Here is a 115,343-nt window from a genome sequence, read left to right on the forward strand (position 1 = left end):
AACACCCGGTCCCATCCCGAACCCGGAAGTTAAGCCCTTCAGCGCCGATGGTACTGCACGGGAGACTGTGTGGGAGAGTAGGACACCGCCGGACACTTTATTAGGGGAAAGGCCCCGCCAGAAATGGCGGGGCCTTTCTTGTTTGGTGCCGATCAGATGGCAGATGGTCAGATGTCGTCGCCCGCCAGGACGGCGTCGGCGTCGACGATGCGGTACGCGTAGCCCTGTTCGGCGAGGAAGCGCTGCCGGTGGGCGGCGTAGTCCTGGTCGAGGGTGTCGCGGGCGACCACGGCGTAGAAGCGGGCTCCCCGCCCGGACGCCTTCGGCCGCAGGAGCCGGCCCAGACGCTGGGCCTCCTCCTGGCGTGATCCGTAGGCCCCGGAAACCTGGACGGCGACCGTGGCCTCGGGCAGGTCGATGGAGAAGTTGGCGACCTTCGACACCACCAGGACGTCGATCTCGCCGGAGCGGAAGGCGTCGAAGAGGCGTTCGCGCTCGCGTACCCGGGTCTCGCCCTTGATGACGGGCGCGTCCAGGAGTTCGCCCAGCTCGTCGAGCTGGTCGATGTACTGGCCGATCACCAGGGTCTGCTCGCCCCGGTGCCGTTCGACGAGCGCCTGGACGAGCTTGGTCTTGGTGTCGGTCGTCGCACAGAACCGGTAACGCTCCTCCGGCTCGGCGGTCGCGTACGCGAGGCGTTCGGAGTCGGTGAGCGTCACCCGGACCTCGACGCAGTCGGCCGGCGCGATCCAGCCCTGCGACTCCATGTCCTTCCAGGGCGCGTCGTAGCGCTTGGGCCCGATGAGCGAGAAGACGTCGCCCTCGCGGCCGTCCTCGCGGACGAGCGTCGCGGTGAGGCCGAGCCTGCGCCGGGCCTGGAGGTCCGCGGTCATGCGGAAGATCGGGGCGGGCAGCAGGTGCACCTCGTCGTAGACGACCAGGCCCCAGTCGCGCGCGTCGAAGAGCTCCAGGTGCGTGTAGACGCCCTTCCGGCGGTGGGTCATGATCTGGTACGTCGCGATCGTGACCGGCCGGATCTCCTTCTTCGTGCCGGTGTACTCGCCGATCTCGTCCTCGGTCAGCGAGGTCCGCTTGATCAGCTCCTGCTTCCACTGGTGCGCGGAGACGGTGTTGGTGACGAGGATCAGGGTGGTCGCCCGGGCCTGAGCCATGGCGGCGGCGCCGACGATGGTCTTGCCCGCGCCGCAGGGCAGGACGACGACGCCCGAGCCGCCGTGCCAGAAGGCCTCGGCGGCCTCGCTCTGGTACGAGCGGAGCGCCCAGCCCTCCTCGTGCAGGTCGATCGAGTGCGCCTCACCGTCCACGTACCCGGCCATGTCCTCGGCGGGCCAGCCCAGCTTGAGCAGCGCCTGCTTGAGCGAGCCGCGCTCGCTCGGGTGGACCACGACGGTGTCCTCGCCGACCCGGTCGCCGATCATCCCCTTGATCTTCTTGGCGCGCAGGACCTCTTCGAGGACCGAACGGTCGATGGACGACAGCACGAGGCCGAAGGTGGGGTGCTTCTCCAGCCGCAGCCGCCCGTACCGCGCCATCGTGTCGGCCACGTCGACCAGCAGCGCGTGGGGGACGGGGTAGCGGGAGTACTTCAGCAGCGTGTCGACGACCTGCTCGGCGTCGTGCCCGGCCGCGCGGGCGTTCCAGAGCGCCAGCGGCGTCACGCGGTAGGTGTGGATGTGCTCGGGCGCCCGCTCGAGCTCGGCGAACGGGGCGATCTCCTTGCGGCAGGCGCCGGCCAGCTCGTGGTCGACCTCGAGCAGCAGGGTCTTGTCGGACTGGACGATGAGCGGACCGTCGGTCACAGGTGGGAACCCCCGTCAGAACTGATGATCATGGGCGCCGTGGACGACGTCCGGCCGCCCGCGTCGCGAGGCGCCTGCTGCACGGTACCCGAGCACGGCGCCCACCAGGCGGGTCTCGGCGCACACCCGCCGAGGCGGCGTGCATGAACCGGGGCGCGGCGAGACGCGGTGATGACGCGGTGATGAACGGTCGGTTCAACGGTCCGCGGCGGGCTTTTCTTCCTGAGCGCGGCCCGCTTCTTCCCGGAGACGGCGGCTTCTCCCTGAACGGTGGCATCCGGCCCGCCTTCGGGCGCCCCGGCGGAGGTCCCGGGGCCGCGTGCGGATCAGATGTTGCCGCTGCCCGAGGACTCGGCCGCCACGATCAGCACGATGTAGAGGATGATGATGATCAGGCCGATCACCAGCGAGACGCCGAAGATGACCCAGCTCCACGTGGTCAGCTTGCGCGCCGAGACCGGGTCGGTGCGGACGCGCGACATGGCCATGGCGGACGTGACGATGCCCGCGATGCCGAAGATGCCGCAGCAGAAGAGCGTCACGAGGATGTTGCACACCAGCGCCGCGATGGCGTTGCCTTCGCTGACGGGCGGCGCCGAGACCCCGGGCGGCCCGTACCCGTAGGAGCTCTGGCCGTACTGGCCGTACGGGTCCCAGCCGGCCTTGCCCGCACCGCCGCCCTGCCCGTACGGATTCTGCCCGTACGGGTCGTTCCAACCACCCGGCGGTTGGCCTCCGTAGCCGCTCATGGGCAGCCTCCTCGCCCCGAAAGGACCGGGTCGCGCCGGCGTGCGTCCCCGCTGGATCGCACGCTACCCGCCCAGTGTCTCAATTCATTGGACTGAGGAGGCTATCTGTTGGTTCCTGGTACCTGGTGGCCGGTCCCGGGCATTCTTGATCACGATGCACGCAGACCAGAGGGGAATTCGATCATGACTTTGGTGATGACCGCGGCGGAGCGGGAGCGGTTCCTGGCCGATCTTCACGTCGGGATCCTGAGCGTCGCGGGCGAGGACGGCCGCGCGCCACTGGCGATGCCGGTCTGGTACCTCTACGAGCCGGGCGGGGAGATCACCTTCGCGACCGGCCAGGACAGCCGCAAGATGCGGCTGATCCGCGAGGCGGGCCGGGTGAGCCTGGTGGTGCAGAACGAGGAGATGCCGTACGGGTACGTGTCCGTGGAGGGGGAGGTGACCTCCGTCCGGCAGGCCCACCCCGATGAGCGCCGGGCCCTGGCCGAGCGGTACCTCGGCGCCGAGGGCGGTGCCGCGTATCTCGAGTCCACCAAGGACGTCGCGCACACGATGGTGATCGTCCACATCCGGCCGGAACGCTGGCTCACCCGCGACTACGGCAAGCAGACGGGATAGGTGCCCGCCCGCCGAGCCGCCCGCCGAGCCGCCCGCTGCGCCCCCTCGCCGGTCGGCGTACGGGGGTCACCTGTCGGGGGTGTCGACCTCGGCGACGCCGGTGATGCGGTGGAGGGCGAAACGCTGGACGGCCGCCCTGGTGGCGTCGTAGCCGGTGAGGAAACCGCCCTCCACCCGTACGGGCTCGACGATGCGGCTGGACGCCTGGCCCTGCTGGTCCAGGTAGCCGATCCACATGCGGGCCCCGCGGGCGACGGCGTCGCGGAGCAGTTCGATGGTCGCCATGGAGGGTGAACGGGGCGGTTCGCCCGCGGGGGTCTCGGCACGCAGCCGGGCCTGTTCGGCGCCGTGCCGGGTGGCCTCGTCGCCCGCCCGGAGCGCCCGGACGGCCGCGCCGATCATGGCGGAGTCGGCGGCCTCGTCGGGGCGCAGGCGGACGATCTCGGTGCTGGGGAGCGGCTCGGCGCGGTGCGCGTCCGGGCGGGTGACGATCACGCCGCCGCCGGGCGCCTCGGCCACCGGGGCCAGGCCCATCGCGCGCAGCGCGTCGATCAGCTCCTGGCGCGGCAGGGCGGAGGCCAGCACCGTGGGGGCCAGCCGGAAGAGCCGGAGCGTGCCCGAACGGCGGTCGGCGAGGATCTCGTCGAGGGTGGCGGGCGAGTCGGTGCGCACGTACGAGGAGAGGCTGCCGACGCGCAGGTGGCCGTGGCGCCGGGCCACGTCCTCGATCAGGTACGTGAGCGGCTGCGGCAGCGGCGTCGCGGAGTGGCGCGCCAGCAGGTCGACCAGGTCGGCGCCGGTGCGGCCCGCGTCCAGCGCGCGGCGTACGGACTCGGGCGTGAACCGGTAGACCGTGGCGCCGCCGGTCGACTCGACGTCGGCGCTGAGAGCGAGCTCGCGGGCGAGGTCGGTGACCAGCGGGCCGGGCGCGACGGCGGTGAGGTCGGCCTGGATGAGGATCTCGTCGACGGGCGTCGGCAGGTACTTCTCCAGCCGCGGCTCCGGGTCGCCGCCGTCGACCAGGTCGCGGGCGTAGGGGACGATGCGGCCGAAGCCGGTGAGGCCGAGCGCCGCGGCCTCGCGCAGCGTCCAGCCGACCAGCCGGTCGCGGAGCTGCCCGGAGCGGCGCGGGTGCAGCCACGTCATCCGGGTGCGGACGGCGTCGGCGTCGGGCGCCTCGCCGGGCGCCTCGGCCAGGATCTCCAGCGTCGTGCGCCGGACGGCCGGTGCCCCGCCGCGGACCATGCCCTCGCTCAGCGCGTTGATCAGCCGGTCGCGGTCGTCGCGTTCGCCGGCCAGGCCCGCGACACGGTCGGTGCGCAGCCAGCCGCGGGCGACCTCGCTCCAGCGGCCGGCGATGTCGCGCAGCAGCCACAGGTCGTACGCCGGGGTCGGCAGCCATTCGCCGTCGAGGTCGCCGCTGCGGGTCAGCAGCCCGGCGGCGAACGCCACCTCGACGAGGAGGGCCGCGTGCCACTCCTCGACGTCCAGCAGCCCGGCGGCGGCCCGCAGGTCGCGGACGGCCAGGCCGCCGCTGCGCAGGACGGCCGGCGGGTCGACGCCCCAGCGTTCGAGGAGCTCCTCGATCAGCCGCACGGTCGTGAACGCCTCGCCCGCGGCGGCCCGGACGACCATGTCGGCGCCGCCGGGCGCCCGGCCGCCGAAGCCGCCGAGGGGCGGCGGCTGGGCGCTGACATCGCGGAACAGCACGCCGCCGCGCAGGTGGAGGGCCACTTCGCGGGGAAGCGTGACCGTACGGTCGTCCTCGGCGGCGAGCAGGCCGCGGGCCAGCAGGCGTTCGATCGGGGTCTCCGCGGTCTTGACCCGCACCGGCCGGCGGGCGTCGGTGACGCGGCCGACAGGCGGCCCCCAGGTGAGCTGTTCGAGCGCGGCGCGGGCCTCGGGACCGGCGTCCGCGATCAGCGCCTCGGGTGTGGTGAGGATCTCCGCGAGCCGCTGCAGGAGCCGGGCGACGTCCGCGAACCCGCGCGGCTCGGCGCCGTCGAGGTCGGTGACCAGCGCGGTCAGGCGGTCGACCGGGTAGCCGGCGAAGACCTCCTGGACGGACGGGCCGAGCCCGGCCGGGTGGGGCACCGCCTGCCGGACGCCGGGCGCGGGCGTCATCGTGTCCTCGCCCCAGGCCAGCCCGTGCCGCTTCAGGCGGGCGAGCGCCCCGGCGACGTCCTGCGGTGAGGCGCCGAGCGTGGCGGGCAGCGCGCCGGGGCCGGGCGCCGGCTGGAACGGCGCGGACAGCACCAGCAGCGCCTCCAGCACCGCCAGCGAGAACCGGTCCAGCCGGTCGAGGGCGCGGGAGACGGCGGCCGGAGTCGCGGCGCGCGCGGCCAGGGCGGTGAGGTCGGCGGGCACGGGCGCGACCAGTTCCGGCCGAGCGGACAGCAGCGCACGCAACTCCTCGTCGTCGCGTGCGCGCAGCCAGTCCGCGTACGTTTCCATGCCGCTCCAAACTTAATGTGGCGTGCCCGGTGCTCGGACGGGCACTATCAGCGTAGGAGGGCGGGGGCCTTCCCGGGCGCACTGCCGGATCGAGGTGGCGCTATGAGCGAGGTGGCCGAGCAGCTGATCCTTGAATACCTCGGCAGGGTGGCCGACGCCGCGCACGGGGAGCTGAGCTCCCGGGAACGGCTGGACTTCTGCGATCGGCTGCGGCGCCGGATCGAGGAGCACCGCGCGGGCAGCGACGATCCGCGGCGGGTCAGGCAGGTGCTGGCCCGGTTCGGCGACCCGAAGTTCCTGGTGGCGAGGGAGCGCCGGCGGCTGGACGAGGCCCGCGCCAAGACGTCCGCGGCGGCTTCGGGCGACGGCCAGGTACGGGACGTCGAGAAGGCGGACGAGGAGCGCGGGGAGGATGCCGAACGTCCCCGGCGTTCAGCCCAGCGTTCCGCCCGTCGGCCGCGCTCCGGCAAGCCCCGCGCGCCGGTACGGACCGTTCGGGGCGGTGGCCGGACCACACGACGTTTCACCTGGAGCCCTTCGGGAGCGGTGCGCCTGCGCCGGGAGCGGCGCGGCGGTGTCCGCGACCGCCTGGGCCCGCTCACCCGCCTCGTCGCGGCCGTCCGTGGCGGCCTGCGCTCGTCCTTCCGCCGCCGCCGCACCACCGACTGACCTGTCGCCGCACCCCCGCACGGGCCGCCCGACCGGCGATCCGCCGTGAATGCGTCGGCCGGCGCGTCAGGTGGCGCGTCAGGTGGCGCGTCAGGTGGCGCGTCAGGTGGCGGACGCGGACTTCTCGATGGTGACCAAGCCGAGGCCGAGCCGGGCCCAGCTCGCCACGAACCGCTTCTCGTCTATGCGGGTGGGAGGCTCGTACATCGACTCGTTCGCCAGCCAGTAGTTGACGACGGCGCCGCCCAGGATGGACGCGATCGCCGGCCAGTCCTCGTCGACGTGCTCGAACTCCGGCTGCGCGGCCAGCCAGGTCGCGATGCTGTCGTAGAGCGGGTTGACGATGCCCTCGCGCATCTCCGCCACGAGGTTGGGGAACTGGTCGAGGTCGCGGAAGAGCACCCTGATCAGGTCCTGTTCCTCGCGCATCTTGGCCAGGCCGGCCTGGCAGGTCATCTTGAGACGGATCTCCAGGGGCCGGTCCTCGTAGGTGGTGGCCTGCTGCAGCACTTCGCTGACCTGCTGGCGGGTGCGGTCGATGTGCTCGCGGATCGCCGACGCGAGCACCTCTTCCTTGGACCGGAAGTGGCGATAGAGGCCGCCCGCGCCGGGGGACAGGCCGGCGGCGGCCTCGATCTCCGCGACCGACGTCGCGGCGTAGCCCCGATCGGCGAACAGCCGGAGCGACTCGGCCACGATCCGCTCGCGCGTTGAAGTCGTCATGTTCTGTAGTTCCTCCGCAAGAACACTAAGGCATGTTCGAGCAGGTGTCCGTGCTCCGCGCGAGGCACGTCCGAATTCGTGATCTGTCTCGCACCGGCAGAACGGCGACTAGAGTTCGTTGCTCCGCGCCCTGTCGCCGTAGGGGCGTTGCCGGAAGGGTCGACGATGCCTGAATTCCTCCCCGAGGACTTCGTGATCCCCACCCTGGTCGCCGGGCTCCGGTTCCGGATCCGTCCCATCACCGTGCACGACGTGGTCAAGGACTACGGCGCGATCGTGGGAAGCCTGGACCGGCTCCGTGACCAGTTCGGACCCGAGTGGGGCTGGCCTGCGCCGGAGTTCACCTTCGAGCAGGCCCTGATCGACGTGGCCTGGCTGCAGAAGGAGGGCCAGCTGCGCCGCTCGTTCAGCTACGTGGTGACCACGCCGGACGAGGAGCGCCAGCTGGGCCGCATCCACGTCGCGCCGTCGGACGAGCCGGACGCGGACGCCGTCGTCGTCTTCTGGGTGCGCTCCGACCAGGACGACCCCACCCTGGAGAAGGAACTGGACGAGTTCGTCCGGGAATGGGCGATCACGGCTTGGCCGTTCGAAACCGTCCGATTCCCGGGACGCGAACTCCGCTGACGCGCCTGGACCCCGGCCGCGCCGCTCAGCCGAGGCGGCGGACCAGGGACACCACGATCCTCCCGATCACCAGGTAGACCAGGGCGGCGAGGCCGTAGTTGACCGCGACCTCCCACTTGGGGTTCGCGGGTTGGAAGACGTCCTTGAACTGCCAGGCGAGGTCGTTCGCCCATTCGCCCACGGTCTTGACGAGCTCGTTCGCCGTGTTCGCCTCGAACGCCACGAAGACGATGTGCACGGCCAGGACGAGCACGAGCACCGTGGTGACCAGCGAGATCACCCACGCCACCGCGTTCACGACCCGGTGCCGTACGCCGTTCATGGTCTCGCCGGGCCGCCGGTGCCGCGCGGGCTCACCGCCGCTCGAACGGGGGCCCGTGGTGGTCGCGGAGGTCCCGCCGCTCACCCAGGTCGTTCCGGGGTCCGGGGGGATGCGCCCGCCGAAGTTCGAGCCCGAGCCCGAACCTGAGCCCGAGGTGGGCGGCGGGTTCGGGGGCGGGCCGGCCGGATCGTCGGACGGCGCGCGCGGGGCAGGCGTGCCGCCGGCCCCGCGCGCGGCCGGCGTGCCGCCGGCGACCTTCGTCTCTCCCGGGGGTGGGGTGTCGGGGGCCTGGCCGGACCCCTTTTCCGGAGGTGGGTTCTCCGCCATGACGCCTCCTTTTCGGTCGGGAGCGGGGATGGGCTTCTTGAGTTGAGTCGGGTGTTTTTCCTGGTAGCACGGTTTGCGGGCACGGAGGCGGGTATATCCGGATCACGAAACGCTGTTTCGGACGATCAGGCCAACCAGTTCTGGTCGGTACATAAGTAAGCGCACAGACTCCCGCGCCCTCCTACTCGGATCCCGTCGCATCGCCACTACCAGGGGGGCGCGGGTGTGTGCGCAGGTCACGTCCTTGATCGTGGATAGGGTGCCACCCGGTTCGGCCGTCATACCCATCCCTTTACCCTGTGGGACGTGTTGGACCTGGATTCGATTGATTCGTCGGTACGTGTCGGCTTCGACCTCGACCTGACGCTCGCGGACACTCGCGCGGGCATCTGCGCCGTCTACGACGCGCTCTCCGCCGAGACCGGCGTCCCGATCGACAGCACGCTGGTCGCGACCCGCATCGGGCCTCCTCTGGAAGTCGAGCTCGGTTACTGGTTCCCGCCGGACGCCATCGCCGAGATGGCCGATCGTTACCGGGCCATCTACCCCGAGATCGCCGTCCCCGCGACCCTCCTGATGCCGGGCGCGGCCGCCGCGATCGAGGCGGTCCTGGCCGGGGGCGGGCGGACCATCGTGGTCTCGGGCAAGAACCAGCGCGACACCGAGCGCACGGTGCGCTTCCTCGGGCTGGCCGTGGACGAGGTCGTGGGCGGCGTCTTCGGTGCCGAGAAGGGCGTGGCGCTGCGGCGGTTCGGGGCCGGGGCGTACGTGGGCGACCACACCGGCGACGTGGACGCGGCGCGGGCGGCCGCGGCGGTCGCCGTCGGGGTGGCCACCGGGCCGTTCGATAGCGACGCCCTCACCGCGTACGGCGCGGACGTGGTCCTGGACGACCTGCTGTCCTTCCCGGGGTGGCTCGAAGGCTTCCGGCCACCCGGCTGATCGGCCGAAAGTGGCCTCCGTGCGGAACGGGTCCGCGGGGCCACGGAGGCCGAATATCCAGATGCCGCGCCGGTCGAACGGATGTAGCTTCTGTCCGTTGGCTCGCAGCGGTCTCCAGCCGTCGCTCGCGTGTTCACCGGCCCGCGGCCGGGCGCTAATCTTGGGGCCAATTCAGGACGAGATCGAACGAGGTCCCCCGTGCCCACTGGCAAGGTCAAGTGGTACGACGCCGACAAGGGATTCGGCTTCCTCACCCGCGAGGACGGCGGTGAGGTCTTCGTACACTCCTCCGCGCTGCCCGGCGGCGTCGCCGCGCTCAAGCCCGGCCAGCGCGTCGAGTTCGGCGTGGTCGAGGGACGCCGCGGCCAGCAGGCGCTTCAGGTGCGCGTGCTCGACACCCTCCCGTCGGTGGAGAAGGCGGTCGCCAAGGCCCGCCGCAAGAAGCCCGACGAGATGGTGATGATCACCGAGGATCTCATCAAGCTGCTGGACGGCATCTCCAACACCTACCGTCGCGGCAAGCACCCGGCCCCGGCCGAGGCGAAGAAGATCGCCACGGTGCTCCGCGCCGTCGCCGACGACCTGCACCCGTGACCCGGCCCGGCCCCTCCGCCCGCCTCCGCAGGATCTGAGGCGGGCGGTTCGCTTTCCGGGCCTGGGGGTCAGCGGGCGGGGGTCGGGCTGTCGTCGAGCTTGGCGCTGCGGGCGCGGACACGGCGCGGGCCCGCGCGGCGAGCGAGGAGCGCGCCGAACGCCAGGGCCAGCGTGCCCGCCACGATCGCCAGCGCGAGCCGCCCGTCCGCGACGATCGACATGCCCAGGCCCACCAGGCCGCCGAGCACCCAGACCAGCTGGTGCAGGGTCTCGGAGACGGCCAGCGTGGACGACCGCACCTCCTCGCCGATCTCGCGCTGCACCACGGCGTCCAGCGAGAGCTTGCCGAGCGACTGGCCCAGGCCGGCGGCCAGGGCGACCGCGAGCGCCGCCCACAGGCCGAAGAAGAGCGCGCTGACGGCGGTCACGGCAATGACGAACGCCAGGGTCGCGAAGACGATGATCCGCGGGGCCCGCGCCTTCATCCAGGCGCCGAGGGCCGTGCCGGCGAGGCCGCCCGCTCCGGCGGCCGCCGCCAGCAGGCCGAGCGCCACGTTCGCCGAGACCGTGTCGAACCGTTCCTCCTTCAGCAGGAACGCCAGGTAGAGGATCAGGAACCCGGAGAACGCCCGCAGGATCGCGTTCGCCTCCATCGCCTCGGCCACCACCGGGCCCACGCGGGGCAGGGTCCGCCAGCGGCGGCGGCCCGTCCGCCCGTCCGCCCGTCCGGCGGGGGAGGAGGACCCGCCCGCGCCGGCGGCGTCCGGCCCCGCGTCCGGCCCCGCGTCCGGCCCCGCGTCCGGCCCCGCGTCCGGCCCGGGCGAGGCGGAGACGGCCGTGGCGGGCTCTGAACCGGCCGCTGAGCCCGGAACCGAGCCGGGTTCAGGGTCGGTCTCGGGGGCGTCGACATGGCCCGGCAGGCGCATGCTGAAGATCACGCCGCACAGGAAGACCAGCATCGCGATGCGCAGCACCCAGGCCGGACCGATGAGCACCGACAGGCCGGCCGCGATCGGGGCGGCGATCGAGGCGGCGATGAGGCCGGCGAACGAGGTGCGCGCGTTGGCCGTGACCAGGGTGATCTGGTCCGGCAGGACCCGGGGCGTGACGGCCGACCGCAGCACGCCGAACGCCTTGGACAACACCAGCACGCCGAACGCGGCGGGCAGGAAGGTCACCACGTCGTCGTTCGAGACCGCCCCGGCCATGCCCCAGCACAGCAGCCCCCGGGCCACGAAGGTGCCCGCGATGGCGTACCGCCGGGCGTGCCGCATCCGGTCCAGCGCCGGGCCGATCAGCGGCGCGACGAGGGCGAACGGGGCCATCGTGACCAGCAGGTAGAGGGCCACCTGGCCGCGCGCCTGGGTGACGTCCAGGCCGAAGAACAACGTGCCCGCCAGCGCCACGGCCACCAGCGCGTCGCCGGTCGAGTTGACCGCGGCCGCCTCGATCAGGCTGCCGAGGCCGCTGCGCCCGGCGCCGTGGGCGTGCGTGGCGCGGCGGGTGAGCCGGCCGGTGCGCCGGGCCGCGCCGCCCACCCGGCGTGCCGCGCGGCTCGCGCCGCGGGCGCCGGTGCGCACGCCTTCCCGGATTCCCATGCCGTCGCCTCGTGCCCTTTCGTTCCGCGCCTGGATCTTTCTGCTCCGCCTGGGCGCCTCGAACCATCTTCACCCTTCGCGACCGGATCCGGACCTGGTCACCGCCGTTGTTTCCGGTCACGTTCGCCGGGGTCAACCGGGTTCACCGGCCCGGAAAGCCAGTGATCTACGGGTGTTCGCAGCTGACTTGGGTGCCACCGGGTGGACGCTGTGGCCGGTGTGGTGCTCGGCCACGCCATTCCATGAGCGAGAATTGGGATGTGAGCCCACTCCGTCAGCCCAGCTCCGCGCGTTCGTCCACTTCCTCCACGGCTTCCCCCGCGGTGCGCACCGCCACGGGCGCCGTCCGGCGAGCCCGTCCGCCGGCCGTGGACGCGGCCTGCGCCGAGGCCGTCGATCTTGCTCGTCAGGCCGCGGCGGAGACCGCGTCGCCGACCCCCGTCGGCGAGCATCTGGGCGTACGAGCCGATGGCGATCGGGTGGTCACGCACTACTTCGACTGCCTGGACGCCGCCTACCGGGGCTGGCGCTGGGCCGTCACGGTGACCCGGGCCTCGCGCGCCAAGATCGTCACTGTGGACGAGTGCGTCCTGCTGCCCGGCGACGACGCCCTGCTCGCGCCGCCGTGGGTGCCGTGGCTCGAACGGCTGCGCCCCGGCGACCTGGGGCCGGGCGACCTGCTGCCGACCGCCCCGGACGACATCCGGCTGGCGCCCGGCTTCACGCAGGTCAGCGACGCGACCGACACCGAGATGCAGTGGGAGCTCGGGCTCGGCCGGGTGCGCGTGTTGTCGCAGGAAGGCCGCGACGAGGCGGCGAGCCGCTGGTACGACGGCGCGGCGGGCCCGCGCGCCCCGATCGCCACCTCCGCCCCGGCGCAGTGCTCGACCTGCGGGTTCTACGTGCCGCTCGGGGGCGAGCTGCGCCAGGTCTTCGGGGTGTGCGCGAACGAGTACGCGCCCGACGACGGCCGGGCCGTGTCCGCCGACCACGGGTGCGGCGCGCATTCCGAGGCGGTCAACCTGCCCGCGGCGTCCGAGCACAACCCGCCCGTGATCGACGAGCTGGGCTACGACATCGTCCCGGCCGGCGCCGCCCTGGCGGACGCCGAGGCGGAAGAGGCGCTCGGACACAGCTGATCCGGAGGCACCGGTGACTGAAGCGCCACCCGACCCGTCCGACCCGTCCGGCACGGACCCGTTCAGGACCGACCCGTTCGGTACGGAGGCGATCCGGAGCCGGGTGCTGCGCGCCTGGGCCGAGTCGCCCGCACGGTTCCGCGAGGACGCCAACGCCGAGGAGGACTACGCCCTCGGCGGCTACCGCGACCGGGTCGTCGTCGAGCTGGCCCAGAACGCCGCCGACGCCGCCCTGCGCGCGGGCGTGCCCGGACGGCTGCGGCTGACGCTGGCCGGTGGCGTCCTCACCGCGTCCAACACCGGCGACGCCCTGGACGCCGCCGGGGTCGAGGCCCTGTCGACGCTCCGGGCCTCGGCCAAACGCGACGACGCCGGCGCGGCAGGCCGTTTCGGCGTCGGGTTCGCCGCGGTGGTGGCGGTGAGCGACCGGCCCGCCATCGCGACGGCGTCGGCGGGCGTGGAGTGGGACGCCGCCAGGACGCGCGACCTCGCGGCCCGCATCCCCGCGCTGGCCGAGGAGCTCGGCCGCCGCGACGGGCACGTGCCGGTGCTGCGGCTGCCCTTCGCCGCGGACGCTCCGCCGCGCCCTCCGGAGGGCTTCACGACGATCGTCCGGCTGCCGCTGCGCGACGCCGAGGCCGAAGGGCTCGTCCGGCGGCAGCTCGACCAGGTGGGCCCGGCCCTCATGCTCGCCCTGCCCGCCCTCGCGGCGGTCGAGATCGACGTCGACGGCGCCGGGCCGCGGGAGGTCACCGCCGAGCACACGCCCGGCCGGGTCGTGATCGACGGCGTGGGCTGGCGCACGGTCGAGGCCCACGGCGACGTGCCCGCCGAGCTGCTGGCCGACCGGCCGACCGAGGAGCGCTCCCGGCCGTTCTGGCAGGTGCGGTGGGCCCTGCCCGACTCGGGCGAGGCTCCGCGCGTGCTGCACGCGCCGACACCGGGAGACGAACGCCTCGACCTGCCCGCGCTGCTGATCGCCTCGTTCCCGCTGGCCCCCGACCGGCGCCACGTCGCGCCCGGCCCCCTCACGGACTTCCTGGTCCAGCGTGCCGCCGAGGCCTACGTCGAGCTGCTGAAGGACCTTCCCGCCGACCCCGCGCTGCTCGACCTGGTCCCCGGACCCGTCGCCGCCGGAGCCCTCGACGCCGACCTCCGCCGGGCCGTCCTGGAGCGCCTGCCCGAGACCCCGCTCCTGCCCACCCCGGCAGGCCTGGTGCGAGGCCGCGACGCCGTCGCGGTCGACGCCCCGGCCGCCCTCATCACCCTCCTCGCAGGCGCCGGCACCAGCCCAGGCGCAGGCACGGGCTTGGACGCGGGTGTGAGCACAGGCGCCCGCGCGCACCTGGGCGCGGACGCGGGCGTGGCGGACGCAGGTCTGGGAACGGGTGCGGGCTGGGGCACGAGTGCTGACTCGGATCCGGGCGCTGGCCTGGATGTGGGGTGGGGCGAGCGGGGTGGGGTGGTGGTGCCCGGGTTGCTGGCTTCGGGGTGGCCGGTTCGGCATCCGGGGTTGGCGGCGCTCGGGGTGCGGCGGCTGGAGCTTGCCGACGTCGTGGACGAGCTGGCGGGCCTTGAACGGGAACCCGGCTGGTGGCGGGGGTTGTACGAGGCGTTCACCGGGGCTCCGACCGACTCGCTGGGGGCCCTGCCGGTGCCACTGGCGTCCGACCGGATGGTGCGCGGGCCGCGCGGGCTGCTGATCGCCAGGGACGGGGTCGTACCCGCCGACCTTGAGGTTCTGGGGTTGCGGTTCGTCCATCCCGAGGCCGAGCATCCGCTGTTGCTGCGGCTGGGCGCTCTCGAAGCCGGGCCGCGCGCCGTCCTCGGCGACCCGGGCGTGCGCGCCGCCGTCGAGGAGTCGCTCGACGCCGACGACCCCGGGCCCGTCGCGCTCGCCGTGCTGGGCCTCGTCGCGGCGGCGCACCTGGACCCCGGCGCCGAGCCGTGGCTGGCCGAGCTGGCGCTGGAGGCCGACGACGGCGAGCTCTACCCGGCCGGTGAACTGCTGCTGCCCGACAGCCCGCTGCGCGACGTCGTCGACGACGACGCGCCGTTCGGCGTGGTGGCCGCCGACCTGGTCGAACGGTGGGGCCCCGAGACCCTCGAAGCCGCGGGCGTGCTCAACGGGTTCGCGCTGGCCCGGGCCGAGGACGTCGACCTGACGGTCCTCGACCTCGACCTCGACGGCGAGGAGGAGTGGGCCGACGACGTCCTCGACCGGCTCCCGGCGCAGGACCTGCCGCCGCTGGTGCCCGAGTTCCAGGCCGTCCGGGACCTCGAACTCGTCGCCGACTGGGACGCCGCGCTGCCGCTGCTCGCCGTGCCGCCGCTGCGGGCGGCGCTCGTCGAGCCCGCGCACGTGACCTTGCAGGACGGCAGGCGGGCGGCCGCCCCCTCGTACACCGCCTGGTGGCTGCGCCACCACCCGGTGCTGGGCGGCCGGCGGCCGGGTGAGCTGCGGCTCGGCGACGAGTCCCTGGCCGGGCTGTACGAGGCCGTGCCGCCCGACCTCGGGCTCGACCGCGAGGTGCTGCTGGCGCTCGGCGTCCGCACGTCGCTGGACGACCTGCTCGACGAGCCCGGCGGCGCGCAGGAACTCCTGGACCGCATGGGCGACCCGCACCGCACGGTCGCCCGGGATCGGCTCGGCGCACTGTGGACCGTGCTGGCCGACCGCGACGGCCTCACCGTCCGGCCGCCCGAACGGGTGCGCGCTGTCGTGGACGGCGTGGTGGAGGCGGCCGACGCCGCCGACGCGCTGGTCCTCGACCGCCCCGACCTGCTGCCGCTGCTCGCCGGCCAGCCGCTGGTGATCGCGGCGTACGGGCGGGCCGAGCGCCTGGCCGAGCTCCTCGACCTGCCACTGGCGAGCGAGGAGGTCCCCGGCACGGTCGAGACGGCGGGCGACAAGCAGCCGGTCCCGGCGGCCGTACGGGCCGTTCTGCCGGACGCCCCGCAGACCTACCTGGCGCACGAGCGGCTCGCCGTGGACGGGCAGCCGGTGCCGTGGTGGTACGCGGAGGGCGAGATCCACGCGAGCTCGCCGGGCGGGCTGGCGCGCGGTCTGGCCTGGGCGTCCGGGCACTGGGAGGACCGCCTGCTGCTGGACGCCGTCCTGCGCGACCCGGAGGCGCTGCCCGCCCTCCTCGCCGAGGACGACCTCTAGCCCCGCGTCTCCAGCACTGCGCCTCTAGCCCCGCGTCTCTGGGTCTGTCTCTCCAGCACTGCGCCTCTGGGTCTGCGTCTCCAGCTCTGCGGCTCTAGCTCTGGGCCTCGCGGGACGCGGCGCGCTCGGCTTCGAGGCGGGCGCGGCCGCGTTGCAGCCGCGGGACGTACCAGGTCGCGAACAGGCCGATCACGATGCCCGCGACGCAGACCCACAACCACCACCGGTCGTCCTCGCCCGGCCCGATGATCAGAAGGACCACCAGGGCGACCGCCCAGGCCGCGGTGCCGGCCAGGGCGACGCGCACGTCGTTGGTCACCATCGGCGGCGGGTCCGGACGGCGTTCACGGGTCATGCGTTCAGCCTAGTCGGCGGCCTGCCGGGTCCCGGATCGCACCCGGTGGGGCCGGTCGTGGGTCGGCCGTGTTTCACCTGCGTAACGATGATCGTTTGCAGCACATTCGTTACTGAATAAGGTCTTTTGGGGCGCCCGTCTTTCTGCCAGCGTGCGCGCATGAGCACAACCGATGCCCCTGCCGAGCGGCGCACCAGCCCACTGGACCGGTACTTCAAGATCTCTGAACGGGGCTCCACGGTGCCCCGCGAGATCCGTGGCGGGCTCGCCACGTTCTTCACGATGGCCTACATCGTCGTCCTCAACCCGCTGATCCTCGGGACGGTGGCCGACGCGGACAAGCAGTTCCTCGGCGACCTGACCACGCCCGGCGCCGCCATCCCGCTCGTCGCGGCGGCGACCGCGCTGGTGGCCGGCGTGCTGACGCTCGGCATGGGCGTGATCGGCCGCTATCCGTTCGCGATGGCGGCCGGGCTCGGGCTGAACGCGGTGGTCGCCTACAGCCTCGCCAGCGGCATGTCCTGGGAAGACGCGATGGGCATCATCGTGCTCGAGGGCATCATCATCGGCATCCTGGTGATCACCGGGTTCCGGGTGGCGGTGTTCCGCGCCATCCCGTCCGGGCTCAAGACGGCGATCGCCGTCGGCATCGGTTTCTTCATCGCGCTGATCGGGTTCGTGGACGCCGGGTTCGTGCGCCGCATCCCGGGCGCGGTGGGCGAGGCGAACGTGCCGCTCCAGCTGGGCGCCACGGGGAGCCTGTCGGGCTGGCCGACGCTGGTCTTCGTGTTCGGGCTCCTGCTCACCGTGCTGCTGGTCGCGCTGCGGGTGAAGGGCGCGATCCTGATCGGCATCCTCGCCACCACCGTCGTGGCGATGGTGGTCGAGGCGATCGCCGAGGTCGGCCCGTACAACAAGGGCCCGGGCCCGGACGGCAAGCCGCAGATCAACCCGGACGGCTGGCAGCTGAACGTGCCGGAACTGCCGGACAAGATCGCAGGCACCCCCGACCTCAGCCTGGTCGGCCAGTTCAGCCTCTTCGGCAGCTTCGAGCGCGTCGGGGTCACGGCGGCGATCCTGTTCGTCTTCACCGTCATGCTCGCCGACTTCTTCGACACGATGGGCACGGTCGTGGGCGTCGGCAAGGAGGCCGACGCGCTCGACGAGAAGGGCGACCTGCCCGGCATCCGCAACGTCCTGCTGATCGACTCGGCCGGTGCCGCGGCGGGCGGCGCGGCGTCGGTGTCGTCCAACACCACCTACATCGAGTCCGCGGCCGGCGTCGCCGAGGGGGCGCGGACCGGGCTGGCCAGCGTGGTGACCGGCGGGCTCTTCCTGGTGGCGATGTTCTTCGCGCCGCTGGTGACCGTCGTGCCGTTCGAGGCGGCGACCCCGGCGCTGGTGGTGGTCGGCTTCCTGATGATGACGCAGATCAAGCACATCGACCTGAACGACTACGACATCGCGATCCCGGCGTTCCTCACGATCGTGCTCATGCCGTTCGCGTACTCGATCACCGTCGGCATCGGCGCCGGCTTCATCAGCTACGTGGCCATCAAGGCGGCGCGGCGGCGCTTCGCCGAGATCCACCCGCTGATGTGGCTGATCGCGGCCCTGTTCGTGCTCTACTTCGCGCTCGACCCGCTCAGGGAGATCCTGGGCGTCTAGCCGGCGCGGTCGGCCCGGCCGGTGCGGCCGGTGCGGCCGGTGCGGCCTGCGCGGCCGGGTCAGCGGCGCAGGCCGCCGGTGACCATGGTGATGAGGAGCTCGTAGCTGGTCTCCAGATCCTCCGGGAGGCCGAAGCCTCCCGACGCCTCCAGGATCGCGAAGCCGTGCGCGGACGAGCGCAGCGCGCGGGCGGCGTGGACGAGGTCGGAGCCGTCGAGCTCGTACGCCCGCAGGGCCGCCAGGATGATGCCGAGCAGCCGGTCGGACGCGGCCTCCAGTCGCGGTTCGGGGTCGGGGGCCTGGTCCATCGCCGCGTAGCGGGCCGGGTGGTCGACGACGTACGACCGGTACGCGCGCATGATCGCGCGTACCGCGTCGTCGCCGGAGCGGCCGAGCACCGCGTCGCCGAGCCGTTCGGTCAGCTCCTGCACCACCCGCAGCGTGATCAGCCGGCGCAGCTCGGCGAGGTTGCGCACGTGCTTGTAGAGGGACGGCGTGGCCACGCCCGCCTGGGCGGCGACGGCGGAGAGGGTGAGGGCGGCGGGGCCCTCGGCGTCCACGATGGTGATCGCGGCGTCGACGACCCCGTCCGGGGAGAGACCCACACGCGGCATCAGGCGACCTCGTTCAGGAACGTCAGGACGGTGGCGGCCGTCTCGGCGGGGAACTCCTGGTGAGGGTAGTGGCCCGAGCCCTCGATCATCACGATCTCGGTCTTGCCCGCGAGCTCGCCCGCGACGATCTCGGCCTCGGCCCGGGGGTCGGGGAAGTCGGGGTCCCTGGTGCCCATGACGACCAGCGCGGGCTGGGCGACCCGGGTCAGCACGCCCTCCATCTCGGGCTTGTCGTCCAGGCCCATCGTGCGGGCCGCGGCCAGCCGCCCGCGCTCGCCCATGTTGGCCTTCAGGGCCTTGAGGTAGGCGGGGAAGTCGTCCGGCTTCGGTCCCTTGAGCAGGTTCTTGTAGTAGATCCCCCACAGGGTGGGGACGCTGAGGATCACCCTGGCGAGCTGGCGCATCACCGGGTTCATCTTGACCGTGCGGGCGAACGGGGCCTCCAGGACGATCGCGCGGACCAGCGCGGGCTCGTGCGCCGCGACCCAGGCGGCGGAACCGCTGGAGAACGAGTTGCCGAGCACCACGGCCGGGCCGCCGCCGAGGTGGCGGATCAGCGCCGCGAGGTCCTTGCCGCTGTCGGTGATGCTGTACGAGGCGAACGGCACGCTCGACTCGCCGTGGCCCCGCAGGTCGAGGGCGGCGACCCGGTAGCCGGCCTCGGCCAGCTTCGGGGCCAGCAGGCGGAAGGTGCCCCGCACGACGCCCATCCCGGGGGCGAGCACGACCAGCGGGCCGTCTCCGCCGGTCACGTCGTAGGCGATCCGTCCGCCGTCCACGTCCAGGTACTCGGTCATGTCCATCAACTCCCTTAGCTCGATAGCCTTAAAGCTAATGCTCTTAGCTAATGCTTGTCAAGCGGTGTCCGTGGGACGATGGTCGAGGCAGTCCACAGACCGATCGGAGGGGCTGAGGTCATTGGGGATCGCGGCCGTCGGGCGGAATATCCGCCGGCGCCGGATCGTTAGCAAAGGCAATGACTTCTGCGAACGAACATGACCATGCCACCGACCGGAAGGCGCGCGGTGTCCACGTCCCACGGCCTGGCCGAGGATCTGCGCATCTCGATCGCCCGGCTGTCGCGCCGCCTGCGCACGCTGAGGCCCGTCCCGACCGAAGGCGCCGGCGAGGCGAGCCCGCTCTCGCTGACCCAGTTCGCCGCGCTCGCCGCGCTCGAACGGCACCGCTCGATGACCCCGCGCGAGCTGGCCGACCACGAGAAGGTGCAACCCCCCTCGATGACGCGAGTGATCGCGTATCTGGAGGGCCAGGGCCTGGTGGAACGCAGCCCGCACCCGACGGACGGCCGTCAGGTGGTGCTGAGCGTGACGACGGCGGGCCGAGACCTCCTGGCGGGGGAACGCCGCCGCAAGGAGGCGTGGTTGTCGCAGCGCCTGAGCGAGCTGACGGCGGAGGAGCGGGCGATCCTGCGCAAGGCCGCGCCGATCCTGGACAAGCTCAGCCAGGCCTGACCGACGACGAGGCGGTCACCGGACCTGTGACCGAATCCGTCGCGGAGTCCGGCGCGGAGGCCACCTCGGGCGTCGAGCCCGAGCCCGAGCACAAGGCCGAGCCCAAGGCCGAGCCCAAGGCCGAGCCCAAGGCCGAGCCCAAGGCCGAGCCCAAGGCCGAGCCCAAGGCCGAGCCCAAGGCCGAGCCCAAGGCCACGGGCGGCATGTTCCGTTCGCTTCGCAACCGCAACTACCGGCTCTTCACCGCCGGCCAGGTCGTCTCCAACACCGGTACGTGGATGCAGCGCATCGCCCAGGACTGGCTCGTCCTCGAGCTCGCCCACGGCAGCGGCGTCGCGCTCGGCATCACCACCGGGCTCCAGTTCCTGCCGATGTTGCTCTTCGGGCTCTGGGGCGGCGTGATCGCCGACCGCTACGCCAAGCGCACCGTCCTGATGATCACCCAGGTCTCGATGGGGGCGCTCGCGCTGATCCTGGGCGTGCTGGCGATGACCGGCACCGCGCAGGTGTGGCACGTCTACGTGCTGGCGTTCGGGCTCGGCCTCGCCACCGTCGTCGACAACCCCACCCGCCAGGCCTTCGTGGTCGAGATGGTCGGCAAGCGCGACCTGCCGAACGCGATCGCGCTCAACAGCGCCACGTTCAACGGCGCCCGGCTGCTCGGCCCGGCGCTCGCCGGCCTGCTGATCGCCGCGATCGGCACCGGGCCGGTGTTCCTGGTGAACGCGGCGTCGTTCGGCGCCGTGCTCTTCGGCCTGTACACGATGCGCGTGAACGAGCTCAACGTCGCCGAGCCCGTGGCACGTGCCAAGGGCCAGCTCCGCGAGGGGCTCAGGTACGTGCGCGGCCGCCGCGACCTGATGCTGGTGCTCGCGCTCGTCGGCTTCGTCGCCACGTTCGGCATGAACTTCCAGATCACGGTCGCGCTCGTCGCCCGCGAGGTCTTCCACACCGGGGCGTCCTCGTTCGGGCTCGCGTCCAGCATGCTCGCCGTCGGCGCGCTCACCGGCGCGCTGCTCGCCGCCCGCCGCGCGTCCCGCCCCCGGCTGCGCCTCCTCCTCGGCGCGGTCCTGGTCTTCGGCGTGCTGGAGGTCGCCACCGGCCTGATGCCCACGTACGTCACGTTCCTGGCGATGCTCGTCCCCACCGGCATCGCGCTGATGACGTTCACCACGGCGGCGAACGCGACGATGCAGCTGAGCGTCGAGCCGGAGATGCGCGGCCGGGTGATGGGGCTCTACATGCTGGTCTTCATGGGCACCAACCCGCTGGGCGCCCCCATGGTCGGCTGGATGGCGGAGGCGTTCGGCCCGCGCATGACCATCGTCGCCGGCGGCCTCATCGCCACGGTCACCGCGCTCGTCGTCGCGGCGCTGGCCGCGCCGCGCGAGTCGGTCGCCCAGGTGCCGCGCCGGCTGGCCCGGGCGTTCACCTGATCGCCGCCCTGCCGATCACCCCCCGTTGATCACCCACTGCTGATCATTCCGAGCGTTCACGTGGACGGAACGGGATGACAGCGGGGCGCGCCGCCTGACACTCTTTGACGGTCATCGCGGGGCTTGCCGGGGGTGATCCGCTTTGATGTGCTCGATGCCGTTGCGCTGAGAATGAGGGGGAGGTCACGGCGATGGCCGTCTCGATGCAGAAGGGCCAGCGGATCTCGCTGGAGAAGCCCGGTGACGCGTTGTCCATGGTCCGCATGGGCCTGGGCTGGGACGCGGTCAAGAAGAAGGGGTTCTTCGGGGCGCGCCAGCAGGAGATCGACCTGGACGCCTCGTGCGTGCTGTTCGCCGACGGGCGCCTCGCCGACGTCGTCTACTTCGGCAAGCTGGTCAGCGACGACGGCTCGGTGCGGCACACCGGCGACAACGTGACCGGGCACGGCGACGGCGACGACGAGTCGGTGATCGTCGATCTCGGCCGGCTGCCCGTCCACGTCTCCTCGCTGGTCTTCACGGTCAGCTCGTTCAACGGCCAGACGTTCGACGAGGTCGACAACGCGTTCTGCCGCCTGGTCGACGAGAACGCGGGCGGCGAGCTGGCCCGCTACACGCTCACCGGCGGCGGCACCCACACCGCCATGGTGATGGCCCGCCTCTACCGGCACGCCAGCGGCTGGAAGATGGCCGCGATCGGCGAACCCTGCCAGGGCCGCACGTTCCAGGACATGCTGCCGTCGATCACCGCGCACGCCTGAGCCCGTTCCGATGACCGAGCTTTCCCGCGGTGCCAACACCGCGCTCCCCGCGCGCCGGGTCGGCGCCGTCGTGTCGTGCGCGGTGCCCGCCGACGTGAGCGCGCTGATCGTCGACGCCGACCGGCACGTCCGGTCGGACGTCGACCTGGTCTTCTTCAACGCCCCCGAGGCCCCCGGCGTGCGCTGGTCGGAGACGGCCGGCGGCGGCCAGCGGATCGACCTCGACCTGGACGCGGTGGACGCGGGCGCGCAGGCCGTGCTGGTGGCGGTGAGCCTCACCGGTCCGGTCGCGTTCGGCGCCCTCCCGCCGCCCCGCGTCGAGCTCGTCGGCGACGACGGGACCGTGCGGGCCGTCTACACCGTCTCCGGCCTCGGCCCGGAGAAGGCGATCATCGCCCTGGAGGTCTACCGGCGGGCCGGTGCCTGGAAGGTCCGCGCGGTCGGTCAGGGCTACGCGGGCGGGCTGGCCGCGCTGGTCACCGACCACGGCGTCGAGGTCGACGACCCCGGCGACGAGCCCATCGCGAGCCCGCCGCCGCCCGGTCTCGGCGCGGCGCCGTCCCCGCACCGGGCGCCCGCCCCGCACCAGGCGCCCGCCCCCACCCCGCCCCGGCCGCCGAGCCCCCCGCGTGCCCCGCAGCCGCCACGGCGGCCACAGCCCCCGCGCCCTCCGCTGCCGCCCGACCGGCCGCAGCACGCCACGCCCTCGCAGCCCCCGCCGCCCCCGCCGGGCCCGCCGCAAGCGGCGCCGCAGGCGCAGGCGCCCGGGCAGCACGAGGTCGGCTACGTCGAGCGGTGCTGGCTGGTCTGGGAGGACGCCAGCCGCTCGCTGGCGGCGTTCCGGTCCTCGACCGAGCACGCGCTGGTCATCCGCAACGACGAGATCGCCGGACGGGTCGCGTCCACGACGCCGGGCGGCCGTTACCAGGAGCTCATGGCCGCCGCGGCCGAACGCCTGGAGTCCGACGCGGCCCAGCTCCGCGGCGAGCTCGCCGGCTGCGAGCCGTACTGCACGGCCGAGGTCGCGCCGTTCTCCGGGCCGTCCTGGCTGACCTGGCAGCCGCGCGCCGACCTCGCCGACGGCGTCCTGCTGGGCGGGCTCTCGGTGGACGAGCTGCCCGGCCTCCAGGCACCGCTCGTGCTGCGCATGCCGTGGCGGCGCGGCATCTGGATCTCGCGCGGCGAGCTGCCCACCGACTCGGTCGCGTACGCGTGGTCGCTGGTCGCCCGGTTCCTGGCCGCCGTACCGCCCGGGGTCGCCGGCCTCGAAGTGATCGACGCCGCCGGCCTGTCGGGCGCCTCCTGGGTGAACGACCTGGACCTGGCGGCCGGCCCGGTGCCGCGCGAGGTGCTGCTGGGCGGTGGCGTGGCCACCGGCCCCGCCGCCGCCGACCGCCTCCGCCGCCTGCTGGACCTGATCGACCTGCGCGGGGTCGGCGCCGCCGAGTCCGACCTGCCCGGCGGGCCGCCGATCAGGCTCGCGGTCGTCCTGGACGCGGGCGCGATGCTCGACGGCGACCAGGCGCACCAGGTGCTGCGGCTGGTCGAGGACGGCCCGCTCGTCGGCGTTCCGGTGCTGCTGGTCGAGACCGACACCCCGACCGCCGACTCGGTGCGCGCGATGCGGGTCCGGCAGGTCTGCAACTCCCTGCCGTCCAGCCCGGGCAGCGTCGCCGACCCGTGGGTGGGCGCCGACTGGACGCTCACCCCGGACGTGCTGCCCGACGCCGGCGACGGGCGGCGGGCGCCGGCCCTGCTGGCCCACGTGCTGGGAGCTCACGCGCGCACGATCGCCTCGTACGGGGGAGAGTCGCAGTCCCTCGGCTGAAGGGGCCGCCCAGGTAAGGCGTGACAAGGCGCCTCAAGTGCTGAAAGGCTGTGCGGGTGGCGATGCGCGTCCGGCGTCCTCGGGAACGCCGATGAGACTCTTCGTCGCCCTCGTGCCGCCGCCCGAGGCGCTGGACGAGCTCGAGGAGTTCATCGCCCCCCACAAGGCGGAGTGGCCCGGCCTCAGGTGGATCCGCCGCGAGCTGATCCACGTCACGCTCACGTTCCTCGGCGAGATCGACGACCGCACGTTGGAGAAGCTGCTGCCGCGCCTCGAACGCGCGGCCGCCCGCCACGACCGGCTGTCGCTCTCCCTCGCCGGCGTGGGCGCCTTCCCCGGCAACGGCGCGCACGCGCGCGTCGTCTGGGCGGGCATCTACGGCGACCGCCGCGGTCTGGCGCGGCTCGCCGCCTCGACCACCGCCGCCGGCCGCCGCGCCGGAACGCCCCCCGACAAGCACCGCGGGTTCCGGCCGCACCTGACCCTGGCCCGCTCCCGCAACCCGGTGGACGTCCGGCCCCTGCTGGAGCCGCTGTCGGCGTTCGCCGGAGCCCCCTGGACGGCGGCCTCGGTCCACCTGGTGCGCAGCCACCTGCCCGGCAAGGACCAGCCGCCACTGGCGTACGAGTCGCTCAAGACCTGGACTCTCCGCTGAGAAGCGCACGGATGTGGCCGCTGTACGCGGCGGGGTTCACCACGGCCTTCGGCGCCCACGGCATCGCCGCCAACCTCGGCTCCGAGGACACCGTCACCTCGCTGCTCGTCCTGGGCGGCCTCCTCGCCCTGTACGACGGCGCCGAGGTGGTGCTGAAGCCGATCTTCGGCACGCTCGCCGACCGCATCGGCGCCCGCCCCGTCCTGCTGGGCGGCCTCGTCGCGTTCGCCCTCGCCTCGGCCGTCTTCGCGCTCGCCGACAGCGCCGCCCACCTGTGGCTGGCCCGCCTCGGCCAGGGGGCCGCCGCCTCCGCCTTCTCACCCTCCGCCTCCGCCCTGGTGGCCCGCCTCAACCCCGGCGCCTCCCACGGAAGGGCCTTCGGCTCGTACGGCTTCTACAAGTCCATCGGCTACACCCTCGGGCCCCTGCTCGGCGGCGGGCTGGTCTGGGCCGGCGGCCTGCGCCTGCTCTTCGTCACCCTGGCCGTCCTCGCCGCCGCCGTCGCGCTCTGGGCCGCCCTCGCGGTCCCGGCCGTCCCGCCGCTCCCCAAGACCCGCCAGACCGTCGTCGACCTGGCCCGCCGCCTGCTCGACCGCACGTTCCTCGGCCCCACGTCCGCGCTCGCCGCGGCCACCGCGGCCCTCTCGGTCGGCGTCGGCTTCCTGCCGGTCTCCGGCGCCGTCGCCGGCCTCGGCCCGCCGGCCACCGGCGCCGCCGTGTCCGTCCTCGCCCTGTGCGCCGCCGTCGTCCAGCCCCGGACGGGCCGCGCCCTGGACGCCGGGCGCCTCACCACCCGCACGGGCCTCCTGACCGGCCTCGCCGTCACCGCCGCGGGCCTGGCCGCCGCCACCCTCCCGGGCATCGCCGGAGTGCTCCTCGCCGCCGCCCTGATCGGCGTCGGGACCGGCGTCATCACCCCGCTGGGCTTCGCCGCCCTCGCCTCCGCCACCCCCGGCGAACGGATGGGCCAGACCATGGGCGCCGCCGAACTGGGCCGCGAACTCGGCGACGCCGGCGGCCCCCTCCTCGTCGCAGCCGTCGCCACAACAGCCACCCTCACCCACGGCTACGCCGCCCTAGCCCTCCTCCTCGCCCTCCCGCCCGTGCTTTCCCTGGCCTCTGCGTCCCTTGGGCGGAAAAATGCGAAAGACGCCCAGGCGGGGCCGCCGGATCACCCCGCGGCGCAGTGACAACGATCACAGAAGCGGTGCTCACTGGCAGCCTTCTTATCTGATCTTCGTGACGCTACGTTGAGGCGCCTTCGTCGCGACTGAAACCCCGTGGAGTGTCCGTGCTCGCTGTCCGTTCCGGTTCGTCCGTCCTGGTCGCCGGTCTCGCCCTTTCACTCGTCCCGGTTCTGGGGGCGAGCGCGGCGGCCGACGGCGTCGCGCAGCAGCGGATCGTGATCGACCCGATCGCGGTGCCCAACTGGGACGCCGACATCACCGTCTCGGGCAGGCTCCAGCGGCGCACGGGCGACGACGCGTGGGGCGCGGCCCCGGGCGGGACGCAGGTCCGGTTCGACGGCGCCGAGGGGCCGTACGAGACGGCCGCCACGGTCGCGGCCGGCGGGTCGTTCCGTGTCCGGCTCGTCGCGGGCTACGGCAAGATCGACGCGTGGACGCCCGCCGACGGCGAGTACCCGGCGGCGCGGGCCAAGGTCATCGGGCTCGTCTCGATCCTCCAGATCCAGCCCGGCACCCCTGACCGCGAGACCAACCCGGACTACCCGTTCGTGGGCAAGAAGTTCGAGGTGCGCCGCGTGCTGAAGGCGCGCCGCGGCGAGGTGCTGCCGGGGCGGACGGTCGCGCTCTACTGGGCTCCCCGCGGCAAGGACTGGTCGTACCCCAAGGGCGGCTGGAAGTGGCTGACCTCCGGCACCACCGGTCGCGACGGCAAGGTGGTGCTGCGCGCGACGGCCTGGAAGGAGGGGTGGCTCAGGACGGTCTTCGCCGGCGACGCCTCCTACCAGGCGGTGGAGGACGGATACGGCTTCCGGACCTACTACCAGACCGCCATCACCGGCTTCAACGCCTCGCCCGAGCCCGCCCGCGTGGGCCAGTGGCTCAAGCTCACGGGGAGGCTGTGGCGCTGGACCTCGTCCGGCGGCTGGCAGCCGGTCCGAGGCAAGCGGATCTTCGCCGACTACCGGCTCAAGGGCGCCCGGCAGTGGCGCCACGCCTTCTGCGCCAACGGCGGCGCCCTGACCGACTCCAAGGGCTGGTTCCGGCTGGAGTGCCAGACCAAGAAGGACGCCTCCTGGCGGGCGTACTACGTGAACAGCCATGGAAGCCCCGACTCTACGAGTACGGATCATCCGGCCATTTCGGGGGCGGATTACGTGGACGTGCGCTGACCTCGGGGTTCACCTCTTCAAGGCCGGGCGGTCGGACGCCCGGCCTTTTCGGGGTTGACGGATGAGTGGGTGCTCACTCATGGTGGAGTGAGCAGGTACTCAGTCGGGAAGGGGTGAACGGTCATGGGTGGGAGCTACTCGGATCTTGCGGGGAAGGTCGTCGTGGTGACGGGAGGGAGCCGGGGGATCGGGGCCGAGACGGCTCGGGAGTTCGCGGCGCAGGGGGCCAGGGTGTGCGTCGTGGGGCGGGACGGCGGGGCGCTCGACGGGGTCGTGGAGGGCATCTCGAAGGACGGTGGGGCGGCGGTGGCGGTGATCGCCGACGTGACGGACTCGGGGGCGCTGGAGCGGGTGCGGGAGGAGACCGAGGCCCGGTTCGGGCCCGTGGACGTGGTGGCGGCCTTCGCGGGCGGGCAGGGGTTTCCGGTTCCGTCGGCGGAGCTGACCGAGGAACGGTGGCGGGAGGTGATCGACTCGGATCTGACGTCGGCGTTCCTGACCGTGCGGACGTTCCTGGCGGGGATGGCCGAACGGGGGAGCGGGGCGTTCATCCTGATGTCGTCGGCGGCGGGGCGGCAGCCCAGCCTGGCCAACCTGGCCTACGGGGCGGCCAACGCGGGGGTGGTGATGATGGCGCGGCACCTGGCGCGGGAGGTCGGGCCGAAGGGGGTGCGCGTCAACTGCATCGCGCCTTCGGCGATCCTCACCGAGAAGGTGGAGGCGATGATGCCGGGGGAGATCAAGGAGCGCGTGGCCGCGGACCATCCGCTGGGGAGGATCGGGACGCCGGGGGACGTCGCCCAGGCGGCGTTGTTCCTGGCGTCGGAGGCCGGGGGTTATCTGAGCGGGATCACGATCGACGTGGCGGGAGGCAAGATCACTAACTAGAGCTCGGGGGGCGGGGGCGCCGGGCGGTCGGCGTCGGGCGGGCCCCAGGGGAGGCCGAACTTCTCGCAGGCGCGGCGCAGCTCGACCAGGTCGGGCGGGAACGTGACGTGGCGGAGGACGCGGCCGGCGGGGCTCCAGACGACGAGGCGGGGCATGCGGTCGGACGAGTCGTCGATGCCGACGCCGCCGACACGGTCGCGGGCCAGGTCCCATTCGACCCGGCCGCGCTTGGTGATCACGGCCAGGCCGGCGGCGGAGACGCGGAGCTGGGCACGGTTGCGGTCGTACAGCCAGTAGCCGCCGAGGCCGACCACGAGGCCCGCGGGAAGCGCCCAGCTCGCCGTCAGCAGGAAGCCGCCGAGGTCGGGGCCCAGCCAGACCGAGCCCAGGAGGGCGACGAACTCGCAGAGCAGCACGCTCATCCCGTACGTGCCGACGCGGGAGCGCCGGGTCGCGTCGAGGAGGACGCCGGGCTCGGTGACCGGGGGAGCCAGCTCGATGGTGGTCTCGACGGGGGCGGAGAGGGTCGAGACCGCCGAGTGGAAGGCGGCGCTGAGGTAGGCGTCGTACTCGGCGTCGGTGATCGGCAGGCCGACGCGGCGGGCGGACTCGCGCAGGTCGGTACGGGAGATCCGCAGGGCCGAGAGGGGGGCGGCGAAGAACTCGTCGCCGTCGGAGTCGTAGAGCCGCACCCAGGCGTGGCCGGAGATGGTGAGCAGCTCGATGCCGCCGATGCGGTCCTGGGGCATGCGCAGGACGACGTCGCCGGCGGCGTCGGCCCAGCCCAGGCCGTCGTCGGCGACGACGAGGCGGCCGCCGGGCACCTGCGCGAAGATCTCCGGCAGGCCGTCCAGCCCGTAGTCGGGCGTACGGGGCGACCGGGTGCCTGGGGTGATCACGCGGTAGCCGTGGTCGTCGAGGGCGTGCGCCAGCTGGAAGGCGTCCAGGCCGTGCGCGGGCAGCCGGGCGATCAGGCGGAGCCGGTGGTCGAACGCGAGGGCGGAGACCGGGGTGGGCTTGGGATCGCCGGTCACCGGGTCGAGCCGCAGGCCGGGGCCGAGCACCAGGGCCGCGATGTCCGAGGACAGGATCTCGGTGCCGTCGCGGCGGCCGGGACGGGCACGGACGTGGAGGCGGTCGGCGGTGATCTCCCATTCGACGCGCGAGGCGCGCAGGAGGCGGCGCCGGGCGAGCATGACGACCGTGATCGCCGCGAGCGCCCAGCAGCCGGCGGCCAGGCGCGGGCCGAAGCCGTGCGCGCCCTCGGCCGCGGTGCGTATCACCATCGCGACGCCGAGCAGCCCGGCGAGGCCGCCGAGCACGGCGATGCGCCGGCGGCTGGGGAGCGGGGACGGGCTCGCCAGCCGGACCGGGTCCTTGGGCGCCCGGTCGGGCGGGGCCTCGTCATGGGCGGCCTGGAGGAGCTGGGCCTCCTGGTCGAGCAGGCGCTGCTCGGCGGCCTGGTCGCGGGGGAGGCCGGTGTCGTCCAGCGCGGGGACGCGGGGGCCCTCCTCCAGGGCGGGATCGAGGAGGTCGGCGGCCTCGCCGTCGAGGACGTGCATGGTGATGCCCAGGCGGCGGGCGGTCACGAAAAGCGGCAGCGGCTCCATCCCCATGGCGGCCAGGTCGCCGACGGAGGTGCGCCCGAACTTGTGGAAGACGGTCAGGACGCCGTCGTCGGTCGTGAGGGCGAGCGCCTCGATGCGGGAACGTTCGTAGGCGACCATGCTCAGACCGCCGGGGCCGAGGCGTTCGAGGCCCGAGGCGCTGAGCCGCCAGTAGGGGCGGGTGCGACGGCGGGCGTCGGGGGCGGCGCCGAGCAGCCACGGTGCGGCGGCGACGGCGGCGATCAGGCCCGCCCAGAGCCAGACGGGCCGGATGGGCAGCAGCGCGAGCGCCACCGCCAGCAGGGAGAACGGGCCCGCGGCCACCGGGCGCCACCGGCCCCCCTGCGCGTGCAGGCCGACCACCTCTTGCTCCACAGTCAGCATCCTCTGTTTCAGGAACGTCTCCGTACCACGCCGTAGCCGACGGCCGCGGCGATGCCCAGCACCAGGAACAACCCCACACCGGTGCCTTTGGAATCCCGCTTCTGCTCGGGTGTGTCCTCCTCCTCGGCCGCCGGGCGCGCGGTCTCCGTCGGGGTCGTGATCGCGCTCTTCGGCAGGGGGATCTGGTAGACGGGCTGGTCACGGCCCTCCGAACCGGCCAGCAACGACTGGCCGTCGGCGGTGTAGGTGACCGACTCGCCCTGCTCCTGGGCGGGGATGCCGACAGAGCGCATCAGGCCGCCCGGTTTGCCGTCGTCGCCCATGGCATGGATTCGCGCGCCGAAGTAGGTACGGATGACGTAGCTGCGGCCGTCCGGGGCGAACGCGCCGTCGGTCGCGATCGCCGGCGCGTCGCCGACCCTGCGCAGCTTGTTGTAGCCGCTGGAGCGCAGCCGCGCGGGAGCCGCGTAGAGGCCGCCGGAGAACAGCTTGCTGGCGATGTAGAGACGGTTGGTCCGCGGGTTGATCATCATCGTCTCGGCGTTGCGCGGGCCGTCCTCGTACTTGAACCGGAACGCGGTGGCCTGGATGGTCTGGCTGCGCAGCCGGGCCGGCTCGGGGATGCGGTAGACCGTCACGTACGGCCAGGCGCCGCCGAGGTTGTCGCCGATGTCGGCCACGTAGATCGCCGGGCGGCCCTTCTCGTCCCGCCCGACGGCCATGCCCTCCCAGTCGCGGGCGCCGGCCCCGCCGAGGGTCAGCACCGCCCGCGTCCGCCCGTCCGGGCCCAGCGCGAAGACCTGCGCGACGCCGCCGGAGTCGTTGTGGGTGTAGGTCACGCCCTGGTGCCGCCGGCTGAGCGCCAGCCCGCTCGACTCGGTGATGCGCTCGTCGGAGACCGTGAACGCCACCTTGGCGTCGGCCGAGGTCTTCGCCGGAACGGCCGCGGTGGACGCGGCGGCGGTGGTGCCGGTGCCCGTGCCGAGGGCGGTGACGGTGGCGGTGGCGGTGACGAGGGCGAACGCGGTGAACGCCGCGGCTGTGGCACGAACGCTGGGCATGAAGCGATCTTCCCCGCTCGGCCCCGGATTGATCACTTGTCCCACGCCCGGAGCCGTTCTCAATTCAGCAGCGCACCGACGACGACCGCCAGGATGAGCGCGGTCAGCACGGTCGGCAGCAGCCATTGGGGCGCACGGTTCACGCTCCGAGCTTATTCGCCCGGGCGCACAGCTCGAACCGGGAGCTCATGATCTGCATCTCAACCAGCATGTGCGGATTGTTCGGGTTGCTGCGTTCGCCCCTTGCCGAAGATCCCGGCCTGGCGTCGGACGCCTTCGTCACCCTCGGCATGCTGGCCGAGGAGCGGGGCCGTGACTCGGCGGGCGTGGCGCTGCTCACCGGCCGGCCGGCGCGGCGGGTCACGGCCGCTCATGGCCACGACGACGACCGCCGCTCGGACATGAGCCACGGCGGGGTCCGCGTGATCAAGGGCCGGGGCCGGTTCTCCGCGATCTGGCGCACCGAGCTGCTGGCCGACCTCGACCGCTCGCCGATCGCCATGGGCCACACCCGCTGGGCGACCCAGGGCTCCCCGTTCGACCTGCTGAACGCCAGCCCGCTGGTCGTGCCGAACGGGATCGGCGCGGGCATCGTGGCGACCCACAACGGGGACGTCGAGGCGGGGCTGCTGAGGCGGCGGCACCCGCGGCTGCCGCAGGCCCAGGGCACCACCGACAGCGAGCCCGTCTTCCAGTTGCTGGCCGGCTGCCAGGGCGCGGCCACGGTCACCGGCCTGCTCGGCTCGCTGGTGGGCCGGGCCGCGCTCGCCTGGGTCGACCGTGCCCGGCCCGACCGCGTCCACCTGGCCCGCGCGGCGCTCAGCCCGCTCACGGTGGCGGTCGACGCCGAGCAGAACTTCTACTGGGTGTCCAACCCGGGATGGTTGCGGGAGGCCGAGCGGCACACCGGCGTGCGGTTCGTGTCCGCCGTCATGCTCCGCGAGGGCACCTACCTCCAGGTCGGGCTGGCCCCCGCGCGCCGCCGGACCCGGCCGCGCGTGCTCGCCCGCGCCGGGTTCGTCCCGACCGCCCGCGACTGGGACCTGGACGACCGGGTGTGGACGGGCTTCTCCGCCGCCGACATGGCCCGCGACCGCGGCACCCTCCGGCACCGGGTGCTGGAGACGCCCGCCCCGCGGCCCCCCGCGCCCGGACCCGGACCGCGCCCCATCCTGGTCCCCGCCACCTGAACGCCCGAGCGCCCGCACGGCTGAACCGCCTGAACGCCCGAGCGCCGGAAACACCGAAGGCCGGTCGTCGTGGTCGACGACCGGCCTTCCGCCGTGCTTCGGACACCCCATGGGGCGACGTGGGCTAGAGGCGCTCGACGACGTGGTCGACGCAGGCCGTGAGGGCCTCGACGTCGGCCGGGTCGATGGCCGGGAACATGCCGATGCGCAGCTGGTTGCGGCCCAGCTTGCGGTACGGCTCGGTGTCGACGATGCCGTTGGCGCGCAGCGTCCTGGCGACCGCGGCCGCGTCGACCTCGTCGCTGAAGTCGATCGTGCCGACGACCTGCGAACGCTGGGCCGGGTCGGTCACGAACGGCGAGGTGTAGGACGTCTTCTCGGCCCAGGTGTAGAGCCGCTGGGACGAGTCGGCGGTGCGCCCGGTCGTCCAGGCCAGGCCGCCCTGCTCGTTCATCCACTCGATCTGCTCGGCGAGCAGCAGGAGCGTGGCGACGGCCGGGGTGTTGTAGGTCTGGTCCTTGGCCGAGTTGTCGACGACCGTGGGCAGGCTGAAGAACTCGGGGATGTAGCGGTCGGTGGCCGCGATCTCCTCGATGCGCGCGAGCGCCGCCGGCGAGGCGAGGCCGATCCACAACCCGCCGTCGGAGGCGAAGCACTTCTGCGGCGCGAAGTAGTAGACGTCGGTCTGGCTCACGTCCACGGGCAGGCCGCCCGCGCCCGAGGTGGCGTCCACCAGCACCAGGGAGCCGTCGCCGCCGACCCGCTCGATCGGCATGGCGACGCCGGTCGAGGTCTCGTTGTGGGTGAGCGCGTAGACGTCGACGCCGTCCTCGACGACCGGGAGCGGGTGCGTGCCCGGGTCGGCGGAGATCACCGACGGGTCGGCGAGCCACGGCGCGCCCTTGGTGACCTTGGCGAACTTGCTGGAGAACTCACCGAACGTCACGTGCTGGGACTTGTCGCGTACGAGCCCGAAGGCCGCGATGTCCCAGAACGCGGTGGTGCCGCCGTTGCTGAGCAGGACCTCGTAGCCGTCGGGCAGCGAGAACAGCTGCGCCAGGCCGCTGCGGACCCGGCCGACCAGGGACTTGACCGGCTTCTGCCGGTGTGAGGTGCCCATGTAGGTCGAGCCGCTGTCCGCGAGCGCGGCGAGCTGTTCGGGCCGCACCTTGGACGGGCCGCAGCCGAAGCGTCCGTCGGCGGGCTTGAGCTCAGAGGGGATGACAATTGCTGGGTTAGCGCTGTCGGTCACTCGCCCTAGCGTAGTTGACCTGCTGTATTGATCTTCCGCTGGCCCGCATCTTGAGACGTGGAACTCATTTGCGGCGGCGCCGCAGCGCCCACGCGAGCAGCGCGACAAGGCCCGCCAGGCAGACCGCCGCGATCGTGGCGGGCGGGTAGAGCCACGGGTCGCCCTTGTCGCGGGCCTGGAGCGCGGTGTCGATCGAGTCGTACGCGAGGAACGCCAGCAGCAGCGCGGCCAGCGCGGCGGCGATGCGGCCGGAGGCGGCGTTGGTGCTGCGGCGCCGCGCCTCGCGTTCCTCCTCGTACCGCTTCAGCTCCTCCGCGGCCGTGACGGAGGGCCGGTCGCCGGATCCGCCCGCTTCGCCCCGCGCGGATCCGCCCGCCTCGCTCCGCGCGGTGGCGGCCGGCGGGGAGGAGGGGCGGGCGCTCGGGCCGATGTCGCCCTCGAGCGGCTCCTCCGAGTCATCGATCACGGACCAATCATTGCAAATGGGCTTCCCTGATCGGGGTTGCGGTCGATTTCATGGCCGTCTGCGTCCAACCGGGCGCCAGGCTCGTTCCAGCCACCCCGGAGGTGCCGAGTGAACATGGGCGGCGATGTCACCCGGCTCGAAGGGCTGATCAGCCTCTTCCAGCGGCTGCGCGAACGGCCGACGAGCCGGGCCGGCGACCGGCTGCGCCCGTTGCTGCTCACCATCGGCACCCCGCAGGAGACCCGCCAGGTCGCGCACTTCCTCGTCGAGGAGTGCATGGCCGACGGCGGGCCCTACAGCCACATCACGGCCGACGGCCAGTCCTCGTTCACCGACCTGGCGCTGCTGCTGCGCCACGCGAGCCGCGACCTGGCGGCGCACCGCCCGCGGTTCGAGCCGGCGCTGCGCTTCCCGCTGCTGAGCATGGCGTTGTGGCTGCTGGAGTTGCGACGCATGCGGCTCCAGCAGGAGCAGGACGGGGAGAACGCGCGGGCGCCGCGTTTCTCGTCCAACGCGCAACGGCAGACCTGGCAGCTCGCGGGCGAGCTGAAGGCCGCCGAGGAGGACGCGCAACGCCGGGCGCTGCTCGGCCGCGGAATCCGCAGGCGCCGGCAGACCGTGGTGCCGGCCGAACGCCCGGGAGAGCGCGGGCGGCTCGCGTCGGGGCTGGGGCACCTGGAGCAGGTCGCGCCGATCGGCGTCGCGCTGGTCGCCCTGCTGAGCGCCGGCACGGCCGCCACCCTCGACCTCGCCGCGGCGATGCTGGCCGCCTCCGTCGGCGTCGTGTTCATCGCCGGGCAGATCACCGCGCGCACCCGCGACTGGGCGGGGCGGCGGCGCTACCGCTGGTTCACCACGGCGGAACAGACCTACCTGCGCGGCAACCGCTCGTCGGACTTCCTCGGGCTGGCGCTCGACGTGTTCTTCCGGGACGAGCCCGACCCGGGGATCCCGCTGGACGACGAGCTCGAACGGCTGCTCGTCGCCGCGTTCCTCCAGGACCTGCGGCACGGCTACCGGCGCGGGATCATGCGGGCCCCGTGGGCCCGGGTGCGCTATCCCGCGGTCGTCTTCGACCTGTTCCCGGTCGGCCATCCGAGCCGCGACCAGGCCCGGCGTTTCGTCGAGCGGGTCGAGGAGCTGCGGCGCGACGAGGAGCGCGCCGACCCGCTCGTCGTCGCCTTCCCGTTCGCCTCGGCGGACGAGGCGGACGGGTTCGCCGCGGCGGTCCGGGTGCCGCTCGCGGACGGCGCGGCGACCGATCTGGGCGACCTGCGCGAGTACGACGGCGGCAACCGGTTCTGGAACGAGCACCGCGCCGACCAGCGGCGCGTCGGGGTGCTCGGCACGCGGCGCGCGTTCCGCGTCGATCTCGGGGCGGGCGACGGCTCCTCCACCGAGCCGGTCTACCGGGGGCGGCGGCGGCCGTGGCTGACGCATCCGGCGCTGCCGTGGGTGGTGATGGGCATGATCCTTGTCGCGTCCATCTCGGTGATCTCGGTCCAGACGGTGCGCTACTGCGCGCCCACGTCGGTCTGGCACGGCGCCAACGGGGAGTGCATCGGGATCTCCGACGGGTCGTACGTCTTCGCGCAGCGGCTGGAGGGCGTGGAGAAGCGCATCCGCAGGCTCAACTCCGACGCGGTGTCGTCCGGCAGGCCGTACGTCACGATCGTCTATCTCGGGCCGATGACCACCGACCCGAGCAACAGCAACCCGCAGGCCGACCTGATGGCGGGCGTGCACGGCGAGCTGGTCGGCCTGTCGATCGCGCAGGAGCGCCACAACGAGGCCAGCGCCCTGCCGCGGCTGCGCGTCCTGCTGGCCAACACCGGCTCGCGGTTCCGGTACGCCGCCGAGGTCGCCGGGCACGTCCGGCGGCGGGCCGCCGAGGACCCGCGCATCGTGGCGGTGGTCGGGTTCGGGCACAGCCGGGTCCAGACGGACGCCGCGATCGACGTGCTCGCCAAGTCGGCGCTGCCGATGATCGGCACCACCAACACCTACGACCTCACCGCGCGCCGCGGGACGAGCTTCTCGCCGTACTACTTCCGGCTGGCGCCGTCCAACTGGCGGCTCGCCAGGTACGCCGCGTACTGGAGCCGGAACGGCCAGCTCGACGGCCTCCGGGCGACCAGCGCCGACGTCTTCTACGACGCGTCCAGGGACGACCTCTACAGCCGCAACCTCGCCCGCGACTTCGCCGACGCGTTCAAGCCCGGCAAGGTGCGCATGTTCGCCTACTCCGACCCGAGCCAGGTGCCGGGCATGGTGGGCGAGGCGTGCACGGACCCCGCCCAGCTCTTCTACTACGCGGGCCGGTCGGACGAGTTCCAGTCGTTCATCAACAAGGTCGCCAACACCTCGTGCGGTGGGCGGCGCGTGGTGCTGGCCGGGGACGAGGTGACCAAGTACGTCAGCGACCGCGCGGTCGAGATCGGCCGCACCGACACGCTGCGGCTCTACTACACGCCGCTGGCCGCACGCGAGGCCTGGGACCGCCGCTGGGTGGGCGACCGGCCGCTGCAGACGTTCTACTCCGAGTTCGAGCCGGTGGTGGACGCGCTGGTCGGCAAGAGCGCCCCGGCGTACGTCCGGCCGTCCCGCACGCACGCCGCCATCGGCTACGACGCCGCCCGCTCGATCATCAACGTGGCGGAACGTGTCTACAGCGAGCAGGGCCAGACGCTGCCGACGGCGGCCGCGATCCTGTCGGAGCTGACCGAGCCCGCCCAGGGCGCCTACCCGCAGGGGGCGAGCGGCCTGCTGCGCTTCGGCCCGCGCACCGCCGGTCACGAGGTCGAGCAGAAGCCCGTGCTGCTGTCCAAGGTGGAGAAGAACGGCGTCACCGGCGTCGTCCAGGTCTGCGGGCAGCTGGCCGGCGGCGGGCGACCGCAGGCGGCCTGCCCGCCCGCCTCCTGACGGGAGCGGCGGCTGTCAGGCCTGGTGGCCGGCCGTGGCGGCCTGGCCGGCGGCGCCGGGTCAGCGGGCGGGGCGGTGCTCAGGAGCGGTGGCCGGGGCCGCGGAACGTGCGGCGGTAGGCGCGCGGCGAGACGCCCACCGCCGCGCGCAGGCGTTCGCGCAGCGCGGCGGCGGTGCCGAAGCCGACCTCGGCGGCGATCCGCTCCACCGGCATGTCGGTGGATTCGAGCAGCTCGCGGGCACGGTCGACCCGCTGCCGGGTCAGCCACTCGGCGGGCGAGGTCCCGACCTCCCGCCGGAACCTGCGGGTGAACGTGCGCACGCTGACCGACTCCCGCGCGGCCAGGTCGCGCAGCACGATCGGCTCGTCGAGGTGCTCCAGCGCCCAGGCCCGCGCGGTGCGGGTGGACGGCGAGGCGGGCTCGGTGACGGGCCGCGGGATGTACTGCGCCTGCCCGCCGTCGCGGTAGGGCGGGACGATGGTCCGCCGCGCGACCTCGTTGGCGACGGCCGCGCCGTGGTCGGAGCGGATCATGTGCAGGCACAGGTCGATGCCCGCGGCCTCGCCGGCGGAGGTGAGGACGTCGCCGCCGTCGGTGTAGAGCACGCCGGGGTCGAGGTGGACGCCGGGGTAGAGGCGGCGGAAGTCGCCGGCCGACAGCCAGTGCGTCGTGGCGTGCCGCCCGTCCAGCAGGCCCGCCGCGGCCAGGGCGAACGAGCCGGTGCAGATCGACGCGACGCGCGTGCCGGGCCTGATGCGGGCGAACGCGTCCGCCAGCGCGGGGCCGAGCCGTCCCCGCGTCATGGTCTCGTCGGGGAGGTGCGCCGCCGGGACGATCACGGTCCCGGCCGTCTCCAGGACCTCCGGGCCGCGCGGCACGTGGACGGTGAAGTCGGCGTCGGTACGGAGGTCGCCCGGCGTCGGCGTGCAGGTCACGACGTCGTACAGCGGCTCACCGGCCGCCGATCTCGCACTCCGAAGAGCTGGTGCACGATGCCGAGTTCGAGCGGCATCAGGCCGTGCCGGACCAGCACCGCGACCGTGGCGGCGCCCGTCCCCGTCGCCGTTGCCGCGCCCGCGCCCGTCCCCGTGCCGGTCTCCGTCTCCGCCGTCGTGTCCTTCCCCGTGACCGTCATGTTCCGATCCTCGCGGACGGCCCGGCCGCGGCACGAGGAGGGCCAGGACGGCGGCGACCAGGCAGAGCAGCGCCGCGGAGACCCACATCATCGTGTAGGCACCGAGCAGGTCCCGGACCAGGCCGCCGCCGAGGGCCATCAGCCCCGCGCCCACCTGGTGCGCCGCGAACGCCCAGCCGAAGACCACGGCCGCCGAGCCCCGGTCGAACGCGCCCCGGATCACGCTCAGCGCCAGCGTCGGCGGCACCGTCGCGACGTCCAGCAGGCCGAAGAGCACCACGAACGCGATCAGCGGCGGGGCGGCGGCCGGGCCCAGCAGCGAGGGCAGGACGAGCAGCGAGATCCCGCGCAGCGCGTAGTAGACGGCCAGCAGGCGGCGCGGGTCGTACCGGTCGGTGAGCCAGCCGGACACGACGGTCCCGGCCACGTTGAAGACGCCGACGAGGGTCAGCAGGGACGCGGCGGACGTCGGCGCCATGCCGTGGTCGCCCGCGGCGGGCACGAAATGGGTCCACATCACGCCGTTCGTCGAGACGCCGCAGATCGCGAACGTGGCCGCGAGCAGCCAGAACGTCCGGGTGCGCGCCGCTTCGGCCAGGATCTGGAACGCCTGCCGGAAGGCGTCACGGCGGGGCGGCGGGGGAGGCGTGACGTCGGTGGCGCCGTACGCGGGCGACCCGGTGTCCGCCGGGTGGTCGCGCAGGAGCAGGGCCACGAGCGGGAGCACCACCAGGGCCGCGAGCGCCACGGTGACCGTGCCGGACCGCCATCCGGCACGTTCGACGACGGCCGCCAGGACGGGCAGGAAGACGAACTGGCCGAACACGCTCGCCGCGGTGAGGATCCCGGTCGCCAGACCGCGCCGCCGGACGAACCACCGGTCGGTGACGACCGCGGCGAGGGTGCCGCCCATCGTGCCGGTGCCCAGTCCGACGAGCAGGCCCCACCAGGCGGCGAACTGCCACGGCGCGGTCATCACCGTCGTCAGCCCGGCGCCCAGCGCGACGAGGGCCAGGGCCGCCGAGGCCACCCGGCGCGGCCCGAACCGGCCCATGAGGGCGGCGGCGAACGGCGCGACGAGCCCGTTCAGCGCCATGGTGATCCACATGACCAGGCCGGTCGTCCCGTGCGCCCAGCCGTACTCCGCGTGCAGCGGGCCGACGAGGAGCCCGGGGAGCGTGCCGAACGCGCCGGCCGCCACGATCGCCGCGGCGGCGACCGCGGTGATCCACCACGCCCGGTGAACGTGCCCGAGGGTTTCATGGAGCGACATGCCTACGACGTTGCTCCAGGTGAGCGCACGGAACGAGGGGTCTCCGGGCCGACAACCGCAACGATCGGGCCCCTCGCGCCGCCGAAATTCGTGATCGTTTCGATCCGAATCACCCGCCCGCTGCGTCCTAACCTCGAGACGGAACGTGACGAGGCGGATTCGGTTCGGGGACATCGGTTCGGGGGGACGGCGCGGAAGCGAGGCGTTGATGTATGGCGGGCGAGGGCGACAGGGTCCTGAGCGAGGACCGGCTGCGCGGAGTGCTCGACCTCTTCGAGAGGCTGCGTGAACGGCCCACGCGGCGCTGGCGGGAACGGGTCCGGCCGTTGCTGCTCCTGCTCGGCACGGGCGGCCACACCGGTCACGTCGTCGACCTGTTCAAGAACCGGTGCGAGGCCGAACGGGCTCCGGTGTCGCACATCGCGGCGACGACCACGGCCACCGACGTCGCCGGCGTCCTGCGGGAGGCCGGGCGGGAGCTCTCCCAGCCCAGCAGCCACCCGCGCGGTGAGCCGCCGCTGCGGTTCCCGCTGCTGGAGATGGCCCTGTGGCTCCGCGACCTGCGGGAGATCCGGCTGGCGGGCGACCGGCCCGTGCCCCGGGACGCGCCGCACTCCGAACGTGAGAACCACCTGCTCGTCCAGCGGCTCACCCGCCCTCCCATCGGGGACAACGAGGACTCCCGCCGACGCGAGCTGAACCGCGTCATCCGCCGTCGCGGCCGGGACGTGCTGCGCGACCTGGAGGAGGGGCAGCGCGGCCGGCCCGCCACGTTCCTGGGCTTCCTGGAGCAGATCGCCCCGATCGGCGTGGCGGCCGTCGCGGTGATCAGCGCCGGTACCGCGGCCGCCCTCGACCTGGTCGCCGCGGCGTTCGCGGCGGCGCTCGGGCTGGCGTTCGTGCTGATCCAGATCCTGGCCAGGACGCGCGGCTGGTACGGGGTGCGGCGGTACCGCTGGTTCCTGCGGCAGCCGTACCTCGACAGCGACTCGACCGGCTTCCTCGGGTTCGCGCTCAGGGTCGTCGACCCCCGCCCGGTGGAGCCCGACGACCACGGGGAACAGCTCGACCTGCTGCTCGTCGCCGCGTTCCTCGAAGACCTGCGGCGCAACCACCGGCGCAACATCAGGCGGGCGGCCTGGGCGCGGGTGCGCTATCCGGTGCTGCTCTTCGAGCACCTGCCGCCGGGGCACGTCGGGGTCGAGTTCGTCGAGCTGGTCGAGCGTGTCCGCGCGGACAACCAGCGCGACCCGAGGTTGCGCGACTTCGACCCGCTGGTGATCATCGCCGGGGTCGATCCGCTGGCCCCGGCCACCGACGACCCCTCGATGCCCTCCGACTCGCGGCTCGTGGACCGGCTGACCCGTTCGGCTCGGGCGGCGTGGACGGGCGACGCGGCCGACGCCGTCGGCGCGCGCCGCCTGTGGGACGACTACTGGCGGGAGCAGCGCAGGGTGCGCGCCCTCGGCTCGCGCCGGGCCCTGCGGGTGGACGTGACACGCGACCCCGGCGGGGACCTCCCGCCGCCGCGCGCGCCGCGCCGCAGGCCGCGCGCCGCCCACCCCGCGCTGCCGTGGATCGCCATGGTCGCCGTGCTGGTCTCCTCGGTCACGGTGGTCGCGGTGCAGGCGGTGAAGTACTGCTCGCCGTTCCAGATCAGGCGGACGGCCGAGGGGGAGTGCATCGGCATCACCGACGGCTCGTTCCAGTTCGGGGAGAGCTCGGCGGGCGAGAACAACGACAACCGGCTCTCCCCGGTGCTCAGCCGGATCAAGGAGCTGAACGACGAGGTGCTGCTGTCGGGCAAGCCGTACGTCACCGTCGTCTACCTCGGCCCGGTGACCGCCGACGCGTCCATCAAGAACCGGCGCATCGACCTGCTCGCCGGGGCGCAGGGCGAGCTGGTGGGCCTGGCGATCGCCCAGCAGCGGTTCAACGACGCCAGCCAGAACCTCCGGCTGCGCGTCCTGGTGGCCAACGCGGGCGCCAAGTTCAGGTACGCCGTGCAGGTCGCCGAGCAGATCCGCGAGCGTGCGCTGGACGACCGGTCGATCGTGGCGGTGGTCGGCTTCGAGCAGAGCCGCCGGCAGACCCAGGACGCCATCAAGGTCCTGGCGAAGTCGGCGCTGCCCCTGGTCGGGACGGCCAACTCCTACAACAGGACGGCCATGCTGAACGGCGGCGCGGGCTTCTCGCCGTACTACTTCCGGCTGGCCCCGCCCAACTCCAGGCTCGCGCGGCACGCGGCGTTCTGGGCGCGTGAGGGACAGGTGGGCGGGATCCGGGCGCGGAGCGTCGACGTCATCTACAACGCCGACCCGCAGGACCTCTACAGCAAGGACCTGGCCGACGAGTTCGAGAAGTCGTTCCGGCCCGGGAAGGTGCGCAGGTGGCCGTACGCGAACCCCGGCGACCTCGACGAGGCGGTGCGCACCGCCTGCAAGGACCCGGCGGACCTGTTCTACTACGCCGGGCGGTCCGACGAGTTCCGCGGCTTCATCAACGTCCTCGAACTGGCCTGTTCCGAGCGGCGGGTGGTGCTCGCCGACGACGAGATCGCCAAGTACGTCAGCGACAACGGCACCGACATCGGCCGCAAGGGCACGTTCGAGCTCTACTTCACCCCGCTCGCGCTCGGCGAGGCGTGGACGCCGCGCTGGATCGGCGCGCGGCAGGCGCCGCAGACGTTCTACTCCGACTACGACCCGGCCGTGGAGAAGATGTTCGGCGCCGACGTCCCGCGCAACGAGAAGCCCTCGATCACGCGGGCCGCGGTCAGCTACGACGCGGCGACGGTCATCGCGAACGTGGCCAACCAGGTCTACTGGGAGCAGGACGCGCAGCCGACGGCGGGCTCGGTGTTCGCGGCGCTGAACGACCCCGAGCGCGACGTGCTGCCCAACGGGGCGAGCGGTGTGCTGCGGTTCGGCCCGCGGTCGACGGGCCACCAGGTCGTCGACAAGCCGGTGCTGCTGGCGACCGTCCGCCGCGACGGCCGTACCGAGGTGGTCGCGCTGTGCGGCAAGCTCGTCGCCGGCGGCCAGGCCGCGTCCCCCTGCCCGCCCGAGCCGCGGCGCTGAACGGGCGGGCAGGGCGGGCAGGGCGAGCAGGGGAGCCGGCGGGCAGGGGGCCGGGCGCCCCAGGCGAGCAAAAGGCCCCCGGCGGCTGCCGGGGGCCTCGAGCGCGTCGAGCGGGGGTGGCTACGCCTGCGTCATCAGGCGTCGTAGCGCTTGAGGGCCTCCGCTGCGCCGGCGACGTCCTCGATCGAACGGCTGCCGGGTCCGACGTACTTGGCGCTCGGCCGGACGAGACGGCCGGTGCGCTTCTGCTCCAGGATGTGCGCCGCCCAGCCGGCGGTGCGGCCGCAGGTGAACATGGCGGGCATCATCGCGGTCGGGACCTGGGCGAAGTCGAGGATGACCGCGGCCCAGAACTCGACGTTGGTCTCGATCGCACGGTCCGGGCGCCGCTCGCGCAGCACCGCCAGGGCGGCGTCCTCCAGGGCCTTGGCGGCCTCGAAGCGCTCGGCGCCGAGCTCCTTGGCGGTCCGGCGCAGCACGCGGGCGCGCGGGTCCTCGGCGCGGTAGACGCGGTGGCCGAAGCCCATCAGCCGCTCGCCGCCGTCGAGGATGTCGGTCACGACCTTGCGGGCGTCGCCGATCTGCTCGACCTTCTCGATCATCGGCAGCACGCGCGCCGGGGCGCCGCCGTGGAGCGGTCCCGACATGGCGCCGATGGCACCGGAGATGCTCGCCGCGACGTCGGCGCCGGTGGAGGCGATGACGCGGGCGGTGAACGTGGAGGCGTTGAGACCGTGCTCGGCGGCGGAGACCCAGTAAGCGTCGATGGCCTGCACGTGCTTGGGGTCAGGCTCACCGCGCCAGCGGATCATGAACCGCTCGGTGATGGTCTTGCCCTCGTTGATGCGGGTCTGCGGCACCATCGGCACCGCCACGCCGCGGGCGGACTGCGCCGCGAACGACAGCGCGGTCACCGACACCTGGGCGAGGTTGGCGCGCGCCTCCTCGTCGGTGATGTCGAGCAGCGGCCGCATGCCGTACGCCGGGGCCAGGATCGGCAGGGCGCTCTGCACGTCCACGCGCACGTCGCCGGAGTTGACCGGCAGCACGTGCGGTTCGGCCGGGGCGAGGCCGGGGTCGAAGCTGTCGTCGACCAGCAGGCCCCAGGCGTCGCCGAAGGAGACGCGGCCGACGAGTTCCTCGATGTCGACGCCCCGGTAGCGGAGGGCGCCACCCTCCTTGTCCGGTTCGGCGATCTCGGTCTCGAAGGCTACGACCCCCTCGAGACCGGGTTTGAAGTCGGACATGTCCGTCCTGCCTTTCGTCCCCATAGTGATAAGGCGGTGCCGTGCCATTGAACCCTGTCCGCCTTACTGGTGAGTACCCAGGTCCCTGTGAGTTGCACAATGACCAGGTGGGAGGCTCAGACGCTGTGGATCGCCCAACGCCAGACCCCGCACGGCTCCGCAGATCCTACGAGGGAGGGGAATTGCTGGAAGAGGCCGTACCCGCCGATCCGTTCCCGCTCTTCGACGCCTGGTTCGCCGACATCGCCGCCGCGGGCCTGGCCGAGCCGAACGCGATGATCCTCGCGACCGCGTCCGCCGGCGGGGTGCCGAGCGCCCGGACGGTCCTGCTGAAGGGGTACGGGCCCGACGGATTTCGCTTCTTCACCAACCTCACCTCCGACAAGGCCCGCGACCTCGCCGAGAACCCGCGTGCGGCGCTCGTCTTCCCCTGGCATCAGGTCTACCGGCAGGTGCGGGTCACCGGGTCGGTGCGGGCGCTGTCGCGCGGGGAGAACGCGGCGTACTTCGCCTCCCGGCCGCACGGCTCGCAGCTCGGCGCCTGGGCCAGCGACCAGTCCGCGGTGATCCCGGGCCGCGAGGTGCTCGAGGACCGCTACGCCGAGCTGGCCGAGCGCTGGCCGGATCCGGACGCGGGCGCCATCCCCCTGCCCGACTTCTGGGGCGGGTACGCGGTGGTCCCCGAGGCGGTCGAGTTCTGGCAGGGGCGGCCCGACCGGCTCCATGATCGGCTCCGCTACCGCCGCACGGGAGAGGGCTGGACGATCGAGCGCCTCGCCCCCTGAACGGCGCCTCCGGCGACCGGAGGGTCAGGAGCGACCCCTTGCCAGGTTCCTGTCATCTAAGATGCTTAACCTTGCTAAGGAGTCATCCCCGCGACCGGACAGCGAGTGCCGTGCAGAACGCCACCGAATCCCCCGACGAACCCGTGAAACAGCCCCCGTCCCGCGGCGGCCGGCTGAAACGGATCGCCATCGACACGCGTCCCCTGAGCCACCCGGCGTACCGCCGCCTGTGGCTCGGCCAGGGCGTGTCGTTCGTCGGGTTCCAGGTCACCGCCGTCGCCGTCCCGGTGCAGGTCTACGACATGACCAGGTCGTCCTTCTGGGTCGGCGTGCTCGGCCTGGTCAACCTGGTCCCGCTGATCGTCTTCGGGCTGTGGGGCGGCGCCGTCGCCGACCACATGGACCGCCGCCGCCTGCTCTTCGCGTCGTCCTGCGTGACCTGGCTGTCCACCCTGCTCCTGCTCGGCCAGGCGCTGCTCGGCCTGAACAGCCTCTGGCTGATCATGGCGGTCGTCGCCGTCCAGTCGACCGGCTTCGCGGTCTCCTCGCCGACCCGGAGCGCGATCATCCCGCGGCTGCTCGACAGGGAGCTCGTCCCGGCCGCCAACACCCTCAACTTCACCGCCAGCCAGGTCGGCATGCTCGCGGGGCCGCTCTTCGCGGGAGTGATCCTCGCCACCTACGGCTACTCGGCCGCCTACGCGCTGGACGCGGTCCTGTTCACGGTCGGGCTGTACGCCGCGCTCCGCCTGCCGCCCGTACCGCCGCTCGGGGACGTCACCGGCACGCCGGGCCTGCGTTCGGTGTTCGAGGGGTTCCGCTACCTGGCCACCCAGCCCGTCCTGCTGATGTCGTTCGTCGTCGACATCATCGCCATGGGCGTCGCGATGCCCCGGGCGCTCTTCCCCGAGCTGGCCGACACGCGCTTCGGGGGAGACCAGGCGGTCGGCTGGCTCTTCGGCTCGATCGCGATCGGCGCGGTGCTCGGCGGCCTCTCGTCCGGCTGGATCGGGCGCGTCCGGCGGCAGGGCGTCGCGCTGGTCGCCGCCATCGTGGTCTGGGGCCTGGCGGTCGCCGCGGCGGGGCTCGCCCACAGCCTCTGGCTGGCCGTCGTCCTCCTCGCCGTGGGCGGCGCCGCCGACCTGGTCTCGGCCGTCTTCCGGCAGACCATGCTCCAGACGTACGCGCCGGACGAGATGCGCGGCCGCCTCCAGGGAGTCTTCACCGTCGTCGTCGCGGGCGGCCCGCGGCTGGGCGACCTGCGCGCCGGGGCGACCGCGGCCGTGGCCGGCGCCACCGTCTCCTGGGTGGGCGGCGGCCTGGCCTGCGCGGTCCTGGTCATCGTGGCCGCCCTCGCCGTCCCGGCCCTCCTGCGCTACGACACCCGCACCGCCACGGCGAACCCCGCTCCGGCCGCCGACTGACGTTCCGCCCCCGCCTGGATGATCATCCGGACTTCAGGGCGCCCGCGGCCACCTCGAGATCCCCGACGAAGCCCTCGAACGCCTTCACGCGGTCGTCGGCGCGCAGCACGGCGGACGGATGGACCGTCACGACCACCCGGAGATCACGGCCGTCGAGCACCCCCGAGGAGGGCTCCAGGACCTGGCCGCGCTCCTTGGTCACGCGGAACGAGGAGCCGAGCAGGGACCTGGCCGCGACCGCTCCCATGATCACCACGAGCTCCGGGTCCACGGCCTCCAGCTCCGCGAGCACCCAGGGGCGACACGCGCGGATCTCGCCCGCGTCCGGGGTCTCGTGGATGCGGCGCTTGCCCTTGTAGGTGAACTTGAAGTGCTTCACCGCGTTGGTCAGGTAAAGCTCGGAACGCTCGAGACCCGCCTCGGCCAGGGCCTTGTCGAGCAGGCGCCCAGCTGGGCCGACGAAGACCGCGCCCTGACGGTCCTCCTGGTCACCGGGCGTCTCGCCGATGAGAACGGCACGCGCGCTCTTCGGTCCCTCGCCGAAGACGGTCTCCGAGGCGTCCCGGTAAAGCGGACATGCCTCGCATTTGGCTGCGGCTCGGCGCAGCGACTTGAGATCATCACGGCGACGCCGGTCCCGGGGCAGGAAGGCTTCCGCGTCCGGGGCGGCGGCACGGGAAGATTTGGAAGCCATGGTGTGTTGCTCCATACCCGCCACGAGAGGGATATGTGCAGGCACCGCCCCTGAGTGGTCTGAGCAAGTAGACTCAAATTCACAAGCACTGGAGGGAGCTCGTGACCTCACACGGCCTGATCGATACCACGGAGATGTACCTCCGTACGGTTTTCGAGCTCGAAGAGGAGGGCATCGTCCCTCTCCGCGCACGCATCGCCGAGCGCCTCTCGCAGAGTGGTCCCACGGTGAGCCAGACGGTGGCGCGGATGGAGCGCGACGGGCTGCTGCGGGTCGAGGGTGATCGCCACCTCGAGCTCACCGAGAGCGGCCGCCATCTGGCGGTCTCCGTCATGCGCAAGCACAGGCTCGCCGAATGCCTGCTGGTCAACGTCATCGGACTGCCCTGGGAGGACGTCCACATCGAGGCGTGCCGCTGGGAGCACGTGATGTCGGAGGAGGTCGAGCGGCGCCTGGTGGCCCTGCTGGACAACCCGACCACCTGCCCGCACGGCAACCCCATCCCGGGTCTGGACGAGCTCGGCGGCCACGCCGACACCGCCGACACCGCCGACACCGCGCCGGTCTCGGTGATGTCCGAGGTGGCCACGCCCGCCGGCGCCCACGCGATCGTTCGCCGCATCAGCGAACAGGTGCAAAGCGACAGTGACCTGATGCTTAAACTCAAGCAAATCGGGATACAACCGGGACGCGAGGTAACTCTCGAGGCGACCGACGATGGTGTGCGGGTGACATGTGACGACGAGGCCGACAGCCCTGCGAACGAGTTGCCCCGCGACATCGCAGAGCACGTCTTCGTCAGCAAGCGCTGATTCCGTGATTCCGGGGGAGTGTGATCGCGACGCCGTGCGCCTCGTGACCTCCTCCACCCCGACGGCAAAGACGGTCTATACCGAAGATCTCCGTACCGTCCCGTCGTTCTCGCGTATCCGGACGGCCACTTCGTCGTTCAATACTGGGGACGTATCTGGATTGGGACAGGCGGGGTCATGAAGAGCTGGGGGGAATCGCCGTTCGCGGCGCACCTGCCGCCTGAGACCGTCCTGAGCCAGATGGAGATGGCGGTCATCGTCACCGACCGCTTCAGCAACGTCATCTACGGCAACTCGTTCGCCCGGCAGCTCTTCGGCTTCGGCGGGGACGAGGTGATCGGGCACTCGGTGTTGTCGCTGGGCATCGCCGAGGAAGATCACGAGCAGGCGACCGAGCTGGCCAAGCACGTCCTCAAGGGCGGTGTCTGGGAGGGCACGTTCTCCAACGTGCGCTCGGACGGCACCAGCGTCTACACGCGGGCGCACGCCGTGCCGCTGCGGCACCCGTCCGGCGCCGTCGACGGCATCGTGATCTTCGCCCGTGAGGCGCTCCGCAGCAACCAGCGAGAGCAAGACCGTTACGGGCTGTTGGAACGTATCGGTGAGCGGCTGGCGGGCTCCCTGGAGTTGCAGTCCACGCTGCGGCGGGTCGCCGACATCCTGGTGCCGCAGTTCGCCGACCACTGCTTCATCGACCTGTTCGGCGGCGGCGAGCGGCAGCACCAGGCGTACGGGCGGCTCGTGCGCCGGGTGTCGCGGCACGCCGGCGGCTGGGAGCCGCCACCCGGCACCTGGGCCGACGTCGGCGACACGATCTCCTACCCGCCCGGGCACTTCAGCGCCAAGGCGATGAGCCGCCGCGACGCCGTCCTGGTCGAGAACATGATCGAGCACCGGTTCTCCGCGCCGAGCGACTCCAGCAAGCGCCTCGGCGACGAGATGGGCATCACCTCGGTGATCTCCGCGCCGCTGCTGGTGCGCGGCGAGATGCTCGGCGTCATGAGCGTCGCGCTGTCCAACCTGAGCAAGCGGCCCGACCCGCACTACGACGGCTTCGACCGCGACCTGATGGGCGCGATCGCCTCGCGGGTCGCGATCGCCGTCGACAACGCGATCCTCTTCGAGGAGGAACGCGAGACCGCGCTGGCGTTCCAGAAGAACCTGCTCCCGAGCGAACGCCCGCCCAAGCTCGACGGGCTCCAGGTGGCCTGGCGCTACGAGCCGGCGCGGCCGATCGAGTCGCACGGGCACGGCGTGCAGACCCAGGTCGGCGGCGACTGGTACGACGTGATCCCGCTGTCGGCGGGCCGCGTCGGGCTGGTCATCGGCGACGTGGAGGGCCGCGGCGCCCGCGCGGCGGCCGTCATGGGCCAGCTGCGCGCCGCGATGCGCGCCTTCGCCCAGGACGACAAGTCGCCCGCCGAAATCCTGCGCAAGCTCGACGAGTGGGTGCGCACGATGACCCGGCCGGAGCGGCAGCGCTCGGGATGGGCGCCCTACAACGACGAGGTCCGGCCGCCGCTGGTCTCGTGTACCTACTTCGTGTACGACGCCTGGTCGCGCGTCCTGGAGTTCGCCAACGCCGGGCACGACCCGCCGCTGCTCATCGTCGACGGCGAGGTCTCGGAGCTGTCGTTCGAGAGCGAGGGCGTCATGCTCGGCGTCCGCGGCCCGGGCCTGGGCGGCGAGATCCTCTTCACCGAGGAGATCACCGAGCTCAAGCCCGGCGCCACGCTGGTGCTCTACACCGACGGACTCATCGACCGGCGGCCCAAGGACAACGGCGACTACTACACGCGCGAGGAGTCGCGCGAGATGGTGCGCGCCGCCATCGAGGCGGTCGCCCGCCGCGACGTCGAGACCATCGCGGGTGCCGCCTACGACGCCGTCCCCGGCGACATCGACGACGACGTGGCCATCGTGGTGATCCGCACCGGCGGCGACGAGCTGGCCGTCGAGGAGCGCACCTTCCCCGCCGAGCCGATCATGGTGTCGGAGGCCCGCCGGATGGCGTCCGACGCGTTCGCCGCCTGGGGCATGCTCGACGAGCAGGCCGAGCTGGCGTGCCTGCTGGTCTCCGAGGTCGTCACCAACGTCGTCCTGCACGCCACCACGACCCCGACCCCGCGCCGCGAGCTGGTGCCGTCCGGTATGCCGCAGGTCCAGTTCAACACCGCGGGCGACCTCGGCGACCTCGACGCCGTCTTCGACGAGGACGACTGGAACCTCGGCGCCGACCTCGGCCGCCGCGAGCCGGTCACCAAGGACTTCCGCCTCCGCCTCCGCCGCGGCGCCGACGCCATCTGGGTCGAGGTCTTCGACTCCGACCTCCGCCTGCCCCGCATCCGCAGCGCGGGCGAGACCGACGAGGGCGGCCGCGGCCTCTACCTGGTCGACCAGCTCGCCAGCCGCTGGGGCGCCCGCCCCACCACAGACGGCAAAGCCGTCTGGTTCGAACTCCCGCTGCGTTGATGGAGTCCCCGGCTCCGCCGGGCTCGCCTGGCGGCTGTGTTGATCGAGCTCCCGGCTCCGCCGGGCTCGCCTGGCGGCTCACCCGATGGCCCAGGAACTCGTGCGAGCGCGACGTCGCTTCGCGACCTTCGCCTCCAGCGCTCGCTTTCGGCATCGCCCCGGAGACTCAGATAACGCACTCGCGCCGGCTGAGGTCCGAACACCTATTCGCGCGGGCCGAGGCAGCCAGATACACGCTCACCTTGCTGAGACCAGATCCCGCGCTCGTGTGCCGGAGCCGGATCGTGTGCCCGTGCGTGCTGAGGCCGGATCGCGGGTCAGGGCCGATCGCGCGTCCCGCATGGTCGAGGACGGGTCTCGTGCTTGCGCGGAGGCTGGGGTCGATCACGCGCTGGCTGAGGTTCGTTCGACCTGATCGCGCGAGCTGTCGGCCAGGTCACGCGCCCACGCGGTCTGACATCTAGATCCTGTGCTCGCGTTCGCCGGAGTCGGATCATGGGTTCGGCCTGGTCGCGCGTTCTGCATGGCCGAGGGCGGATCCCTTGCTTGCGCGGGGATGGGGTTGGTCAGGCGTTCGCTCAGGGGGAGGGTGGGGCGGGTGCCTGAGTGGGGTGAGGCGGGCCGATCACATGCTCGTGTGGGTTGGGACCGGATCTCGGGCTTGGGCGGGTCGGTGACCCGGCATGTGTTCGCGCGGGCCGGGGGTTGCTCGCGTCGGCGGGGGTGGGGCACGGGGTGTGAGGTGGGGCGCTGGCTTGCGGTGGGCGGGAGCGGGTCAGGTGCTTGGGTGGGGCGTAGCGTGGGGTTATGCGGGCTTGGAGGGCTGAGCGGGCGGGGGCTTTGCGGCTGGTTGAGCGGGGGGTGCCTGAGGCGGGGGATGGGGAACTGCTGGTGCGGGTGCTGGCCTGCGGGGTTTGCCGGACGGATCTGCACGTGGTCGATGGGGATCTGCCTGTTCATCTGCCTGGGGTCACGCCGGGGCATGAGGTCGTGGGGGAGGTCGTCGCGGTGGGGGCGGGGTGCCGGAGCGGAGTGGGTGATCGGGTGGGGATCGCCTGGCTTCGGGGGACGTGCGGGGTGTGCCGGTTCTGCCGCAGGGGGGCCGAGAACCTGTGTCCGGCGTCGGTCTACACCGGGTGGGACGCGCATGGGGGGTACGCGGAATACGCGATCGCCGCGTACGCGTACGCGTATGCCCTGCCGGCGGGGCTCGATGATGAGCGGGCCGCGCCGTTGTTGTGCGCGGGGATCATCGGGTACCGGGCGTTGCGGCGGGCCGCGCTGCCGCCGGGCGGGCGCTTGGGGATCTGGGGTTTTGGCGGGTCGGCGCATCTGGCCGCGCAGATCGCGCTTGCGGAGGGGGCGGAGGTCCAGGTGTTCACCCGTTCGCCGGAGGCGCGTGAGCTGGCGCTGTCGCTGGGGGCGGCGTGGGCCGGCGACTCGTTCGATGAGGCGCCGGGGCTGCTCGACTCGGCGATCATCTTTGCGCCCGCCGGGGAGCTGGTGCCCGCCGCGCTCGAACGGCTGGACCGGGGCGGGACGCTCGCCATCGCTGGCATCCATCTGACGGATGTGCCGCGGCTCGACTACCAGCGGCACCTGTTCCAGGAGCGGCAGGTGCGGTCGGTCACCGCCAACACGCGGGCGGACGGGGAGGAGTTCCTGGCGTTGGCCGCGCGGCTCGGGATCGAGGTCACCACCCACCGGTACGGGCTGGACGCCGCGGACCGGGCGCTGGCCGATCTGGCCGCCGACCGTTTCACCGGGGCGGCCGTTCTCGTGCCCTGAGTCAGATGGGCTCGGCGGCGACGTGCGCCCAGTTCTGCGTGAACCAGAGTTCGCCGCCGATGATGCGGGGCTTGGAGCCGGTCCGGGGGCCGCCGTCGACCTCGTCCTCGAGCGCCTGGCGGATCTCGGCGGCCGCGGCGAGCGAGTGCGCCCCGGTGAGCCAGGGCTCCACCGGCCGTTCGACGGTGAAGACGTCCAGCCGGCGAACGTTGGCGCCCGCGCTGGTGATCAGGTCGGTGAGCCCGGCGATCGAGAACGTGCCAGGATGGTCGGGGTTGCGGACACGTTCGATCCAGTCGCGGTCGGCGCCCGCCAGGTTGGTGCGGACGACGTCCGCGATGATCAGGCGCCCGCCGGGCCTCGTCACCCGGAGCAGCTCGCGCAGCACCCGGCGCGGATCGCCCAGGTTGTAGAGCGAGAAACGGGTCGTGACCAGGCTGAACGTGTTGTCCCCGTAGGGCAGGGCGGTCGCCTCGGCGCGGACCGTCAGCCGGTCGGGGTCGTCGGCCGGAGGCCGGTCGCCGAGATCGCGGGCGCGGCGCAGGGAGCGGTCGGCGGGCAGGTCGCCGGACTCGTCGGCGATGCGGACGGGACCGGTGCCGAACTCCACCGTCGGAACCCGGCTCCGGCCGGCCTCGCGGCCTGTCCAGGAGACCGGTGGCGGCGGGGCCGCGTCGACGGCGGTGACATGGCGGACCTGCGGGGAGAGCGCGGCGGGCATCGGCCCGTGGCCGCGGGCCACGTCGAGGCAGACGTCCTCGCGGTTGGGCTCGGCGAAGTCGAGCAGGCGTCGTACGTGCGGGGTGACCGTGGCGCCGCCGGACTCATGGATCTCGGTCGCGGGGTGCGGCACGTCGGTTCTCCCTCGGCTCGGTCGGCTTCGCGCTGCGGGATGCCGCTCGAAGCGGGAGTGCCGACATGCCGTGCGACACGTCTCCGAGCGGGGTCTGGAAGCCGAATTCGTCAGGTATGACTCTCCAGGGGGGCAGGAAGTTCGCCTATCGGGGGCAGAAAATCGGGTCTAATGTCGCGAACTAGAGCTGTCGGCCGAACATGGCCAGCGCGACCAGCACGAACACGACGCCGACCGCCATGTACGTGGGCACGGGCAGCCGCAGCCGCAGGGCGGCCCAGCGGACGACGAAGCCGCACAGGATCGCCGTCACGACGAGGGCGAGAATGCCTTCCATGGTCACCTTCGTTCCGGGGGGAGGTGCCTCACCCGAAACGATAGACGGGCGAGTCGGGTGAGGCCCCGCCTCGAACCTCGTTCGGCCCGGGATAACCTCGCGGATGTGGCAGATGCGAAGGAAGACCAGAAGCGTGACCAAGTGGACGATCTGATGCTCCAGCTCGCGCGGGGCCGGGTCGCCCTCGGCGCGGCGGCGTTCGTCGCGCCGGGCCTGCTCTCCCGGCTCGTGGGCGGGCACCGGGGCGTGGACGCCAACCGCGACTACATCGCCCGGATGTTCGCCGCCCGGGAGATCGCCCTCGGCGCCGGATACCTGCTGAGCAAGGGGGAAAGCCGTACGTTGTGGGGCCGCCTCGGCCTGGTGGTCGACTCGCTCGACACCGTCAACAGCGTCCAGTCGCGAGGCCGACTGCCCCTGTGGGCCACCGCCGGCCTGGTCGCCGTCACCGGCGGGTGCACCGCCCTCGGCGCCGCCAAGGTCGCCAAGGACGCCAAGGACGCCGTCAGCCGCTGATCCCGCCCCGGCTGTTGACCTCGGCCGGGGTGATCTTTACCGGCGGGCTGGGTAGATCTCCGCCCATGACCGCCGAGACGACGTCCCAGGAGCAGGGCAGGTCCATGCCCCAGGGCAGAGACCTGTACGTGATCCTCGGCGCGCTCATGCTCGCCATGCTGCTCGCCGCCCTGGACCAGACGATCGTCTCCACGGCGCTGCCGACGATCGTGAGCGAGCTGGGCGGCCTCAACCACCTGTCGTGGGTGGTCACCGCCTACCTGCTCTCGGCCACCGCCTCGACGCCGCTGTGGGGCAAGCTGGGCGACCAGTACGGGCGCAAGCGGCTGTTCCAGACGTCGATCGTGATCTTCCTGATCGGGTCGGCGCTGTGCGGCATCGCGCAGGACATGACCCAGCTGATCGCGTTCCGCGGGCTCCAGGGCCTGGGCGGCGGCGGGCTCATGGTGCTCGTCGTGGCGATCGTGGGCGACGTGGTGCCCGTCCGCGAGCGCGGCCGGTACCAGGGTTTGTTCGGCGCGGTCTTCGGGGTGTCGAGCGTGTGCGGGCCGCTGCTGGGCGGCTGGTTCGTCGACAACCTGTCCTGGCGCTGGGTGTTCTACATCAACATCCCGGTCGGCATCCTCGCGCTGATCGTCATCGCCGCGGTCCTGCACACCACGTCCGCGCGCGAGCAGCACAAGATCGACTACCTGGGCACGCTGCTGATCGTCGGCTGGGCGGTCGGGCTGGTGCTGATGACCACCTGGGGCGGCACCCAGTACGACTGGGCGTCCCCGCAGATCATCGGGCTGGGCGTCGGCTCGGTGATCCTGATCGTGGTGTGGATCTTCGTGGAGCGGCGCGCCGCCGAGCCGATCATGCCGCCGCGGTTGTTCCGGGAGGCGGTGTTCTCGCAGAGCTCGGCGATCAGCTTCGTGGTCGGCTTCGCGATGTTCGGCGCCATGACGTTCCTCCCGATCTTCCTGCAGGTGGTGCACGGGGTCTCGCCGACGTTGTCGGGCGTGCACCTGCTGCCGATGATGATCGGCATGCTGGTCGCGTCGATCGGCTCCGGCCAGCTGATCAGCAACACCGGCCGCTACAAGATCTATCCCGTCATCGGCACGCCGATCATCGGGGTGGCGATGTGGTTGTGCTCGCGGATGGACGAGAACACCTCGACGTGGTCGATGAGCCTGCGCTTCGCGCTGCTCGGCTTCGGGCTCGGCCTCGTCATGCAGGTGCTCGTCATCGCCGTGCAGAACGCCGTCCCGTACGAGGACCTCGGCTCGGCCACCTCGGGCGTGACGTTCTTCCGCCAGATCGGCGGCTCGTTCGGCGTCGCGGTCTTCGGCTCGGTCTTCGCCAACCGGCTCGCGTCCAACATGGAGGAGGTCGCCCGGAGCGGCGAGCTGCCGCCCGGATTCGACCCGACGGCGGCCGAGGGCAACCCCAAACTGCTCGACCAGCTCCCGCCGCAGGTCCGGGGCGACGTCCTGCACGTCTACGCCGAGTCGATCCAGACGGTCTTCCTGTGGGCGGTGCCCGTCGTCGCCGTGGCCGTCGTCCTGACGTGGTTCCTGCGCGAGGTGCCGCTGCGGGCCACCTCGCAGGCGCAGGACTACGGCGAGGGGCTGGGCGCCGCGCCGACGGTCCGTTCGTCCAGGCACGAGATCGAACGTGCGCTCAGCTCGCTCATGCGCAAGGACGACACCGCCAAGGAGCTGTACGCGCGGCTGGGCGCGCACGCCGGGGTCGACCTGCCCGCCGGCAGCATGTGGGCGCTCTGCCGCATCGCCAAGGACGGCTCGGTCTCCGGTGCCGACCTCGCCGAACGCGCGGGCGTGTCCGTCGAGGACGGCAGGCCGTTCGTCGACCGGCTCGTCGACGGCGGCCTGGTGATCCGCCGGGACGGGCGGCTCACCGCCACCGAGCAGGGACTGGAGACGGCGGAACGGCTCTTCGAGGCGCGCCGCCAGGGACTCGCCAGGCATCTGGACGGATGGTCGCCCGAGGAGCACCCTGAACTCACCGAACTGCTCAGCGAGCTCTCCCGGGAGACACTCGGGGACGACGCCGACGCGAAGGCCGTGCACGCCTCCCACGACTAGCATCCTCCGTGGTGGGACGGGTTCCGCCGACACCATCGAGACCCAGGTCACATGGCGTTGCGTCCGCAGGGATGTAATCTCATACTGACTAACCGAATCTCACTCGGTTTCGGGACGGAACCCCAACCCCACATTTGGAGGCGTAGTGGCCGAGGCGTACATCGTCGGCGCGGTCCGTACCCCCGTCGGCACCAAGAAGGGTGCCCTGAAGGACGTCCACCCCGCCGACCTCGGTGCCCACGTGCTTAAGGAGCTCGTCAACCGCACCGGTGTCGACCCGTCCGCCGTCGAAGACGTGATCACGGGCTGTGTCATGCAGGTCGGGCCGCAGTCGCTGGACATCGCGCGCACCGCCTGGTTGTCGGCGGGACTGCCGGAGAACGTGCCCGGCGTGACCATCGACCGGCAGTGCGGCTCCTCGCAGCAGGCCATCCACTTCGCCGCGCAGGGCGTGCTCTCCGGCACCCAGGACCTCGTCGTCGCCTCCGGCATCGAGCAGATGGCCGTCGTGCCGATGGGTTCCTCGGTCGCGATGGCGCTCGAGAAGGGCATGCCCTTCCCGTACGGCGACGGCTGGGCCGAGCGTTACGGCCAGCAGGAGATCTCGCAGTTCCGCGGCGCCCAGCTGATGGCCGAGAAGTGGGGCTTCTCCCGGGAGGACCTGGAGAAGTTCGCCCTGGAGAGCCACCAGCGCGCCGCCAAGGCCATCGAGGCCGGCTACTTCGACCGTGAGATCGCCCCGATCGCCGGGCTGTCCAAGGACGAGGGCGCCCGCCCCGACACGACCCTGGAGAAGATGGCGGGCCTCAACCCGCTGCGCGAGGGCTGGGCGATCACCGCCGCCGTCGCCTCGCAGATCTCCGTGGGCGCGTCCGCGCTGCTCATCGCCTCCGAGGAGGCCGTCAAGCAGCACAACCTGACCCCGCGCGCCCGCATCCACACCCTCACCGTGTGCGGCTCGGACCCGGTCTACATGCTGACCGGCCCGATCCCGGCGACCGAGAAGGCCCTGCAGCGCAGCGGACTGAAGATCGACGACATCGACGTCTTCGAGGTGAACGAGGCGTTCGCGCCCGTTCCGATGGCGTGGGCCGCCGACACCGGCGCCTCGCTGGAGAAGACCAACCCCAACGGCGGCGCGATCGCCCTCGGCCACCCGCTGGGCGCGACCGGCGGCATCCTGATGACCAAGCTGCTGCACGAGCTGGAGCGCACCGGCGGCCGCTACGGTCTTCAGACGATGTGCGAGGGTGGCGGCCAGGCCAACGCCACGATCATCGAGCGCGTCTGATCCGAGCGCGTCTGGATCTGAGCGCATCTGATCTGAGCACGCCAGTCGGCGGGCGGGGACCTTCGGGACCCCGCCCGCCGTCGTCCGAGGAGGGGCATGTACGAGGCGATCCTGTACGAGGTGGCCGGCCGGGTCGCCACGATCACGCTCAACCGGCCGGAGGCCCGGAACTCGCTGAGCGACCAGATGATCGACGAGCTGCTCGACGCGTTCGCCCGCGCCGCGGCCGACGATGACGTGCGGGTGATCGTGCTGACCGGGTCCGGCGACCGGGCGTTCTGCGCCGGCGCCGACCTCGGCGGTCTCGGGGCCAGGCAGGAGGCGGGCCGTTCGGTCGCCGACGGCGACGCCATCCGGGAGAGCGCCCCGTACCGGCTGTTCACCGCGTTCCCCACGCTGGGCAAGCCGATCATCGCCCGGCTCGCGGGGCACGCGGTCGCGGGCGGCCTCGGGCTGGCCGCGGCCTGCGACCTGGTGATCGCCGCCGACGACGTCAACCTCGCCACCCCGGAGGTGAACGTCGGGCTCTGGCCCATGATGATCATGGCGATCATCAACCGGAACGTGCCGCCGAAGCAGGCGTTCAAGCTCTACTACACCGGACAGCGGATCACCGCCGCCGAGGGCCGCGAGATCGGGCTGGTCACCGAGGTCGTGCCGCGCGCCGACCTGGACGCGCGGGTGGCCGAGCTGGCGGGCGTGATCGCCGCCAAGAGCCCGATCGGCCTGCGCCTGGGCCGTCAGGCGTTCTTCGCCATCGAGGGCCGCCCCCTGGAAGACCAGGTCGCGCACCTGCTCGGCGAGCTGGTCACGCTGGCCGGCACCGAGGACGCCAAGGAGGGCATCACCGCGTTCCTGGAAAAGCGGACCCCGGATTACCGAGGCCGCTGACCTGCGCCGACGGCGTGGCGCCGGACCTGCGGGCGCCGGCGTGGTTGAGTGATCGACCATGCCGGTGGTGGAAACGGGAATGTCGCTGCCCGTCGACGACGAGCACGCGCCGCTGTACTCGGTGGGCCAGGTCGCCGCGATGTTGCGGCTCCGCGAGGCGTTCCTGCGGCGCCTGGACGAGTTCCAGGTCGTCCGCCCGCGCCGGACCGAGGGCGGCCAGCGACGGTACTCCCGGCACGAGATCAAGCGTGTGCGGTACGTGGTGGAGCTGGTGGGGGAGGGCATGACGCTGACCGCGATCCGGCGCGTCCTCGAACTCGAACAGCGGGTCCGCGACCTGGAGCGCCGCCGCGAGGAGGACGCCCGCCGGATCCGCGAACTCGAGTCGCGTACCCGCAACCGCCGAGCCCCCGTCCCGCCCATGTGACCGTCATCCCCGTGCCCGTCCTCCTCCCGGTGAACGGCCCGCACGAGCCCCGTGAAGAGCCGCGGGTGGCCTTCGGCCAGAGGGCGCGCGGGGGTCAGAGGGTGAGGGTGAGGGTGCGCTGGATGCGGGCGGCGGTGGCCTGCATGCGGTGCACGGACGCCTCGATCTTGGGGAGCTTGCTGGACCGGCAGGAGATGGCGAGCGCGCCGACGACGCTGCCGGTGCCGTCGGTGACCGGGACCGCGGCGCAGCCCGTGCCGATCGCGTACTCCTCGTGGTCGAGCGAGAGGCCGGTCGGCTTGGCGAGCGAGCGCAGGAGCTGCTGCTGGTCGGTGATGGTGTGCGGGGTGAGGTCGACCAGCGGGTGCCGGGCGAGGTAGTCGCGGCGGCGGTCCTCGTCGAGCTGGCCCAGCACGCACTTGCCGATGGCGGTGGCGTGCGCGGCGTCGTCGAAACCGACCCACAGGTCGACCCGCGGCGTGCGCGGGCCGTCGGCGATGTCGACGATGCGGATCTCGTCGTCCTCGTGGATGCCGAAGTAGGAGGCGACGCCGAGCTCGTCGCGCAGGGCCATCAGGGTCGGGCGGATGCGCGCGAGCAGCTGCTGGGTCTTGCTCTGGCCGTGCAGGGACTGGACGCGGTCGCCGAGGACCCACACGCCGTCGGACAGGCGGGTCGCGTAGCCCTCGTGGGCCAGGGTGCGCAGCAGGTGGTAGGTGGTGGCGAGCGGCAGGCCGGCCTCCCGGGCGAGCTGCTTGGCAGGCGCCCCGTTGGGATGCGACGCCACCGCCTCCATGAGGTGCAACGCCCGTTGCACCGAGGCGATGAGAGTAGGCCTCCGTGTCTCATCCATCACGCACAGCGAACCCCTCTGGCCTCGTTGGGTCAAGGCCTTTCGCGATACCGGGCTCCATTGGATCACTTCTCGCCCGGCCGGAACGTGCGTTTCCGGAAGCAGGCAGCTATTCCCTCTTTGTGGAACGGTCCTTTACAGGAGGCTTTCCTTGGAGAAAGAACTTTGTTCCCAGGGGCAACCAATGGACACTTCTCTCGCGCAGGCCACATGGGGGCTCTACTCAGGGGTACAACTCGGGAGTAACTTCGCAAGGGACGGCCGGAAACAACGCTGAGGAGCCGGTATGACCCAGCCGAGCCGCGTAGACGAGCGCACCGCCCGCAAGGTGGCCGAGGAAGCACGGGAGGCGGAATGGCGTCTTCCCAGCTTTGGAAAGCAGCTGTTCCTGGGCGACTTCCGCCTTGACCTCATTCACCCGCATCCGCGTCCGGAGGCCGAGGCGCGGCGTAAGGGCGACGAATTCCTGGCCCGACTGCGGGAGTTCTGCGAGACCAAGGTCGACGGGGCGCTGATCGAACGCGAGGCGCGTATCCCGGACGAGGTCATCAAGGGGCTGCGCGCGCTCGGCGCGCTCGGCATGAAGATCCCGGAGAGCCACGGCGGGCTCGGGCTCGGGCAGCTGCACTACGGGCGCGCGCTGATGGTCATCGGATCGGCCAGCCCGGCGCTCGGCGCGCTGGTCTCCGCGCACCAGTCCATCGGCGTCCCGCAGCCGATCAAGCTCTTCGGCACCGCCGAGCAGAAGGAGACCTGGCTGCCGCGCTGCGTCAACGAGATCAGCGCGTTCCTGCTGACCGAGCCGGACGTCGGCTCGGACCCGGCGCGGCTGCGCACCACCGCGGTGCCCAGCGAGGACGGCGGCGAGTACGTGCTGAACGGCGTCAAGTTGTGGACGACCAACGGCGTCGTCGCCGACCTCGTCGTGGTCATGGCGCGAGTCCCCGAGTCCGAGGGACACCGCGGCGGGATCTCGGCCTTCGTGGTCGAGGCGGGCTCGCCGGGCATCACGGTCGAGCACCGCAACGCCTTCATGGGGCTGCGCGGCATCGAGAACGGCGTCACCCGCTTCCACGACGTGCGGGTCCCGGCCGCCAACCTCATCGGCAAGGAGGGCGCCGGGCTCAAGATCGCCCTGACCACCCTCAACACCGGGCGCCTGTCGCTGCCCGCCATGTGCGCGGCGGCGGGCAAGTGGTCGACCAAGATCGCACGCGAGTGGTCGAAGGAACGGGTGCAGTGGGGCCGCCCGGTCGGCGAGCACGAGGCCGTCTCCAAGAAGATCGCGTTCATCGCCGCCACCGCGTACGCCCTGGAGGCCATGCTCGACCTGTCCAGCCAGCTGGCCGACGACGAGCGCAACGACATCCGCATCGAGGCCGCGCTGGCCAAGCTGTGGGCGTCGGAGATGGCGTCCCGCATCGCCGACGAGCTCGTCCAGGTGCGCGGCGGGCGCGGTTACGAGACCGCGGAGTCGCTGGCCGCGCGGGGCGAGCGCGGCGTGCCCGCCGAGCAGGCGGTGCGCGACCTGCGCATCAACCGGATCTTCGAGGGCTCGACCGAGATCATGCACCTGCTCATCGCGCGCGAGGCGGTCGACGCCCACCTCTCGGTGGCCGGCGACATCATCGACCCGGACGCCTCGCGCGGCGACAAGGCGCGGGCGGCGGCGCGCGCCGGCGGCTTCTACGCGCGCTGGCTCCCGACGCTGGTCACCGGCGCGGGGCGGCGGCCGGGCGCGTACGGCGAGTTCGGGCCGCTGGCCGGGCACCTGCGCTACGTCGAACGTGCGTCCCGCAAGCTCGCCCGCTCGACCTTCTACGCCGCCGGGCGCTGGCAGGGCGGGCTCGAATACAAGCAGGGCTTCCTCGGCCGCATGGTCGACATCGGCGCCGAGCTCTACGCGATGAGCGCCGTGTGCGTGCGCGCCGCGGCCGACAGCGACACGATCGGCGAGCCCGTGGGCGACACCGCCCCCGGCGCGTCCGCGCTGAGGCTGGCCGACGCGTTCTGCCGGCAGGCGCGCGTGCGGATCGAGGAGCTCTTCGACGGGCTCTGGCGCAACACCGACGCCCTGGACGGCAAGGTCGCGCGGCAGGTGCTCGCGGGCGAGTTCACCTGGGTCGAGGCGGGCGTGCTCGACCCCTCCATCCCCGGCCCCTGGATCGCCGACGCCGCGCCAGGACCGTCCGGTAAGGAGAATGTGCACCGGCCGATCGCCTGATTCCGCCCCCACCGCCCCGTCTGACCGGGGATCATTGCACAGTGTCACCATATGAAAACTCTCCGACTGTGTTCTGGGCGGAGGGCCGATATGTTGCACTCACCCGGCAGTGCCGCGGTGGTCCCTGGGGGTAGCGGATGCTCAGTGTGATCGTCGACGAGATGCGTGACCCGGCGTGGAATCTCGCCCTGGACGAGGCGCTGGTCCGCGTCGGCACGCCGCTGCCCATGCTCCGCATCTGGCAGAACGCGCCGAGCGTCGTCGTCGGCCGGTTCCAGGACGTCGCCCGCTGCGCCGACCTGGCCTCCTGCGCCCGCGACGGCGTCCGGGTCGTCCGGCGGGCCAGCGGCGGCGGCGCCGTGTTCACCGACTCCGGCACGCTCAACGTGACGCTCGTCCGCGCGGCGCCGGGCCGGCGGTGCGCGGAGCCCTGGCGGCCCCGGTCCGGGGCGCGGCCCGATCTCGACGTGCTCGTGGCCACGGCCGTCGAGGGCTTCGGCCTCCCGGCCGCCGCGCTCCGCGACGGGATCATGCAGGTCGGCCGCATCCGCACGGCGCGCGCCACGCTGACGCACGTCGCGGTGCACGTGACGCCGTTGCAGGGCCAGACCTACATCGCGCCCGCGGGCGCGCCGGCCGCGCAGCGCACGCTGGCCGAGGCGGGCCTCGAGGCGTCCATGGACGCGGTCCGCGCGGCGGTGTTGTGCGGGGTCGTGGACGAATACGGCATCGCGGCCACACGCCGTCCCAGCGAACGTGAGCGAGCTCACCGTGATCACCTCTACGCCGTGCGCTACGGCGACGTGACCTGGCATCTCGCCGGCTCGCGGTCGCAGCGCCGCGGCACGCGCGACCGCAGCGATCTCCGCGGCGTCCGGGGCTGAAACGCGCGGCCGAGGCTCGAGGGCATCCGCCGTCTACTAGACTGACTCGACCTTTGCGCGACAACGCACCCAGCGAGCGGGAAGTATGCACTCACCAGGTCAGAAGAAGTCCATCGCCGGGACGCTCCTCAAAGTCCTCGGCAGCAAGCCCCAGCAGGCCGCCGCGCCGACCGCGGGCGACGGCGAGCTCGTCCAGCCCGCGGCGGGCGAGGGCGCCCTGGAAAACCACCTGGGCGGTGACGAGGCGCGCAACTACCGCAAGTACGAGTACGACATGGTGGCCCCGCACGTGGGCCGCTCCCTGCTGGAGATCGGGTCCGGCCTCGGTCACTTCTCCGAGCAGTTCAGCGGCCGGCTCGACTACCTGGCCGTGAGCGACAACGACCCGTACTGCGTCGGCGAGCTGCGCAAGCGCTACGACGAGGACCCGGACGTCGAGGTCCTCGACCTCGAGCTGCCCGCCGAGATCGACATCCGGCAGCAGGTCGACACCGTCGTGATGATGAACGTCCTGGAGCACATCAAGGACGACGTGCAGGCGCTGCGCGACCTCGCCTCGGTCACCAAGCCCGGCGGCCGCATCGTCATCTGGGTGCCCGGCTACATGCAGCTGTACGGCGAGTTCGACCGCAAGGTCGGGCACGTCACCCGCTACACCCCGGCCACGCTCGAGGCGTCGGTCCGCGGTGCGGGGCTGACCCCCGAGGTGCTCAAGCCGATCAACTTCCTGGGCGGCATCGCCTGGTGGGCCGCGGTGCGCCGCGGCGGCGCCGGCTACCCCGACCCGCGCCTGGTCAAGATCTACGACCGGACGGTCATCCCGGCCACCCGCGCCATCGAGCGCGTGGTCCGGCCGCCGTTCGGCCAGACGGTCTTCTGCGTGGCCCGCGTCCCGCACTGACCCGGCCCGCGTGCCGCACTGCAGTGGTGGTCCACGGTCCGCACCGACCTGGCCCGCGTCCCGCACTGATCGTGAACGCCTCACCCGCCGCGAACACGGTGTGTGATCGGGCCCTCTCGACTCGTGTTCGGGCGGGTAGCATGCCGGGAGATCCCCCGACAAGCCGGTCGAGCCGACCGGCGATGCGACCCGAGGCGGCCCGTGACGAGCATTGCGCTGGAACGGCAGGCGGGCAGGCTGCCCGCAGAGGTGACCAGGTTCGTCGGACGTAAGCGCGAGCTCGCCGAGGGCGCGCGGCTTCTGGAGGCGTCCCGGCTGGTGACGCTGACGGGGACGAGCGGGGTCGGCAAGACCCGGCTCGCCCTGCGGCTGGCCGGGGAGGCCCGCCCGGCGTTCGCGGACGGCGCGTGGTTCGTCGACCTGTCGGCGTTGCGCGACGCCGAACTGCTCGCGCACACCGTGGCCGAGGTGCTCCAGGTGCCCGACCAGTCGGCGCGCGACCGGCTCGACATGCTCGCCGACCACGTGGCCGACCGGGAGCTGCTGCTCGTCCTCGACACCTGCGAGCATCTGGTCGACGCCTGCGCGATCCTGACGGAGGTGCTGCTGCGGGCCGCGCCGCGGCTGCACATCCTCGCCACCAGCCGCGAGTCGCTGGACGTGCTGGGCGAGCACACGATGGTGCTGCCGCCGCTCAGCCTGCCGGACGCCGCCGACGCCGGGAGCGCCGGCGGATCCTCCGGTGCGGAGGGCGTCGACGGCGCGGAGGGCGAGGCGATCGCGGCGTCGGACGCGGTGGCGCTCTTCGTGGACCGTGCCGCCGCCGTCGTGCCCGGCTTCACCCTCGACGACGCCGACCTGCCCGCCGTGGCCCGGCTGTGCCGCCGGCTCGACGGCATCCCGCTCGCGATCGAGCTCGCGGCCGTCCGGCTGCGCGCGCTGTCGGTCGAGCAGCTCGTCGAACGCCTCGACGACCGGTTCCGCATGCTCGGCACGCACCGCGCGCAGCGCGCCGGCCGGTCCCGGCACCAGACGTTGCGGGCCGCGGTGCAGTGGAGCCACGAGCTGTGCACCCCGCGGGAGGTGCTGCTGTGGGCCCGGCTCAGCGTGTTCCCCGGCGGGTTCGATCTGGCCGCCGCCGAATTCGTGTGCGCGGACTCTGACGACGCGCACCCTGACGCCGCCGGCGGGCCCGGCATGCCGGCCGACACCGTCTACGAGACGCTGGCGCGGCTCGTGGAGAAGTCGATCGTCCTGCGCGAGGAGGGCGGCCGGCGTTACCGGATGCTCGACACGCTGCGCGAGTACGGCGGCGACCTGCTCGCCGGGAGGGAGACCGGCGGCGGGCTCGACCGGCTGCGCCGGCGGCACCGCGACTGGTACCTCGGGCTCGCCCTCTACGCCGAGGCCGAGGCGTTCGGCGCCGACCAGGCCGAGCGGCTCGGCCGGCTGCGCCGCGAGCAGGACAACCTGCGCGCCGCCCTCGACTACTCGGTGACCACGCCGGACGAGGGGCCGCAGGCGTTGCGGATGGCCGCCGCGCTGGCGCAGTTCTGGTTCTCCGCCGGGCTGCTCGGCGAGGGACGGATCTGGCTCGGCAAGGCTCTCGCCGCCGACTCCGGGCCACCGGAGGCCCCGTCCGGGCGGGCCAGGGCGTTGTGCCTGGCCGGGCTGCTGGCGGCGTTGCAGGGCGACCTCGACGCCGCCGAGGGTTTCCAGACCGAGGCCGCGCCGCTGGCGTCGGGCGGCCTCGACCGTGCCTACGCGGTCGAGCTCGCCGGGCTCGTCGCGTTCTTCCGCGGCGACCTGGAGGCCGCGCGGCCGCTGCTGGCCGAGCCCGCGCCCGGCGGCGACATCTGGACGATGTTGCGGCTGCCGCTGCTCGCGGCGCTGCACTGCCTCACCGGCGACATCGACAAGGCCCTCGAATACTGCGAGGAATGCCGGGTGGTGAGCGCGGCGTGCGGCGAGCAGTGGTGCCTGGCGTACGCGACATGGGTGCGCGGGCTCGCGTTCTGCCTTCAGGGCGAACCGCGCAAGGCCGAGGTCGAGGCGCGGCAGACGTTGCACCTCATGCGCGCGCTCAACGACCGGCTCGGCGGCGCGATGGCGCTCGACCTGGCCGCCGGCTGCGCGGGCTTCACCGGATCGTACGAACGTTCGGCACGGCTGTTCGGCGCCGCCGACCGGATGTGGCGGACGGTCGGTGCGCCCATGTTCTTCGGCCCCGCCTACCTGGCGCTGCGCGACGTCGTGGCCGGCGACGTCAAGGCCACCCTGGGCGAACGCGGCTGGCAGGTGTTCCACGACGAGGGGCGGCGGCTGAGCCTCGACGAGGCCATCGAGCACGCCCTCGACACCCGGTCGCGTTCGGCGGCGGACGGCGACCCGTGGGCGCCGCTCACCCGGCGCGAACGCGAGATCGCCGCGCTCGTCGCGCAGGGCCTGTCCAACCGGCAGATCTCGCAACGTCTGGTCATCGCCAAGCGCACGGTCGACTCCCACCTGGAGCACATCCTCGCCAAGCTTGAGATGGCCTCGCGCACGCAGATCGCGGCCTGGGTCGCCGAACGCCCGCATTCCGTACGCGGAGATTTTTAGGTACGTCTATCGGGATGTCTCCCGATGCCTTCGATGACCTAGGTCGGCAAGACTAAGGACCCGCTGGACGGGTGACGGACCGCCTCTTCATAGCGGAGAAGCGCCGCGTGCTTCCTCGGGCCGTCATCCGGAAGGCAACCACTGAAGTTCCCGTGTGGTCCGACGATCCGGGGGCGGGAGCCCGGGAGGGGAGGCTCCCGCTTCCGGATCCAGACCACGTCCGGGAACTTCCGTGGCCCCGCAGGGGCGAGCCGGGCCTGCTAGACCCGCGGTGGCGGGAAGAGGCCGAGGCGGTGCGCGGTGGCCGCGGCCTCGCCGCGGCTCGCGACCTCCAGCTTGGTCAGGATGTTGGAGACGTGCACGCTGGCCGTCTTCACCGAGATGTAGAGCCCCTCGGCGATCTCGCGGTTGCTCTGGCCGTCGGCGACCAGCCGCAGCACCTCCAGCTCGCGCGGCGTCAGGCCCAGCGGCGGGCCCGAGGCCGCGCCGGCCCCGGCCCCGGCCCCGGCGTCCGCACGTCCCGCCGTACGGCTGAGACGCGCCCGCCGGAAGAGGTCGTCGATCGCGGCGCACGTCGGCGCGGCCTTGAGCTCGCCGGCCAGCGCGGCGGCGCGGCGCAGGCGTTCGGCGGCACCGTCGCGGTCGCCGTCGTGCAGCGCGGCCTCGCCCGCCCGGAACAGGGCGGTGGCCTGCGAATAAGGCTGGCCGAGCTTTTCCCAGGTGGCGGACGCGGTGTCCCAGGCGGCGAGGTCGAGCACCCCGCGGGCGCGGGCGACCTCGGCGGCGAAGGTGACCTGGTGGGCCTCCTGCAGGGAGCCGAGAACGTCGAGCCCGGCGGCGCGTTCCTCGATCTGGGGGAGCGCGGGGGCGCCGGCGATCAGCGCCCGGTCGCCCAGCGCGGCACAGGCGGCCGCGCCGAGCACCATCACCGGCCAGGCGTAGCGGCTGTCGTCCGGCAGGCCGGTCGTGGGGATCACCGACGCCACCGCCTCCAGCGCCTCGGCGGGCCGGCCCTCGGCGAGCCGGAGCCCGGCCTTCATCCGCAGCGTGGCGAAGTAGTCCTGCGTCTTGCGCGTGTAGAGGTCGTGCTCCATGACGTCGCGTGCCGCCTCCAGCCACGCGCCGGCGGTCGCCAGATCGCCGCGGGCGACCGCGACCTCGCCGAGCAGCACCATCAGCGACGTCCGGATCGTGATCGCCGGCTCCTGGGCGAGCGACTCCGTCAGGACCGTGAACGCCTCGTCCCAGCGGCCGAGCGACACCAGCGGCTCGGCGAGGTTGATGCCGAGGAACGTGCCCTTGGTCCGGCCGGCGCCGAACTCCTCGGCGAGGTCCACCCCGCGGCGGGCCACCTCGGCGGCCTCCGCGTGCCGGCCGCAGCCCTCGAGGAAGTGCGATTTGATCACCGCCGCGCGCAGCAGGACCCGGTGGGTGCCCGAACGCCGGGCGGCGGCCTCGGCCTCGGCGAGCACCTGCTCGTCACCGTCGTAGTCGATGTCGACGCAGAAGAGCGTGATGAGCGCCTCGGCCTCCGCCGTCACGTCGCCGAGCGTGCGGGCGATCTCCAGGGACTCCAGGGCGGCGGCGCGGGCCTCGTGCTTGTCGGTGGTGAGGCGGACGTACTGCGCCAGCGTGGCCAGCGTGCGGGCGCGCAGGACCGAGGGCTCGGGCGGCAGGCAGCGCACCGCCTCGCGCAGGTCTTCGACGAACCCGTGCCGGGCGAGGTCGTGCCGCATCCGGCCGCGCAGCTCCAGCAGGCCCGCGCGCCGCGCGGCAGGCCCGCCCGCCGCCTCCACCTCGCGCAGCGCGGCGGTGGCGAGCTTGATGCCGATCTCGTACTCGCCCGCGAGGTCGGCGGCGGCCACCGCCTTCTCCAGGACCTCGGTGTGGTCGGCGCCGATGCGCTCGGCCGCGTCCGGCACCCGCTCCCACAACTCCAGGACGCGCGACAACATCGCCAGCGACTCGGCGTAGGCGAGCGCCATGTGGGCGTCGGCGGCCGCGCGGGACGAGCTGACCAGCGCCCACGTCGCGTCGTGCGCGGCGTTCCAGTGGTGGCTCAGCTCCACCCACAACCGGCCCGCCGGGACCAGGCCCGGGGCGTTCTCCAGCGCCTGCGCGTAACGGGTGTGCAGGCGGGTGTGCTCGCCGGGCAGCAGGTCGTCGTGCAGGGCCTCGCGGATCAGCGCGTGCCGGAACGCGTAGCCGTCGCCGTCGACCACCAGCACGTTCGCCGCGACCGCGGGCCGCAGGACGCGGGTCAGCGCGCCGTCGTCGAGCCCGGAGACCGCCGCGAGCAGGGCGTGCTCGATGCGGGTGCCGCCGCCGCTGGCGTCCCGGAGCACCTCCTGGGTCTCCTCCGGCAGCCGCTGCACGCCGGCGAGCAGCAGGTCGCGCAGCGACTCGGGGATCTCCCGCGCCAGCGTGCCGTCGCTGTCGAGCAGCGCCTCGATGAACAGCGGGTTGCCCTCGCTGCGCGCGTGGATACGTTCGACCAGCTGGGCGGACGGCTCCGACCCGAGGATCCCGGCGGCCAGCTCGGCGACCTCGGCGCGCGACAGGCGCGGCAGCTCCACCCGCCGGACCTTGTCGATCCGGACGAGCTCGGCCAGCAGGCGCCGCAGCGGATGCGCGCGGTGCAGCTCGTCGGCGCGGTAGGTCACCACGGTCAGCAGCGGGGTGGACACGGCGTTCCTGACCAGGAACGCCAGCAGGTCCCTGGTCGACCGGTCGGCCCAGTGCGCGTCCTCGATCACCAGCACCAGCGCCTGCCGTTCGGCCAGCCGCTCCAGGAGGGTGAGCACCAGCTCGAACAGCCGGGCGCGCTCCTCGCCCGACGCCGCGTCGGTCTCCGGCTCGCCGAACTCGGGCAGCAGCCGCGCCAGCCCGGAGGTGTCGCCGCGCGGCAGCAGCTCGGCCACCCCGTCGATGCCGATGTCGCGCACCAGGCGGCGCAGCACGGTGGTGAACGGGGCGAACGGCAGGCCGTCGGACCCCAGCTCCAGGCAGCCGCCGACCAGCAGCCGGGCCCCGGCCCGGTCGACCGCACCGGCGAACTCGCGGACGAGCCGGGTCTTGCCCAGCCCGGCCTCGCCACCGATCAGCACGGCCCCGGGCGCCGTGGCCAGCGCCTCTTCAAGATCACCGAGCTCGGCCGACCGCCCGACCAGCATCGGACCCACCACGCGCGCGCTCACGTCCCCAGAATGCCAGGTGAGTACGACGAACCCACCCGAATATCAGCCCCTGAGACGCCAGGCCTGCCCCCGGTGCTCGTCCAGCTCCGAGACGCCCCCCGCCCCCAGCGGCGGATGGACCGTCGTCCGGACGGGACTGCCCACCGTGCCGCCGTCGATCACCCCCCGGGCCCGGAAATGATCGTGCTCCATCATCTCGGCACGGGTCAGGAGCGGCGCCACCGGAGCACCCGCCGCGGTGAGCCGCTCGACCGCCTCGTCCCGGGTGAGCCGGGCCACCGCCGCGGCGACGGCCTCGTCCAGCTCGCGCACGCGCCCCAGCCGTTCCAGGAACGGGACGTCCGCCCCGTCGAGGCCCAGCGCCCCGCAGGTGGCGGCCCAGAGCTTCTCCTCCGAGACCACGCCCAGCGTGATCTTGTGGCCGTCCCTGGTCCGGTAGACCCCGTACCCCGGCACCGGGCCCGCCCCGCCGTTCCGCCTGGTCGCGGTGGGCACCGTCCCCACCCATCCGGCCAGCACGTCCGCCATGCCCAGGTCGATGCGGTCGCCGACCCCGGTGGCGCGCGCCTTCAGGCACGCCGCCGTGATCGCGAACGCGGCCATCGTCGCCGCCGCCATGTCGGCCACCGGCAGCTCGTCGGCGTCCGGCGACACCGCGTCCTCCGGCAGCGCCGCCGTGTAGGCGCGGTAGTTGACGTCATGCCCGGGAACGTCCGCCAGCGGCCCTTCCGCCCCGTACCCCGAGAGCGAGCAGTAGACCAGCGCCGGGTTGGCCTCCCGCACCACCGCATGGCCCACGCCCAGGCGGTCGGCGACCCCCGGCCGGAACCCCTCCACGAACACCTCGGCCCCGGCCGCCAGCTCCAGGCACCTCGCCCGGTCCGCGTCGTCCTTGAGGTCGAGCACGATGCTGCGCTTGTGCTGGTTGAGGAGGTCGAAATGGCTCCGGAACATCCGCATCGGCTCCCCGCCGGGCGGCTCGACCTTGATCACGTCCGCGCCCAGCTGGGCCAGCAACTGCGTGGCGTACGGCCCCGGCCGCCACATCGTGAGATCGAGAACCCGCAACCCGTCCAGCAGCGCCATCGCCCCACCGTGCCGCCCGGCCCCCCATCCCGTCAAGCGAGCGCTTGTTCAAGCGTTCAATGGGTTAGTACTCCAGTGGTAAGTCGTGATCTTGCTGGTGAGGGTGTCTGAGAACGAGGGCGGCCACCGCGTGATCATCGGGGTTTGTGAAGACAACCGAAGATCGTGCGGTGGCCGCTGGGCATAGCGTAGACCGCGGCCGGTGGCAGGTGATGTTCGAGGATCTGATTGGCCGTGTGGCCTGCAGGTTCGCGCGGGTGGAGTCGCGGCGGCGGGCCCGTGGATTGGTGTCAGGGTTGCTGGCCGAGTCGCCGCGCAAGAACTGCTGGACGCTCGCCGAGCACGCAGGTGATGCCACCCCGTACGGGATGCAGTACTTGCTGTCTCGGGCGTCCTGGGATGCCGACCAGGTACGCAATGACCTGCGCTCCTACGTCGTGGAACACCTCGGCGGCCCAGGCGGCGGCAAGGATGCGGTGCTGGTGGTGGACGAGACCGGCGACCTGAAGAAGGGCGTCGCCAGTGTCGGGGTGCAGCGCCAGTACACCGGCACGGCCGGGCGGATCGAGAACAGCCAGGTCGCGGTGTTCCTGGCCTATGCCACCGATGCCGGGCACGCCTTCATCGACCGGGAGCTGTATCTGCCGAAGGTGTGGGCCGCCGACGCCGACCGGCGCGAGGCGGCCGGAGTGCCCGACGAGGTGCGGTTCGCCACCAAGGGCGAGCTGGCCGCTCGCATGGTCGCCCGCGCATTGGACGCCGGAGTGGCGTCCGGGTGGGTGACCGGCGACGAGGTCTACGGCCAAAGCCCCGACCTGCGAGGTGAGGTGGAGTCCCGGCAAGTCGGCTACGTGTTGGCCGTCGCCTCCAGCCACCGGGTCACCCTGGGCATCGGCGCCCGCCGCGTCGACCAGGTCGCCGCCACCCTGCCAAAGAGAGCATGGCAGTGCATGTCCGCCGGACCCGGCGCGAAGGGACACCGGTTCTACTCCTGGGCACTGGTCGACATCGACCGCGACATCAACCGGGACCTGGGCGGGCACCGCTGGCTGCTGATCCGGCGTAACCGCAGCACGGGTGAGCTGGCGTTCTATCGCTGCTACTCGCCCCATCGGGTCCCGCTGGCGGCGCTGGTCAAAGTCGCCGGGCGGCGCTGGACGATCGAGGAATCGTTCCAGGCCGGCAAGGGTCTGTGCGGCCTGGACCAGCACCAGGTCCGCACCTGGAAGTCCTGGTATCGGTGGACCACCCTGGCCATGCTCGCCCACGCCTTCCTCGCCGCCCTCACCACCACAGAGCGAGCCCATCAACACGACGAACCCGGCCTCATCCCGATGACTCTGGCCGAGGTCCAGCGCCTGCTGACCAGGCTGACCACCAACACACCTCCCGCAGCCGGGCACCATCTGCGCTGGTCACAGTGGCGACGACGCCACCAAGCCCACGCCCGCAACTGCCACTACCAACGCCAATCCACCACCCGACAACCATGAAGATCACGACTTACCACTGGAGTATTAGGTAGCGGTCGCCGGCGGTATCCGCATGCGTCGACGCCTTACGGGCGATGAAGGGCGTCGTTGATCTGCTTCAGCAGAGTGGTGACGTCGGGGTCGTTCAAGGCTTCGGCGACACAGCGCCAGAGTTGCAGATTCGCCTCGGCCCACGGGAGATATCGATCACGCACGCGCTCGTCGTAGAAGTAGATCCCGGCCTTCAGGAGCGGCTCCTGCTCTCCGATGATTTTCTCGCAGAGCGTCAGGAGATCGATGTTGTTCTCCTCCAGGTAACGCGGAGCGAAAACGACCGGTGTGATGGGCAGCGCCTTGAAAAGCGTGTCCGCGTCGCTCAGTGCCGTCCCGGCGAGCGAGATCGAAGCCGTGCGCGTGGCGGTGTGGGACTCCACGACCAGTTTTTCCACCTCGTGGATGTCCAGTTCGTTGAAGCCGGCGTCTTGAAGGCACTGCCGCCGCAACTGGTGTCCGGCCTGTGGTCCAGAGTCCTTCTCCGCTATGTAGTTCAGATCGTGCACCAGTGCGGCCGCCTCCACCAGCGCGGAGTCGGCCCCTCGTTGCCGGGCGAATTCGACGGCCTTGTTGCGTACGAAATCTATGTGATGCCAGCCGTGAAACGGGACTGATGTGCCGATCTCCTGGTAAAGAACGAAGATGAGATCTTGTAGTTTGGTGATCCTTTTATCATCCTGACAGGTCATGATCCGCTCGCTCTTTCGCCAGCGGGTTCAAGGCATTCTCTGAGGTTGACATGGCGCTCCTCGATAGGGTAATGCCTGATCGTCCGCAATGATTGGGGGTCAATGCTTATGCTAAATGATCGAATGGTTCTGTGTTGGACGACGAGGGTGATGGTGTGATCCCTGATATCGCTGATGGAATGCAGTTCGTTCGTGGTAATGGTGTACACGCTGCCAGGGTCGAGTTTCTGTTCGGTGGTGATGCGCAATCGTCTGCTTTGCTCTGACATGTCGTCTATGGCGAGTTTTGTATGTTTGTAGCTGCCGTACAGGATGAGCGACGATAGTGGATACCGGTGATTGTGAATGCTCCGCGCGTATCCCGAACCTCGGTGAGCGCCGTCCTTGTACTCATGTAGCCAGATCTTGAAATCGTTCGCAGGGTCGTCCATCAGCGACCACTTGTAGTGCGTCGAGGTCTCCCGGGACCTTCCGACGATCTCCGCGAAGTCCTCGTCGGCCAAGGCGGCGAGCTCCCTGGCGAGCTCGCCGCGCATGTCGTCGTAGAACCGGCGGAGGGCATGTTCCATCCGGTCATGGACGGCCTGTGCCGCCCACCCCAGGAGTTCTAGCTCCGTCACCAACCCGCCGAGGGATGTGAACTTCATGGCGAGACCAGCTCCCCCTTGACCCGTTCCCTGAACTCCCTGAACTCTTCTCTGGCTGCCTCGAAGTCGCCCATCGAGATGTCAATCGACGCTTGGTCCTTCAGATCGTTGAGGTAGGTCCTCGCGTCGCTGTCACGCTGAATGGTGACCTTCCGGACGAGAGAGCTCGAGAGCAGCCTGCTGCAGTCCCGGTAGTGCGTCTGGTAGGCGACCGACTCACGGGAGAATCGCACGGTGGGCGGAAAACTCCGCGCCTCACTGACGTCACTGAACAGTTCGACATAGATTTCCTGATCGAATATCTCCACCCGATCGATGAACGGATCCTGGGTGAAGCAGAGTTGGAGCTCGTCGAAATGCGCGTGGATTGATTGCATGCCCGCCAGGGCAAGGTGAATGTCATGAATGACCTTTTTCCGCCCTTCGTCCAGGTCCGGTACCTCGCCCCTGCGCAGCAGAAGGCGGGCCCGGTTGTCGACGGCCTTCGGCTCAGTGGGATCCGCGATGATCAGCTGGACCCGGGACGGGGTTTTGGGTAGCAGGGCGAGCCGGGCGGCGGAGTACTTGCCGGTCATCCCACGGAAGATGTACAGGTCGGACCGCTGGAAGCTGGCGTTGATGTCACGGTTGAAGGTCGGGTCCGGCGTGGTCGATCCCGGATACTGGGACGTCGGCAGGAAGCGGTGCCGCGTCTCGTCCGACTCTTGCAGCACCCGCTCGGCGAGGACGACGACCTCGCTCTCGACCACGCTCCGGATCGAGCCGACCAGAAAGTGCTCGAACTGCGTGGTCGTCAAGAAGACCTGGAGGGTTGAATAGACGGTCGTCGCCAGCGTTCCGCTGCCCACGGCGAGCCAGAACTGCTGGGCCGCCCCTGCGGTTCTCGCGGAGATCGCGATCAGTCCTATGGAGCCCAGCAGCATGATCAGCAGCAGTATGCCCGTGCGGTTGAGGTACAACGAGCGCAGGAGATCCTTGGTGCTGGTGATCGCTGGTTGCTCCATCTGCGGGCTCCTGCTCTGCGCCACACTTGACAGAGAGATTACCCGCCTCCTGACTTCTTTAGGAAGGCCGTGTTCGGCCAGCTGGGAAGGGTCATTCTTCGCACGTTCCGTTTGTGTCAGGCGCACTTGACAAGGGGTGGCTCCGGAAAATGCTTCTCAGCCGGTCCGTCCACTCGGAAGTGCCGCCCCGGTATGCCGCGGAATTGGTGGGCGCGGTGGTCGTTGACGCGGGGTCCAACTCGGGTGAGGCTGGCCGAGTGGGGTCCGGTTCGCCGGGCGTCTCGCCTGGTCACGACGGTGGAGGTGGTTGAGATCCGGTTTGGAATCTTCTACGAGCACCAGCTGCCCAGGCCGTGGGACCAGGGTGAGGAGCACCGGCTCTACAAGGACGCGCTGGAGCAGGTCGAGATCGCCGACCGGGTGGGGTTCGACTACGTGTGGGAGGTCGAGCACCACTTCCTGGAGGAGTACAGCCACTCGTCGGCGCCGGAGGTGTTCCTCGCGGCGGCGTCGCAGCGGACCAAGCGGATACGGCTGGGGCACGGGATCGTTCAGCTGCCGCCGAACGTCAACCATCCGGCGCGGGTCGCGGAGCGGATCGCGACGCTGGACCTGGTGTCGGACGGGCGGGTCGACCTCGGGACCGGCGAGTCGAGTTCGAGCGCCGAGCTCGGCGGGTTCGGCGTGCGGCGCGCCGACAAGCGGTCCCAGTGGGAGGACGCGATCGACGCGGTCACCCGGATGTTCGTGGAGGAGCCGTTCGCCGGGTGGGAGTCCCGGTACGTGCAGATGCCGCCGCGCAACGTGATCCCCAAGCCGCTGCAGAAGCCGCACCCGCCGTTGTGGGTGGCGTGCTCGCGGCGGGAGACCATCCACTTCGCGGCGCGGAACGGGATCGGGGCGTTGTCGTTCTCGTTCGTCGAACCCGAGGACGCGGCCAGGTGGACCGGGGAGTACTACCGGATCATCGAGTCCGACGAGTGCGTGCCGGCGGGGTTCGCGGTCAACCCCAACGTGACCGTGGTGCTGCCGATGATGCTGCACGAGGACGAGGAGACGGCGATCGACCGGGGGATCGACGGCGCGCACTTCTTCGGGTTCGCGCTGGCGCACTACTACGGGACGACGCCGCACGACCCGGGGCGGACGAACGTGTGGGAGGAGTTCCAGGAACGCCGGGCGGCGCGCGGCTTCGACCGGGACCAGATCATCGCCAACGCCGAGGCGCTCAACGTCAACGTCGGGTCGCTGCGGGGGGCGGTGGGGACACCGGACCAGGTGGCCGACCTCGTGCGGCGGTACGAGACGGCGGGCGTCGACCAGGTCGTCTTCGTCCTCCAGGCCGGGCCCAACAAGCACGAGCACATCTGCGAGAGCATCGAGCTGTTCGGCACGTCGGTGCTGCCGCGCTTCACCGAGGGACGCGAGGAGCGGGAGGCCGCCAAGGCCGAACGGCTCGCGCCGGCGATCGAGGCCGCCCTGGCACGGCGGGCTCCGGCGCGGAAGGTGCCGCCTGGCTACCGGATCGACGAGGACGCCGAGCTCGTGCGCGCCCGCCGGGTCCGCCGCGGCGGGCGGCCGGCGGGGCTCCGTCCCGCCCTGTCGCTGGTGCGCGACGAGGCCCGCTCGACCGCGCGGCGACGCGTTCAGCAGGGCCTGTTCCGGCTGCTGGACGGGCGGTCGGACGCGGAGATCGAGCGGCGGTTCGGGCCGCGGGCGCAGCGGGTGTTCTTCGCCGGGATGGCCCGGCAGTACGACCCGTCGGCCGCGGGCGGGTTCGCGGGGGAGCTGGAGTTCCGGCTGAGCCGGGCGGACGGGAGGACGACCGTCTGGACCGTGCGGATCGCGAACGGCCGAGCCCGGGCACGGATGGGCGAGGCCAGGGAGCCGGCGCTCACGATCGGCACCGGGACGGCCGACTTCCTGCGGACGCTGGCCGGCACCACCAATCCCGCGTCGCTGCTGATGGACGGCAAGCTGAAACTGCGCGGCGACATCGAGCTGGCACCCAAGATCAGCGAGATGTTCGGAGGCCCGTCGCCGTACTGAAATCCATTGCCACCGGGGCGTTTCGCCCCATAGGTTCACCGGCGATGTTCGGGGACGGGCGCTTCGCCGACCGCACGTCCGGCAGCGAACTCTTCATCAACCCCCTGATGGCGCTCTACTTCTCGGTCGACCTGGACGGGCTCGCCCGCCACAACCCCTACCTGGACCGCATCGAGGACACCCGCCAGATCCGCCAGATCGCGACGATCATCGAAGACTTCCGCGACGGCGTCACCACCTGCCGGCCCCGCCGGTTCCCCCACTGACCCCGCCCGCGCCCCGCTCCCGCCTGTGCTGCTCCTGTCTCTGCTGCTCCGTCTGCGCTGCTCCCGTCTGTGCTGCTCCCGTCTGTGCTGCTCCCGCCTCTGCGGCGATCTCATTACCTCTGGCGTAATCGCCACGCCGCAGGGGCGGGCGGCAGGATCAGGGGTGTCGGGACAACACGGACTGGGAGGACGAGATGACCGCATACGGTGTGGGCCACCTGCACGAGGTCACGATGGGCCCGGGGATCGTCGAATACCTGAAGCGCATCGACGCGACGCTCGAGCCGTTCGGCGGCAGGTTCCTGATCCACGGAGCGACGCCCGAGATGAAGGAGGGGGACTTCAAGGGCGACCTGGTCGTGATCGAGTTCCCCGACATGGAGACGGCCCGGGCCTGGTACGACTCGGCCGCGTACCAGGCGATCATTCCGTTCCGCGCCGACAACTCGGTCGGGGACATCTTCCTGGCCGACGGCGCCGGGGACGGCCACAAGGCGACCGACATCCTCGGCTAGGACCGGCCGGTACGGTCGCGTACCGGCCGGTCGCCGGCGCGGTTCTCAGGACGGGTAGTCGTCGAACTGGAGGCTGATCCGGTGGGTGCTCGACGGCAGCGCCGGGACGTTGAGGACGTCGACCGGCCCGCCACCGCGCGGCCGCACCACGATCGGGACCGGCCTGCGGCCGCTGGGCACGTACAGGTCCAGGCCGGTCATGAACGGCTGGGCGAAGAACTCCGGGATCGGCGCGCTCAGATCGGTGACGCCGTTCACGCCCCTGTCGAAGGCGAAGAGGCCGATGACACGCTTGGCGCGCGGCGCGATGGCGGCGTTCAGCACCTCTCGCCCGTCGACGCGCAGTGAGTCGCCCGCCGCGCCCTGGTCGCCCCACCATTCCTTCTGGCGGTTGACGACCAGGTTGGTGTGCCGATCGCTCGTCTCCATCCGTCCGGAGAGCCCTTCGCCGGGGCGGCTCGTGAGCAGGCGGACCAGCGCGTCGCTGCGGCGGAACGGCTGGAAGTAGAGATGGTGCACCGACGACTCGCTCCAGACGATGGCGAACTCGTAGTGCGCGCGTCCGTCGGCCTTGAACGGGCCCCAGGAGCCGTCGCCGGTGATCGGATGGCTGGCCTCCGGGCGCCGCGTCAGGCGCCGGCCGGTCCTCGGGTCCACCCGGAAGACGTCGAGCCGCGCTCCCTGCGCGCCCACGTTCGTCGGGAAGAGCACCGCACGGCCTGACAGCCGTACATGGCGCTGCGTGACGATGTCCGTCGTCCGCGGGGCCCGTCCGTTGAAGAACCGGAAGAACTCGGCGAACGTCTCGGGCGAGGTCACGACCTGGGTGTGCGACTGGTCCGGGAAGCGCACGTTGACGGCGCCGCCCACCGCGCGGTCCGGGGAGCCCTCGCCCCACACGGCGAGCGTGGGCACGCCGCCCGGCTGGTCGGCCGAGGTCGCGCCGTCGAGGTTGACGTAGTGCGCGACCTTCGCCGCGCGGTCCGGGGAGCTCCGCAGGTACGCCTGCATGAGGCCGGTGCCGAGCGAGTGCGCGAGGAGGTCGATCCGGTCGGCCTTGGTCCGGTCGAGCAGCCGGGCGATGCGGGCGTCCAGCGCGGCGTAGATCTGGGCGGGGGTGTTCACGCTGAACGTCGAGTCGTACTCGTGCGCCTCGATCTGGTCGGTCCGGTAGCCGTTGCCGTTCAGCCGCCGCGCCTGGGTCTCGAACTGGCCGCCCGATCCGCTGGAGCCGTGCACGAAGACCACCGGCCGCGGGTGGCCGGTGTGCGCGCCGGGCCTGGTCTGTGCGTTCCCGGGCGGGGCCGCCAGGCCGAGGACGAGTGTTGTTGCCGCCACCAGGGCCATGAGGCGCCGCACGAGACCTCCAGGTGCTTCGGGTTCCGCTCGTTGTGATCTTTCGTTCGCCGTGACCATCCGCCGCATCGGCAAGGGGGTCAAGGGCGCGCGGCGCGGTCTGGACGAACGCCCAGCCGTCCGTCCGCGGCCTTATGACGCGGGTACAGCGGCGATGCCGCAGGCAGGAGACGGTCGCACAATAGTGTGTGGCGCATAGTGTGCGGCACACTGTATAGTGCATCTCGTGACCTCAGAAGAGCTGATCCTCAGCCAGGCCCAGGAACTGCGTCGCGGCACGGTCGTCCTGGCCTGCCTGGCGCTGCTGGAGGAGCCGCAGTACGGCTACGCGCTCCTCGAGACGCTCAACGACGCCGGGGTCACCGTCGACGGCAACACCCTCTACCCATTGCTGCGGCGGTTGGAAAAGCAGGGCCTGCTCACCAGCGAGTGGAACACCGACGAGGCGCGGCCGCGCAAGTTCTACCGGGTCGGCCCGGAGGGCTCGGCCGTCCGCGCCGGCCTCGTCCGCGAATGGCAGGACCTGGTCGCCTCGATGGCGCGACTGACCAAGGAGAACGAATGAGTGCCAGCACCTTGACCGACCGGTACGTCCGGGAGGTCGTCCGGCGGGTCCCCGCCGGCCAGCGCGCCGAGCTCGCCGACGAGTTGCGGACGACGATCGCCGACACCGTGGACGCCCGTGACCCGGGCGGCCCCGGCGACGCCGAACGCGCCGTCCTCGCCGAGATGGGCGACCCGATCCGGCTCGCCGCCCGCTACGCCGACCGTCCGCTGGCACTGATCGGGCCGGCGCTCTACCCGGCGTACGTCCGGTTGCTGACCGTCCTGCTGACCTCGGTGCTGCCCGTGGTGACGGTCCTCCTGATGGCGTTGGACCTGGTGGACGGGGGTGACGCCGGCTCGGCCATCGGAGCGGGCATCGGTGCGGTGTTCGCCGTGGGCGCGCAGCTGGTCGCCTGGCCGACCGCCGTCTTCGCCCTGATCGAACGGTCGAACCTCCGGGACGGCGTGATCGCCACCTCCGGCACCTGGACCCCCGACGACCTGCCCGACGACCGGTTCACCGACCGCCGGAGCAAGCTGGCCGTCGCGGCGGCGATCTGGAACGCGCTGCTCATCGGCGCGATCGTCGGGCAGCACACCCTGAAGCCGTACGAGGTCGACGGCCGGCACTACGAGGTGCTCGACCCCGCCCTGTGGTCCGGCTGGATCTGGCCCATCCTCGCCGGTCTCGCCGGCATGGTGACCCTCGAACTGATGCGCGTCGGGGTGCGCGGCTGGACCGTCCGGCTCGCCGCCTGGTACGCGGCGGCCACGGCGCTGTTCGCGCTGCCGCTCGCCTGGATCCTCTACCAGCGCGAGTTCTTCAGCCCCGAGTTCGTGGCGAACGTCAAGGTGTACGACGGCTTCTACACCGTGGCCGTGCTGGGCGTGCTCGTCGTCAGCGTCACCAGCGTCATCAAGAACTTCCGCGAAGTCCGCTGAGCGCGGATAGTGGTCGGAGGGCCGCGCCAAAGGCCGGAGGCTGACGCCGAAGGCCGAAGGCCCGTTCCGAAGGGGGCGTCATGGAGCAGGACGCGGTGTGGCGGGCGATCGATGACCAGCGGCTCAGCCTGGCCGCCCTCTTCGACGACCTGAGCGCGGACGAGTGGGAGAGGGCGTCCCTGTGCGAGGGGTGGCGCGTGCGCGATGTGGCCGCGCACCTCACGCTGGCGCAGACCGGGTTCCGCGGCGCGCTGCCCGGCCTGCTCCGGGCGCGCGGGAGCCTCGACCGCATGATCCGCGATTCGGCGATCCGCCAGGCCGCGCTGCCGGTCGAGAGCTATGCGGCGCTGCTGCGCGACATGGTCGGCTCCCGCGGGAAGGCGCCCGTCATCTCGCACCTGGAGCCCCTGATCGACGTCCTCGTGCACGGGCAGGACATCGCGATCCCGCTGTCGCGCACGCGGCCCATGCCGGCGGACGCCGCCGTCGCCGCCGCCGCCCGGGTGTGGCCCAGCCTGTGGCCGTTCCGCGCCGGACGCCGCCTCGCGGGCATGCGCCTCGTCGCCACCGACCACGCGTGGAACGCGGGAGAGGGGCTGCTCGTCGAGGGGCCGATCTCGGCGCTCCTCCTCGTCATGACCGGCCGCCGTGCCGCCCTCCCGCTCCTCACCGGTCCCGGTGTCCCCAAGATCGAGGCCCGGATGGCGAAAGCCCGCAATTCGCCACGCGGGAAACGTTGAACCGGCCGCCGACCGGGCGCACACTTCGGATTGCTGGGGAGGACAGGGTTTCCTCAAGCCGCCCCTCGGCCAGTGCCCAGGCCGCGCCTGGCGCCCACCGGCACGGTCTGGGCCCTGCCTCAGACCGGCGAGCGCCGATCGTGCGCCGCCCCCGTCCGCGGGTTGCGCCGCACGATCGACGCGTTGAGGACCGTGGCGAACCCTGTCCAGGCCAGGTAGGGGAGCAGGAGTGCGCCCGCCGGCCGGTCCGTTCGCCACAACCGCCGGGCCAGCGCCACGTTCGCCGCGTTCAGCAGGACGATCTCGGCGAGCGCCGCCCGGGGCCTCTTCGCGCCGAAGAACAGCGCCGACCAGCCTGAGTTGAGGGCCAGGTTGGTGCCCAGCAGCGCCCCGATCGCGCGGCGCTCCTTGCCGCCGGCCCTGTTTCCGGCCCTGTTTCCGGCCTTGTTTCCGGCCTTGTCGAGCGCCCGCGCCGAGGCATAGGCGATCGTGGCGTACAGCGGCGTCCAGACCAGGCCGAACGCGGCCGAAGGCGGCTGCCAGGGCGGCTTGCTCAGCTCGCGATACCAGTCCGAGTCCGGGTCGGTGGCCAGGACCCCCGCCCCGGCGGCGGTCGTGACGGCGGCCGAGGTCACCACAAGATCTTTTTTCATGAACGTGGACCTACCCGCAACCGAACGGCGCATCCGGACCGAATACCGTTCAAAGAACGGAGTGACCTCGATGCCGACCCTGACGCGAACGATCGAGACCGATGCCCCCGTCCAGCTCGTCGCGCCCTTCCTGACCGATTTCACCACGACCGAACGCTGGGACCCGGGGACGATCTCCTGCGAACGGCTGGACGCGGGCGACCTGAAGGTCGGTGCCCGCTTCCGGAACGTCTCCAGCTTCCGCGGCCGGGAGACGACCCTGATCTACGAGATCACCTCGCTCGACCCCGGAAGGGCCGTCACCCTCGTCGGCGAGAACAAGACCGTCACCTCGACGGACGAGATGCGCTTCGCCTCGAACGGTGGCGGCACGAAGGTCGTCTACCGGGTGCACTTCGCCTTCAAGGGCCTCGCCCGCCTGGCCGTTCCCTTTCTCGGAGGAGCCCTCCGCAAGCTCGCCGACGACGCCGCCCGCGAAATGAAACGTTCCCTCGACGCCCTCACCTGACCCGGGCTGCGCTTATTAATAGACGTTTTGTTTTTTAGGTTTGCGGACATGGTGCTCTCCCGGTTTGCCCGGCGCGGTGGACGAGATCCTCGGCGGCGACCAGGCCGTGATGCTCGCCAGCGTCACGCCCGCACGCGGCGTGGTGCTCTCGCCGGTCACCAACTTCGGGCTGCGGGATCGTGTGGCGGACACTTTGACGTTCAACAGCTCGGTCGGCGGCTGGAAGAAGCTCGAACGCATCAGGCGCGACCCCCGTGCGGCTCTGGCCTTCCACACCCGCGCCCACCGCTATGCCGATCGCCCCGAATACGTGCTCGTCCAGGGCGCGGCGACGGTCTCGGTCCCGATCGCCGACGACCCGGAGAGCCTGGGGGCGACCTGGGAACGTTTCGACGGCCCGCGCCCCACCGGCCCGATCTGGGACCGCTGGTTGCGCGTCTACTACACCCGGGTACTCGTTGAGGTGGCGGTCGAGCGCATCATCGTGTGGCCCGACCTGACCTGCTCGGGAACGCCTGAGGTCTACGGTCCGTCGCTGCCCGGGCCTCCGGCTCCGCAGCCGCCCCCGGCCAAGGGCGCCGGCCCGCGCCTCGACCAGGCCAAAGCCGCTCGCCGTGCAGGTGAATTCCCCGACGTGCTGCTCGGGTGGACGGGATCGGACGGCCTGCCGTTGGTCGTGCCTGTGGGCGTCACGGGCGACAACCCCGACGGGCTCGTCCTGGACGTCCCGCCTGGCCTCGTCCCCGCCGGCGGACGCCGCGCGGGCCTCACCGCCCACTCGTTCCGCAAGCACAACCTCGGTCAGAGCCGGCACATCCTCGGTCAGAGCCGACGCATCCACACCGGATGGCTGGCGAACGGCGCCCAGGCCCGCTACGCCCCGCACACCGAGGTGGCCTACCGCCTGCCGTCGGCCAGACTCGCCTACCGCGTCGGCATGGGCGTCGCCATGCGCGTGGCTCTGTCGCGGTCCCGCCGCGCCGGCGTCCACGTCCTCTAGCCGGTACCGCACCCGGTCTCCCGAAGACGTCGTCCCCTGGCAGACTCAGCGCCCATGGAGATCGCCCCCGAGGATGAGTTGCGCGCCCGGCTCGCCGAAGCCGCTGACAACTCCAAGGTCCCGGACATCGCACGGGAAGCGCTGACCTTGCTGCGTCCCTCGATCGCGCTCACGCCCGCACAGAGCTCGGGCGCCGGCCGCACGAGGTTCGGCGGCCTGCCTCCGATCCCCGCAGGGACGGAATGGCCGACCTTCGACGGCCGGCCGCTGACGTTCCTGGCACAGCTCGACTGCGCGGCCCTGCATCCGCTGCTCGGCGGCGATTGGCCACTTCCGCGCGAGGGGCTCCTCCTGTTCTTCTTCGATGACACCTTCGCCGACTTCGAAGGCTCCGACGCGCGCGTCCTCCACGTTCCTTCCGGCACCCCGGAACGACCTGCTCCGCCGGACGCAACCGTGATGCCCGCGGTGCCGGTGGCCGCGTCGTACTCCTTGGATCTTCCTGACTCCACCGATCCCGCGGTCGATGCCCTGGAAGGCCACGACCTCATCGACGCCATGGACGCCGTCGAAACGCTCGCGGCGGTCCTTCCTCGGGTCGATTACCGCTTGCTCGGCTGGTACGGCGGCGGTCGCCCCGATCAGCGCCCCCTGCTTCAGCTGGAATCCCTGGACGGTACCGATTGGGGCGAAATCGTGAACGTCTCGTTCTGGGTGAGCGCCGAGGATCTGGCGGCAGGTCGTCTCGACCGAGTCACCCGCGCCATCGAGGTCGCCTGAGGCGCGTTCTCGGTGGCATCTCGCGGTGAGCGCCAGGTCTCCTCTTGGGTGTAGCGGCATCGGTCGCCCCTCTGGCTGGTGCTGCGTCGCCCGGGTGCGGGTGGGTGCGGTCTTCTGTTCAAGCTCGGCTGCGACAAGAAAGTTGGCGGGGGTGGGGTTGAGGCTTGGTGCCGCGCTGCGGGTCAGCGCGTCTCCGGCTAGATCATTTGCTCCTTCGGAGTGGGCGGCCACGGTCACCCCTTCGGCGGATGCGTGGATGCCGGGTGCGGGTGGGTGCGGTCTTCTGCGCAGACTTGGCGGCGACGAGAAAGTGGGTGGGGTGTTGGGTCTTGGAGCTTCACTGCGGTTCAATGCATCTTCGGTTAGATCGTTAGCCCCTTCGGGGTTGGCGGCCTCGGTCACCCCTTTGGCTCGCGCCTATCTGCCGAGTGCGGGGGTGGGTGCGGTCTGCTGTTCCAGCTTGGCATCGACAAGAAAGTAGGCGGCCGGTCTCGCTTTCCTGTCATGGTGCGGGTGCTGGTGATCGCTGATGTTCGAACTTTGGGGCCGCGCGAAGCGCGGGTTTCCGGTGCGACCTCAGGGGGCAGCGCCGCCTCCACCTAGTCGCATCCTTGGGCCTCTGGGACCTGCGCCAACGTGACAGCAACGCTCGGAGAGGCGGAGGCTTGTGTGCGGCGGGTCAGTCCGGCTCCGCTCAGCCATCCACCAGCAGCAACCCGGCTTGGACTCCGACTCACCCGTCCCAGGCCACGCACCGACCGTTGGACGATCAACCACCCAACGGTGCCGCCCGCCGCGACCTATTTGCGCCCGGTTAATTGATGGCCACCTGCGGCCAATCGAAATGTCCGTAATCAGATAATTGCAATCCGTCACCGTCGATATAATCAAGACATGCATTCGATCGTCGCGGATCTAGAGACCGCTTCCACTGCAGAATTGGTGGAAGCGGTAGCCGCGATCGCCACCCAGCTCACTCAACGTCCCGCCCCCGACTCCGGCGCCGCTTGCATGGAGCTGACCGAGACGCTCGCGAGGGCCGCAGATCAAATCGAATTCGCCCTCGCGGGCACGATCGCAATAGTGGACCGCACCGGCGAAATGAAAAACTGGGGGCTGCCGTCCACCCAGGCGTGGCTGCGGTGCCGTCTGGGGATGCGGGAAGGCCGCGCCAAGGAACGCATCACCCTGGCCCGGCAGTTGCCGCGCTTGGAGCGGGTGGGCAAGGACCTGGCCACCGGTGACCTTTCGCTCGGCTACGCGGCCACGGTCGCCGACGCCGTACAGCGGTTGAACGACGAGGACTGCGCGGCGGCCGAGGACATCCTGTTGAACGCCGCCAACGACGGGCTGTCGGCGGGCAAGGTCGCCCGGCTCGGCCGCAAAATCCACGACTTGGTCTCCGAGGTCGACGGCACCGAGAAGGCGCCTGAGGACGTCAAGCGCGGTTACGAACGCTCCTGGTTGACGTTGAGCCGGTCGCTGGACGGTGGGTCATACGTCAACGGGTGGCTCAACCCCGAAGACACCGCCATCCTGGACGGCACCCTGGCCCCGCTGACCAAACCAGCAGGCAGCGACGACCGGCGAGACCTGAGCGAACGCACCGCAGCCGCCCTCACCACCGTGCTGTCACACGGCCACAACGACACCCGCGTCACCGTCATCGCCAACCTCGAAACCCTCATGGGCGAAGACACGCCTGGCTGGCTGCGGGACGGCACCCCCATCCCGGCTGAGCAGGTGCGGCGGCTGGCGCTCACCGCCGGAGTCTCACCGCTGCTTTTGGGGCCGGGGAACGTGCCGCTCTACCTGGGTCACACCACCCGCATCGCCAGCCCAGGCCAACGCCGCGTCCTGGAAACCCAGTACGACACCTGCGCGGTGCGTGGGTGTGAGGTGCCGGGGTTCTTGTGCGAGGTCGACCACGTCGATGGGTGGGCGCTGGGCAACAGCCCGACCGACATCAACAAGCTCGCGCTGTGCTGCGGCTGGCACAACCGGTGGAAACACACCCACCCCGACCAGATCAACATCAGCAAGAACCAAGCCGGACAGTACGTCTACCAGGCGTTGCCACCCGACGGGGTCACACGGTCCAGACGCGGCAGATGGCCCACCGGACGAACACCCGACCCCGGCGACGACCCGTGGAACGACCACCACCTCGCAGCCTGATCCACCCCACCACTCCACCCATACCCGCCTGCGGACCCGGTGCTTACTGCGCTGGGCCCGCTGGCATGTGTCGTGTCGGTTGCGTATCCGGTGGGGTGGACGCCGGTGGCATGCTTGCGGGCGTGGCGATTCCCAGGGCAGTTGCTGTGGTGGTTGACGGGTCTCGTGCTCTGGTCATCAAGCGGTACCTCCGTCGCGAGCGCTCTGATGTCTGTGCCATGTGCAAGGGCGTTGGCGTTGAAGGGCCCACATGTCCAGGACACCGCTACGCGATCCTTCCGGGTGGACACGTCGAGGATGGGGAGACGGCTGAGACGGCGGCGGTGCGCGAGCTTGAGGAAGAGACGACTCTTCAGGCACGGATCGAACGGCTGCTGTGGACCGGTCGACATAACGGCCGTCCGGCGTCGTACTTCCTCATGGCCGACGTCGTCGGCACCCCCGTCCTGTCCGGACCAGAGGCCGAAGCGCACGGGCCGGAGAACAGCTTCGAGCTCATGTGGGCGGCGGCCGAGGAGTTCGAGGCGCTCAACCTCTATCCCGTTGACATCCGAGGCGAACTGGCCCGGGTGCTCCAAGACGAATAACCGCCCCATCGCCGAACGCCCCACCCTGTGGTCAGCACCCGTACGGACACGGAAGTCCCCCACCCCCAGTCCGGCAGCCCCCGACGTACTTACCCATGGCCTTGGTGACGTCTTGCCGGTGGCGTTCGATCCGCAAGAAGGCCCGGACGTAGCGGAGTCCGCAGGGTGCGCTCGTTCGAGATCCTTGGTGAGGGCTCGGCGGCCGCTTTCGGAGCTGAAGGGCTGGGGCAGTCCGAGCCTGGCGGTGTCAGGGCTTGGTGCGGTTGCCTTCTTCGGTGCGGTAGGTGGTGAAGCCGCGGCGGTGGTAGTTGCGGAGGGCGTTGGGGTGGTCGAACGTCGAGGTGTGCAGCCAGACTCGGGAGGCCGTTTCCCAGGCCTTCTCGACGCCCAATGTCAGCGCGTAGCCGCCCAGCCCCTTGCCGACGTACTCCGGGAGCAGGCCGAACGTTCCGATCTCGACCTCGTCGCCGGGATGGAAGTCGAAGGAGACCATTCCGGCCGGGCTGCCCTCGTACGCCACCAACCAGAAGGAGCGGTCGGGGTGCTCGGCGAACCAGGCGGTCCACCCCTCCGGGGTGCGGGCCGTGCTCTCCCAGTTGTACGGAGCGCCGATGCGGGCCATGACGTCGGTGACCAGTGGGGAGTCGGCGTCCAGGGGTTCGAGGGTGAGGCCGGAGACGGGCGCTGAGGGGATGAGCTGATCGCGGGCTGTCATCTCAACGTAGATCACGGTTTCCTTCACCCGTGCAGGTTATCCAGGTATGTCGGTCGTGACCTGTATGGATGTGAGATCAAGCGGCCTCCGCGCGTCGGTGAATGTGACAGCGGCTGAGGGGTCTTGAGGTCATCGTTGGCGGCAAGCTCGCGCAGCCGCCCGCGTCGCAGTTGCCGGTGTCGGGCAGCACGTGCCAGGTCCAGGTATTGCCTTGGCCACTCCGCGCTCAGCAGGAGTACTTGGTCGGCTCGGCGTCGGTGCGGCGGCCCGAGGTGGGGTGGGTGTCCACCGGCCCGAGTGGCAACCGGCTTCCGGCAGGCGGCTGGCGGCAGGTAGATGGCGGCAGGTAGATGGCACCCGGCCCCTGGCGGACACCCGCTGCCTGACCTGCACCTGCGCCTGGAGACCGACTGCGGCATGCCCCCGGCCCCCGGCCCCGGCCCTCGGCCCCCGACAGCGGCCGAAACTCGTCCACAGCACGCACCGGCGTCCCCGGTGGCAACGCCGGGTTCGCTCGCATCGGTTATCGCCACCCCGGTACCTCGTGGCGGGCAGGCTCGCCGCCGCCCCGTTCTGGTGGTGACCGCACTGCTCGGCACCCTGGCCGTCCTGTCCCTGTTTGGCCGGCGCGCTGCCACTGCGGCTGCGGGGGTGGGGTTGTGATGACTGTTGAGTTTGCGCGGTCGCGTTCCGGGTCTGGGGGCGCGCGCTTGGGCGGTCACCTGTGGTCGGAGTGACATCGCTTGGATGGTCGATCTGGAAGCCGGAACTGTCGCGGAGCTTGGCTGTCACCGGGATGCCGGTCGCGTTCGGCGTCCCGATCTTGTCTGCCCCAACGGCGAGCCACATTGCAGGTTGGGGTCGCCGATCAGCAGCGGAACGTTCGACGCGGGCCCCGGCTGAGGGCGTTTGCGGGCGGGGCCCGGACGGTTCTTTGGTCGCGAGCGTTCGGGCCGTTCCAGGGATGGATCTCTTGGAGGGAATTCTGCGCGCTGCTGACCGGCGTCAGGGCGGCATGAAAGCTGTGGGGCTGCGTACGGGGCCGAAGCGTTACGTCAGGAATGAACCCGGTGTCGGAGGGTGGGGAGCACATGGCTGGATTTGTTGCGCCGTCGGCTGAGGGATGGAAGAGCAGCCACAGCGGCGGGGTGGAGGGGCGGCTCGGGGCTTGGCCGACTCGGAGGGGTTTGTGGTGGTGTTCAGGCGGGATGAGTGGATGACTCTGCTGGGCAATGGACAGGGGGTGGTCATGAGCGGTGTGATCGAGGTGGTCGGGCGGACGATCTGGGGAGCGCACGAGTCCGCCGGGGAGACGCCGTACCGCGTCGAGTACCCCATGGGCGGACGGCGCAACGAGCCGCGTGAGGCGTTCATCGCGTACGAGCGGGGCGCGGTCGTGCTCTATGTGCACGAGGACGGGCGTTTCGGGACCGGTGACCTGTCGGCCGACGGGCGCAGGATCACCACGTTCTGCCGACGCCCTGGATGCGACCCGCGGCGCTGCAGGAAAGAGCACATGGTGTTGTCCTCTGGAGAGGCCCTGGACAAGGCGTGCGAGCTCACCGGGCAGTCCACGCTCGATGATGTGGCTAACGTGCTCCTCGCCCACGCTCAGCAGCGGATCGACGGGTCGTTGTAGCGGGGGTGGGCCTGGTGATGGCGGCTGTCATGAGCTCGCCGACTCGCCGACTCGCGGGCTCGGGCGGAAAGCCGGTCATCCATACGGGGGCGAGACCCTCCGTGTGGAAGCGGTGATCCATGTGGGAGCGGTCGCTCTTGTGGCGGTGTGGGATTCGGCCCGTGTGGTGCTGGTCGAAGGTCGGAGGTGGGGGTTGTTCGCCGCCTAGGTGGGCTGACGGGGGTGGGACGGACCCTGCGCCCACACAGGACCAGGTCCGGGGGACGTTGTCGACCGATGGTCGATCGGGCGGGGTTTTTGGGTGGCGGGATCCGGTTCGGCGGGGCTCCGGCTGGTGATTCTTGATTCCTTGGGGATGGGCGGCGTGGGGTGGGGCTTCGGAGGCGTTGATCAGGCGGGGGCGGTTTGTGCTGGAGGTGTGGTCGTCGCGGGGCCCGGGGGTGCGACGGCGATCAGGGTGATCGTGTTAGGCCGTCTGCCCACATGCGCGCCACTATCTCGGCTGCGACGTGGCCCCTCGTCATACCCGCTTGCGGGGCTGTGCTGGGGGGCGGTTTAAATGGACATGGGTGTCTGGTGGGTTGGAGGATGAGGTGGACGAGGTTCCGGAGTGGGTGGTCTTGCTGGCCGGGGAGTGGCGGCTGGGTGGGCTTCGGGAGGTTTATCGGGCGAAGCAGCGGGCCGTGTTCGGCAAGTGGAACGACTGGCGGCTCTATTTCTATGGCGAGGGGCTGATCGTCGCCGGGCCTGAGGGTGTGGGCATGCCGTTCCGGTGGGAGACGGTGACGGTGTTCCAGAACCTCCGGACGGTGAACGGGGCGCAGGCGGACGCGGCTTACACGCTGGTCGGGCCTGAGCTGGAGGCTGTCACGATCGGGCGGGGGACTCCGGCGCAGCTGAGGTTCACGGTCGAGGGGCGGCGGGTGCCGTCGGTGGTGCGGGGCGCGCCGTTCGTGTACGAGGGGACGTGGGGGCCGGAGATCCAGGCGCAGGTGGCCCGGGTGCGGTTGCCGGGTGCGGTGGAGCGGCTGCGGCGGGGGGAGGCGCTCGACTTCGGGAAGTTGCGGATCGGCGGGGACGGGGTGTCGGTGAAGGGCAAGGCCCTGGCCTGGGCGGAGGTGAGCGACGTCCAGGTGGGGGACGGGACGCTCTGGGTCAGTGACGCGCGGCGGCGGTCGTTGCCGACGGTGGCCGTGGCGGAGATCCCGAACTTCCTGCTGGCCCTGAACCTCCTCGAACGGCTCAGGGGGTGAACGGTCACATCTCGTCGATGATGGACCGCAGGAGCTTGGGCGTGGCGGACGCCGGTGCGGACTGGACGGCGAGCCGGTTCATGACGTCGGTGTAGTGGAAGATGTCGGACTGCTTGTCGGGGTAGAACGCGTTGGTCAGCTGTTCGAGGTAGACCACGTCGGGCAGGTCGGCGGCGGGCAGGCGCAGGATGCTGATCGGGCCGCCGGCGCCGTGGCCGCCCGCGCTGAACGGGCTGATCTGGACGGTGACGTGCGGCAGCTCGTTCATCTCGATGAGGTGCCGCAGCTGGGCGCGCATGACGTCGCGGTCGCCGAACGGGCGGCGGACGGCGGCCTCGTCGAGGATGGCCCACAGGCGCAGGGGTTCGGGGCGGGTGAGGACCCGCTTGCGTTCCCTCCGCAGCGCGACGCGGCGTTCGACCTCGTTCTCGCCGGCGCGGGGCATGCCGGTCTCGACGATGGCGCGGGCGTAGCCGTCGGTCTGCAGGAGGCCGGGAACGAACTGCACCTCGTAGCAGCGGATCATGCTGGCGCCCTGCTCCAGGCCGAGGTAGGCCTCGAACCAGGGCGGCACCAGGTCGCTGTAGGGCTGCCACCAGCCGGCCGTGCTGGCCTGCTGCGCCATCTCCAGCAGCGGCAGGCGGTCGGTCAGCTCGTCGACGCCGTAGAACGTCAGCAGGTCGGAGACGTCGCGGTCCTTGAAGCGGACCCGGCCCAGCTCCATCCGGCTGATCTTGGACGCGGAGCCGCGGATCTCGTAGGCCGCCTCCTCCGCGGTGATGCCGCGGTTCTCCCGCAGCCGCCGCAACTGCGCGCCGACGACCAGGCGCAGCACGGTAGGTCCGGCGCGGCCATGGGTCAGCCCGTCGGACGGCACGTCGATGACACGTTCGGTGCCCACTCCCACTCCCGTTGATCACAGCGACGCCGAACCACCGTCAAGACTGTCACCCGGCACCGGCATAGACAACCGAGACCGCTGACAACCGGGACGATCGCTTCCGGCTTTTACCGTTTGCGCGCCACTCCGCACAACGTCGACGTCTTGGTGACGTCGTCGAACGGGGTGGGTTCGGGGCGCCACGACTCGCAGGCCACCACACCGGGTTCGACGAGGTCGAAACCGTCGAAGTAGCCGATGATCTGTTCTGGCGGGCGCAGCCGGTACGGCACGGCACCGGTGTCGTCGTACTCCTGCTGCGCCTTGTTGTGCGCGTCGTCGGTGTCGGTGTCGTCGTAGAGGGCCAGGTGGCTGCCCTCGGGCAGGCCGGCCATCAGGCCCCGGATGATGCGCAGGACCTCGTCGTAGGAGTCGATGTGGCCGAGGACGCCCATCAGCATCAGGGCGATGGGACGGTCGAAGTCGAGCTTGTCCCGGGCGACGCGGAGGATCGCCTCGGGGTCGCGCATGTCGGCCTCGATGTAGCTTGTGGCGCCTTCGGCGGAGCTGGTGAGCAGCGCGTGCGCGTGGACGAGGACCAGGGGGTCGTTGTCGACGTAAACGATGTGCGAGTCGGGGGCGACCCGCTGGGCGACCTCGTGGGTGTTGTCGACGGTCGGCAGCCCGGTGCCGACGTCGAGGAACTGGCGGATGCCGGCCTCTCCGGCGAGGTGGTGGACGGCGCGGGCGAGGAAGTGGCGGCCGACCTTGGCGATGTCGACGATGGCCGGGTAGATCTGGACGTAGGCGTCGCCGGCGTCACGGTCGACGGGGTAGTTGTCCTTGCCGCCCAGCCAGTAGTTCCAGATGCGGGCGGAGTGCGGCACGGTGGTGTCGATCTGCGGGGGCACCGAGTCGTCGGCCATCGCAGCGGGGCTCCTTTGGGGGAACACGGCCATGTTTGAATTTCCCGACCAAGATAGACGAGATGTAGATTCTTTGCACTCCTTGCCCGTTTTGTACAGGTGGGCGGGGTGCGCGATGCTGGGGACGTGTCAATGGAGACTCTCGTGAGCGCCGCGGAACTGCGCGCCTTCCTGCACGGGCTGCCCGGCGTCGACCAGGTCGGGGCGGAGGAGCGGGCCGCGCGGCTCGCCACCCGTTCGATCAAGACCTCGGCCAAGGCCCAGGCCATCGACATGGCGATCACCATGGTCGACCTCACCACGCTGGAGGGCGCCGACACGCCCGGCAAGGTGCGGGCGTTGTGTGCGAAGGGCCGGCAGCCCGATCCGGGTGACCCGGGCGTTCCGCGGGTGGCAGCGATCTGTGTCTATCCGGACATGGTCGCGACCGCGGTCGAGGCGCTCCGGGGGTCCGGCATCGGCGTGGCGAGCGTGGCGACCGCGTTCCCGTCCGGCCGGGCGCCCATGGAGGCCAAGCTGGCCGACACCCGGGCCGCCGTCGAGGCCGGTGCCACCGAGATCGACATGGTGATCGACCGCGGCGCGTTCCTGGCGGGCGACTACCTCAAGGTGCACGAGGAGATCGTCGCGACCAAGGAGGCCTGCGCGGGCCCGGCGAACGACGGGCACGGCGCCCATCTGAAGGTGATCTTCGAGACCGGCGAGCTCGTCACCTACGACAACGTGCGGCGCGCCTCCTGGCTGGCGATGCGGGCCGGGGCCGACTTCATCAAGACCTCCACCGGCAAGGTGTCGCCCGCGGCGACGCTGCCGGTGACGCTGGTCATGCTCGAGGCGGTCCGTGACTTCCGGGCCGAGACCGGCAGGATGGTCGGGGTGAAGCCCGCCGGCGGCATCCGCACCACCAAGGACGCCATCAAGTACCTGGTGCTGGTCAACGAGACCGCCGGGCCCGACTGGCTCACCCCGGACTGGTTCCGCCTGGGCGCGTCCAGCCTGCTGAACGACCTGCTGATGCAGCGCCGCAAGCTGGCCACCGGCGTCTACTCCGGCCCCGACTACTTCACGCTCGACTGACGGGACTGCTGATCATGGAGTTCGAGTACGCGCCGGCGCCCGAGTCGCGCGCCGTCGTCGACATCAGGCCGTCGTACGGGTTGTTCGTCGACGGCGAGTTCACCGACGGGCACGGCGAGCCGTTCAAGAGCGTCGACCCGTCGACCGAGGAGCCGCTGGCCGAGATCGCCACCGCCGACGCGGCCGACGTGGACCGCGCGGTGGCCGCGGCCCGCGCCGCCTACGACAAGGTGTGGGGCCCGATGCCGGGCCGGGAGCGGGCCAAGTACCTCTACCGGATCGCCCGGATCATCCAGGAACGGTCCCGCGAGCTGGCCGTGCTGGAGTCGATCGACAACGGCAAGCCGATCCGCGAGTCGCGCGACGTCGACCTGCCGCTGGTCGCCGCGCACTTCTTCTACTACGCGGGCTGGGCCGACAAGCTGGCCCACGCCGGATTCGGGGCCGGCCCCCGGCCGCTGGGCGTGGCCGGCCAGATCATCCCGTGGAACTTCCCGCTGCTCATGCTCGCCTGGAAGATCGCCCCGGCGCTGGCGTGCGGCAACACGGTCGTGCTCAAGCCCGCCGAGACGACGCCGCTGACGGCGCTGGCGTTCGCGGCGATCTGCCGGCAGGCCGAGCTGCCGCCGGGCGTGGTCAACATCGTCACCGGCGCGGGGGAGACCGGCCGGCTGCTGGTCGAGCACGACGGCATCGACAAGATCGCGTTCACCGGCTCGACGGACGTCGGCAAGCGGATCGCGCGCGCCGCGGCCGGCACCGACAAGAAGGTCACGCTGGAGCTGGGCGGCAAGGCCGCCAACGTCATCTTCGACGACGCGCCGCTCGACCAGGCCGTCGAGGGCATCGTCAACGGGATCTTCTTCAACCAGGGCCACGTGTGCTGCGCCGGGTCGCGGCTGCTCGTCCAGGAGTCGGTGGCCGACGAGCTGCTCGACCGGCTCAAGCGCCGGATGGCCACGCTGCGCGTCGGTGACCCGCTCGACAAGAACACCGACATCGGCGCCATCAACTCCGCCGCCCAGCTGGAGAAGATCCGGATGTTGTCGGAGGTCGGCGAGCAGGAGGGCGCCGGCCGCTGGTCGCCGCCGTGCGAGCTGCCGCAGCGCGGGTTCTGGTTCGCGCCGACGTTGTTCACCGACGTCGCGCAGTCGCACCGCATCGCCCGCGAGGAGATCTTCGGGCCGGTGTTGTCGGTCCTGACGTTCCGTACGCCCGCCGAGGCGGTCGAGAAGGCCAACAACACCCCCTACGGGCTGTCGGCCGGCGTCTGGACCGACAAGGGCTCCAGGATCCTGTGGATGGCCGAACGGCTGCGCGCCGGGGTCGTCTGGGCCAACACGTTCAACAAGTTCGACCCCGCGTCGCCGTTCGGCGGCTACAAGGAGTCCGGCTACGGCCGTGAGGGCGGCCGGCACGGCCTGGAGGCGTACCTCGATGTCTGATGGCAAAGCAGTGTCTGATGGCAAGGCAGGGTCCGAGGGCGGGGCGTCCGGCGGCATGGCGCGGCTGAGCGTGCGCAAGACCTACAAGCTGTTCATCGGGGGCGCGTTCCCCCGGTCCGAGTCCGGCAGGTCGTACGTGGTGAACGACGGCAAGGGCGGCTTCCTCGCCAACGCCTCCCAGGCCTCGCGCAAGGACGTGCGGGACGCGGTGACGGCGGCGCGCAAGGCGTTCGGCGGCTGGTCCGGGCGCACGCCCTACAACAGGGGCCAGATCCTCTACCGCGTCGCGGAGATGCTCGAAGGGCGCCGCGCGCAGTTCGTCGAGGAGCTTCGCGCCACCGGCCTCGGCAAGGGCGCGGCGGGCGCGGAGGTGGACGCGGCGATCGACCGCTGGGTCTGGTACGCGGGCTGGGCCGACAAGCTCGGCGCGGTCGGCGGCGCCGCCAATCCGGTCGCCGGGCCGTTCTTCAATTTCTCGACTCCGGAACCGACCGGGGTCGTCGGAATCGTCGCACCGGATTCCGCGCTGCTCGGCCTGGTGTCGGTCGTCGCGCCGGCGATCGTGTCGGGCAACACCGTCGTCGTGGTGGCGTCCGAGCCGGCGCCTTTGACGTCGATAACGCTCGCGGAAGTGCTCGCGACTTCCGACCTTCCGGGTGGTGTCGTGAACGTGCTCACCGGCCGCCGCGACGAACTCGCGCCCTGGCTCGCCGCGCACATGGACGTGAATGCGATCGACCTCGCCGGAGTGGCAAAAGACCAGGTCAGAGCACTTGAAGAGGCGGCGGCCGACAACCTCAAGAGGGTGCTGCGACCGGGCGTGACCGACTGGTCCGCGGAGCCGGGAACGGAGCGCTTGACCGCCTTCTTGGAGACCAAGACGGTGTGGCATCCGGTGGGGCTCTGATCCGTTCAAATAACAGAGTGTGTGTAGAGCGTCAACAAGTGTGGAATAGATCTCCCCGTAACTGATCATCACGGGGGGGAGATCAGTGCCTACCAAGACTGCTAAGCGCACGACGTCCAGCCGAGGTACGGCTAGTCGCGCCAAGAGCACTGCCGCGAAGAAGACCACCGCTGCCAGAAAGCCGGCAGCCAAGCGCACCAGCGCCGCCGCCAAGAGCGCGTCGTCGCGGGTGACGGTCAACCGTTCGACGGCTGCCAAGGGCACCGCCAGGAAGACCACGACCGGCAAGAAGGCGACCACGGCGCGGAAGAGCACGACCGCCGCCCGGAAGCCGGCCGCCAGGAAGGCGACCACCGCCAGGAAGAGCACGACGGCACGCCGGAGGACGTCGCCCGCCGCCAAGAAGACGGCGAGCCGTACCACCGTCACCATGAGCCGGTCTTCCTCGGCGGCGGCCACCAAGGCCAAGACCGCGGCCACCAAGGCCAGCACCGCCGCCAAGTCCATGAAGTCGGCGGAGACCAAGGCCAAGGCGTCGGTCAAGGCCATGACGGCCATGACCAAGGCGATGAACGACGCCACCAAGGCGATGAACGACGCCGCCAAGGCGATGACCGCCGCCTCCAGGGCCGTGGCCACCGCGAAGCCGTCGGGCACCGCCAAAAAGGCCGCCGCAAAGAAGACGACGGCGAAGAAGGCCACCGCCAGGAAGTCGACCGCCAAGAAGGCGGCGGCGAAGAAGGCGGCGGCCAAGTCGGCGGCCAAGAAGACCACCGCGCGGAAGACCACGTCCGCCGCGCGCAGGTCGGCCGCCAAGAAGGCGACCACGGCCAAGCGCACGGCCGCCAGGAAGGCGTCCACCGCGCGGAAGTCGACCGCCAAGCGCGCACCCGCGAAGAAGGCGAGCACGGCCCGCAAGACCGCGGCCGCCTCGACCCGTTCGCGGTCCACCGCCACGGCGCGCGTCGCCAGGAAGTCGACGGCCAGGAAGGCCACGGCGAAGCGGGCGACCGCCAAGAAGTCGACCGCTCGCACGTCGACGGCCCGCAAGACGACCGCGGCCGCGGCCAAGCCGAAGTCGGCCAAGCCCAAGGCCACCACGACGCGTCCGCGCAAGTCCGCGGCACCGTCGAAGCGGTCCACCGCCCGCAAGGCGGCGGGTTCGAGCGTCATGGTCGAGCCGAAGACCCCGGTGGGGTCCAACTCGATGCAGCACTCGACCTCGGGGGACGGCGGTTTCCTCACCGGTCTGACCAGCGCGGGTTCGCGCTGACCCAGGCCGATCGTTCGGCGGCAGAGCCCCTTCCCTTGCGTGGGTAGGGGCTCTGCCGGATTCTGATCCAGGAGAGGAGCGGCCGTGAACGACAAGGACATCCTGGCTCGCATCCACGAGTTCGTGGACGAGGAGAAGTCGCTGCGCGACCGGTACCAGCGCGGCGAGCTCGGCGGCGACGAGGAGCATCAGCGCCTGGAACGGCTGGAGGTGGCCCTGGACCAGTGCTGGGACCTCCTCAGGCAGCGCCGGGCCCGGATGGGCGCCGGGGAGGACCCCGACGACGCCGAGCTCCGTCCGCCGAGCGAGGTCGAGGGCTACCTGCAGTAGCCCGCGAAATCGATGGCCCGGCGAAACCCGATGTCCCGGCGAAACGAGAGAGCCGGTCCCGGAAGCCTCCGGAACCGGCTCTTCGTCGTCGCGGGCCCCTGGCCCGCGAGCCGCACGCTCCGCGCGGCTACATGCGCTCCAGGGTGGGGACGCCGAGCAGGTCGAGCCCGGTGGTCATCGTGCGCAGCGTGGCCGCGCACAGGGACAGCCGGGACTGCTTGGTCTCCTCGTCGGGCGCCTTGAGGACCGGGCAGCTCTCGAAGAACGTCGTGAACGCGTCGGCGACCGCGAAGACGTAGGAGGCCAGCTTGTGCGGCTCGGCCGTCTCGCCGGCCTGCTCCAGCACCGGGCCGAAGCTCAGCAGTTGCAGGGCCAGCGCGCGTTCGGCGGGCTCGGTGATCGTGATCGGCGCGGTGGCGTCGGCCGGCGTGACGCCGCCCTTGCGGAAGATCGAGTGGATCCGCGCGACCGCGTACTGCAGGTAGGGGCCGGTGTTGCCCTTGAACGAGATCATCCGGTCGAAGTCGAAGATGTACTCGCTGTCGCGCGCCACCGACAGGTCGGCGTACTTGACCGCGCCGATCCCGACCGCCTCGGCGATCTCGGCGCGGGCCGCCGGGCCGGCCGAGTCGTCGGGGTTGACGTCGTCGTAGGCGCGGCCGGCCCGTTCGACGGCCTCGTCGAGGAGCTCGGCGAGCTTGACGGTGCCGCCCGCCCGCGTCCGCAGGATCTTGCCGTCGGTGCCCAGGACGTTGCCGATCTGGGCGTGCTCGGCCCTGACGTCGTCGTTGAGCCAGCCGGCCATCCGGGCGACCGCGAAGACCATCTGGAAGTGCAGCGCCTGGGGTGCGCCGACCACGTAGATCATGCGGTTGACGTGCTCGGTGTCGACCCGGTAGCGGATGGTCGCCAGGTCCGTCGTGGAGTAGTTGTAGCCGCCGTCGCTCTTGCGGATGATCACCGGCAGCGGCTCGCCCTCGCGACCGGTGAACCCGGGCGGGAACGCGCAGAGGGCGCCGTCGCTGACGACGGCGATGCCCTTGCTCTCCAGCTCCTGGACGGTCGGGGCGAGCAGGTCGTTGTAGAAGCTCTCGCCCTTGATGTGCTCGTCGCCGAGCGTGACGCCCAGCCGCCCGTAGACGGTGTTGAAGTAGCGCTTGGACACGTCCACCAGGACCTGCCAGAGCCGCATGGTCTCGGCGTCGCCCGCCTGGAGCGACACGACCCGCTGCCGCGACCGGCCGGCGAACTCCTCGTCGCCGTCGAACTTCGTCCGGGCGGCCTGGTAGAACGCGGTCAGGTCGCTCACCGAGGCGTCGTCGTCGGCGGCCTTGTCCTCGCCGAGGTCGAGCAGGTGCTCGATCAGCATGCCGAACGGCGTGCCCCAGTCGCCGACGTGGTTGTCGCGGATGACGTCGTGGCCGAGGAACTCCAGGATCCGGCCGATGGAGTCGCCGACGATCGTGGTGCGCAGGTGCCCGACGTGCATCTCCTTGGCCACGTTGGGCGAGGAGTATTCGACGACGACCCGCTGCGGGTCGGTGGCGGCGGGCACGCCGAGTCTCGGGTCGGCCAGCACGCCGTCCGCCTGCGCGGCGATCCAGCCGTCGCGCAGGGTCAGGTTGATGAAGCCGGGCCCGCTGACCTCGACCTTGTCGATCAGGTCGCCCTTGTCGATCCGCTCCGCGATCTCGTTGGCGATGTCTCGCGGGTTCTGCTTCTCGCCTCGCTCCGCCGTGAGCGGCTTGACCAGCGACATTGCCACGTTGGCCTGCAGGTCGGCGAACTGCGACGGCCGGATGACCGGGTCGGTGTCCGCGTACGACGGTCCGAAGGCGGCGGTGAGCGCCTCCTGAACCCGGGCGGTGAGGGCGAGTTGCGGATCGGGCATGCCCCCAAGGTTATCGGGGCGCGGGTGATGATCAGGTATTGCTTTTCTCAGCGGACCGCACGCGACGAGGCCTGGGAGCGGCTGTGCGGCGATCTGGGCGCCGAGCACCGCCCGCCCCACCGGGAGCCCGGCCGGGCGTGCAACGCGGCTGGACGGCGCGCTAGGAGCCGCGCAGCCTGGTCATCCACTTGTCCCAGCGCAGGACGAGCGTGAGGAGCAGGCCGGCGGCCGCGGCGATGGCGAGCGCGGCGAGGTCGTTGCGCAGATTGTCGGGTTGCAGCGCGAAGAACTCGCGCAGCCAGGGCACCGCGAGGACGATCACGAACGCCGCGCCCATCGTGACGACCAGCCCGAGCCGCCACCAGTTCCACGGGCGGGCGATCAGCGCCAGGACCCACAGGGTCAGCAGGAAGAGCGCGAGCGCCGCGGTCGAGCTGTTCTCGGCGAACCCGCTCTCGGAGCTCTCGGTGGCCAGGTAGTAGCCGGCGAACGTGGCGATGCCGCAGGCCAGGCCCGCGGGCACGGCGAACCGCAACACCCGGGGCACGAAGCCCGGCCGGGCCCGTTCGAGGTTGGGCGCCAGGGCGAGGAAGAACGCCGGGATGCCGATCGTCAGGCTGCTGATCAGCGTGAGGTGCCGGGGGAGGAACGGGAAACGCACGTGCATCAGGCCCACCAGCACGGCCAGGATGATCGAGTAGACGGTCTTGGTCAGGAACAGGTTGGCGACCCGTTCGATGTTGCCGAGCACCCGCCGGCCCTCGCCCACGACGTGCGGGAGGGTGGCGAAGCTGTTGTCGAGCAGCACGATCTGCGCCACCGCCCGGGTGGCGCCGCTGCCCGAGCCCATCGAGACGCCCAGGTCGGCGTCCTTGAGCGCCAGCACGTCGTTGACGCCGTCGCCCGTCATCGCGACCGTGTGGCCGCGTGACTGCAGCGCCTTGACCATGGCCCGCTTCTGCTGCGGGCTGACCCGGCCGAACACCGAGTTGTCCTCCAGCACCTGGGCCATCTCGTCGACGTCGTCGGGCAGCGTGCGGGCGTCGACCGGGTGCTCGGCCTTGGGCAGGTCGAGCGAACGCGCGATCGCGCCCACCGAGACCGGGTTGTCGCCGGAGATGACCTTGACCGCCACGCCCTGCTCGGCGAAGTACTCCAGGGTGGCGGGCGCCTCCTCGCGGAGCCGCTGCCGCAGCACGATCAGTGCCGCGGGCCGTGTGGTCCCCGCCCCCCTGCCCTCCGGGCCCGCCCCCCGTGCGCCGGTCGTCACGTCGAGGGCCTCGGGCGTGACGAACGAGCCGTCCGGCACCCGCGCCAGGGCGAGGACGCGCAGGCCGGTCGAGCCGAGCTCCTCGGCGCGGCGGCGGTACGGGTCGTCCGCCCCGAGCAGCACGTCGGCCGCGCCGAACACCCAGGAGCCCTCGCCGTCGAACGCGGCACCGCTCCACTTGCGGGCGGACGAGAACGGGACGGTCTCGGTGGTGCTCCAGCCGGGGTCGGGCTCGTCCAGCCCCTCCTTGACCGCCTGCATGGTCGCGTTGGGGTCGGGGTCGTCGCCGGCGATGGCGGCCAGCGCCTGCCTGCCGGGCAGCCCCTCGTCCAGCACGACGATCTCGTCCAGGTCCATGCCGGGCTCGGTCAGCGTGCCGGTCTTGTCGACGCACAGCACGTCCACCCGGGCCAGGCCCTCGATCGCGGGCAGCTCCTGCACCAGGCACCTGCGCCGCCCGAGCCGTACGACGCCGACCGCGAACGCGATGCTGGTCATCAGCACCAGGCCCTCGGGGATCATGGTGACCACGCCGGCGACCGCGCCCACGACCGCCTCGCCGATGGTGTCGGCCGTGCCGAACTGGCTGGCGAACAGCAGGATCGCGGTCGGGACGATCAGCCAGGTGACGTACTTGAGGAACGTGTTGATGCCCGCCATCAGCTCCGAGTGAGACAGCGAGAACTTGCTGGCCTCCTCGACCAGCTTGGCCGCGTAGGCCTCGCGGCCGACCTTCCGGGCGGTGAACGTGCCGCCGCCCGCGACCACGAAGCTGCCGGACTTGACCTCGTCGCCGGGCGCCTTGTGCACCGGGTCGGCCTCGCCGGTGAGCAGCGACTCGTCGATCTCCAGGCCCTGCGAGGCCGCCACCGTGCCGTCCACCACGATCCTGTCGCCGGTGCCGAGCACGACGAGGTCGTCCAGGACGACCCGCTGCTGCTCCAGCTCGGCGAGCTCGCCGTCGCGCATCACCTTGACCGGCGTCTCGCCGACCACGGCCAGCTTGTCGAGGGTGCGCTTGGCGCGCAGCTCCTGGATCACGCCGATGGCCGAGTTGGCCACGATGATCCCGCCGAACAGCCCGTCCTGCCACTGGCCGAAGATCATGACCAGGACGAACAGCGTGCCGATCAGCGCGTTGAACCGGGTGAACACGTTCGCCCGGACGATCTCGCCCGCCGACCGGCTGGACCGGCGCGGCACGTCGTTGGTCTGCCCCGCCTCGACCCGCTCGCGCACCTGCGCGGACGTCAGTCCCCGTGCGGAACTCTGCTGTACATCCGTCACTTTGCCCCCGTTGGATGCAGCATTCCCACAAGATCTCCAGGGCAATCCAGGTCAGGAGGAGGCGGGCGGCTCTCCCCGCGCGGGCCCGACCTCGGCGTTGCCCGGGGCGGGCTCGGCCCCGTCGTCCGGGGAACGTTCGGCGTCCTGGTCCTGGCTCCCGGCGGGCGGGGCGGGGAGGGCGGGCGTGTCCTGGGGGAGCGGCCGGGGTGCGGGGGAGGTCTCGGCGGCGGGCTCCGTCTCGGCGGGCCGGGCCCGGTCGCCGGGCTCCGGCGGGTCCGGCGCCTTCTCCTGCTTCTCGGCCTTCTCCTGCTTCTCGGTCTTGTCGGCTCTCTCGGCCCGGTCGCCGCCGTCGCGGTCGGAGTGGATCAGGCGGCCGAACCGGGACGGCGTGCGGGTGGCGGCGACCTGGTCGCGGATCCGCTCGACGATGCGGCCGAGGGCCAGCTCGTACGCCAGCACGCAGGCCGACGTGATGGCGCGGGCCCGGGAGGCGCCGTGCGCGATGACCACCGTTCCGTTGAGGCCGAGCAGGACGCCGCCGCCGTAGGTCTCCGAGTCGAGCCGGTCGCGCAGGTCGGTGAGCCGGCGGCGCTGGAGGAAGCTGCCCAGCTTGGCGGTACGGCTGCCGGTCATCGCCTCCCGGACCTCGCCCAGGGCCATCCGGACCGCGCCCTCCATGGTCTTGAGGGCCACGTTGCCGGTGAAGCCGTCGGTGACCACGACGTCCACCACGCCGCGCAGGAGGTCGTGGCCCTCCACGTTCCCGGCGAAGTTGATGCCGTGCCGCCCGCTCGCCAGCAGCTCGTGCGCGTTCTTGGTGACCTTGTCGCCCTTGCCGGGCTCGGCGCCGATGTTGAGGAGCCCGACGGTCGGCCGGGACAGGCCCAGCCGGATCTGGGCGTACGCGGTGCCGAGCGCCGCGAACTGCACGAGCGTCTCGGGCTTGACGTCGGAGGTGGCCCCGGCGTCCAGCAGCACGGTGGGCCGCGGCCGGGTGGGCAGCGTCACCGCGATCGCCGGGCGCATCACGCCCTGCTGGCCCTTGAGCCGCAGCCGCGAGGTGGCGACGACCCCCGCGGTGGACCCGGCCGAGACCAGCGCCGAGGCCCGGCCCTGCTTGATCAGATGGCACGCGATCGCGACGGACGAACGGGGCTTGCGCCAGCTGGCCAGCGCGCCCTCGCCCATGTCGAGGGACTCCTCGGCGTGCACGATCGGGATCTCTCCGGCGATGCCGTACCGGTCCAGCTCGCGGCGGATCCGCGGGGCCTGGCCGACCAGGATGAGCCGGACGCCGTGCTCCCGCACCGCGGCGACCGCGCCCGCGATGATCTCCTCCGGGGCGTGGTCGCCGCCCATGGTGTCCACCGCGATCGGGGCCGGTCGAGCCTGCGCCGGGCGCGACTCGCCTTTGCCGGTCATGGGACTCCACAGGGGACGAGCGGACACGATGGCCACAAGATTGCAGCTCATCGCATCGTATGGCGTCCCCCTACCGGTCCGGACAAGGGAGCCGACGCCGGACGGCGGCTCAGTCCTTCTTCTGGCAGTCCGTGCCCAGGCAGCCGGCGTTCTGCACGACCGGCCGGCCGTCCACCAGGATCGTGTAGTACTGCTCCTGGCTCCTGTCCTCGCCGGAGGCGAAGACCTGGACGTCCTTCTTGTCGGCGGTGGTGCCCGTGCAGGCGACCCGCATCTTGGTCTTGGTCCAGCCGTTCATGTCCTTGCAGTTCAGCGCGGTGCCCAGGGCGACGCCCCGGGTGCGGAGTTCGGAGCCTGCGGTGGTCTGCATCGAGTTCCGCAGCTCCGCCTGCGTCGCGTAGCGGAGGTCCTTGCCATGGATGACCGTGACGTACAGGACGGCGGCGCCCGCGCCGGCCACGAGGAGGCCGACGGCGCCGAGGACGATGGCCTTCGCGCGGGTTTTCTTCACAGCGGCGTTCACGCGTGTAGCGTCACCGCCGCCGGGGGTGCGTACGCGCCCCGCCGGGCGGGTTTTCCACGGATCGGGGGAAATCGTTGCCCGATCACGGTGATGCGGGGCGGACCGTCACGAGGAGGTCGGTGCCGGGGCATCCCGCGGTGACCGGCAGCCGAGGCCGAGGCAGTCCTGGTCGACCACGGGCGTGCCGCCGACGGTGATCACGTACGTCTCGCGCGGGTGCTCGGTGTCGGCCTGGAGTGCCCGGCCGGTCACCACGACGGCGGCGCCGGTGGTCGTCCGCGCGGTGCAGCCGATCCTGACGACCGCCTCCGACCCGGTGTCCGCCAGCTCGCAGGACGGGCGGCCGGCCAGGGTGACGCCGCGCTCGTCGAGCTCGGCGATCGTGCCGTCGGTGACGGCGTTGCGGTACGCGCCCTCGGAGATCCGCTGCATCAGGTCGCAGCCGCTCAGCCCGGTGGTCAGCAGCAGCGCGAGGAGCCCGGCGCGCAGAACCCTCACCCGGAGACCTCGGCGATCCGCCCGGCGGCCCCGGCGGCCCCGGCGGCCCCGCCGGCTCACCCGGCGACCTCGGCGACGGCGTCGGCGACGACCTCGGGGCGGTCGAGCTGGAGCATGTGCCGGGCGTCCGCCAGCACCACGTGGCGGCCGTGCGGGCTCATCTCGGCGAGCCGCCGGTGACCTTCGCGCCAGCGCGTCCTGGCCTCGGCTGACCTGCCGGCGTCGGCCAGCGCGGTCAGCACGACCAGGGGGATCGCCGGGAACGGCCGCCGCTCGCGCAGCCGCACGAGGTCGACGGCCATCTCGCCGTAGGCGAACTGCTCGCTGAGCACCGCGCCGAGGACCGTGCCGCGCCCGTACACCGACCGCACGACCTCGTCCGGCACCGGCTCGTCCCGGTCGCTGGTGTGGCGCATGACCAGCCGCCGTCCGAGCGGGCCGACGAGCTTGGACAGCCGGGTGAAGCCCAGCGCGGCGCCCAGGCCCTTGGCCGCCGGGTCGAGCAGGCCCGCCAGGCGTACGGGGGCGTGCGGGTCTGGTTCGCAGCTGGGGTCGACCAGCACCAGCGCCCGGACCAGCTCCGGGTGCAGCCGCGCCAGCGCCTCGGCGTGGAATCCCGCCATCGAGTGGGCCACCACGGTGACCGGCGTCCCGGGCCGGCCCGCGCGCTCGGCGGCGATCTCGGCGAGCCCGGCGAGGATCCGCACCTCCCGGCGCAGGCTGGGCGCGGCCCCGCCGAGCGGGCTCAGCCCGAGTCCGGGCCGGTCGAAGTTGAGCACGCGGTGCCGCTCGGCCAGCAGCCCGACGGTCGGCAGCCAGTCGAACCAGGCCCCGCCGAGCCCGCTGCTCAGCAGCACGGGAGGCCCGCCGGCCGGGCCGTCCCCGACCACGTGGACCTGCTCGCCGGCGACGTTCTCCAGGGTGATCCGCGGCGTCACAGCGGCGTCCTCTCGTGATCGGAACGGTCGTGCGGCGCGTCCCGCCGGGCCCGCCGCCGGTCGTCGTGCAGGGCCCAGGCGATGGTGAAGAGCCCCAGCACCAGGACGCTGATCTGGACACGCTGGATGATGCCGAGCCACTGCCCGAGCAACATCGCCAGCACGGTGCTGAGGGCGAACGCGGTCTCCGCGACCGCCAGCCGCCAGCCCCACCGGGCCAGCACGGGCCACCAGCCGTACCGCCGGGCCGCGATCGACAGGGTCAGCAGCGCGGACACCCCGAACACGATCACCATGCTGCTGGTGACGGCGTGGAACTGGTGCGAGAACGAGACGTTCTCCGAACGTTCCCGGAGCGCGCACCACGTCTCCAGGCTGGGCGCGCAGTCCAGCGGGAACACCGCGTCGCCGATGGCGCACACCCCGAAGAGGCCGAGGAAGCTCCAGCCGAGCGCCGACCAGGGCCGCCGCCGCAACGTCAGCAGGCAGGTGACCGCCACCACGATCGACAACACTCCGGTGACGAAGTCCCCGGCGCTGTAAATCTGGTGAAAGGGCTGGTCAACGGCTGAGAGTTCGCTCACGTAGCCATTGATGACGTCCAGATCGGGGCTGAGGAAGTGCTCCAGAAGGAATGTCGAGTACGTGATTCCGGCGATGGCGGCGAGGGCCACGGCGAAGCCCGGCGCCAAGCCCGGCGCGTCCTCGCGCGGCTCTGGCTGCACATCGCCCCCCTCGCCCGTGCGGCTCCCCGGCGTCCCCGGCCAGTATTTCGGTAGTCAGCATATGGAGGTCACTGGGGCGCCACTTTCACATGCCGTAGTCGTTGTACATGCGTGGGTGTCAGGTATCCGAAGTTAGGTACTTTGTCTGGCTTGGGCTTGACCTGCTTCTTTGTACCCTTGAGGGGGTATCTATTCGGCATGACGAGGGATCAAACGCTTCAATGGGGGTGGCCCGGGGCTCATTGATCACTGTCCGTGACCGACGCGCTTCCGGGCGCGCGTGTCCCCCGCTGACTTTCAAGGAGTACCAACACGTGACACTGGTGAACGACGCGGCTCCCGCAGTGCGATCCACGGGTCGCAAGTTCCGCGCCTTCACGGCGAAGCACCTCGACGAGCTCACCGCTCGCGCGGGGCTGTCGCCCGAACAGCAGCTCGCGACCCGGGCGGTGGCGACGGTCCTCCCGTTTCGGACCAACCAGTACGTGCTAGACGAGCTCATCGACTGGTCGGCGGCACCCGATGACCCGATCTACCGTCTGGTCTTCCCGATGGCGGACATGCTCCCCGCCGAAGACGTCGCACACCTCTCGGACCTGCTCCGGAAGGAGGCCCCCAAGGCCGAGGTCGAGGCGGCCGCGCACGCCGTCCGGATGAAGCTCAACCCCCATCCGGCCGGGCAGATGGAGCTCAACATCCCGAGCTTCGGCGACGGCAAGATCCCCGGCCTCCAGCACAAGTACGACGAGACGATCCTGTACTTCCCCAAGCAGGGGCAGACCTGTCACGCGTACTGCACGTACTGCTTCCGCTGGGCGCAGTTCGTCGGCGAGGCCGACCTCAAGATGGCCGGGGACGACACCCAGCAGCTGCGCGACTACGTGCTCGCCCACCCCGAGGTGACCAGCGTCCTGTTCACCGGCGGCGACGCCATGATCATGGGTGAGCCCGTCCTGCGCCGCTACGTCGAGCCGCTGCTCGACCTGGAGCAGCTCGAGTCGATCCGCATCGGCACCAAGTCGCTGGCCTACTGGCCGCAGAAGTTCGTCACCGACCCGGACGCCGACGACATGCTCCGGCTCTTCGAGCAGGTCGTGGAGTCGGGCAAGAACCTGGCCTTCATGGCGCACTTCACGCACCCGCGGGAGCTGGAGCCGCTGGTCGTCACCGAGGCGGTCCGCCGGATCCGCGACACCGGCGCGGTCATCCGCACCCAGGCGCCGCTGATCCGCACGATCAACGACGACCCGAAGGTCTGGGAGTCGATGTGGCGCACCCAGACCCGGATGGGGATGATCCCCTACTACTTCTTCGTGGAGCGCGACACGGGCCCGCAGGACTACTTCGCGGTGCCGCTGGCCCGCGCGTACGAGATCTACCGGGACGCCTACCAGAACGTCGCCGGGCTCTCCCGGACGGTCCGGGGACCGTCCATGTCGGCGACCCCGGGCAAGGTGTGCGTCGACGGCGTGCTCGACCTGATGGGCGAGAAGGTCTTCGCGCTGCACTTCATCCAGGCGCGGAACGCCGACCTGGTCGGCACGCCGTTCTTCGCCAAGTACGACCCGGACGCGGTCTGGCTGGACGACCTCAAGCCCGCCTTCGCCGACCGGTTCCCGTTCGAGTCCTGATCCCAGCAGGCCTCATCCGGCTCGTTCCACGCGGCGGGCCGTTCGTGCGACCCCGCACGAGCGGCCCGCCGCGGCCGTTCTCACCGCTCGGCGCGCGGCCGTTCTCACCGCTCGGCGCGCAGGGCCGCGCAGGTGAAGCGGGCCAGGCGGGCGGGGAGGTCGGCCGGGTCGAGCCGGGAGACGAAGATCCAGGACAGCACCGCGCCGCCGAACACGGCGTGGAACAGCTCCACGTCGGGCATGGCGGCCAGCTCGCCGCGGTCGACGGCCCGCCGGAGGACGAGCTCGTCGCCGGCACGTTCCGGCTCGATGAGGAGCTCGGCGAAGCGGCCGGCCAGCGCGGCGTCGGTGCCCAGCTCGCCGAGCAGGCCGAGCAGGCCGTTGGAGGCCGCCGGATGGGAGAGCCGGGCGACGACCGTCTCGGCGAGGACGGTCAGGTCGCCGAGCAGCGAACCGGTGTCGGGCGTCGCCGGCACCGTCCCCTCGACGGCCGCCGCGAGGACCATCTCCTGCTTGGTGGCGTACCGCCGGTAGATCGCCGCCTTGCCGATGCCGGCCCGGCGGGCCACCGCGTCCATGGTCAGCCCGTGGTGGCCGGCCTCGGCGAGGAGCTCCCGGGTGGCCGAGGTGATGGCCTCGTCCACCCGGGCCTCCCGAGGTCGCCCGGTGCGCGACGGGGACCGATGTCTGGCCACGTCCCCATCATACGAACCCGGCGGTTCCGGAATCAGTGGCCGTAGACGGGCACGATCGACGCGCGCGCGAGCGTGTGCGCGGTGATGTTGAAACCCGCGACGGCGGGGGAGACGTTCGAGTCGATGCCGAGCGTTTCGACGTCCAGCGCGTGCACCGTGAAGACGTAGCGGTGCGGGGCGCCGGGCGGGGGCGCGCTGCCGCCGAAGGCCTTGACGCCGTAGTCGTTGCGCGCCTGCACGCCGATCTTGCCGTCCTCGGCGCCGGCGCCGGTGGGCAGCTCGGTCACGTCGGCCGGGACGTCGAACAGCACCCAGTGCCAGAAACCGCTGCCGGTCGGCGCGTCCGGGTCGTAGCACGTCACCGCGAAGCTCTTGGTCTCCGCGGGGAAGCCCGACCAGCGCAGCTGCGGCGAGAGGTTCCCGCCACTGAAGCCCCAGTCGTCGAACACGTGCTTGTCGCTCAGCTGCCGGCCTTCGGTCACGTCGTCGCTCTCGACGGTGAACGACGGGACCTGGGGCAGGTGCTCGTGCGGAAGCGGCGCGGGCATGGCGACCTCCTCGTCATGGGGAACGTTCGTCTCGGAAGACGTTCTTGTCTCATGCCCATACCTATCAGGCTCAGGTTTTCACGGCTCCCATGGTGAATCCGGTCACGAAGCGGTCGAGGAAGAGGTTGAACACGAACGCGATCGGCACCGCCATGATCACGGTCGCGGCCTGGAGCGACTGCCAGAAGAAGACGTCGCCGCGGATCAGCTGGGTGGGCACGCCGGTGCTGACGACCATCTCCGGGCTCGCCGACACGAACGCCAGCGCGTAGACGAACTCGCTCGCGGTCAGCGTGAAGCTGAAGACGACCACCGCGACGATGCCGGGGAAGACCAGCGGCAGGACGGCCCGGCCGAACGCGCCGAGGCGGCTGTAGCCGTCGACCATCGCCTGCTCCTCGACGTCCTTGGGCACCGCCTTCAGGAAGCCGATCAGCAGCCACACCGACACCGGCACGGTGATCGTCGGATAGACCACGACCATCGACCAGATCGTGTCGTCCAGGCCCAGCGCGACCACCACGCGGGTCAGGGACAGGAAGAGCAGCGACGGCGGCACCAGGTAGACCAGGAAGATCGCGATGCCCATCGGGGTGCCCCACGGCCGGTTGAGCCGCGCCAGGGAGTAGGCGGCGGGCAGCGCCAGCACCAGCGTGAGGACGACCACCAGCGCGCCGACCAGCAGCGTGTTGACCACGAACGTGAGGAACGGCGTGTCGGTGAGCAGGAACGTCACATGGTCGGGCGTCGCGGGCTCGTTGAACAGGAACGGGCTGCTCTCGGGGTTGTAGAGGTCGCGGTTCTGCTTGAAGGCGCTGACGGCGCTCCACAGGAACGGCAGGGCGCACACCAGGGCCGCCACGAGCGCCGCCCCGTACACCCCGCACCGCGCGAGCACGTGCCGGATCGCGTAGCGCCGCCGCAGCCGCGCCACCTCGCGCGCCGCCTGCCGCTGCGCCCCGTTGGTGATCAGGCCCGTGCTCATCGCGACTCCAGGGTCACTGCGACTCCAGGTCCACCGCGTCTCCGGTTCACTGGGACTCCAGCCGTCGTACGGCGCGCAGGATCGCGACCGCGCCCGCGAGCAGGATCGGGAAGAGGAACAGCGCGATCGCCGCGCCCTGGCCGACGTCGCCGCCCTCGATGCCGCGGAAGTAGGCCCAGGACGCCAGCACGTCGGTCGAGTGCGTCGGGCCGCCGCGCGTCAGCACGTACGACACGGTCATGTCGGTGAACGTCATGATGGCGCCGAACAGCCCCGCGACCGCGATGACCGGCAGCGTCAGCGGGATCGTCACCTCGAACATGCGCCGCCAGTAGCCCGCGCCGTCGATGCGCGCGGCCTCCTGGATGTCGTTCGGGATGGCGACCAGCCCGGCCATGACGATCACCGCGGCCAGCGGGGTCAGCCGCCACACCTGCACCGCGATGACGGAGATCATGGCGGTGGACGGGCGGCCCAGCCACACCACGTTGGTGTCGAGCACGCCGATCTGCCGCAGGACCCAGTCGACCGGCGAGTAGATCGAGTCGAGGAACCACAACCACGAGATCGTCGACAGCGCCACCGGGGTCGTCCACGGCAGCAGCACCAGGAAGCGCACGAACCACTTGCCGTGGAAGTCGGCGATCAGGATGTTGGCCAGCACCTTGCCGAGCAGCACGATGAACACCATCGAGATCGCGGTGAACACCAGCGTGTTGACCAGCGACCGCCAGAACACCCGGTCGTCGAAGACGGCGTCGAAGTTGTGGAACCCGACGAAGTCGAAGGACGGGTCGCCGGTCGTCACGTCCGAGAACGCGAACGCGATCGCCAGCACGAACGGCACCCCGACGAGCGCGATGATGTAGATCACCGACGGCAGCAACATCGCCCAGGCCAGGAAGCCCTCCCGGTCGGCGAGCCCGGGCTTGGCCGCCCGCGCCGGGGGCCGCTCCCCGTCGGGCGCCTTCGTGGTCCGGCCGCCGCGCCGCAGCCGCGCGTGCGTCACGGGCCGCCCCCGTCGCCGATGCGGACGGCCGAGGTGCGGCCGCCCTGCTCCGCGTCGAAGAACCGCAGCCGTCCCGCCACCACCGCGAAGTCGTGCGTCTCGCCCGCGGCCAGCGGCGTGGTGACGGTCGCGGGCAGCCGCGCGATCACCCGGGTCTCGGCGCCGATGCCCGTCACCGTCCCGTACACGTGCCGGTCGCCGGAGAGGTACTCCATGCGCTCGATCCGCAACGGCATCGTGACGCGCGCGTCGTACGGCACGTTCTCGGCGGGGAGCAGGTGCTCGGGCCGGAACCCGACCAGCCGGTCGGCGCGCTGCACGAGGTTCATCGGCGGCGACCCGATGAAGGTCGCGACGAACGTGTCGGCCGGGTCGTCGTAGACCTCGACCGGCGTCCCGACCTGCCGCACCCGGCCCTTCTCCAGGACCGCGATCCGGTCGCCCAGGCCCATCGCCTCGGCCTGGTCGTGGGTGACGTAGATGGTGGTGGTCCCGATCTGCTCCTGGAACCGCTTGAGCTCGTCGCGCGCCGTCGCGCGCAGCTTGGCGTCCAGGTTGGACAGCGGCTCGTCCAGCAGGAACACCGCCGGGTCGCGGACGAGCGCCCGCGCCAGTGCCACCCGCTGCCGCTCGCCGCCCGACAACTGCCGCGGCTTGCGCCCCAGCAGCGGCTCGATGCCGAGCCTGGACGCCGCGTCCTTGGCCTTGCGCTCGCGCGGGGCGCGCGGCATCTTCTCCGCCTTCAGCGGGAAGACGATGTTGTCGAGCACCGACTTGTGCGGGTAGAGCGCGTACGACTGGAACACCATCGCGACCTGCCGGATGCGCGGCGGCAGCCCGTTGACCACGTGCCCGCCGATCAGGACCTCGCCCTCGGTCGGCTGCTCCAGCCCCGCGATCGTGCGCAGCAACGTCGTCTTGCCGCACCCGGACGGACCGAGCAGCACGAGGTACTCACCCGGCTCGGCGGCCAGGTCGACCCCCGCCAGGGCGTGCACCTCGTCGCCCTTGCGCCCGCGCCGCCGCAGATGCCCGTCGAACGTCTTCACCAGATCCCGAACCTCGACAGTGTTCATTGGCTCGCTCCGCTCGCTCGCGGCCGGCCGCCTTTCGCGGCGGCTTCCCTCGTCGCTCCGGTCGCAGGCTCCCTGCGCTCCTCAGTCCAGCCACCGCGCGGCCGCCCGCGGTGTTCATTGGCTCGCTCCGCTCGCTCGCGGCCGGCCGCCTTTCGCGGCGGCTTCCCTCGTCGCTCCGGTCGCAGGCTGGCGGTCAGCCACCTACGAGGCCTCTCGCGCGCCAGTTCTTGAAGATCGCGTTGATCTGCCGGTCGGCCTCGGCGACCGCCTCCTTGGCGCTGACCTGGCCGCGCGCGGCGCGGCCGAACATGGTCGGCAGGACGTTGGTGTTGAAGATCTCGCCGATCGCCGGGTTGGACGGGCCGGGGTAGCCGATGTTGGCGCTCCAGGACGTGGCGGTCTTGAGCAGGGAGAGCTTGTTGGCGGGCTTGGCGCCGAACGGGTCGTTGTCGAGCCAGCCGTTCAGCTGCGGGACGAGCGACGGCCAGCCGGGCAGGTCGTAGAGCTCGGAGTTGTAGGTCACCGCGGGGAAGTTGGCGGTGTAGTGCAGCAGGAACTCCTTGGCCGCGTCGGCGTTCTTCGCGTGCTTGGGGACGATCCACTGCTGGATGACGTGCTGGGCGGCCATCGCCGCGCGCGGGCCGCGCAGGGCCGGGACGAAGAAGATGTCGTCACCGATCTTGGGGTTGGTGCCCATCGCGGTGCGCCAGGCCGAGATCGAGTTGAGGATGTAGGACGACTTGCCGGCGATCAGCGCCTGGTTGTTGGAGGCGGGCACCCAGGAGAAGACCTCGTTGGTCTCGGCCTGCTTGAACAGCCGGGTCATGAAGTCGACGGCCGCGACCGTGGCGTCGGAGTTGATCACGACCTTCTCGTTCTGGTCCTGCTCGGACGCCCCGTACGACCACAGCAGCGCCCGCGCCGCCATGTTGGAGTCGGTCTCGGGGGACAGGCCGATGCCGCACGGCACGCCCGTGGTGCGCTTGATCTCCGACGCGCCGCGCAGCAGCTCGTCCCAGCTGCCCGGCCCGTTGGGCAGCCCGACCTTCTCCCACATCGACTTGCGGTAGTCGCCGGGGTCGGGAGACCAGCCGGGGGTGTAGCAGTAGAAGCGCTTGGTGTTGGGGTTGTAGCTGGACTTGCGGCACAACTCCAGCTGCGGGCCCCACCGCCGGGTGGCCTCCTGCACCAGGTCGGTCATGTCGAGCACGGCCGGCTCGTACTGGGAGAACGGCGCGATGTGCTGGATGACGTCGTGGCCCTGCCTGGCCTGGATCTCCGAGGCGGCGCGGCGCGGCACGTCGACGGTGTTGATGTGGTCGACCCGGACGGACACGCCGACCTGCTTGCCCCAGTCGGCCACGAACTTGTCGAACCACTTGTCGTGCCGCGGCACGAAGTGGCTCCACATGAGGATGCTGAGCGAGCCGCCCAGTTTCCGGGTGGGAGCGGTGAAGACCTCCTTCGGTGCCTGGCCGGTGTTCTTCGCCTGGGGGCCGCTGCTCTCGCTCGCGCATCCCGTCGCAATGCCCGCGGCTCCCATGGCCAGCGCCGTGGATTGCAGGAAGCCGCGTCTGCTCAGCTGCTCGGACATGGGGGAGTCTCCCTCGCCGCTGAAGGTCTTCCCTTCGAAGTTAGATCGGCAAGGGCGTCTCATCCAGAGGCGAACGGGTAACTCTATGTAACCGTGGCCACTCGCGTCGCAAGGGCCTCACGGGCCCCAGGGGCAGCTACTTCCCGGTGGCGTCGGTGTAGGCCTTGAGGACTTCCTTGGGGTCGCCGTCCATCTTGATGCGGCCCTCGTCGAGCCAGATGACCCGGTTGCAGGTCTCCTCGATCACGTCGAGGTTGTGGGCGACGAGGAAGACCGCGCCGGCGTCCTCCCGCAGCTCGTCGATCTTGGCCTTGCTGCGCCGCTTGAACTTGGCGTCGCCGGTGGCGAGGGCCTCGTCGATGAGCATCACGTCGTGGGTGCGGGCCGCGGCGATCGCGAACCGCAACCGGGCGCCCATGCCGGAGGAGTACGTCGACATCGGGTAGTCGATGAAGCCCGGCTTGAGATCGGCGAACTTGACGATCTCGTCGTACTTCTTCTTGGTCTCCTCGGGCGTGAGGCCCATGGCCAGGCAGCCCAGCACGATGTTGCGGGAACCGGTCAGGTCGCGCATCAGCGCCGCGTTGACGCCCAGCAGGGACGGCTGGCCGTCGGTGTAGACGCCGCCCCCGGCCGGCGGCAGCAGGCCCGCGATGGCCTTGAGCAGGGTCGACTTGCCGGAGCCGTTGGTGCCGACGACGCCGATGGCGTCGCCGCGGTAGGCGATGAAGGAGACGCCGCGGACGGCGTGGATCTCTTTCATCTGCGGCCGGTTCTCCCGCTTGACGACGCGCATCAGCGCGGTCGCGGCGTTGCCCCGGCCGCCGCCGGAGCCGTAGACGCGGTAGATGATGTGGAGGTCGTCGACGACCACGATCGGCTCCCGCGCGGGATCGATCGACACCGCGGGCTGTGACTCGGACACCGGGGTCTTCTCCTTGAGCGCCTTAGCCACGCCCGTACCTCTCCTCCGCGCGGTGGAAGTACCAGAATCCCCCGACGAGAGCGATCACGGCCCACGCGACCGCGTACCACCACAGATGCGTGTCGGCCCATCCCCACTTCGGCAGGTCCTTGGTGCGGTAGGACTCGATCAGCGAGGTGCGCGCGAGCTCGACGTAGACCGACCCCGGATTGGCCTTCAGGAGCTCGACCAGCCAGGGGTGGTCCTTGAGGCGCTCCTGGGCGATCGCCGGGATCGCGAAGATGACCCCGGACGCGTACAGCCAGGTGCGCAGGACGAACGGCAGCAGCTGCTGGACGTCGGGGGTGAACGCGCCGATCCGCGCCAGCACCAGGCTGAGGCCCATGTTGAAGCACATCTGCAGCATCAGCGTCGGCACGATCAGCAGCATGAAGAACGAGGGCGGTTCGCCGAACGCGAAGAGCAGCGTGAACAGCACCACCATGGAGATCAGCAGCTGCTGGAGCTCGACGATCACGTGCGCGAACGGCAGCGAGGCGCGCGGGAAGTGCAGCGCCCTGATCAGCGACAGGTTGCCATTGATCGACTTGGCTCCGGCCGTCACCGAGCGCTGGGTGAAGGTGAAGACGAAGACCCCGGTCATGAGGAACGGGATGTAGTCGGTGACGTCGCGGCTCTGGTTCAGCAGCAGGCCGAAGATCAGGAAGTAGACCGCGACGTTCAGCAGTGGCGTGAGGACCTGCCAGAGCTGCCCCAGGCGCGAGCTGGTGTACATCGAGGTGGTCTTGGCGGAGGCGAAGTTCCAGATGAACGTTCGCCGTTGCCAGACCTGCTGGACGTACATGCGCAGCGGGGGGCGGGCCGCGCTCTGCTTCAGCCCGTGGCGGGCGGCGAAGGCGGCCAGCGACTCGGTGCTCTGCCCGTTCATTCGAGGAGACTCCGCGATCGATCCGACCGGCTCGCCACCCGAGGAGCTGAGCCCTTCCGGGTGACTCATGCCGGGAAGCCTATTGCAGTCCACGTTGTGTGAGTGACGTTCGCCCACATGTGACCCCCGCATTGTGATCTTAGGGGAATCATGTCGGGTTCCCTGGGGATACCCCCGTCATGCACGCAAATCGCGGGAGGCGAGAGCGGCGGGCCCTGATCGTGACAGTGGTGGCGCCGCCCGTGCCGGGCGTTGATCATGGCAGAACGGTCCTTCGCCGCCTGGCGAAGATCGACAGACTCGCGTTCGACCAGGTGGCGGCTGCCCATCTGCCGGGACTCGAGTACGTGCTTCCGAGGTTGTCGCGGTTCGCCGACCACGGTGTGTTGTGGTTCACGATCGCGGCCGGGATGGGGCTCACCAGGCGGGCGACCCTGCGGCGGGCGGCGCTGCGGGGCGCCGTCGGGATCGCGGTGGCCAGCCCGGCCGTCAACCTGCTCGGCAAGCACGCCTTCCGGCGCAAACGCCCGGTCGTCGACCTGGTCCCCCCGATCCGCATCCGCTGGAAGCTGCCCACCTCGCACGCGTTCCCGTCGGGCCATTCGGCCTCGGCCGCCGCGTTCGCCGCCGGGGTGGCGATGGAGGCGCCCCGGTCGGTCGCCGTCCCGGTCGCCGCCACGGCCGCCGCGGTGGCGTTCGCCCGCGTCTACACCGGCGCGCACTACCCGGGAGACGTGCTGGCGGGGCTGGGCATCGGCGCGCTGGCAGGGATCGGCACGCGGCTGGTCTGGCCCGCCCGGCCGCCGGTGGCGCGGGTCTCCCGGACGGTCCCGGTCCCCTCGACGGTCAGCGAGGCAGGGCAGGGACTGTTCGTGGTGGTCAACGGCAAGGCCGGCGGCGGTGACCAGGGCCGGCCCCAGGAGTCCGGCCGCGGGTCGCGGCCGTCCGGACGCGCCCTGATGCCGGGGCGGACCGAACTGGACCTCGCCGTCCTGATGCGGGAGTTCCCCAAGGTGGAGATCCGCCGCGTCGCCCCCGACGAGGACATCGACAAGGTGCTGGAGGAGGCGGCGTCCAAGGCCGAGGTGCTGGGCGTCATCGGCGGCGACGGCACGATCAACGCCGGGGCCCGCGCGGCGCTGCGGCACGACATCCCGCTGCTTCCCATCCCGGGCGGCACGTTCGACCACTTCGCCCGGGCGCTCGGCATCGAGACGCCGGCCGACGCGGTCGCCGCCTACAGGGACGGCTGCCTGGCGCGGATCGATGTGGGATCGATCACATCGCGCGACGGCGGCGAGGAGCTGATCTTCCTCAACACGGCGAGCTTCGGCGCCTACGCCGAGCTGGTCCACCGGCGCGAACGCCTCCAGGACCGCCTGGGCAAATGGCCCGCGCTGGCGGTGGCCGCGACGCGCACGCTGCGCCACTC

At 71.6% G+C, this 115,343-nt stretch carries 96 protein-coding genes, 1 rRNA gene and 3 pseudogenes (1 of these 100 running past the window's edge); 55 read left to right on the forward strand and 45 right to left on the reverse strand.

The window, feature by feature from the left end; genetic code table 11:
* Positions 1-94, forward strand: a 5S ribosomal RNA gene (gene rrf / locus ABZ810_RS34395); the annotation flags it as partial.
* Positions 95-167: 73 nt separating this feature from the next.
* Here the strand turns inward: rrf and ABZ810_RS34400 are convergent.
* Together ABZ810_RS34400 and ABZ810_RS34405 are read right to left on the reverse strand one after the other, a co-directional pair.
* Complete coding sequence (locus tag ABZ810_RS34400) at positions 168-1,820, reverse strand: DNA repair helicase XPB (RefSeq protein WP_358410394.1); 1,653 nt, start codon at positions 1,818-1,820, stop codon at positions 168-170.
* 326 nt (positions 1,821-2,146) lie between these two features.
* Positions 2,147-2,569 carry a DUF4190 domain-containing protein gene (locus ABZ810_RS34405; RefSeq protein WP_358410395.1) on the reverse strand — a complete coding sequence of 141 codons (423 nt, stop codon included), beginning with the start codon at positions 2,567-2,569 and terminating at the stop codon, positions 2,147-2,149.
* 183 nt (positions 2,570-2,752) lie between these two features.
* Here ABZ810_RS34405 and ABZ810_RS34410 point away from each other — a divergent pair, with 183 nt between their 5' ends.
* Positions 2,753-3,190, forward strand: coding sequence for a pyridoxamine 5'-phosphate oxidase family protein (locus tag ABZ810_RS34410; RefSeq protein ID WP_358410397.1), 438 nt, complete (start codon positions 2,753-2,755; stop codon positions 3,188-3,190).
* 66 nt (positions 3,191-3,256) lie between these two features.
* Here ABZ810_RS34410 and ABZ810_RS34415 read toward each other — a convergent pair whose 3' ends face one another.
* Positions 3,257-5,644 (reverse strand): helicase-associated domain-containing protein, encoded by a 2,388-nt coding sequence (locus ABZ810_RS34415; protein WP_358410398.1) that lies wholly within the window; start codon positions 5,642-5,644, stop codon positions 3,257-3,259.
* Between the two features lie 102 nt (positions 5,645-5,746).
* Between ABZ810_RS34415 and ABZ810_RS34420 the strand changes: the two genes are divergently transcribed.
* Positions 5,747-6,313 carry a hypothetical protein gene (locus ABZ810_RS34420; RefSeq protein WP_358410400.1) on the forward strand — a complete coding sequence of 189 codons (567 nt, stop codon included), beginning with the start codon at positions 5,747-5,749 and terminating at the stop codon, positions 6,311-6,313.
* 102 nt (positions 6,314-6,415) lie between these two features.
* On the opposite strand, the gene ABZ810_RS34425 is transcribed toward ABZ810_RS34420, so the two are convergent.
* A complete protein-coding gene (locus tag ABZ810_RS34425) occupies positions 6,416-7,036 on the reverse strand; it encodes a TetR/AcrR family transcriptional regulator (RefSeq protein WP_358410401.1) in 621 nt (206 codons plus the stop codon).
* Between the two features lie 165 nt (positions 7,037-7,201).
* On the opposite strand from ABZ810_RS34425, the gene ABZ810_RS34430 reads away from it, so the two are divergent.
* Positions 7,202-7,663, forward strand: a complete 462-nt coding sequence (locus ABZ810_RS34430; protein WP_358410402.1) for a GNAT family N-acetyltransferase — start codon at positions 7,202-7,204, stop codon at positions 7,661-7,663.
* Between the two features lie 25 nt (positions 7,664-7,688).
* Here the strand turns inward: ABZ810_RS34430 and ABZ810_RS34435 are convergent, their stop codons facing one another.
* Entirely contained in the window at positions 7,689-8,312 is a 624-nt protein-coding gene (locus tag ABZ810_RS34435) for a hypothetical protein (protein WP_358410403.1), read from the reverse strand.
* A 306-nt stretch (positions 8,313-8,618) separates the two neighbouring features.
* On the opposite strand from ABZ810_RS34435, the gene ABZ810_RS34440 reads away from it, so the two are divergent.
* On the forward strand, positions 8,619-9,254 hold the full coding sequence (locus ABZ810_RS34440; RefSeq protein WP_358410405.1) for a haloacid dehalogenase-like hydrolase: 636 nt from the start codon (positions 8,619-8,621) through the stop codon (positions 9,252-9,254).
* A gap of 198 nt (positions 9,255-9,452) precedes the next feature.
* Entirely contained in the window at positions 9,453-9,848 is a 396-nt protein-coding gene (locus ABZ810_RS34445) for a cold-shock protein (RefSeq protein ID WP_358410406.1), read from the forward strand.
* 68 nt (positions 9,849-9,916) lie between these two features.
* Here the strand turns inward: ABZ810_RS34445 and ABZ810_RS34450 are convergent, their stop codons facing one another.
* Positions 9,917-11,446 (reverse strand): MFS transporter, encoded by a 1,530-nt coding sequence (locus ABZ810_RS34450; RefSeq protein ID WP_358410408.1) that lies wholly within the window; start codon positions 11,444-11,446, stop codon positions 9,917-9,919.
* Between the two features lie 368 nt (positions 11,447-11,814).
* Here ABZ810_RS34450 and ABZ810_RS34455 point away from each other — a divergent pair, with 368 nt between their 5' ends.
* Entirely contained in the window at positions 11,815-12,585 is a 771-nt protein-coding gene (locus ABZ810_RS34455) for a DUF3027 domain-containing protein (RefSeq protein ID WP_358410797.1), read from the forward strand.
* 13 nt (positions 12,586-12,598) lie between these two features.
* A complete protein-coding gene (locus tag ABZ810_RS34460; protein WP_358410409.1) occupies positions 12,599-15,754 on the forward strand; it encodes a hypothetical protein in 3,156 nt (1,051 codons plus the stop codon).
* A 94-nt stretch (positions 15,755-15,848) separates the two neighbouring features.
* Here ABZ810_RS34460 and ABZ810_RS34465 read toward each other — a convergent pair whose 3' ends face one another.
* Positions 15,849-16,109, reverse strand: coding sequence for a DUF2530 domain-containing protein (locus tag ABZ810_RS34465; RefSeq protein WP_358410411.1), 261 nt, complete (start codon positions 16,107-16,109; stop codon positions 15,849-15,851).
* Between the two features lie 159 nt (positions 16,110-16,268).
* Between ABZ810_RS34465 and ABZ810_RS34470 the strand changes: the two genes are divergently transcribed.
* On the forward strand, positions 16,269-17,777 hold the full coding sequence (locus ABZ810_RS34470) for an NCS2 family permease (RefSeq protein WP_358410412.1): 1,509 nt from the start codon (positions 16,269-16,271) through the stop codon (positions 17,775-17,777).
* Between the two features lie 59 nt (positions 17,778-17,836).
* On the opposite strand, the gene ABZ810_RS34475 is transcribed toward ABZ810_RS34470, so the two are convergent.
* Together ABZ810_RS34475 and ABZ810_RS34480 are read right to left on the reverse strand one after the other, a co-directional pair.
* Positions 17,837-18,391, reverse strand: coding sequence for a WHG domain-containing protein (locus tag ABZ810_RS34475; protein WP_358410413.1), 555 nt, complete (start codon positions 18,389-18,391; stop codon positions 17,837-17,839).
* Positions 18,391-19,188, reverse strand: a complete 798-nt coding sequence (locus ABZ810_RS34480) for an alpha/beta hydrolase (protein WP_358410415.1) — start codon at positions 19,186-19,188, stop codon at positions 18,391-18,393. The genes ABZ810_RS34475 and ABZ810_RS34480 overlap by 1 nt, the downstream gene beginning before the upstream one ends.
* A 198-nt stretch (positions 19,189-19,386) precedes the next feature.
* Between ABZ810_RS34480 and ABZ810_RS34485 the strand changes: the two genes are divergently transcribed.
* The 8 genes from ABZ810_RS34485 (at position 19,387) to ABZ810_RS34520 (ending at position 27,787) form a co-directional block, all read left to right on the forward strand.
* The gene (locus tag ABZ810_RS34485; protein ID WP_358410417.1) at positions 19,387-19,863 is read left to right on the forward strand and encodes a MarR family transcriptional regulator; all 477 of its coding nucleotides are present in this window, start codon (positions 19,387-19,389) and stop codon (positions 19,861-19,863) included.
* 203 nt (positions 19,864-20,066) lie between these two features.
* On the forward strand, positions 20,067-21,299 hold the full coding sequence (locus ABZ810_RS34490; protein ID WP_358410799.1) for an MFS transporter: 1,233 nt from the start codon (positions 20,067-20,069) through the stop codon (positions 21,297-21,299).
* Positions 21,300-21,490: 191 nt separating this feature from the next.
* A complete protein-coding gene (locus tag ABZ810_RS34495; RefSeq protein WP_358410419.1) occupies positions 21,491-22,060 on the forward strand; it encodes a TerD family protein in 570 nt (189 codons plus the stop codon).
* 10 nt (positions 22,061-22,070) lie between these two features.
* Positions 22,071-23,888 (forward strand): TerD family protein, encoded by a 1,818-nt coding sequence (locus ABZ810_RS34500; protein WP_358410422.1) that lies wholly within the window; start codon positions 22,071-22,073, stop codon positions 23,886-23,888.
* A 91-nt stretch (positions 23,889-23,979) separates the two neighbouring features.
* Positions 23,980-24,543 (forward strand): RNA 2',3'-cyclic phosphodiesterase, encoded by a 564-nt coding sequence (gene thpR, locus ABZ810_RS34505; protein WP_358410425.1) that lies wholly within the window; start codon positions 23,980-23,982, stop codon positions 24,541-24,543.
* 11 nt (positions 24,544-24,554) lie between these two features.
* Positions 24,555-25,733, forward strand: a complete 1,179-nt coding sequence (locus ABZ810_RS34510) for an MFS transporter (protein WP_358410427.1) — start codon at positions 24,555-24,557, stop codon at positions 25,731-25,733.
* A 101-nt stretch (positions 25,734-25,834) separates the two neighbouring features.
* Complete coding sequence (locus tag ABZ810_RS34515; RefSeq protein ID WP_358410429.1) at positions 25,835-26,899, forward strand: hypothetical protein; 1,065 nt, start codon at positions 25,835-25,837, stop codon at positions 26,897-26,899.
* 123 nt (positions 26,900-27,022) lie between these two features.
* On the forward strand, positions 27,023-27,787 hold the full coding sequence (locus tag ABZ810_RS34520) for an SDR family NAD(P)-dependent oxidoreductase (RefSeq protein ID WP_358410430.1): 765 nt from the start codon (positions 27,023-27,025) through the stop codon (positions 27,785-27,787).
* On the opposite strand, the gene ABZ810_RS34525 is transcribed toward ABZ810_RS34520, so the two are convergent.
* Positions 27,784-29,769, reverse strand: a complete 1,986-nt coding sequence (locus ABZ810_RS34525; protein WP_358410432.1) for a hypothetical protein — start codon at positions 29,767-29,769, stop codon at positions 27,784-27,786. The two genes, ABZ810_RS34520 and ABZ810_RS34525, sit on opposite strands and share 4 nt — an antisense overlap.
* Positions 29,770-29,786: 17 nt before the next feature.
* The gene (locus ABZ810_RS34530; protein ID WP_358410433.1) at positions 29,787-30,839 is read right to left on the reverse strand and encodes a hypothetical protein; all 1,053 of its coding nucleotides are present in this window, start codon (positions 30,837-30,839) and stop codon (positions 29,787-29,789) included.
* A gap of 188 nt (positions 30,840-31,027) precedes the next feature.
* Between ABZ810_RS34530 and ABZ810_RS34535 the strand changes: the two genes are divergently transcribed.
* Positions 31,028-32,029 (forward strand): hypothetical protein, encoded by a 1,002-nt coding sequence (locus ABZ810_RS34535; RefSeq protein WP_358410434.1) that lies wholly within the window; start codon positions 31,028-31,030, stop codon positions 32,027-32,029.
* 124 nt (positions 32,030-32,153) lie between these two features.
* Here the strand turns inward: ABZ810_RS34535 and serC are convergent, their stop codons facing one another.
* Together serC and ABZ810_RS34545 are read right to left on the reverse strand one after the other, a co-directional pair.
* Complete coding sequence (gene serC, locus ABZ810_RS34540) at positions 32,154-33,281, reverse strand: phosphoserine transaminase (protein WP_358410436.1); 1,128 nt, start codon at positions 33,279-33,281, stop codon at positions 32,154-32,156.
* 64 nt (positions 33,282-33,345) lie between these two features.
* Entirely contained in the window at positions 33,346-33,747 is a 402-nt protein-coding gene (locus ABZ810_RS34545) for a hypothetical protein (RefSeq protein WP_358410437.1), read from the reverse strand.
* A 114-nt stretch (positions 33,748-33,861) separates the two neighbouring features.
* On the opposite strand from ABZ810_RS34545, the gene ABZ810_RS34550 reads away from it, so the two are divergent.
* A complete protein-coding gene (locus ABZ810_RS34550; RefSeq protein WP_358410439.1) occupies positions 33,862-36,669 on the forward strand; it encodes a hypothetical protein in 2,808 nt (935 codons plus the stop codon).
* Between the two features lie 79 nt (positions 36,670-36,748).
* Here ABZ810_RS34550 and ABZ810_RS34555 read toward each other — a convergent pair.
* Both ABZ810_RS34555 and ABZ810_RS34560 read right to left on the reverse strand, forming a co-directional pair.
* Positions 36,749-37,683, reverse strand: a pseudogene (locus ABZ810_RS34555) (helix-turn-helix domain-containing protein).
* A 136-nt stretch (positions 37,684-37,819) separates the two neighbouring features.
* Positions 37,820-39,253 (reverse strand): annotated as a pseudogene (locus ABZ810_RS34560) (MFS transporter); the annotation flags it as partial.
* 38 nt (positions 39,254-39,291) lie between these two features.
* Between ABZ810_RS34560 and ABZ810_RS34565 the strand changes: the two are divergent.
* On the forward strand, positions 39,292-42,159 hold the full coding sequence (locus tag ABZ810_RS34565) for an ABC transporter substrate-binding protein (RefSeq protein WP_358410440.1): 2,868 nt from the start codon (positions 39,292-39,294) through the stop codon (positions 42,157-42,159).
* A gap of 134 nt (positions 42,160-42,293) precedes the next feature.
* Here the strand turns inward: ABZ810_RS34565 and ABZ810_RS34570 are convergent, their stop codons facing one another.
* Entirely contained in the window at positions 42,294-43,406 is a 1,113-nt protein-coding gene (locus ABZ810_RS34570; protein ID WP_358410441.1) for a citrate synthase 2, read from the reverse strand.
* A gap of 125 nt (positions 43,407-43,531) precedes the next feature.
* Here ABZ810_RS34570 and pdxH point away from each other — a divergent pair, with 125 nt between their 5' ends.
* Positions 43,532-44,191 carry a pyridoxamine 5'-phosphate oxidase gene (pdxH, locus tag ABZ810_RS34575; protein WP_358410442.1) on the forward strand — a complete coding sequence of 220 codons (660 nt, stop codon included), beginning with the start codon at positions 43,532-43,534 and terminating at the stop codon, positions 44,189-44,191.
* A 110-nt stretch (positions 44,192-44,301) separates the two neighbouring features.
* Entirely contained in the window at positions 44,302-45,615 is a 1,314-nt protein-coding gene (locus ABZ810_RS34580; RefSeq protein WP_358410444.1) for an MFS transporter, read from the forward strand.
* Positions 45,616-45,637: 22 nt separating this feature from the next.
* Here the strand turns inward: ABZ810_RS34580 and ABZ810_RS34585 are convergent, their stop codons facing one another.
* Positions 45,638-46,309: a UdgX family uracil-DNA binding protein gene (locus ABZ810_RS34585; protein ID WP_358410445.1), complete on the reverse strand. Its 672-nt coding sequence runs from the start codon at positions 46,307-46,309 to the stop codon at positions 45,638-45,640.
* Between the two features lie 101 nt (positions 46,310-46,410).
* Here ABZ810_RS34585 and ABZ810_RS34590 point away from each other — a divergent pair, with 101 nt between their 5' ends.
* From ABZ810_RS34590 to ABZ810_RS34600, 3 genes are all read left to right on the forward strand, one after another.
* Complete coding sequence (locus ABZ810_RS34590) at positions 46,411-47,121, forward strand: metal-dependent transcriptional regulator (RefSeq protein ID WP_358410446.1); 711 nt, start codon at positions 46,411-46,413, stop codon at positions 47,119-47,121.
* A 177-nt stretch (positions 47,122-47,298) separates the two neighbouring features.
* Positions 47,299-49,593: a SpoIIE family protein phosphatase gene (locus tag ABZ810_RS34595; protein WP_358410448.1), complete on the forward strand. Its 2,295-nt coding sequence runs from the start codon at positions 47,299-47,301 to the stop codon at positions 49,591-49,593.
* Positions 49,594-50,400: 807 nt separating this feature from the next.
* Positions 50,401-51,381 (forward strand): zinc-binding alcohol dehydrogenase family protein, encoded by a 981-nt coding sequence (locus tag ABZ810_RS34600; protein ID WP_358410449.1) that lies wholly within the window; start codon positions 50,401-50,403, stop codon positions 51,379-51,381.
* A 1-nt stretch (position 51,382) separates the two neighbouring features.
* Here ABZ810_RS34600 and ABZ810_RS34605 read toward each other — a convergent pair whose 3' ends face one another.
* Both ABZ810_RS34605 and ABZ810_RS34610 read right to left on the reverse strand, forming a co-directional pair.
* Positions 51,383-52,234 (reverse strand): methyltransferase domain-containing protein, encoded by an 852-nt coding sequence (locus ABZ810_RS34605; protein WP_358410451.1) that lies wholly within the window; start codon positions 52,232-52,234, stop codon positions 51,383-51,385.
* Positions 52,235-52,415: 181 nt separating this feature from the next.
* Complete coding sequence (locus ABZ810_RS34610) at positions 52,416-52,571, reverse strand: hypothetical protein (RefSeq protein WP_358410452.1); 156 nt, start codon at positions 52,569-52,571, stop codon at positions 52,416-52,418.
* 141 nt (positions 52,572-52,712) lie between these two features.
* Here ABZ810_RS34610 and ABZ810_RS34615 point away from each other — a divergent pair, with 141 nt between their 5' ends.
* The 5 genes from ABZ810_RS34615 (at position 52,713) to ABZ810_RS34635 (ending at position 57,789) form a co-directional block, all read left to right on the forward strand.
* Positions 52,713-53,087, forward strand: a complete 375-nt coding sequence (locus ABZ810_RS34615; RefSeq protein WP_358410454.1) for a hypothetical protein — start codon at positions 52,713-52,715, stop codon at positions 53,085-53,087.
* A 65-nt stretch (positions 53,088-53,152) separates the two neighbouring features.
* Positions 53,153-55,180, forward strand: coding sequence for an MDR family MFS transporter (locus tag ABZ810_RS34620; protein WP_358410456.1), 2,028 nt, complete (start codon positions 53,153-53,155; stop codon positions 55,178-55,180).
* Positions 55,181-55,325: 145 nt separating this feature from the next.
* Positions 55,326-56,471 (forward strand): acetyl-CoA C-acetyltransferase, encoded by a 1,146-nt coding sequence (locus ABZ810_RS34625; protein WP_358410458.1) that lies wholly within the window; start codon positions 55,326-55,328, stop codon positions 56,469-56,471.
* A gap of 96 nt (positions 56,472-56,567) precedes the next feature.
* Positions 56,568-57,362, forward strand: a complete 795-nt coding sequence (locus tag ABZ810_RS34630; protein ID WP_358410460.1) for an enoyl-CoA hydratase-related protein — start codon at positions 56,568-56,570, stop codon at positions 57,360-57,362.
* A 67-nt stretch (positions 57,363-57,429) separates the two neighbouring features.
* The gene (locus tag ABZ810_RS34635; RefSeq protein WP_358410462.1) at positions 57,430-57,789 is read left to right on the forward strand and encodes a helix-turn-helix domain-containing protein; all 360 of its coding nucleotides are present in this window, start codon (positions 57,430-57,432) and stop codon (positions 57,787-57,789) included.
* A gap of 94 nt (positions 57,790-57,883) precedes the next feature.
* On the opposite strand, the gene ABZ810_RS34640 is transcribed toward ABZ810_RS34635, so the two are convergent.
* Positions 57,884-58,606, reverse strand: coding sequence for an IclR family transcriptional regulator (locus tag ABZ810_RS34640; RefSeq protein WP_358410463.1), 723 nt, complete (start codon positions 58,604-58,606; stop codon positions 57,884-57,886).
* Positions 58,607-58,928: 322 nt separating this feature from the next.
* Here ABZ810_RS34640 and ABZ810_RS34645 point away from each other — a divergent pair, with 322 nt between their 5' ends.
* The 4 genes from ABZ810_RS34645 (at position 58,929) to ABZ810_RS34660 (ending at position 65,252) form a co-directional block, all read left to right on the forward strand.
* The gene (locus ABZ810_RS34645; RefSeq protein WP_358410464.1) at positions 58,929-60,866 is read left to right on the forward strand and encodes an acyl-CoA dehydrogenase family protein; all 1,938 of its coding nucleotides are present in this window, start codon (positions 58,929-58,931) and stop codon (positions 60,864-60,866) included.
* 137 nt (positions 60,867-61,003) lie between these two features.
* A complete protein-coding gene (locus ABZ810_RS34650) occupies positions 61,004-61,750 on the forward strand; it encodes a hypothetical protein (RefSeq protein ID WP_358410466.1) in 747 nt (248 codons plus the stop codon).
* 85 nt (positions 61,751-61,835) lie between these two features.
* The gene (locus tag ABZ810_RS34655) at positions 61,836-62,651 is read left to right on the forward strand and encodes a methyltransferase domain-containing protein (protein WP_358410467.1); all 816 of its coding nucleotides are present in this window, start codon (positions 61,836-61,838) and stop codon (positions 62,649-62,651) included.
* Positions 62,652-62,852: 201 nt separating this feature from the next.
* Positions 62,853-65,252 (forward strand): LuxR C-terminal-related transcriptional regulator, encoded by a 2,400-nt coding sequence (locus ABZ810_RS34660; RefSeq protein ID WP_358410469.1) that lies wholly within the window; start codon positions 62,853-62,855, stop codon positions 65,250-65,252.
* A 260-nt stretch (positions 65,253-65,512) separates the two neighbouring features.
* Here ABZ810_RS34660 and ABZ810_RS34665 read toward each other — a convergent pair whose 3' ends face one another.
* Both ABZ810_RS34665 and ABZ810_RS34670 read right to left on the reverse strand, forming a co-directional pair.
* Positions 65,513-68,449 carry an AAA family ATPase gene (locus ABZ810_RS34665; RefSeq protein WP_358410470.1) on the reverse strand — a complete coding sequence of 979 codons (2,937 nt, stop codon included), beginning with the start codon at positions 68,447-68,449 and terminating at the stop codon, positions 65,513-65,515.
* Between the two features lie 42 nt (positions 68,450-68,491).
* Positions 68,492-69,535: a CoA transferase gene (locus tag ABZ810_RS34670; RefSeq protein ID WP_358410472.1), complete on the reverse strand. Its 1,044-nt coding sequence runs from the start codon at positions 69,533-69,535 to the stop codon at positions 68,492-68,494.
* A 212-nt stretch (positions 69,536-69,747) separates the two neighbouring features.
* Between ABZ810_RS34670 and ABZ810_RS34675 the strand changes: the two genes are divergently transcribed.
* Complete coding sequence (locus ABZ810_RS34675) at positions 69,748-71,028, forward strand: IS701 family transposase (protein ID WP_358410474.1); 1,281 nt, start codon at positions 69,748-69,750, stop codon at positions 71,026-71,028.
* Positions 71,029-71,093: 65 nt separating this feature from the next.
* On the opposite strand, the gene ABZ810_RS34680 is transcribed toward ABZ810_RS34675, so the two are convergent.
* Genes ABZ810_RS34680 through ABZ810_RS34690 form a run of 3 tightly spaced genes read right to left on the reverse strand, consistent with a single transcriptional unit; the run spans position 71,094 to position 73,401 of the window.
* On the reverse strand, positions 71,094-71,750 hold the full coding sequence (locus ABZ810_RS34680; protein WP_358410475.1) for a hypothetical protein: 657 nt from the start codon (positions 71,748-71,750) through the stop codon (positions 71,094-71,096).
* Positions 71,747-72,397 carry a hypothetical protein gene (locus ABZ810_RS34685; RefSeq protein ID WP_358410477.1) on the reverse strand — a complete coding sequence of 217 codons (651 nt, stop codon included), beginning with the start codon at positions 72,395-72,397 and terminating at the stop codon, positions 71,747-71,749. The genes ABZ810_RS34680 and ABZ810_RS34685 overlap by 4 nt, the downstream gene beginning before the upstream one ends.
* Positions 72,394-73,401, reverse strand: coding sequence for a hypothetical protein (locus ABZ810_RS34690; protein ID WP_358410478.1), 1,008 nt, complete (start codon positions 73,399-73,401; stop codon positions 72,394-72,396). The genes ABZ810_RS34685 and ABZ810_RS34690 overlap by 4 nt, the downstream gene beginning before the upstream one ends.
* Before the next feature lie 297 nt (positions 73,402-73,698).
* Here ABZ810_RS34690 and ABZ810_RS34695 point away from each other — a divergent pair, with 297 nt between their 5' ends.
* The 3 genes from ABZ810_RS34695 to ABZ810_RS34705 all read left to right on the forward strand — a co-directional run bounded on the left by ABZ810_RS34695 (position 73,699) and on the right by ABZ810_RS34705 (position 76,231).
* Entirely contained in the window at positions 73,699-75,450 is a 1,752-nt protein-coding gene (locus ABZ810_RS34695) for an LLM class flavin-dependent oxidoreductase (protein WP_358410479.1), read from the forward strand.
* 44 nt (positions 75,451-75,494) lie between these two features.
* Positions 75,495-75,716: a hypothetical protein gene (locus tag ABZ810_RS34700; RefSeq protein WP_358410481.1), complete on the forward strand. Its 222-nt coding sequence runs from the start codon at positions 75,495-75,497 to the stop codon at positions 75,714-75,716.
* 194 nt (positions 75,717-75,910) lie between these two features.
* Positions 75,911-76,231, forward strand: a complete 321-nt coding sequence (locus tag ABZ810_RS34705) for a DUF1330 domain-containing protein (protein ID WP_358410482.1) — start codon at positions 75,911-75,913, stop codon at positions 76,229-76,231.
* A gap of 45 nt (positions 76,232-76,276) precedes the next feature.
* Here ABZ810_RS34705 and ABZ810_RS34710 read toward each other — a convergent pair whose 3' ends face one another.
* Positions 76,277-77,590 carry an alpha/beta fold hydrolase gene (locus ABZ810_RS34710; protein WP_358410483.1) on the reverse strand — a complete coding sequence of 438 codons (1,314 nt, stop codon included), beginning with the start codon at positions 77,588-77,590 and terminating at the stop codon, positions 76,277-76,279.
* Between the two features lie 223 nt (positions 77,591-77,813).
* On the opposite strand from ABZ810_RS34710, the gene ABZ810_RS34715 reads away from it, so the two are divergent.
* The 3 genes from ABZ810_RS34715 to ABZ810_RS34725 all read left to right on the forward strand — a co-directional run bounded on the left by ABZ810_RS34715 (position 77,814) and on the right by ABZ810_RS34725 (position 79,815).
* On the forward strand, positions 77,814-78,152 hold the full coding sequence (locus ABZ810_RS34715) for a PadR family transcriptional regulator (protein WP_358410485.1): 339 nt from the start codon (positions 77,814-77,816) through the stop codon (positions 78,150-78,152).
* Positions 78,149-79,075 (forward strand): hypothetical protein, encoded by a 927-nt coding sequence (locus ABZ810_RS34720; RefSeq protein ID WP_358410488.1) that lies wholly within the window; start codon positions 78,149-78,151, stop codon positions 79,073-79,075. Before ABZ810_RS34715 ends, ABZ810_RS34720 begins: the two co-directional genes overlap by 4 nt.
* Before the next feature lie 80 nt (positions 79,076-79,155).
* Positions 79,156-79,815: a maleylpyruvate isomerase family mycothiol-dependent enzyme gene (locus tag ABZ810_RS34725; RefSeq protein ID WP_358410490.1), complete on the forward strand. Its 660-nt coding sequence runs from the start codon at positions 79,156-79,158 to the stop codon at positions 79,813-79,815.
* A gap of 119 nt (positions 79,816-79,934) precedes the next feature.
* Here the strand turns inward: ABZ810_RS34725 and ABZ810_RS34730 are convergent, their stop codons facing one another.
* The gene (locus ABZ810_RS34730) at positions 79,935-80,468 is read right to left on the reverse strand and encodes a TspO/MBR family protein (protein ID WP_358410492.1); all 534 of its coding nucleotides are present in this window, start codon (positions 80,466-80,468) and stop codon (positions 79,935-79,937) included.
* A gap of 70 nt (positions 80,469-80,538) precedes the next feature.
* On the opposite strand from ABZ810_RS34730, the gene ABZ810_RS34735 reads away from it, so the two are divergent.
* The 5 genes from ABZ810_RS34735 to ABZ810_RS34755 all read left to right on the forward strand — a co-directional run bounded on the left by ABZ810_RS34735 (position 80,539) and on the right by ABZ810_RS34755 (position 85,521).
* On the forward strand, positions 80,539-80,976 hold the full coding sequence (locus ABZ810_RS34735) for an SRPBCC family protein (RefSeq protein WP_358410494.1): 438 nt from the start codon (positions 80,539-80,541) through the stop codon (positions 80,974-80,976).
* 64 nt (positions 80,977-81,040) lie between these two features.
* Positions 81,041-81,976 carry a pyridoxamine 5'-phosphate oxidase family protein gene (locus tag ABZ810_RS34740; protein ID WP_358410496.1) on the forward strand — a complete coding sequence of 312 codons (936 nt, stop codon included), beginning with the start codon at positions 81,041-81,043 and terminating at the stop codon, positions 81,974-81,976.
* Between the two features lie 54 nt (positions 81,977-82,030).
* Positions 82,031-82,756, forward strand: coding sequence for a YwqG family protein (locus ABZ810_RS34745; RefSeq protein WP_358410498.1), 726 nt, complete (start codon positions 82,031-82,033; stop codon positions 82,754-82,756).
* An 894-nt stretch (positions 82,757-83,650) separates the two neighbouring features.
* A complete protein-coding gene (locus tag ABZ810_RS34750; RefSeq protein WP_358410500.1) occupies positions 83,651-84,934 on the forward strand; it encodes a DUF222 domain-containing protein in 1,284 nt (427 codons plus the stop codon).
* A 122-nt stretch (positions 84,935-85,056) separates the two neighbouring features.
* Positions 85,057-85,521, forward strand: a complete 465-nt coding sequence (locus tag ABZ810_RS34755; protein WP_358410502.1) for an NUDIX domain-containing protein — start codon at positions 85,057-85,059, stop codon at positions 85,519-85,521.
* Positions 85,522-85,768: 247 nt separating this feature from the next.
* On the opposite strand, the gene ABZ810_RS34760 is transcribed toward ABZ810_RS34755, so the two are convergent.
* Positions 85,769-86,263 carry a GNAT family N-acetyltransferase gene (locus tag ABZ810_RS34760; protein ID WP_358410504.1) on the reverse strand — a complete coding sequence of 165 codons (495 nt, stop codon included), beginning with the start codon at positions 86,261-86,263 and terminating at the stop codon, positions 85,769-85,771.
* A 1,222-nt stretch (positions 86,264-87,485) separates the two neighbouring features.
* Between ABZ810_RS34760 and ABZ810_RS34765 the strand changes: the two genes are divergently transcribed.
* Positions 87,486-87,875, forward strand: coding sequence for a hypothetical protein (locus tag ABZ810_RS34765; RefSeq protein ID WP_358410506.1), 390 nt, complete (start codon positions 87,486-87,488; stop codon positions 87,873-87,875).
* Positions 87,876-88,468: 593 nt separating this feature from the next.
* On the forward strand, positions 88,469-89,128 hold the full coding sequence (locus ABZ810_RS34770) for a DUF6585 family protein (protein ID WP_358410508.1): 660 nt from the start codon (positions 88,469-88,471) through the stop codon (positions 89,126-89,128).
* 4 nt (positions 89,129-89,132) lie between these two features.
* Here ABZ810_RS34770 and ABZ810_RS34775 read toward each other — a convergent pair whose 3' ends face one another.
* Both ABZ810_RS34775 and ABZ810_RS34780 read right to left on the reverse strand, forming a co-directional pair.
* A complete protein-coding gene (locus ABZ810_RS34775; RefSeq protein WP_358410510.1) occupies positions 89,133-90,029 on the reverse strand; it encodes a helix-turn-helix transcriptional regulator in 897 nt (298 codons plus the stop codon).
* 107 nt (positions 90,030-90,136) lie between these two features.
* A complete protein-coding gene (locus ABZ810_RS34780) occupies positions 90,137-90,934 on the reverse strand; it encodes an SAM-dependent methyltransferase (RefSeq protein WP_358410512.1) in 798 nt (265 codons plus the stop codon).
* A gap of 132 nt (positions 90,935-91,066) precedes the next feature.
* Between ABZ810_RS34780 and deoC the strand changes: the two genes are divergently transcribed.
* From deoC to ABZ810_RS34805, 5 genes are all read left to right on the forward strand, one after another.
* Positions 91,067-92,011 carry a deoxyribose-phosphate aldolase gene (gene deoC / locus ABZ810_RS34785; protein WP_358410514.1) on the forward strand — a complete coding sequence of 315 codons (945 nt, stop codon included), beginning with the start codon at positions 91,067-91,069 and terminating at the stop codon, positions 92,009-92,011.
* 14 nt (positions 92,012-92,025) lie between these two features.
* The gene (locus ABZ810_RS34790; protein WP_358410516.1) at positions 92,026-93,456 is read left to right on the forward strand and encodes an aldehyde dehydrogenase family protein; all 1,431 of its coding nucleotides are present in this window, start codon (positions 92,026-92,028) and stop codon (positions 93,454-93,456) included.
* Between the two features lie 55 nt (positions 93,457-93,511).
* Positions 93,512-94,363 carry an aldehyde dehydrogenase family protein gene (locus tag ABZ810_RS34795; protein WP_358410800.1) on the forward strand — a complete coding sequence of 284 codons (852 nt, stop codon included), beginning with the start codon at positions 93,512-93,514 and terminating at the stop codon, positions 94,361-94,363.
* Between the two features lie 229 nt (positions 94,364-94,592).
* Positions 94,593-95,636: a hypothetical protein gene (locus ABZ810_RS34800; protein ID WP_358410518.1), complete on the forward strand. Its 1,044-nt coding sequence runs from the start codon at positions 94,593-94,595 to the stop codon at positions 95,634-95,636.
* Between the two features lie 84 nt (positions 95,637-95,720).
* Positions 95,721-95,966, forward strand: a complete 246-nt coding sequence (locus tag ABZ810_RS34805) for a DUF2630 family protein (RefSeq protein WP_358410520.1) — start codon at positions 95,721-95,723, stop codon at positions 95,964-95,966.
* Between the two features lie 127 nt (positions 95,967-96,093).
* Here ABZ810_RS34805 and argS read toward each other — a convergent pair whose 3' ends face one another.
* The 7 genes and pseudogenes from argS to ABZ810_RS34840 form a co-directional block, all read right to left on the reverse strand.
* Positions 96,094-97,857, reverse strand: a complete 1,764-nt coding sequence (gene argS, locus ABZ810_RS34810; protein WP_358410522.1) for an arginine--tRNA ligase — start codon at positions 97,855-97,857, stop codon at positions 96,094-96,096.
* A 160-nt stretch (positions 97,858-98,017) separates the two neighbouring features.
* A complete protein-coding gene (locus ABZ810_RS34815) occupies positions 98,018-100,414 on the reverse strand; it encodes an HAD-IC family P-type ATPase (RefSeq protein WP_358410524.1) in 2,397 nt (798 codons plus the stop codon).
* Between the two features lie 381 nt (positions 100,415-100,795).
* A pseudogene (plsX, locus tag ABZ810_RS34820) lies at positions 100,796-101,848 on the reverse strand (phosphate acyltransferase PlsX); the annotation flags it as partial.
* Between the two features lie 97 nt (positions 101,849-101,945).
* Positions 101,946-102,359, reverse strand: coding sequence for a hypothetical protein (locus ABZ810_RS34825; RefSeq protein WP_358410526.1), 414 nt, complete (start codon positions 102,357-102,359; stop codon positions 101,946-101,948).
* A gap of 105 nt (positions 102,360-102,464) precedes the next feature.
* A complete protein-coding gene (locus ABZ810_RS34830) occupies positions 102,465-102,857 on the reverse strand; it encodes a hypothetical protein (RefSeq protein WP_358410528.1) in 393 nt (130 codons plus the stop codon).
* A 56-nt stretch (positions 102,858-102,913) separates the two neighbouring features.
* On the reverse strand, positions 102,914-103,795 hold the full coding sequence (locus ABZ810_RS34835) for an alpha/beta fold hydrolase (RefSeq protein ID WP_358410530.1): 882 nt from the start codon (positions 103,793-103,795) through the stop codon (positions 102,914-102,916).
* Positions 103,792-104,520, reverse strand: coding sequence for a DUF998 domain-containing protein (locus ABZ810_RS34840; protein ID WP_358410532.1), 729 nt, complete (start codon positions 104,518-104,520; stop codon positions 103,792-103,794). The genes ABZ810_RS34835 and ABZ810_RS34840 overlap by 4 nt, the downstream gene beginning before the upstream one ends.
* A 314-nt stretch (positions 104,521-104,834) precedes the next feature.
* On the opposite strand from ABZ810_RS34840, the gene ABZ810_RS34845 reads away from it, so the two are divergent.
* On the forward strand, positions 104,835-106,151 hold the full coding sequence (locus tag ABZ810_RS34845; protein ID WP_358410534.1) for a lysine 2,3-aminomutase: 1,317 nt from the start codon (positions 104,835-104,837) through the stop codon (positions 106,149-106,151).
* 104 nt (positions 106,152-106,255) lie between these two features.
* Here ABZ810_RS34845 and ABZ810_RS34850 read toward each other — a convergent pair whose 3' ends face one another.
* From ABZ810_RS34850 to ABZ810_RS34885, 8 genes are all read right to left on the reverse strand, one after another.
* Entirely contained in the window at positions 106,256-106,846 is a 591-nt protein-coding gene (locus tag ABZ810_RS34850) for a TetR/AcrR family transcriptional regulator (RefSeq protein ID WP_358410536.1), read from the reverse strand.
* Positions 106,847-106,878: 32 nt separating this feature from the next.
* On the reverse strand, positions 106,879-107,394 hold the full coding sequence (locus ABZ810_RS34855) for a YbhB/YbcL family Raf kinase inhibitor-like protein (protein ID WP_358410538.1): 516 nt from the start codon (positions 107,392-107,394) through the stop codon (positions 106,879-106,881).
* Positions 107,395-107,464: 70 nt separating this feature from the next.
* Positions 107,465-108,379: a carbohydrate ABC transporter permease gene (locus ABZ810_RS34860; RefSeq protein ID WP_358410540.1), complete on the reverse strand. Its 915-nt coding sequence runs from the start codon at positions 108,377-108,379 to the stop codon at positions 107,465-107,467.
* A 46-nt stretch (positions 108,380-108,425) separates the two neighbouring features.
* Positions 108,426-109,388, reverse strand: coding sequence for a sugar ABC transporter permease (locus ABZ810_RS34865; protein WP_358410542.1), 963 nt, complete (start codon positions 109,386-109,388; stop codon positions 108,426-108,428).
* Positions 109,385-110,464 (reverse strand): ABC transporter ATP-binding protein, encoded by a 1,080-nt coding sequence (locus tag ABZ810_RS34870; protein WP_358410544.1) that lies wholly within the window; start codon positions 110,462-110,464, stop codon positions 109,385-109,387. The genes ABZ810_RS34865 and ABZ810_RS34870 overlap by 4 nt, the downstream gene beginning before the upstream one ends.
* Positions 110,465-110,657: 193 nt before the next feature.
* Complete coding sequence (locus ABZ810_RS34875) at positions 110,658-112,058, reverse strand: extracellular solute-binding protein (RefSeq protein WP_358410546.1); 1,401 nt, start codon at positions 112,056-112,058, stop codon at positions 110,658-110,660.
* 136 nt (positions 112,059-112,194) lie between these two features.
* On the reverse strand, positions 112,195-112,983 hold the full coding sequence (locus ABZ810_RS34880) for an ABC transporter ATP-binding protein (RefSeq protein WP_358410802.1): 789 nt from the start codon (positions 112,981-112,983) through the stop codon (positions 112,195-112,197).
* Between the two features lie 22 nt (positions 112,984-113,005).
* Positions 113,006-113,980, reverse strand: coding sequence for an ABC transporter permease (locus tag ABZ810_RS34885; RefSeq protein WP_358410548.1), 975 nt, complete (start codon positions 113,978-113,980; stop codon positions 113,006-113,008).
* A gap of 245 nt (positions 113,981-114,225) precedes the next feature.
* Here ABZ810_RS34885 and ABZ810_RS34890 point away from each other — a divergent pair, with 245 nt between their 5' ends.
* Positions 114,226-115,343, forward strand: partial view of a phosphatase PAP2 family protein gene (locus ABZ810_RS34890; protein ID WP_358410550.1) — the 5' portion only. 373 nt of this gene lie beyond the right edge of the window; only the first 1,118 of its 1,491 coding nucleotides appear in the window; its start codon is at positions 114,226-114,228; the stop codon falls past the right edge of the window.

This window comes from Spirillospora sp. NPDC047279 (genome assembly GCF_040643285.1).
Taxonomy (GTDB): Bacteria; Actinomycetota; Actinomycetes; order Streptosporangiales; family Streptosporangiaceae; genus Spirillospora.

Bases quoted from the DNA above. Each gene is read 5' to 3' on its own strand.
- ABZ810_RS34700 (WP_358410481.1), top strand. From the start codon at position 75,495: ATGTTCGGGGACGGGCGCTTCGCCGACCGCACGTCCGGCAGCGAACTC.
- ABZ810_RS34655 (WP_358410467.1), top strand. From the start codon at position 61,836: ATGCACTCACCAGGTCAGAAGAAGTCCATCGCCGGGACGCTCCTCAAA.
- ABZ810_RS34595 (WP_358410448.1), top strand. From the start codon at position 47,299: ATGAAGAGCTGGGGGGAATCGCCGTTCGCGGCGCACCTGCCGCCTGAG.
- ABZ810_RS34510 (WP_358410427.1), top strand. From the start codon at position 24,555: ATGTGGCCGCTGTACGCGGCGGGGTTCACCACGGCCTTCGGCGCCCAC.
- ABZ810_RS34600 (WP_358410449.1), top strand. From the start codon at position 50,401: ATGCGGGCTTGGAGGGCTGAGCGGGCGGGGGCTTTGCGGCTGGTTGAG.
- thpR (WP_358410425.1), top strand. From the start codon at position 23,980: ATGAGACTCTTCGTCGCCCTCGTGCCGCCGCCCGAGGCGCTGGACGAG.
- ABZ810_RS34490 (WP_358410799.1), top strand. From the start codon at position 20,067: ATGTTCCGTTCGCTTCGCAACCGCAACTACCGGCTCTTCACCGCCGGC.
- ABZ810_RS34685 (WP_358410477.1), bottom strand. From the start codon at position 72,397: ATGAAGTTCACATCCCTCGGCGGGTTGGTGACGGAGCTAGAACTCCTG.
- ABZ810_RS34470 (WP_358410412.1), top strand. From the start codon at position 16,269: ATGAGCACAACCGATGCCCCTGCCGAGCGGCGCACCAGCCCACTGGAC.
- ABZ810_RS34725 (WP_358410490.1), top strand. From the start codon at position 79,156: ATGGAGCAGGACGCGGTGTGGCGGGCGATCGATGACCAGCGGCTCAGC.
- ABZ810_RS34885 (WP_358410548.1), bottom strand. From the start codon at position 113,980: ATGAGTCACCCGGAAGGGCTCAGCTCCTCGGGTGGCGAGCCGGTCGGA.
- ABZ810_RS34585 (WP_358410445.1), bottom strand. From the start codon at position 46,309: ATGGCTTCCAAATCTTCCCGTGCCGCCGCCCCGGACGCGGAAGCCTTC.
- ABZ810_RS34855 (WP_358410538.1), bottom strand. From the start codon at position 107,394: ATGCCCGCGCCGCTTCCGCACGAGCACCTGCCCCAGGTCCCGTCGTTC.
- ABZ810_RS34630 (WP_358410460.1), top strand. From the start codon at position 56,568: ATGTACGAGGCGATCCTGTACGAGGTGGCCGGCCGGGTCGCCACGATC.
- ABZ810_RS34860 (WP_358410540.1), bottom strand. From the start codon at position 108,379: ATGAGCACGGGCCTGATCACCAACGGGGCGCAGCGGCAGGCGGCGCGC.
- ABZ810_RS34450 (WP_358410408.1), bottom strand. From the start codon at position 11,446: ATGGGAATCCGGGAAGGCGTGCGCACCGGCGCCCGCGGCGCGAGCCGC.
- ABZ810_RS34550 (WP_358410439.1), top strand. From the start codon at position 33,862: ATGGGCGGCGATGTCACCCGGCTCGAAGGGCTGATCAGCCTCTTCCAG.
- ABZ810_RS34565 (WP_358410440.1), top strand. From the start codon at position 39,292: ATGGCGGGCGAGGGCGACAGGGTCCTGAGCGAGGACCGGCTGCGCGGA.
- ABZ810_RS34500 (WP_358410422.1), top strand. From the start codon at position 22,071: ATGACCGAGCTTTCCCGCGGTGCCAACACCGCGCTCCCCGCGCGCCGG.
- ABZ810_RS34520 (WP_358410430.1), top strand. From the start codon at position 27,023: ATGGGTGGGAGCTACTCGGATCTTGCGGGGAAGGTCGTCGTGGTGACG.
- ABZ810_RS34495 (WP_358410419.1), top strand. From the start codon at position 21,491: ATGGCCGTCTCGATGCAGAAGGGCCAGCGGATCTCGCTGGAGAAGCCC.
- ABZ810_RS34465 (WP_358410411.1), bottom strand. From the start codon at position 16,109: ATGACCCGTGAACGCCGTCCGGACCCGCCGCCGATGGTGACCAACGAC.
- ABZ810_RS34475 (WP_358410413.1), bottom strand. From the start codon at position 18,391: ATGCCGCGTGTGGGTCTCTCCCCGGACGGGGTCGTCGACGCCGCGATC.
- ABZ810_RS34570 (WP_358410441.1), bottom strand. From the start codon at position 43,406: ATGTCCGACTTCAAACCCGGTCTCGAGGGGGTCGTAGCCTTCGAGACC.
- ABZ810_RS34435 (WP_358410403.1), bottom strand. From the start codon at position 8,312: ATGGCGGAGAACCCACCTCCGGAAAAGGGGTCCGGCCAGGCCCCCGAC.
- ABZ810_RS34780 (WP_358410512.1), bottom strand. From the start codon at position 90,934: ATGGCCGACGACTCGGTGCCCCCGCAGATCGACACCACCGTGCCGCAC.
- ABZ810_RS34415 (WP_358410398.1), bottom strand. From the start codon at position 5,644: ATGGAAACGTACGCGGACTGGCTGCGCGCACGCGACGACGAGGAGTTG.
- ABZ810_RS34875 (WP_358410546.1), bottom strand. From the start codon at position 112,058: ATGTCCGAGCAGCTGAGCAGACGCGGCTTCCTGCAATCCACGGCGCTG.
- ABZ810_RS34870 (WP_358410544.1), bottom strand. From the start codon at position 110,464: ATGAACACTGTCGAGGTTCGGGATCTGGTGAAGACGTTCGACGGGCAT.
- ABZ810_RS34485 (WP_358410417.1), top strand. From the start codon at position 19,387: ATGACCATGCCACCGACCGGAAGGCGCGCGGTGTCCACGTCCCACGGC.
- argS (WP_358410522.1), bottom strand. From the start codon at position 97,857: ATGCCCGATCCGCAACTCGCCCTCACCGCCCGGGTTCAGGAGGCGCTC.
- ABZ810_RS34530 (WP_358410433.1), bottom strand. From the start codon at position 30,839: ATGCCCAGCGTTCGTGCCACAGCCGCGGCGTTCACCGCGTTCGCCCTC.
- ABZ810_RS34680 (WP_358410475.1), bottom strand. From the start codon at position 71,750: ATGACCTGTCAGGATGATAAAAGGATCACCAAACTACAAGATCTCATC.
- ABZ810_RS34765 (WP_358410506.1), top strand. From the start codon at position 87,486: ATGAGCGGTGTGATCGAGGTGGTCGGGCGGACGATCTGGGGAGCGCAC.
- ABZ810_RS34705 (WP_358410482.1), top strand. From the start codon at position 75,911: ATGACCGCATACGGTGTGGGCCACCTGCACGAGGTCACGATGGGCCCG.
- ABZ810_RS34730 (WP_358410492.1), bottom strand. From the start codon at position 80,468: ATGAAAAAAGATCTTGTGGTGACCTCGGCCGCCGTCACGACCGCCGCC.
- ABZ810_RS34795 (WP_358410800.1), top strand. From the start codon at position 93,512: ATGGCGCGGCTGAGCGTGCGCAAGACCTACAAGCTGTTCATCGGGGGC.
- ABZ810_RS34735 (WP_358410494.1), top strand. From the start codon at position 80,539: ATGCCGACCCTGACGCGAACGATCGAGACCGATGCCCCCGTCCAGCTC.
- ABZ810_RS34410 (WP_358410397.1), top strand. From the start codon at position 2,753: ATGACTTTGGTGATGACCGCGGCGGAGCGGGAGCGGTTCCTGGCCGAT.
- ABZ810_RS34620 (WP_358410456.1), top strand. From the start codon at position 53,153: ATGACCGCCGAGACGACGTCCCAGGAGCAGGGCAGGTCCATGCCCCAG.
- ABZ810_RS34745 (WP_358410498.1), top strand. From the start codon at position 82,031: ATGGAGATCGCCCCCGAGGATGAGTTGCGCGCCCGGCTCGCCGAAGCC.
- ABZ810_RS34750 (WP_358410500.1), top strand. From the start codon at position 83,651: ATGCATTCGATCGTCGCGGATCTAGAGACCGCTTCCACTGCAGAATTG.
- ABZ810_RS34480 (WP_358410415.1), bottom strand. From the start codon at position 19,188: ATGACCGAGTACCTGGACGTGGACGGCGGACGGATCGCCTACGACGTG.
- deoC (WP_358410514.1), top strand. From the start codon at position 91,067: ATGGAGACTCTCGTGAGCGCCGCGGAACTGCGCGCCTTCCTGCACGGG.
- ABZ810_RS34720 (WP_358410488.1), top strand. From the start codon at position 78,149: ATGAGTGCCAGCACCTTGACCGACCGGTACGTCCGGGAGGTCGTCCGG.
- ABZ810_RS34670 (WP_358410472.1), bottom strand. From the start codon at position 69,535: ATGGCGCTGCTGGACGGGTTGCGGGTTCTCGATCTCACGATGTGGCGG.
- ABZ810_RS34425 (WP_358410401.1), bottom strand. From the start codon at position 7,036: ATGACGACTTCAACGCGCGAGCGGATCGTGGCCGAGTCGCTCCGGCTG.
- ABZ810_RS34420 (WP_358410400.1), top strand. From the start codon at position 5,747: ATGAGCGAGGTGGCCGAGCAGCTGATCCTTGAATACCTCGGCAGGGTG.
- ABZ810_RS34430 (WP_358410402.1), top strand. From the start codon at position 7,202: ATGCCTGAATTCCTCCCCGAGGACTTCGTGATCCCCACCCTGGTCGCC.
- ABZ810_RS34610 (WP_358410452.1), bottom strand. From the start codon at position 52,571: ATGGAAGGCATTCTCGCCCTCGTCGTGACGGCGATCCTGTGCGGCTTC.
- ABZ810_RS34650 (WP_358410466.1), top strand. From the start codon at position 61,004: ATGCTCAGTGTGATCGTCGACGAGATGCGTGACCCGGCGTGGAATCTC.
- ABZ810_RS34675 (WP_358410474.1), top strand. From the start codon at position 69,748: ATGTTCGAGGATCTGATTGGCCGTGTGGCCTGCAGGTTCGCGCGGGTG.
- ABZ810_RS34405 (WP_358410395.1), bottom strand. From the start codon at position 2,569: ATGAGCGGCTACGGAGGCCAACCGCCGGGTGGTTGGAACGACCCGTAC.
- ABZ810_RS34690 (WP_358410478.1), bottom strand. From the start codon at position 73,401: ATGGAGCAACCAGCGATCACCAGCACCAAGGATCTCCTGCGCTCGTTG.
- ABZ810_RS34790 (WP_358410516.1), top strand. From the start codon at position 92,026: ATGGAGTTCGAGTACGCGCCGGCGCCCGAGTCGCGCGCCGTCGTCGAC.
- ABZ810_RS34645 (WP_358410464.1), top strand. From the start codon at position 58,929: ATGACCCAGCCGAGCCGCGTAGACGAGCGCACCGCCCGCAAGGTGGCC.
- ABZ810_RS34535 (WP_358410434.1), top strand. From the start codon at position 31,028: ATGATCTGCATCTCAACCAGCATGTGCGGATTGTTCGGGTTGCTGCGT.